105 protein-coding genes, 2 tRNA genes, 4 pseudogenes and 1 other annotated feature are annotated in these 115,343 nt (G+C 54.3%); of the genes and pseudogenes, 40 read left to right on the forward strand and 71 right to left on the reverse strand.

The genetic code is table 11. The features are described 5' to 3' along the window. Positions 1-745: 745 nt before the first annotated feature. On the reverse strand, positions 746-1,129 hold the full coding sequence (locus APU11_RS19960) for a hypothetical protein (protein ID WP_060578706.1): 384 nt from the start codon (positions 1,127-1,129) through the stop codon (positions 746-748). 878 nt (positions 1,130-2,007) lie between these two features. Between APU11_RS19960 and APU11_RS19965 the strand changes: the two genes are divergently transcribed. Continuing rightward, on the forward strand, positions 2,008-2,625 hold the full coding sequence (locus APU11_RS19965) for a tyrosine-type recombinase/integrase (RefSeq protein WP_060578707.1): 618 nt from the start codon (positions 2,008-2,010) through the stop codon (positions 2,623-2,625). Further along, a pseudogene (locus APU11_RS29005) lies at positions 2,622-2,819 on the forward strand (hypothetical protein). The gene APU11_RS19965 and the pseudogene APU11_RS29005 overlap by 4 nt, the downstream one beginning before the upstream one ends. 58 nt (positions 2,820-2,877) lie before the next feature. On the opposite strand, the gene APU11_RS28410 reads toward APU11_RS29005, so the two are convergent. Both APU11_RS28410 and APU11_RS28625 read right to left on the reverse strand, forming a co-directional pair. Further along, positions 2,878-3,336: a hypothetical protein gene (locus APU11_RS28410; RefSeq protein ID WP_127869000.1), complete on the reverse strand. Its 459-nt coding sequence runs from the start codon at positions 3,334-3,336 to the stop codon at positions 2,878-2,880. 265 nt (positions 3,337-3,601) lie between these two features. After that, positions 3,602-3,748 carry a hypothetical protein gene (locus APU11_RS28625; protein ID WP_058679376.1) on the reverse strand — a complete coding sequence of 49 codons (147 nt, stop codon included), beginning with the start codon at positions 3,746-3,748 and terminating at the stop codon, positions 3,602-3,604. A gap of 633 nt (positions 3,749-4,381) precedes the next feature. Between APU11_RS28625 and APU11_RS19980 the strand changes: the two genes are divergently transcribed. Beyond that, positions 4,382-5,530, forward strand: coding sequence for a PAAR domain-containing protein (locus APU11_RS19980; RefSeq protein ID WP_060578708.1), 1,149 nt, complete (start codon positions 4,382-4,384; stop codon positions 5,528-5,530). After that, on the forward strand, positions 5,520-5,783 hold the full coding sequence (locus APU11_RS19985) for a hypothetical protein (RefSeq protein WP_035942059.1): 264 nt from the start codon (positions 5,520-5,522) through the stop codon (positions 5,781-5,783). Before APU11_RS19980 ends, APU11_RS19985 begins: the two co-directional genes overlap by 11 nt. A 319-nt stretch (positions 5,784-6,102) precedes the next feature. Here the strand turns inward: APU11_RS19985 and APU11_RS19990 are convergent, their stop codons facing one another. Together APU11_RS19990 and rnm are read right to left on the reverse strand one after the other, a co-directional pair. Further along, complete coding sequence (locus APU11_RS19990; protein WP_013096362.1) at positions 6,103-6,723, reverse strand: L-threonylcarbamoyladenylate synthase; 621 nt, start codon at positions 6,721-6,723, stop codon at positions 6,103-6,105. Continuing rightward, entirely contained in the window at positions 6,720-7,601 is an 882-nt protein-coding gene (rnm, locus tag APU11_RS19995; protein WP_013096361.1) for an RNase AM, read from the reverse strand. The genes APU11_RS19990 and rnm overlap by 4 nt, the downstream gene beginning before the upstream one ends. A 160-nt stretch (positions 7,602-7,761) precedes the next feature. Further along, positions 7,762-7,855, forward strand: a sequence feature (Trp leader region). A gap of 25 nt (positions 7,856-7,880) precedes the next feature. Here rnm and APU11_RS27775 point away from each other — a divergent pair. The 9 genes from APU11_RS27775 to APU11_RS20040 all read left to right on the forward strand — a co-directional run bounded on the left by APU11_RS27775 (position 7,881) and on the right by APU11_RS20040 (position 17,094). After that, positions 7,881-9,443, forward strand: coding sequence for an anthranilate synthase component 1 (locus APU11_RS27775; protein WP_045903110.1), 1,563 nt, complete (start codon positions 7,881-7,883; stop codon positions 9,441-9,443). Further along, complete coding sequence (gene trpD / locus APU11_RS20005) at positions 9,443-11,038, forward strand: bifunctional anthranilate synthase glutamate amidotransferase component TrpG/anthranilate phosphoribosyltransferase TrpD (protein WP_020690934.1); 1,596 nt, start codon at positions 9,443-9,445, stop codon at positions 11,036-11,038. The genes APU11_RS27775 and trpD overlap by 1 nt, the downstream gene beginning before the upstream one ends. Before the next feature lie 3 nt (positions 11,039-11,041). Next, positions 11,042-12,400 carry a bifunctional indole-3-glycerol-phosphate synthase TrpC/phosphoribosylanthranilate isomerase TrpF gene (gene trpCF, locus APU11_RS20010; protein ID WP_058650759.1) on the forward strand — a complete coding sequence of 453 codons (1,359 nt, stop codon included), beginning with the start codon at positions 11,042-11,044 and terminating at the stop codon, positions 12,398-12,400. Positions 12,401-12,410: 10 nt separating this feature from the next. Further along, entirely contained in the window at positions 12,411-13,604 is a 1,194-nt protein-coding gene (trpB, locus tag APU11_RS20015) for a tryptophan synthase subunit beta (protein WP_013096356.1), read from the forward strand. Further along, positions 13,604-14,413: a tryptophan synthase subunit alpha gene (gene trpA / locus APU11_RS20020; RefSeq protein ID WP_020690931.1), complete on the forward strand. Its 810-nt coding sequence runs from the start codon at positions 13,604-13,606 to the stop codon at positions 14,411-14,413. The genes trpB and trpA overlap by 1 nt, the downstream gene beginning before the upstream one ends. A gap of 182 nt (positions 14,414-14,595) precedes the next feature. Then, positions 14,596-15,807, forward strand: coding sequence for a selenium metabolism membrane protein YedE/FdhT (gene yedE / locus APU11_RS20025; protein WP_029883576.1), 1,212 nt, complete (start codon positions 14,596-14,598; stop codon positions 15,805-15,807). After that, positions 15,804-16,037, forward strand: a complete 234-nt coding sequence (gene yedF, locus APU11_RS20030; RefSeq protein ID WP_013096288.1) for a sulfurtransferase-like selenium metabolism protein YedF — start codon at positions 15,804-15,806, stop codon at positions 16,035-16,037. The genes yedE and yedF overlap by 4 nt, the downstream gene beginning before the upstream one ends. A gap of 131 nt (positions 16,038-16,168) precedes the next feature. Further along, positions 16,169-16,603 (forward strand): universal stress protein UspF, encoded by a 435-nt coding sequence (gene uspF / locus APU11_RS20035; protein WP_013096287.1) that lies wholly within the window; start codon positions 16,169-16,171, stop codon positions 16,601-16,603. 86 nt (positions 16,604-16,689) lie between these two features. After that, positions 16,690-17,094 carry a cell envelope integrity TolA C-terminal domain-containing protein gene (locus APU11_RS20040; protein ID WP_058650760.1) on the forward strand — a complete coding sequence of 135 codons (405 nt, stop codon included), beginning with the start codon at positions 16,690-16,692 and terminating at the stop codon, positions 17,092-17,094. A gap of 53 nt (positions 17,095-17,147) precedes the next feature. Here APU11_RS20040 and ompW read toward each other — a convergent pair whose 3' ends face one another. After that, complete coding sequence (gene ompW, locus APU11_RS20045; protein WP_058650761.1) at positions 17,148-17,780, reverse strand: outer membrane protein OmpW; 633 nt, start codon at positions 17,778-17,780, stop codon at positions 17,148-17,150. A 281-nt stretch (positions 17,781-18,061) separates the two neighbouring features. On the opposite strand from ompW, the gene APU11_RS20050 reads away from it, so the two are divergent. From APU11_RS20050 to yciA, 4 genes are all read left to right on the forward strand, one after another. Beyond that, positions 18,062-18,466 (forward strand): YkgJ family cysteine cluster protein, encoded by a 405-nt coding sequence (locus tag APU11_RS20050; RefSeq protein ID WP_058650762.1) that lies wholly within the window; start codon positions 18,062-18,064, stop codon positions 18,464-18,466. Between the two features lie 25 nt (positions 18,467-18,491). After that, positions 18,492-19,235: a YciC family protein gene (locus APU11_RS20055; RefSeq protein ID WP_013096283.1), complete on the forward strand. Its 744-nt coding sequence runs from the start codon at positions 18,492-18,494 to the stop codon at positions 19,233-19,235. Positions 19,236-19,291: 56 nt separating this feature from the next. Continuing rightward, complete coding sequence (locus tag APU11_RS20060) at positions 19,292-19,831, forward strand: septation protein A (protein WP_013096282.1); 540 nt, start codon at positions 19,292-19,294, stop codon at positions 19,829-19,831. Between the two features lie 105 nt (positions 19,832-19,936). After that, a complete protein-coding gene (yciA, locus tag APU11_RS20065; protein ID WP_013096281.1) occupies positions 19,937-20,332 on the forward strand; it encodes an acyl-CoA thioester hydrolase YciA in 396 nt (131 codons plus the stop codon). Between the two features lie 38 nt (positions 20,333-20,370). Here the strand turns inward: yciA and tonB are convergent, their stop codons facing one another. After that, positions 20,371-21,096, reverse strand: coding sequence for a TonB system transport protein TonB (gene tonB / locus APU11_RS20070; protein WP_013096280.1), 726 nt, complete (start codon positions 21,094-21,096; stop codon positions 20,371-20,373). Between the two features lie 220 nt (positions 21,097-21,316). On the opposite strand from tonB, the gene APU11_RS20075 reads away from it, so the two are divergent. Further along, positions 21,317-21,613: a YciI family protein gene (locus APU11_RS20075; RefSeq protein WP_008502794.1), complete on the forward strand. Its 297-nt coding sequence runs from the start codon at positions 21,317-21,319 to the stop codon at positions 21,611-21,613. Positions 21,614-21,649: 36 nt separating this feature from the next. Here the strand turns inward: APU11_RS20075 and leuE are convergent, their stop codons facing one another. Both leuE and APU11_RS28415 read right to left on the reverse strand, forming a co-directional pair. Then, on the reverse strand, positions 21,650-22,285 hold the full coding sequence (leuE, locus tag APU11_RS20080) for a leucine efflux protein LeuE (protein ID WP_013096278.1): 636 nt from the start codon (positions 22,283-22,285) through the stop codon (positions 21,650-21,652). A gap of 107 nt (positions 22,286-22,392) precedes the next feature. Then, positions 22,393-22,566 carry a YciY family protein gene (locus tag APU11_RS28415; RefSeq protein ID WP_086528096.1) on the reverse strand — a complete coding sequence of 58 codons (174 nt, stop codon included), beginning with the start codon at positions 22,564-22,566 and terminating at the stop codon, positions 22,393-22,395. Between the two features lie 144 nt (positions 22,567-22,710). Here APU11_RS28415 and cls point away from each other — a divergent pair, with 144 nt between their 5' ends. Together cls and APU11_RS20090 are read left to right on the forward strand one after the other, a co-directional pair. Beyond that, the gene (gene cls, locus APU11_RS20085) at positions 22,711-24,171 is read left to right on the forward strand and encodes a cardiolipin synthase (RefSeq protein WP_020690926.1); all 1,461 of its coding nucleotides are present in this window, start codon (positions 22,711-22,713) and stop codon (positions 24,169-24,171) included. A 33-nt stretch (positions 24,172-24,204) separates the two neighbouring features. Continuing rightward, positions 24,205-24,534, forward strand: coding sequence for an HI1450 family dsDNA-mimic protein (locus APU11_RS20090; RefSeq protein WP_013096276.1), 330 nt, complete (start codon positions 24,205-24,207; stop codon positions 24,532-24,534). Positions 24,535-24,561: 27 nt separating this feature from the next. On the opposite strand, the gene APU11_RS20095 is transcribed toward APU11_RS20090, so the two are convergent. The 7 genes from APU11_RS20095 to APU11_RS20125 form a co-directional block, all read right to left on the reverse strand. After that, positions 24,562-25,431, reverse strand: coding sequence for an ion transporter (locus APU11_RS20095; protein ID WP_038985402.1), 870 nt, complete (start codon positions 25,429-25,431; stop codon positions 24,562-24,564). Between the two features lie 14 nt (positions 25,432-25,445). Continuing rightward, positions 25,446-26,450, reverse strand: a complete 1,005-nt coding sequence (gene oppF / locus APU11_RS20100) for a murein tripeptide/oligopeptide ABC transporter ATP-binding protein OppF (RefSeq protein ID WP_020690924.1) — start codon at positions 26,448-26,450, stop codon at positions 25,446-25,448. Continuing rightward, positions 26,447-27,460, reverse strand: a complete 1,014-nt coding sequence (locus tag APU11_RS20105) for an ABC transporter ATP-binding protein (protein ID WP_013096273.1) — start codon at positions 27,458-27,460, stop codon at positions 26,447-26,449. Before APU11_RS20105 ends, oppF begins: the two co-directional genes overlap by 4 nt. An 11-nt stretch (positions 27,461-27,471) precedes the next feature. Beyond that, positions 27,472-28,380 (reverse strand): oligopeptide ABC transporter permease OppC, encoded by a 909-nt coding sequence (oppC, locus tag APU11_RS20110; RefSeq protein WP_013096272.1) that lies wholly within the window; start codon positions 28,378-28,380, stop codon positions 27,472-27,474. Between the two features lie 12 nt (positions 28,381-28,392). Then, positions 28,393-29,313 (reverse strand): oligopeptide ABC transporter permease OppB, encoded by a 921-nt coding sequence (gene oppB / locus APU11_RS20115; protein ID WP_013096271.1) that lies wholly within the window; start codon positions 29,311-29,313, stop codon positions 28,393-28,395. A gap of 83 nt (positions 29,314-29,396) precedes the next feature. Beyond that, positions 29,397-31,028, reverse strand: coding sequence for an oligopeptide ABC transporter substrate-binding protein OppA (gene oppA / locus APU11_RS20120; RefSeq protein WP_020690922.1), 1,632 nt, complete (start codon positions 31,026-31,028; stop codon positions 29,397-29,399). Between the two features lie 769 nt (positions 31,029-31,797). Continuing rightward, complete coding sequence (locus APU11_RS20125) at positions 31,798-32,445, reverse strand: YchE family NAAT transporter (RefSeq protein ID WP_020690921.1); 648 nt, start codon at positions 32,443-32,445, stop codon at positions 31,798-31,800. Here APU11_RS20125 and APU11_RS28630 point away from each other — a divergent pair. Then, positions 32,351-32,626 carry a hypothetical protein gene (locus APU11_RS28630; RefSeq protein WP_162185062.1) on the forward strand — a complete coding sequence of 92 codons (276 nt, stop codon included), beginning with the start codon at positions 32,351-32,353 and terminating at the stop codon, positions 32,624-32,626. The two genes, APU11_RS20125 and APU11_RS28630, sit on opposite strands and share 95 nt — an antisense overlap. A gap of 297 nt (positions 32,627-32,923) precedes the next feature. Then, positions 32,924-35,602 carry a bifunctional acetaldehyde-CoA/alcohol dehydrogenase gene (gene adhE, locus APU11_RS20130; protein WP_013096268.1) on the forward strand — a complete coding sequence of 893 codons (2,679 nt, stop codon included), beginning with the start codon at positions 32,924-32,926 and terminating at the stop codon, positions 35,600-35,602. 74 nt (positions 35,603-35,676) lie between these two features. Here the strand turns inward: adhE and tdk are convergent, their stop codons facing one another. After that, complete coding sequence (tdk, locus tag APU11_RS20135) at positions 35,677-36,291, reverse strand: thymidine kinase (protein WP_013096267.1); 615 nt, start codon at positions 36,289-36,291, stop codon at positions 35,677-35,679. A 549-nt stretch (positions 36,292-36,840) separates the two neighbouring features. Here tdk and hns point away from each other — a divergent pair. Next, on the forward strand, positions 36,841-37,254 hold the full coding sequence (gene hns, locus APU11_RS20140) for a histone-like nucleoid-structuring protein H-NS (RefSeq protein WP_008502781.1): 414 nt from the start codon (positions 36,841-36,843) through the stop codon (positions 37,252-37,254). Positions 37,255-37,453: 199 nt separating this feature from the next. Here hns and galU read toward each other — a convergent pair whose 3' ends face one another. The 3 genes from galU to rssA all read right to left on the reverse strand — a co-directional run bounded on the left by galU (position 37,454) and on the right by rssA (position 40,570). Then, positions 37,454-38,362, reverse strand: coding sequence for a UTP--glucose-1-phosphate uridylyltransferase GalU (galU, locus tag APU11_RS20145; protein ID WP_029883446.1), 909 nt, complete (start codon positions 38,360-38,362; stop codon positions 37,454-37,456). A 200-nt stretch (positions 38,363-38,562) separates the two neighbouring features. Next, a complete protein-coding gene (rssB, locus tag APU11_RS20150) occupies positions 38,563-39,576 on the reverse strand; it encodes a two-component system response regulator RssB (RefSeq protein WP_013096265.1) in 1,014 nt (337 codons plus the stop codon). A gap of 91 nt (positions 39,577-39,667) precedes the next feature. Next, positions 39,668-40,570, reverse strand: a complete 903-nt coding sequence (gene rssA, locus APU11_RS20155) for a patatin-like phospholipase RssA (RefSeq protein WP_047024087.1) — start codon at positions 40,568-40,570, stop codon at positions 39,668-39,670. Between the two features lie 115 nt (positions 40,571-40,685). Between rssA and APU11_RS20160 the strand changes: the two genes are divergently transcribed. From APU11_RS20160 to APU11_RS20175, 4 genes are all read left to right on the forward strand, one after another. After that, positions 40,686-41,144 (forward strand): YchJ family protein, encoded by a 459-nt coding sequence (locus APU11_RS20160; RefSeq protein WP_060578709.1) that lies wholly within the window; start codon positions 40,686-40,688, stop codon positions 41,142-41,144. 48 nt (positions 41,145-41,192) lie between these two features. Continuing rightward, the gene (gene purU / locus APU11_RS20165) at positions 41,193-42,035 is read left to right on the forward strand and encodes a formyltetrahydrofolate deformylase (protein WP_013096262.1); all 843 of its coding nucleotides are present in this window, start codon (positions 41,193-41,195) and stop codon (positions 42,033-42,035) included. A gap of 156 nt (positions 42,036-42,191) precedes the next feature. After that, positions 42,192-42,276, forward strand: a tRNA-Tyr gene (locus tag APU11_RS20170). Positions 42,277-42,311: 35 nt separating this feature from the next. Next, positions 42,312-42,396: transfer RNA gene (locus APU11_RS20175), tRNA-Tyr, on the forward strand. An 84-nt stretch (positions 42,397-42,480) separates the two neighbouring features. Here APU11_RS20175 and APU11_RS20180 read toward each other — a convergent pair. Next, positions 42,481-42,924 carry an Lrp/AsnC family transcriptional regulator gene (locus tag APU11_RS20180; protein ID WP_029740417.1) on the reverse strand — a complete coding sequence of 148 codons (444 nt, stop codon included), beginning with the start codon at positions 42,922-42,924 and terminating at the stop codon, positions 42,481-42,483. Positions 42,925-43,031: 107 nt separating this feature from the next. On the opposite strand from APU11_RS20180, the gene APU11_RS20185 reads away from it, so the two are divergent. Then, the gene (locus tag APU11_RS20185; RefSeq protein WP_060578710.1) at positions 43,032-43,928 is read left to right on the forward strand and encodes a DMT family transporter; all 897 of its coding nucleotides are present in this window, start codon (positions 43,032-43,034) and stop codon (positions 43,926-43,928) included. On the opposite strand, the gene narI is transcribed toward APU11_RS20185, so the two are convergent. From narI to APU11_RS20210, 5 genes are all read right to left on the reverse strand, one after another. Continuing rightward, on the reverse strand, positions 43,925-44,602 hold the full coding sequence (gene narI, locus APU11_RS20190) for a respiratory nitrate reductase subunit gamma (RefSeq protein WP_013096259.1): 678 nt from the start codon (positions 44,600-44,602) through the stop codon (positions 43,925-43,927). The two genes, APU11_RS20185 and narI, sit on opposite strands and share 4 nt — an antisense overlap. Beyond that, positions 44,602-45,312, reverse strand: coding sequence for a nitrate reductase molybdenum cofactor assembly chaperone (narJ, locus tag APU11_RS20195; protein WP_038419837.1), 711 nt, complete (start codon positions 45,310-45,312; stop codon positions 44,602-44,604). The genes narI and narJ overlap by 1 nt, the downstream gene beginning before the upstream one ends. Then, on the reverse strand, positions 45,309-46,844 hold the full coding sequence (gene narH, locus APU11_RS20200) for a nitrate reductase subunit beta (RefSeq protein WP_058650765.1): 1,536 nt from the start codon (positions 46,842-46,844) through the stop codon (positions 45,309-45,311). The genes narJ and narH overlap by 4 nt, the downstream gene beginning before the upstream one ends. After that, entirely contained in the window at positions 46,841-50,584 is a 3,744-nt protein-coding gene (locus tag APU11_RS20205) for a nitrate reductase subunit alpha (protein WP_058650766.1), read from the reverse strand. The genes narH and APU11_RS20205 overlap by 4 nt, the downstream gene beginning before the upstream one ends. Positions 50,585-50,965: 381 nt before the next feature. Next, positions 50,966-52,363: a NarK family nitrate/nitrite MFS transporter gene (locus tag APU11_RS20210; protein ID WP_013096255.1), complete on the reverse strand. Its 1,398-nt coding sequence runs from the start codon at positions 52,361-52,363 to the stop codon at positions 50,966-50,968. 309 nt (positions 52,364-52,672) lie between these two features. Between APU11_RS20210 and narX the strand changes: the two genes are divergently transcribed. Together narX and narL are read left to right on the forward strand one after the other, a co-directional pair. Further along, positions 52,673-54,469, forward strand: coding sequence for a nitrate/nitrite two-component system sensor histidine kinase NarX (gene narX, locus APU11_RS20215; RefSeq protein ID WP_058650767.1), 1,797 nt, complete (start codon positions 52,673-52,675; stop codon positions 54,467-54,469). Next, positions 54,462-55,112, forward strand: a complete 651-nt coding sequence (gene narL, locus APU11_RS20220; RefSeq protein WP_003856701.1) for a two-component system response regulator NarL — start codon at positions 54,462-54,464, stop codon at positions 55,110-55,112. The genes narX and narL overlap by 8 nt, the downstream gene beginning before the upstream one ends. A 3-nt stretch (positions 55,113-55,115) precedes the next feature. Here the strand turns inward: narL and APU11_RS20225 are convergent, their stop codons facing one another. The 7 genes from APU11_RS20225 to nasR all read right to left on the reverse strand — a co-directional run bounded on the left by APU11_RS20225 (position 55,116) and on the right by nasR (position 67,479). Beyond that, positions 55,116-56,522, reverse strand: a complete 1,407-nt coding sequence (locus APU11_RS20225) for a YchO/YchP family invasin (RefSeq protein ID WP_058650768.1) — start codon at positions 56,520-56,522, stop codon at positions 55,116-55,118. 137 nt (positions 56,523-56,659) lie between these two features. Further along, positions 56,660-59,137, reverse strand: coding sequence for a nitrate reductase (locus APU11_RS20230; protein WP_058650769.1), 2,478 nt, complete (start codon positions 59,135-59,137; stop codon positions 56,660-56,662). After that, entirely contained in the window at positions 59,134-63,123 is a 3,990-nt protein-coding gene (gene nirB, locus APU11_RS20235) for a nitrite reductase large subunit NirB (RefSeq protein WP_072200474.1), read from the reverse strand. The genes APU11_RS20230 and nirB overlap by 4 nt, the downstream gene beginning before the upstream one ends. A 13-nt stretch (positions 63,124-63,136) precedes the next feature. Further along, the gene (locus APU11_RS20240; RefSeq protein WP_013096250.1) at positions 63,137-63,925 is read right to left on the reverse strand and encodes an ABC transporter ATP-binding protein; all 789 of its coding nucleotides are present in this window, start codon (positions 63,923-63,925) and stop codon (positions 63,137-63,139) included. A gap of 9 nt (positions 63,926-63,934) precedes the next feature. Further along, positions 63,935-64,816, reverse strand: a complete 882-nt coding sequence (gene ntrB, locus APU11_RS20245; protein WP_045294324.1) for a nitrate ABC transporter permease — start codon at positions 64,814-64,816, stop codon at positions 63,935-63,937. Between the two features lie 2 nt (positions 64,817-64,818). Beyond that, the gene (locus APU11_RS20250; protein ID WP_045294325.1) at positions 64,819-66,066 is read right to left on the reverse strand and encodes a CmpA/NrtA family ABC transporter substrate-binding protein; all 1,248 of its coding nucleotides are present in this window, start codon (positions 66,064-66,066) and stop codon (positions 64,819-64,821) included. Between the two features lie 228 nt (positions 66,067-66,294). Further along, positions 66,295-67,479, reverse strand: coding sequence for a nitrate regulatory protein NasR (gene nasR, locus APU11_RS20255; RefSeq protein ID WP_045294327.1), 1,185 nt, complete (start codon positions 67,477-67,479; stop codon positions 66,295-66,297). Between the two features lie 72 nt (positions 67,480-67,551). Here nasR and APU11_RS20260 point away from each other — a divergent pair, with 72 nt between their 5' ends. From APU11_RS20260 to APU11_RS20270, 3 genes are all read left to right on the forward strand, one after another. Further along, entirely contained in the window at positions 67,552-67,905 is a 354-nt protein-coding gene (locus tag APU11_RS20260) for a DsrE/DsrF/TusD sulfur relay family protein (RefSeq protein WP_013096245.1), read from the forward strand. A gap of 106 nt (positions 67,906-68,011) precedes the next feature. Further along, positions 68,012-69,796: a methyl-accepting chemotaxis protein gene (locus APU11_RS20265; RefSeq protein ID WP_045294329.1), complete on the forward strand. Its 1,785-nt coding sequence runs from the start codon at positions 68,012-68,014 to the stop codon at positions 69,794-69,796. A 212-nt stretch (positions 69,797-70,008) separates the two neighbouring features. Then, entirely contained in the window at positions 70,009-70,248 is a 240-nt protein-coding gene (locus APU11_RS20270; protein ID WP_013096243.1) for a DUF1883 domain-containing protein, read from the forward strand. A 41-nt stretch (positions 70,249-70,289) separates the two neighbouring features. Here APU11_RS20270 and APU11_RS20275 read toward each other — a convergent pair whose 3' ends face one another. Together APU11_RS20275 and chaB are read right to left on the reverse strand one after the other, a co-directional pair. Continuing rightward, on the reverse strand, positions 70,290-70,985 hold the full coding sequence (locus tag APU11_RS20275; protein ID WP_013096242.1) for a gamma-glutamylcyclotransferase: 696 nt from the start codon (positions 70,983-70,985) through the stop codon (positions 70,290-70,292). A gap of 177 nt (positions 70,986-71,162) precedes the next feature. Then, positions 71,163-71,393 carry a putative cation transport regulator ChaB gene (gene chaB / locus APU11_RS20280; RefSeq protein ID WP_013096240.1) on the reverse strand — a complete coding sequence of 77 codons (231 nt, stop codon included), beginning with the start codon at positions 71,391-71,393 and terminating at the stop codon, positions 71,163-71,165. 270 nt (positions 71,394-71,663) lie between these two features. Here chaB and chaA point away from each other — a divergent pair, with 270 nt between their 5' ends. Further along, on the forward strand, positions 71,664-72,764 hold the full coding sequence (chaA, locus tag APU11_RS20285) for a sodium-potassium/proton antiporter ChaA (RefSeq protein ID WP_013096238.1): 1,101 nt from the start codon (positions 71,664-71,666) through the stop codon (positions 72,762-72,764). Between the two features lie 87 nt (positions 72,765-72,851). Here the strand turns inward: chaA and kdsA are convergent, their stop codons facing one another. The 7 genes and pseudogenes from kdsA to hemA form a co-directional block, all read right to left on the reverse strand. Continuing rightward, complete coding sequence (gene kdsA, locus APU11_RS20290; protein WP_013096237.1) at positions 72,852-73,706, reverse strand: 3-deoxy-8-phosphooctulonate synthase; 855 nt, start codon at positions 73,704-73,706, stop codon at positions 72,852-72,854. A 36-nt stretch (positions 73,707-73,742) separates the two neighbouring features. Then, complete coding sequence (gene sirB1 / locus APU11_RS20295) at positions 73,743-74,552, reverse strand: invasion regulator SirB1 (RefSeq protein WP_013096236.1); 810 nt, start codon at positions 74,550-74,552, stop codon at positions 73,743-73,745. 3 nt (positions 74,553-74,555) lie between these two features. Beyond that, positions 74,556-74,699, reverse strand: a pseudogene (locus APU11_RS20300) (siroheme synthase); the annotation flags it as partial. 119 nt (positions 74,700-74,818) lie between these two features. Next, positions 74,819-74,914: pseudogene (locus APU11_RS29010) on the reverse strand (siroheme synthase); the annotation flags it as partial. Then, the gene (gene prmC / locus APU11_RS20305) at positions 74,890-75,726 is read right to left on the reverse strand and encodes a peptide chain release factor N(5)-glutamine methyltransferase (protein ID WP_060578711.1); all 837 of its coding nucleotides are present in this window, start codon (positions 75,724-75,726) and stop codon (positions 74,890-74,892) included. The pseudogene APU11_RS29010 and the gene prmC, both read right to left, overlap by 25 nt. Then, positions 75,726-76,808, reverse strand: coding sequence for a peptide chain release factor 1 (prfA, locus tag APU11_RS20310; RefSeq protein WP_013096233.1), 1,083 nt, complete (start codon positions 76,806-76,808; stop codon positions 75,726-75,728). The genes prmC and prfA overlap by 1 nt, the downstream gene beginning before the upstream one ends. Before the next feature lie 41 nt (positions 76,809-76,849). Further along, complete coding sequence (gene hemA, locus APU11_RS20315; RefSeq protein WP_013096232.1) at positions 76,850-78,106, reverse strand: glutamyl-tRNA reductase; 1,257 nt, start codon at positions 78,104-78,106, stop codon at positions 76,850-76,852. Between the two features lie 201 nt (positions 78,107-78,307). Between hemA and lolB the strand changes: the two genes are divergently transcribed. The 4 genes from lolB to dauA all read left to right on the forward strand — a co-directional run bounded on the left by lolB (position 78,308) and on the right by dauA (position 82,664). Next, positions 78,308-78,919: a lipoprotein insertase outer membrane protein LolB gene (lolB, locus tag APU11_RS20320; protein ID WP_029882734.1), complete on the forward strand. Its 612-nt coding sequence runs from the start codon at positions 78,308-78,310 to the stop codon at positions 78,917-78,919. Then, positions 78,916-79,785, forward strand: a complete 870-nt coding sequence (gene ispE / locus APU11_RS20325) for a 4-(cytidine 5'-diphospho)-2-C-methyl-D-erythritol kinase (RefSeq protein ID WP_013096230.1) — start codon at positions 78,916-78,918, stop codon at positions 79,783-79,785. Before lolB ends, ispE begins: the two co-directional genes overlap by 4 nt. Before the next feature lie 127 nt (positions 79,786-79,912). Beyond that, positions 79,913-80,860, forward strand: coding sequence for a ribose-phosphate diphosphokinase (gene prs, locus APU11_RS20330; RefSeq protein WP_003856663.1), 948 nt, complete (start codon positions 79,913-79,915; stop codon positions 80,858-80,860). A gap of 124 nt (positions 80,861-80,984) precedes the next feature. After that, positions 80,985-82,664 (forward strand): C4-dicarboxylic acid transporter DauA, encoded by a 1,680-nt coding sequence (dauA, locus tag APU11_RS20335; RefSeq protein ID WP_013096229.1) that lies wholly within the window; start codon positions 80,985-80,987, stop codon positions 82,662-82,664. On the opposite strand, the gene APU11_RS20340 is transcribed toward dauA, so the two are convergent. Beyond that, entirely contained in the window at positions 82,650-83,708 is a 1,059-nt protein-coding gene (locus tag APU11_RS20340) for a MerR family transcriptional regulator (protein ID WP_058650771.1), read from the reverse strand. The two genes, dauA and APU11_RS20340, sit on opposite strands and share 15 nt — an antisense overlap. Before the next feature lie 124 nt (positions 83,709-83,832). Next, entirely contained in the window at positions 83,833-84,108 is a 276-nt protein-coding gene (gene ychH / locus APU11_RS20345) for a stress-induced protein YchH (protein WP_013096227.1), read from the reverse strand. Positions 84,109-84,381: 273 nt separating this feature from the next. On the opposite strand from ychH, the gene pth reads away from it, so the two are divergent. Further along, positions 84,382-84,966: an aminoacyl-tRNA hydrolase gene (gene pth / locus APU11_RS20350; RefSeq protein WP_013096226.1), complete on the forward strand. Its 585-nt coding sequence runs from the start codon at positions 84,382-84,384 to the stop codon at positions 84,964-84,966. Between the two features lie 126 nt (positions 84,967-85,092). Beyond that, positions 85,093-86,184 carry a redox-regulated ATPase YchF gene (gene ychF / locus APU11_RS20355; protein ID WP_058650772.1) on the forward strand — a complete coding sequence of 364 codons (1,092 nt, stop codon included), beginning with the start codon at positions 85,093-85,095 and terminating at the stop codon, positions 86,182-86,184. 54 nt (positions 86,185-86,238) lie between these two features. Here the strand turns inward: ychF and APU11_RS20360 are convergent, their stop codons facing one another. From APU11_RS20360 to APU11_RS20490, 27 genes and pseudogenes are all read right to left on the reverse strand, one after another. Beyond that, positions 86,239-86,532 carry a YciI family protein gene (locus APU11_RS20360; RefSeq protein WP_058650773.1) on the reverse strand — a complete coding sequence of 98 codons (294 nt, stop codon included), beginning with the start codon at positions 86,530-86,532 and terminating at the stop codon, positions 86,239-86,241. A 748-nt stretch (positions 86,533-87,280) separates the two neighbouring features. Beyond that, positions 87,281-87,511, reverse strand: coding sequence for a hypothetical protein (locus tag APU11_RS20365; RefSeq protein WP_224085025.1), 231 nt, complete (start codon positions 87,509-87,511; stop codon positions 87,281-87,283). Between the two features lie 503 nt (positions 87,512-88,014). After that, positions 88,015-88,275, reverse strand: coding sequence for a hypothetical protein (locus tag APU11_RS20370; RefSeq protein ID WP_048972362.1), 261 nt, complete (start codon positions 88,273-88,275; stop codon positions 88,015-88,017). After that, positions 88,275-92,651, reverse strand: a complete 4,377-nt coding sequence (locus tag APU11_RS20375; RefSeq protein ID WP_058650774.1) for an RHS repeat-associated core domain-containing protein — start codon at positions 92,649-92,651, stop codon at positions 88,275-88,277. Before APU11_RS20375 ends, APU11_RS20370 begins: the two co-directional genes overlap by 1 nt. Before the next feature lie 3 nt (positions 92,652-92,654). Beyond that, the gene (locus APU11_RS20380; protein WP_045294342.1) at positions 92,655-93,095 is read right to left on the reverse strand and encodes a DcrB-related protein; all 441 of its coding nucleotides are present in this window, start codon (positions 93,093-93,095) and stop codon (positions 92,655-92,657) included. Positions 93,096-93,170: 75 nt separating this feature from the next. Further along, positions 93,171-94,247, reverse strand: coding sequence for a hypothetical protein (locus APU11_RS20385; protein ID WP_045294343.1), 1,077 nt, complete (start codon positions 94,245-94,247; stop codon positions 93,171-93,173). Between the two features lie 3 nt (positions 94,248-94,250). After that, a complete protein-coding gene (locus tag APU11_RS20390; RefSeq protein ID WP_230963077.1) occupies positions 94,251-94,691 on the reverse strand; it encodes a hypothetical protein in 441 nt (146 codons plus the stop codon). A 115-nt stretch (positions 94,692-94,806) separates the two neighbouring features. Then, the gene (locus APU11_RS20395; RefSeq protein ID WP_072200478.1) at positions 94,807-95,289 is read right to left on the reverse strand and encodes a hypothetical protein; all 483 of its coding nucleotides are present in this window, start codon (positions 95,287-95,289) and stop codon (positions 94,807-94,809) included. 10 nt (positions 95,290-95,299) lie between these two features. After that, the gene (gene tssI, locus APU11_RS20400; RefSeq protein ID WP_060578712.1) at positions 95,300-97,222 is read right to left on the reverse strand and encodes a type VI secretion system tip protein TssI/VgrG; all 1,923 of its coding nucleotides are present in this window, start codon (positions 97,220-97,222) and stop codon (positions 95,300-95,302) included. Between the two features lie 96 nt (positions 97,223-97,318). Further along, on the reverse strand, positions 97,319-97,666 hold the full coding sequence (locus APU11_RS20405; RefSeq protein ID WP_058650776.1) for an immunity protein Tsi6 family protein: 348 nt from the start codon (positions 97,664-97,666) through the stop codon (positions 97,319-97,321). A gap of 50 nt (positions 97,667-97,716) precedes the next feature. Next, complete coding sequence (locus tag APU11_RS29015; protein WP_170955148.1) at positions 97,717-97,908, reverse strand: immunity protein Tsi6 family protein; 192 nt, start codon at positions 97,906-97,908, stop codon at positions 97,717-97,719. Between the two features lie 5 nt (positions 97,909-97,913). Next, positions 97,914-98,561, reverse strand: coding sequence for a hypothetical protein (locus tag APU11_RS20415; RefSeq protein ID WP_239691339.1), 648 nt, complete (start codon positions 98,559-98,561; stop codon positions 97,914-97,916). Further along, complete coding sequence (locus tag APU11_RS20420) at positions 98,558-99,331, reverse strand: ankyrin repeat domain-containing protein (RefSeq protein ID WP_060578713.1); 774 nt, start codon at positions 99,329-99,331, stop codon at positions 98,558-98,560. Before APU11_RS20420 ends, APU11_RS20415 begins: the two co-directional genes overlap by 4 nt. Positions 99,332-99,373: 42 nt before the next feature. Continuing rightward, positions 99,374-100,138 carry an ankyrin repeat domain-containing protein gene (locus APU11_RS20425; RefSeq protein WP_048972776.1) on the reverse strand — a complete coding sequence of 255 codons (765 nt, stop codon included), beginning with the start codon at positions 100,136-100,138 and terminating at the stop codon, positions 99,374-99,376. Continuing rightward, the gene (locus tag APU11_RS20430) at positions 100,135-101,601 is read right to left on the reverse strand and encodes a hypothetical protein (RefSeq protein WP_058650777.1); all 1,467 of its coding nucleotides are present in this window, start codon (positions 101,599-101,601) and stop codon (positions 100,135-100,137) included. The genes APU11_RS20425 and APU11_RS20430 overlap by 4 nt, the downstream gene beginning before the upstream one ends. Before the next feature lie 36 nt (positions 101,602-101,637). Next, positions 101,638-103,071 (reverse strand): serine/threonine-protein kinase, encoded by a 1,434-nt coding sequence (locus APU11_RS20435; RefSeq protein ID WP_058650778.1) that lies wholly within the window; start codon positions 103,069-103,071, stop codon positions 101,638-101,640. A 24-nt stretch (positions 103,072-103,095) separates the two neighbouring features. Beyond that, the gene (tssH, locus tag APU11_RS20440; protein ID WP_058650779.1) at positions 103,096-105,711 is read right to left on the reverse strand and encodes a type VI secretion system ATPase TssH; all 2,616 of its coding nucleotides are present in this window, start codon (positions 105,709-105,711) and stop codon (positions 103,096-103,098) included. Positions 105,712-105,749: 38 nt separating this feature from the next. After that, the gene (tssG, locus tag APU11_RS20445) at positions 105,750-106,793 is read right to left on the reverse strand and encodes a type VI secretion system baseplate subunit TssG (protein ID WP_038984710.1); all 1,044 of its coding nucleotides are present in this window, start codon (positions 106,791-106,793) and stop codon (positions 105,750-105,752) included. After that, positions 106,790-108,661: a type VI secretion system baseplate subunit TssF gene (gene tssF / locus APU11_RS20450; protein ID WP_038420938.1), complete on the reverse strand. Its 1,872-nt coding sequence runs from the start codon at positions 108,659-108,661 to the stop codon at positions 106,790-106,792. The genes tssG and tssF overlap by 4 nt, the downstream gene beginning before the upstream one ends. 2 nt (positions 108,662-108,663) lie before the next feature. Further along, positions 108,664-109,227: a type VI secretion system baseplate subunit TssE gene (tssE, locus tag APU11_RS20455; protein WP_013096188.1), complete on the reverse strand. Its 564-nt coding sequence runs from the start codon at positions 109,225-109,227 to the stop codon at positions 108,664-108,666. Further along, the gene (locus tag APU11_RS20460) at positions 109,220-110,032 is read right to left on the reverse strand and encodes a type VI secretion system accessory protein TagJ (protein WP_058650780.1); all 813 of its coding nucleotides are present in this window, start codon (positions 110,030-110,032) and stop codon (positions 109,220-109,222) included. Before APU11_RS20460 ends, tssE begins: the two co-directional genes overlap by 8 nt. A gap of 9 nt (positions 110,033-110,041) precedes the next feature. After that, a complete protein-coding gene (locus APU11_RS20465; RefSeq protein WP_038419867.1) occupies positions 110,042-111,028 on the reverse strand; it encodes a hypothetical protein in 987 nt (328 codons plus the stop codon). 16 nt (positions 111,029-111,044) lie between these two features. Beyond that, complete coding sequence (locus tag APU11_RS20470; RefSeq protein ID WP_013096185.1) at positions 111,045-111,842, reverse strand: protein phosphatase 2C domain-containing protein; 798 nt, start codon at positions 111,840-111,842, stop codon at positions 111,045-111,047. After that, positions 111,839-113,608 (reverse strand): annotated as a pseudogene (gene tagH, locus APU11_RS20475) (type VI secretion system-associated FHA domain protein TagH). The gene APU11_RS20470 and the pseudogene tagH overlap by 4 nt, the downstream one beginning before the upstream one ends. A gap of 87 nt (positions 113,609-113,695) precedes the next feature. Beyond that, positions 113,696-114,049 carry a T6SS amidase immunity protein Tai4 family protein gene (locus tag APU11_RS20480; RefSeq protein WP_013096183.1) on the reverse strand — a complete coding sequence of 118 codons (354 nt, stop codon included), beginning with the start codon at positions 114,047-114,049 and terminating at the stop codon, positions 113,696-113,698. Then, positions 114,046-114,537, reverse strand: coding sequence for a type VI secretion system amidase effector protein Tae4 (locus tag APU11_RS20485; protein ID WP_013096182.1), 492 nt, complete (start codon positions 114,535-114,537; stop codon positions 114,046-114,048). Before APU11_RS20485 ends, APU11_RS20480 begins: the two co-directional genes overlap by 4 nt. 58 nt (positions 114,538-114,595) lie before the next feature. Beyond that, positions 114,596-115,078 (reverse strand): type VI secretion system tube protein Hcp, encoded by a 483-nt coding sequence (locus tag APU11_RS20490; RefSeq protein ID WP_008502640.1) that lies wholly within the window; start codon positions 115,076-115,078, stop codon positions 114,596-114,598. Positions 115,079-115,343 lie beyond the last annotated feature (265 nt).

A 115,343-nucleotide genomic window follows, 5' to 3' on the forward strand; every position in this document is an offset into this window, starting at 1 on the left:
GCTTCGGCTTCGCGGAGAATACTGATGATCTGTTCGTCGGAAAAACGCTTCTTCATGGGGATGTCCTCATGTGGCTTATGAAGACATTACTAACATCGGGGTGTACTAATCAACGGGGAGCAGGTCAATATTGCTCTACCTTCGAGGATTAGCATAACTACAGACGAAAGGATGTAGGAAGGGTAATAGGAGTTAGGTAGAGTTAGCATGTGGTCAATCATCGTCAGATGGTTGGGTACATGGTTACATACCGCGCACAGCGAAAAGGTGATTTACGCCGTGGCGTAATATCGCTTGTGCAACCGTGAAACGGTGGCAAAGGCATTGCACAATACAAGAGGTAACGCTGGCGCTGGTTCCTGAGCGGAACGTGGGTGTCCGGGAAGCCACCAAACGGCGTACCAGGACATTTCCCCTTTAGTGACGGCGAAGAGCCGCCAGCAAATAATCTTTGCGACAAGCGCAAAACATAAAGATCATTTTTATTAGGTTATTATTATTAACTTATTATTATCGGGTATCAGACTTGATAGGGGCAGAGGTATCAAAGTTGATAGGGGTACTCCTGTCAGAGTTGATAGGGGTATCAAGATTAATAGGAGTTCCTGCATTATTTATTGCGAAAGAACGTTTCCAAAGTGTTGCACACATACATCAACCTGCTATCTATCGAAAATAAGAAAACGGTATTTTTAGTTAGAGATGCTTCTTATCCATAGAAAATCATGAACGTTTTAAAGAGATATTACTGGCCTTTAAGGTCAAAACACTGTGCCATTACCCAATCGCCTAACTTTTCGTTATAGTCCTTTAATGCTGAATCCAGAACCCGACTGGCAGTTGGTTTATTGCGCGCGTCAGCGGTTGAGGAGGCAAGTGCGCCAAGTTCCTCGCAAGAAACGGCGACGTTATTATCAAGTATCTGTACGATCTGAGGCATAAGCTCTTTTTTGACTGCATTAACATCCCGATACGATGCTAAAAATGGATCAGGTTTGCCCTTGATAGTTAAGACACGTTCACTACTTTCTCGGAAATGTGCCTCCGCCACTAATAGATCCATACGGGTATCCCCTACTGCTTTTACACTTGTTACAGCTAAAACACTTGCGATGATAATGTTTTTCATTATGATTTCCTTTGAAGTTGGCTATACATCCGCCATATGTGTTATTAACACACTAACTGCCTTATCTACGCCTAACATTTATCCAGAATAGCTAATCTTAATCCCGTAATGTGCATCAACAGCAAGAATAATCGTACAAAAAATGATGGCTAAATCATAGAGTTATTCCTGCGTAAATCACTATATAATAACCATGTTTAGAAGTAACCAAAGTGAATATGTAACTTTCATTGTAAGAATGCTAACTCAGCCAAACCGTTATGTGATGCGGGATACAGCGCTATTTTGTCATGAAAACTACTTTGCACTCGTGCCGGATTCGTTGAACGAGTATTCTCGAAAGATTACTCCGCTGATTTTTCCATGCCAAAACCCGCCAATTAGTTAGCATTCTAATCATTCCGTTATGAAATCAACTCAAATGGTAATCAATCTCATCTGCGGTGCAATATCTCACTCCGATAGGACATTCAGGCTATCTGTCCTATTAATCATGCAATAGAAACAATCACTTATGTTTTAGCTCGATTTATTGGCCTATATTCGGCTATTCCTGGTGCAAAATCAGTTACCAAAAATAAATATCTTGACAAAACAATCATTTCATGAAAATAAAATCCACTTTTATTTTTACATATAAATCAATGCGTTAGATATTTGAAGAATCTGACAGGTGCAAATGGGGCTGGCTCTTCAAGGCCGTTCAGCACCTCTCGCAACCGCGTTCCCCTAAATCGGCTTTAATCGCGTTTAATGTCCCTTAATACCCTTGAAATCCTGCCAATAAGACATTTTTGTTAATATGCAAAATTGATCTTGCTATCTATCTGTTTTTGATCAATATTCACACCATCGAGACAGATTAAGGAGGTAGAGAAATGGCAATCAGTAAGGGTGCAAAACGCACAGACGGACTTGAGAGTGCCGATCAGGTGGCTCTGGTAGTAGAAGAAATCGCGAAGAAGAGCCAGACAGTGGCGGATCTCTTCCTTATCGGAGTAGAGACACAGCTTCGCGGCGTAGATATGCGTTCCTGGCGTTGGGAAGAGCTGGATATTGGCAGCAAGGTGCTACGTATCACCCAGGACAAGACAAAAGAAGCGGTAGAGGTGGAACTCACGGAAACAGCAAGGGAGGTACTCAAGGCTCGTTATAACGAGCGCGGGGATAACGTGTATGTATTCCAGAATGACAGCAACCGGAGCAAGGGTAAGCCGATCAGCCGTTCTAAAATCCATGCGGAGATCCAGTATGCAGTGGAAAAGCTAAAAATGCGGGGCTTGCTTCCACAGGATGCAGTGATCGCCATGCACAGCGCACGCAAGACCGTAGCGGCTATCGCTCACGCACACGGCGAAGATCTGGAGGTGATTAGTAAGATGTTGGGGCATCGCTCTACCGAACACACACGCGCCTATCTGGGCATCACTCAGGCGAAAGTAGACGCACTACGAACGAAGTATTCAACGGGCATTAAGAGAGGGACACGCGCATGAAACACTTGCTCGTGCTGGCGTTGGCATTATTACCAGCCCTGGCGACTGCCGGACAGATAACCCTGATTCTCAGTGATGAATAGGAGACAGGCAACGCGAAGGTTTGCGTTTATTCCAACGCCATCTTTACCGAGACAGTGACGTTCAGGCCGTCGCAGCAATGCCGCTACACAATGACCTTTGAAGAGGAGTAACGATTGAAAGAGGAAGACAAACCAATCACCAGCTTTATCTGGTGTGTTGCATAAGTAATCATCCCTTGTAATCACGTAGGATCATAGACAATATCCACCACCAGCGGCGACGCAGCCAACTAACATCACTGAACAGCTTCCCATCAGATGTAGTCACGTACACCCCTCCGCGATGATGCACCTTATTATGGTGAGCCTTATTGATGAATGGTACTTCTAAGATCATTTCATCACGGGCTTTTAATCGACGTGGCAACATGGGGCTGATCATGTATTCATCGCAATGTTCGTTAGAGCAATCGCTAAGGCGTCCGCTTGGGGTTACTACGCCCGCCGAACTTAACGTCACATCGTGAGCGCTTTTATTGGAAACGTAAATTCTGTCTTCATACTGATCGCAACCTAAGAAAAGGCGTAGAGCTGTTCTGGATTTTAATATCTGGAAAGCGGATAGTACAAAACCCGCCCATGCAGCAAGCATGGTTAGATTATCAACATTAAGCAACCAATCTTTCAAAGTTTCATTCCTTGTGATCAAAGATAATTAGTTGTCTCTTGATGCTGCATGTAAGAGAACGGATAGCATGAAGTGACAAACTTTACTTTCGATGAAGCAACACTTCGAGACGTTGCCTCACACCATAGCCCATCAATACCTTGAGACACACTGCGAGACTCAACTCTACAAACCAACAGATCGGCTACTGATCTTGAACCGACCACGCAAACAGCAATATCGGCAGCACTACGGCTGCTCACTTCACAGATCCACGCCATAGACCCTACTCCTGTTTATTTTTATCCCCGTTATCTTGCCGCATGGATTCTATAAACTCCCGCTGTTCCTGCGTGAATGCAAGCTCATCCAGCAAGCGATCTAACTCTTCTTTGGGTGATTCCTTTTGAATCTGTCTGTTGCCGATCGCCATGCTCACCCTTGATTCATTAGGATTAATCTTAGGTTAACCAGGGTGCATATAATGCGCAACTAACAGATTTTGGAAATGAGAAGTCATAAACCCTCGGTAATGATATCCAGTAAAGACATGTACCAAGGAAGACATTAACAGCAGGGAAAGGTGTACATACATGATGAGTGTCGCGATGTGGCTAATGGCTGTCACACAAGCTGGTAACAACCATTAACCGAAAAATATTAAATCATTGATTATAAATGATTTAATATTTATCTTGTGCGCCTTCACAGGCGTCTGGTGTACTTTATGAAATAATGAGCTAACTTAAAAAGCATCTCATTGTCATGTAAGTACTTATTACATTAAAGGGTGTCTCATTTAGTACACCCGCATAAACGTGACCCGGCATATTACATTAACTTCGAAAGGAATGCTTCTTCACGTTTCATTTGTTTAAGTCTGGCTGCTGATAGTCTGGGCCAGGACTCATTGGTTATGAACCCGGTTTCCCGAAACATCCCTTTTGTCCGAAAAGAGTGAACGAGCCTTTGATACAATTTTACTTTAGTTCGACCATTATTGCCCATGAAGTAATTGTATGTAAAATAGTCACCTCGTTAATTTCCATTAAGAATAGAGGGATTTATGGCAATGGGTTTTTACCTTCGGGTGGGTGACCCGACTACCTGCAGAGGGAAGATACTGACCGGGGATGAAACGCTAAGTTGGTATGGTGTAGCCGGAGCGCGGGAAGGTGACCTGGTTTCATGCGGCAATCATCCGGGGACATATAAAATATTAGGAGGCACATCTGACACGTGGGACGATGGAAGAAGACTGGCGGGAACACTGGACAGCGTCAGTTCCTGTCCGTGTAAGGCCAGGTTCATCCCTACTATTCCTGACTGTTATGAACAAGATACTCTCTCTTCGTTGAAACATTCAGGTATCACAGAAGAGATCCTTACATCAACATTTCTCCCACAGTCAGATCCTGAACAACATGCACAGGCAGCGAAGAAGCAAAATAGCTTTGCTGACACCTGCAAGCCAGAAGATAACCCGCTACTTAACGGCGTTTACCTCTGGACTGAAACAACAAGTGCAGGTCATGCTTTCGTTTCGGTGCATGAGAATAACAGCATTTATCTCTACACCTATGGACGCTATGGGCGTACTGATAAAAGTACCTTCACTGGGGATGGAATTTTAGACTTTTTCCAAGATGAAGATGCGCGTAAGTATTACCGATACGAACTTTATGAAATGGGTGCTCGCGCTTTCCGCATTGATGATGCAGATTCTAAAAGAACCCGTAAATTCTTCGAAAACCTTTGGATTGGCGGTGTAGCACCAATTCAAACGCCAAACATGCAAGACGGTACAAAGCGAAGAGGCCGCACGATTGATAAGTATGATGTGACTGGTAGCAACTGTACCACCCACTCAGTTGAGGGGATCAAGTTTGCTGGCTCAAAGTTATTCGATCACGGTTACACATCCACGACAACACAGCTACCAATCAACATAGAAGAAGATTTTACTATTCCGGTATCACTGCAAAGTTATCTTGAATCAAAGAGTGCAGACTTCTCCTCAATGCTCGTTGTCGAAATGACTAATACATTCAAACAGCAGTACCCTAACACCGAGAAAAATAGCCCTCAACCAATGGGAGGGAGTGCAAAAATTCAACAAGCTGCTGCCGATTCCGCTGCTGTTGCAGGCTCAACATCCCCATACTCAGGCGGTACAGTTGGCGGTTCATTGGGAAGCACTTACGATGATGAATAAGAAGTTCTGGATCAGGTGGATGAGTATCGCGCTGATCTGCGTAGCGTATTACGTTATCGTGCTTTATTTCGATCTTGTCTTCGCTCTTAACTTTTCAGAGACAATGAGCCAAGGCGGAGAATTTACCCCTTCTCAATGCACCTGGTTTGTTAAGGAGCTCTCGCAAAATCACTCTGATTCGGCTTTAGCCTCTATCATTGGTTTCGCTGTATGCGTCCCTCTGATCCTGCTCATCTTCAAAAAAGTGAGATGACCGGCAAAGGCTGGAGATATCCAGCCTTTGCCCCTTTTCCCTGATTTTAGACAATAGAAGCCATAAAGCCCCGTTTGCGATACAGCAACATACGGAGTCGTTAAGCAAAAAACGAAGGAAAAGGTGTAAATTCATGATGGGAATCGAGATGTGACTAATAGCTGTCACACAAGCTGGTAACAACCACTAATCAAAAGAGATTAACTCATTGATTATAAATGATTTAATATTTATCTTGTGCGCCTTCACAGGCGTCGAATCAGGTCAAACCAGGGCTATGCCCTGATTTGACGGCCGCGTAGTATAGCTGCTTACACCTTTACAAGAAAGGCTTAACATCGCCCACGCCTTCGCGAATCACTTCCGGTGCATCTTCCGTTAAGTCGACAACCGTGGTCGGCTGCTGACCGAGGTAACCGCCATGAATAATCAACTCAACTACCTTTTCCAGACGGTCTTTGATCTCTTCCGGATCGGACTCGGTGAATTCACTGCCGGGCAGCATCAGCGAGGTTGAGAGCATCGGCTCACCCAGCGTTTCCAGCAAGGCCTGGGCAATCGGGTTAGACGGCACACGCATCCCGATGGTTTTGCGCTTTTCCTGTAACAGACGGCGCGGAACCTCTTTCGTCCCTTTCAGGATGAAGGTGTAGTTGCCCGGCGTGTTATTTTTAATCAGACGAAATGCCACGTTATCGACATAAGCATAGGTCGATAGCTCAGAGAGATCCCGGCACATCAGGGTAAAGTTGTGACCGTCCGGCAACTGGCGAATACGGCAAATACGCTCCATCGCCGCTTTATCTTCAATCTTACAGCCCAGCGCATAACCCGAATCCGTCGGGTAGACGATAACGCCCCCTTTACGCACGATCTCCACGGCCTGATTGATCAGGCGCGGCTGCGGATTATCCGGATGAATATAGAAAAACTGACTCATACTTCCCTCTCTTCAAGTTGCTGTGGCTGTTCCCAGAGCTGCCAGACAGGCTCAACGCCTGCGGGTAACCAAAGCTTGCGTCCCAGTTCTATCCACGCACAGGGCTGATGAAAATCTGAGCCTTGTGACGCCAGCAAACCAAACTGGCGGGCGTAGGTCGCAAGCTGCGAACGCTCGTTGGGCGCCTGCTGACACTGGGCGACTTCCATCGCCTCGCCACCGCATTCGGCAAAATGCGCCAGCAGTCTTTTCAGCCATTTAGCAGAAAGATTATACCGCCCCGGATGGGCCAGCACGGCCTTACCGCCAGAATGATGAATCACATCAATAGCTTGTTTTATTGTACACCACTGTGGCGGAACGTATCCGGTTTTCCCGCGAGCCAGATAGCGTTTAAAGACATCCGCTATCGTTGTGGCCTTGCCCGCCTCAACCAGAAAACGGGCAAAATGACCGCGCGTTACCGCGCCCCCGTTTGCCAGCCTTTGTGCCCCTTCCAGGGCGCCCGGAATATGCGCCTTTTCCAGACGTTCAGCGATCATTTCTGCGCGCTGGTTGCGGCGCGTTTTTTGTTCTTGCAAAAACGCACACATTACCGGATGGTCTATATCGATGTTCAGGCCAACAATATGGATTTCGTGATTCTCCCAGACGGTCGATATCTCGACGCCAGGAACCAGTTTGAGTGCCAGACCACTGCGGGCAATCTCGGCGCGCGCGGCTGGAATGGCATCGGTTGTATCGTGATCGGTTATGGCCAGCGTGCCAACCCGCATTTCAACGGCACGATGCACCAACGCTTCGGGCGTCAGCAGACCATCGGAGGCCTGGGTATGGCTGTGTAAATCATAAATTACGGCGTAGGTGGTATCGCTCAAAGCACTTCCCGTCACAGGTTAGAGACATCTTAAAAGCCCATGATACCGACTTGCCACGAAATTCTGAAATCAAGGGTTGACAATACGCCATCGAACTAGTTAACTAGTACGCAAGTTCACACGAGAAAGGTATCTGAAAATGACTGCACATTTCACTCTGCACGGTTGGTGGCGCACTTCCTGATTTCCGGGCAGTGTCACACGTCTGCGTACAGCAAACAGATACCCGCCCGCTCATCAGCGGGCTTTTTTTTGAACAGAATAAATGAGAACAACATAATGCAAACAGCCAAACCACACCTCGAATTGCTGACCAGCGAGGCGGCCTATCGCCACAACCCAACCGCGCTGTTTCATCAGGTCTGCGGTGCGCGTCCAGCCACGTTGTTACTGGAATCCGCCGATATTGACAGCAAAGACGATCTCAAGAGCCTGCTGTTGGTGGACAGCGCGCTGCGCATTACGGCGCTAGGTGACACTGTCACTATCAAAGCATTATCGGATAACGGTGCGGCTCTGCTGCCGTTACTGGATGCGAGCCTGCCTGCTGGTATCGAAAATGAAAACCATCCTGAAATGCGCGTTCTGCACTTCCCGCCGGTGAGCCAGCTGCTGGACGAAGACGCACGCCTGTGCTCTCTTTCCGTTTTTGATGCCTTCCGTCTGCTGCAAAATCTGGTCACCGTGCCGGAAGATGAACGCGAAGCAATGTTCTTTGGCGGGCTGTTTGCTTACGACCTGGTGGCCGGGTTCGAAGATTTACCGGACATTGAACAGGGTAACCGCTGCCCCGACTACTGCTTCTACCTGGCCGAAACCTTACTGGTGATCGACCACCAGAAAAAAAACACCCGTATTCAGGCAAGCCTCTTCACGCCATCCGCGACAGAGAAAAAACGCCTTGAGCAGCGTATTGAGCAGTTGCAGCAACAAATGACCGAAGCGCCGCCTGCGCTGCCTGTACATCGTGTCGAGAAAATGACCTGTGAGGTTAATCAGAGCGACGATCAGTACGGTGCCGTGGTTCGCCAGATGCAAAAAGCGATTCGCGCCGGAGAAATTTTCCAGGTTGTTCCTTCCCGTCGTTTCTCTCTGCCCTGCCCGTCGCCGCTCGCGGCCTATGACGTGCTGAAAAAGAGCAACCCAAGCCCGTACATGTTCTTTATGCAGGACAACGATTTCACCCTGTTTGGCGCATCCCCTGAAAGTTCACTGAAATATGACGCCACCAGCCGCCAGATTGAGATCTACCCGATTGCCGGAACCCGTCCACGCGGCCGTCGAGCCGATGGCTCGCTGGATCGCGATCTCGACAGCCGCATTGAGCTGGAAATGCGTACCGACCATAAAGAGCTCTCCGAGCATCTGATGCTGGTTGATCTGGCCCGTAACGACCTGGCGCGCATTTGTACCCCTGGCAGCCGCTACGTGGCGGACTTGACCAAGGTCGACCGCTACTCGTTTGTTATGCATCTGGTATCCCGCGTGGTGGGCGAACTGCGCAGCGACCTCGACGTGCTTCACGCCTACCGCGCCTGTATGAACATGGGCACGCTGAGCGGCGCGCCGAAAGTCCGCGCCATGCAGCTGATCGCGGCGGCTGAAGGGCGCCGTCGCGGCAGTTACGGTGGTGCAGTGGGCTACTTCACCGCCCATGGCGATCTGGATACCTGCATTGTGATCCGCTCCGCCTACGTTGAGGACGGTATCGCTACCGTGCAGGCAGGCGCAGGGATTGTTCTGGATTCTGTTCCGCAGTCTGAAGCTGACGAAACCCGCAGTAAAGCCCGCGCGGTATTGCGCGCCATTGCTACCGCACATCACGCACAGGAGATTTTCTGATGGCTGACATTCTGCTGCTCGATAACATCGACTCTTTTACCTATAACCTGGCAGATCAGCTGCGTGCGAATGGTCACAACGTCGTTATCTATCGTAACCATGTTCCGGCACAGACGCTGATAGACCGTCTGGCAACCATGCAAAACCCGGTGCTGATGCTCTCTCCTGGCCCAGGTGCCCCCAGTGAAGCGGGCTGTATGCCGGAGCTGCTGACCCGTATGCGCGGTAAACTGCCGATTATCGGTATCTGCCTGGGTCACCAGGCGATTGTGGAAGCCTATGGCGGCTACGTGGGTCAGGCAGGTGAGATCCTGCACGGCAAAGCCTCCAGCATTGAACATGACGGCCAGGCGATGTTTGCCGGCCTGCCAAATCCGCTGCCGGTTGCGCGCTATCACTCCCTGGTGGGCAGCAACATCCCGGCCGGGCTGACCATTAACGCGTCGTTTGAAGGGATGGTAATGGCCGTGCGTCACGATGCGGATCGCGTCTGCGGCATGCAGTTCCATCCGGAGTCGATTCTCACGACCCATGGCGCGCGACTGCTGGAGCAGACGCTGGACTGGGCGTTGCAGAAACTGGAGCAGACCAACACGCTGCAACCGATTCTGGAAAAGCTGTATCAGGCGCAGACCCTGAGCCAGCAGGAGAGCCACCAGCTCTTTTCTGCCGTGGTTCGCGGTGAGCTGAAACCTGAACAGCTGGCGGCCGCACTGGTAAGCATGAAAGTGCGCGGCGAAAGCCCGCAAGAAATCGCCGGTGCCGCCACGGCCCTGCTGGAAAATGCCGCCCCCTTCCCGCGCCCGGATTATCAGTTTGCGGATATCGTCGGCACCGGGGGTGATGGCAGCAATAGCATCAATATCTCCACCGCCAGTGCCTTCGTGGCCGCGGCGTGTGGCCTGAAGGTGGCGAAACACGGTAACCGCAGCGTCTCCAGCCGCTCGGGCTCGTCCGATTTGTTGGCTGCCTTCGGCATTAACCTGGATATGAACGCCGAACGCTCCCGTGAAGCGCTGGACGATCTGGGCGTCTGCTTCCTGTTTGCGCCGAAGTATCACACCGGTTTCCGCCATGCGATGCCGGTTCGTCAGCAGCTCAAAACACGCACGCTGTTTAACGTACTGGGGCCGCTGATCAACCCGGCGCACCCGCCGCTGGCGCTAATTGGTGTTTACAGCCCGGAACTGGTTCTGCCAATTGCCGAAACCCTGCGCGTGCTCGGTTATCAGCGCGCGGCAGTAGTTCACAGCGGGGGAATGGATGAAGTGTCCCTTCACGCGCCAACTCTCGTTGCGGAACTGCGCAATGGCGAAATCCTGAGCTACCAGCTTGAAGCCGCCGACTTTGGTTTAACGCCGTATCATCAGGAGGCGCTGGCAGGCGGCACGCCGGAAGAAAACCGTGACATTCTCACGCGCTTATTACAAGGTAAGGGAGAGGTCGCCCATGAGGCAGCCGTGGCAGCCAACGTGGCCATGCTGATGCGATTGCACGGCGAAGAGGATCTCAAAGCCAACGCACAAAAAGTTCTGGACGTACTGCGCTCTGGTGCAGCTTACGATCGCGTTACCGCACTTGCGGCAAGAGGGTAAAGAATGCAGACCGTTTTAGCGAAAATCGTTGCCGATAAGGCCATCTGGGTGGAAGCCCGCAAAGCGCAGCAGCCGCTTGCCAGTTTTCAGAACGACGTCGTCCCAAGCAGCCGTCGTTTCTATGATGCCCTGCAGGGCGCGCGCACCGCATTTATTCTTGAGTGCAAAAAAGCCTCCCCATCGAAAGGCGTTATCCGTGAGGATTTCGATCCGGCGCGTATTGCCGGCATTTATAAGCATCATGCGTCGGCGATCTCCGTGCTGACGGATGAGAAATATTTCCAGGGCAGCTTCGATTTTCTGCCTGTTGTCAGCAGCATCGCGCCGCAACCGATTCTGTGCAAAGACTTTATTATCGACCCGTATCAGATCTGGCTGGCGCGTTTTTACCAGGCTGACGCCTGCCTGCTGATGCTCTCGGTACTCGACGACGAGCAGTATCGCCAGCTGGCTGCGGTGGCGCACAGCCTCAACATGGGCGTGCTGACCGAGGTGAGCAACGAAGAAGAGCTGGAGCGAGCCATTGCACTGCAGGCGAAAGTGGTCGGGATTAACAACCGCGATCTGCGCGATCTGTCAATTGACCTGAATCGTACGCGTCAGCTGGCACCGCGTCTGGGTTCTGGCGTGACCGTTATCAGTGAATCCGGGATCAACAGCTACGCCCAGGTGCGTGAGCTGAGCCACTTTGCCAACGGTTTCCTGATTGGCTCTGCGATGATGGCACATGACGATCTCAATGCCGCAGTGCGTCGGGTGCTGTTGGGTGAAAACAAAGTGTGCGGCTTAACCCGCGAACAGGATGCCCAGGCCGCCTATGAGGCGGGGGCTATTTACGGCGGGTTGATCTTTGTGGACGCCTCACCGCGTGCGGTGAGCGATGAACAGGCACGCAAGGTGATAGCGGCAGCCCCACTCAGCTATGTGGGCGTCTTCCGTAACGCTGATATTGCGGACGTTACGGCAAAAGCCGAGGCGTTATCCCTTAGTGCAGTACAACTGCACGGTGATGAAGATCAGGCATACATCGATGCCCTGCGTGCCGGGCTGGCTCCTCAGGTTCAGATCTGGAAAGCGCAGAGCGTGGGCAGCACCCTGCCAGCACGTAACCTGAATCATGTTGATAAATACGTGCTCGATAACGGCCAGGGCGGTACAGGCCAGCGTTTTGACTGGTCACTGCTGAACGGCGAAGTGCTGGACAATGTCCTGCTGGCGGGTGGACTTAGCCCGGACAACTGTGTGGAAGCAGCCAAAACCGGCTGCGCGGGCCTCGATTTCAATTCAGGCGTAGAGTCGCAACCGGGCATCAAAGATGCCAGTAAGCTGGCCTCGGTATTTAAAACTCTGCGTGCATATTAAGGAAGAAAAAATGACGACATTACTAAACCCGTATTTTGGTGAGTTCGGTGGGATGTACGTTCCGCAGATCCTGATGCCCGCACTGCGCCAGCTGGAAGAAGCGTTTGTGAGCGCACAGAAAGATCCAGCGTTTCAGGCTGAATTTACCGACCTGCTGAAAAACTACGCGGGCCGTCCAACTGCGCTGACCAAATGCCGTAACCTGACTGCCGGCACCAAAACCACGCTGTACCTCAAGCGTGAAGACCTGCTGCACGGCGGCGCGCATAAAACCAACCAGGTGTTAGGACAGGCGCTGCTGGCAAAACGGATGGGCAAAACCGAGATCATCGCCGAAACCGGCGCGGGTCAGCACGGCGTGGCATCAGCACTGGCAAGCGCCCTGCTTGGCCTGAAATGCCGTATCTATATGGGGGCGAAAGACGTTGAGCGTCAGTCTCCGAACGTATTCCGTATGCGTCTGATGGGCGCAGAAGTGATCCCGGTTCACAGTGGTTCAGCCACGCTGAAAGATGCCTGTAACGAAGCGCTGCGCGACTGGTCTGGTAGCTATGAAACCGCGCACTACATGCTCGGCACAGCCGCTGGCCCGCACCCGTTCCCGACTATCGTGCGTGAATTCCAGCGCATGATTGGCGAAGAGACCAAAGCGCAGATCCTTGAAAAAGAAGGCCGTCTGCCGGACGCGGTGATTGCCTGTGTGGGCGGAGGGTCAAACGCCATCGGGATGTTCGCTGATTTTATCGACGAAACCCGTGTTGGCCTGATCGGCGTGGAGCCAGCGGGTCACGGGATTGAAACCGGTGAGCACGGCGCTCCGCTGAAACATGGCCGCGTGGGGATCTACTTCGGCATGAAAGCGCCGATGATGCAGACCGATGAAGGTCAGATTGAAGAGTCGTACTCCATCTCTGCCGGTCTGGATTTCCCGTCCGTCGGGCCACAGCATGCGTTCCTGAACAGCACCGGACGCGCGGACTACGTCTCCATCACCGATGACGAAGCGCTGGAAGCGTTTAAGACGCTGTGCCGCAGCGAAGGGATCATCCCGGCACTGGAGTCCTCGCATGCTCTGGCGCATGCGCTGAAAATGATGAAAGAAAACCCGGAAAAAGAGCAACTGCTGGTCGTTAACCTTTCCGGTCGCGGTGATAAAGATATCTTCACCGTTCACGATATTCTGAAAGCACGAGGGGAAATCTGATGGAACGCTACGATAACGCATTTGCACAACTGAAATCCCGCCAGGAAGGCGCGTTCGTTCCCTTCGTAACCCTGGGCGATCCGGGCCCGGAACAGTCGCTAAAAATTATCGACGCCCTGATTGAAGCCGGTGCCGATGCGCTGGAGCTGGGGATCCCGTTCTCTGACCCTCTGGCGGATGGCCCGACCATTCAGAACGCCACTCTGCGTGCCTTTGCCGCGGGCGTAACCCCAACGCAGTGTTTTGAGATGCTGGCCGCGATCCGTCAGAAGCACCCGACCATTCCGATTGGCCTGCTGATGTATGCCAACCTGGTCTTTAACCGCGGAATCGACGAATTTTATGCCGAGTGCGCGCGGGTCGGCGTTGACTCCGTGCTGGTGGCCGACGTCCCGGTTGAAGAATCTGCACCGTTCCGCCAGGCTGCTATGCGTCATAACGTGGCGCCGATTTTCATCTGCCCGCCAAACGCCGATGACGAACTGCTGCGCCAGATTGCCTCTTACGGCCGTGGTTACACCTACCTGCTCTCCCGCGCGGGCGTGACGGGTGCTGAAAACAAAGCCGCGCTGCCGCTGCATCATCTGGTTGAAAAACTGGCTGAATACCACGCAGCACCTCCGCTGCAGGGATTCGGCATTTCATCCCCGGATCAGGTTACGGCGGCAATTGACGCAAAAGCGGCAGGCGCGATCTCCGGCTCTGCTATCGTCAAAATCATTGAGAAGAACGTGGACAAACCCGAGCAGATGCTGGCTGAACTCAAAGCATTTGTTACGGCGATGAAAGCCGCAACGCGTAAAGCCTGATCCTTCCACCGTCTGGCGACTCAGCCAGACGGTCTTCCTCTTATATTCCCGCTATCACTTAAGCGTTACGCCAAAATTGATCCCATCGATATTTTCGGCGTGAATGGCTTTTCAAACCTTGCCGTAAGCGTATGATTTGGTCTCTTTTCGGCTTTAAACCTTCTGAGTTCAGAGGCTTACTCATGTCATGGCAATACTTCAAACAGACTTACCTGGTTAAGTTCTGGTCACCAGTACCGGCCGTCATCGCGGCGGGGATCCTTTCCACCTACTATTTCGGCATTACCGGCACCTTCTGGGCCGTGACCGGCGAATTCACCCGCTGGGGTGGGCAACTGCTGCAGCTCGCTGGCGTACATACCGAGGAGTGGGGTTACTTTAAGCTTATTCATCTGGACGGCACGCCGCTGACCCGCATCGACGGTATGATGATTATCGGCATGTTCGGGGGCTGTTTTGCCGCCGCGCTGTGGGCTAACAACGTTAAGTTGCGAATGCCTAAAAGCCGGATACGCGTTATGCAGGCGATTGTCGGCGGCATGATTGCCGGATTCGGCGCCCGTCTGGCGATGGGGTGTAACCTGGCCGCTTTCTTTACCGGCATTCCACAGTTTTCGCTGCACGCCTGGTTTTTTGCTGTCGCCACGGCGATTGGCTCTTACTTTGGCGCGAAGTTTACCCTCCTGCCGCTGTTCCGCATTCCGGTCAAAATGGTGAAGGTCAGCGCTGCCTCGCCGCTGACGCAAAAGCCTTCTCAGGCGCGTCGTCGTTTTCGTCTCGGCATGCTGGTCTTTTTCGCCATGGTCGCCTGGGCGCTCTGTACGGCGCTCAACCAGCCTAAGCTGGGCCTGGCCATGCTGTTCGGTGTCGGTTTCGGCCTGCTGATAGAACGTGCGCAGATCTGCTTCACCTCGGCGTTTCGCGATATGTGGATCACCGGCCGTACAATGATGGCCAAAGCGATTATTGCGGGCATGGCGGTAAGCGCCATTGGCATCTTCAGCTATGTGCAGCTGGGTGTTGAGCCGAAAATCATGTGGGCTGGTCCGAACGCGGTGATTGGCGGCCTGCTGTTTGGCTTCGGAATTGTACTGGCTGGCGGGTGTGAAACCGGCTGGATGTACCGCGCGGTTGAAGGTCAGGTGCATTACTGGTGGGTAGGTCTGGGGAACGTCATCGGCTCCACCCTGCTGGCCTGGTACTGGGACGATTTGTCTCCGGTGCTGGCCACGAACTGGGACAAGGTGAATCTGCTCAGCACGTTTGGCCCGCTCGGCGGGCTGCTGGTGACCTACGCCCTGCTGCTGGTCGCTTTTTTACTGGTTGTCGCGCAAGAGAAACGTTTCTTCCGCCGTGCCACGGTTAAACCTGAACCCCAGGAGAATGCAGCATGAAAGAGATTGTGCCTGACTACCGCCTTGATATGGTCGGTGAACCGTGTCCTTACCCGGCTGTCGCCACGCTTGAAGCGCTCCCGCAGCTTCAAAAAGGGGAAATTCTGGAAGTGGTGAGCGACTGCCCGCAGTCCATCAACAACATTCCTCTGGATGCCAAAAACCACGGTTACACCGTACTGGATATTCAGCAGGATGGCCCAACCATTCGCTATCTTATCCAGAAGTAAACCGCCAGGTGACGGGGGGCGTCCCCCCGTCAAAAAAGCTGCCTCACCTCCCATTTTGATGGCGAATACAGCGCCACTGAAAATGGCAGCACTACACTTAAAGTGGATAAAAAACAAACAGGAGGTGAGGTATGTTTAATTCAATTTTAGTCCCTGTCGATATCTCTGAAAGTCGTCTGACCGAACAGGTGATTCCCTATGTTCAGGCAAACGCAGCAATCGGTAACGGTAAAATCCATTTTCTGACGGTAGTGCCTTCTTTCCCTTACTATTCATCGCTTGGGCTGGCGTATTCGGTTGAAATGCCAAAGCTGGCGGAGATTCAGGAGGAAGCCCTTACGAAGCTCAAAGAGATGGTTAAGCAGTTCAATTTACCTGCCGATCGTGTGGAGACACACGCCATTTCAGGTGCGCCTAAAGATCAGATCCTGAAGCTGGCTGACAGTATCAACGCTGACCTCATTATCATTGCGTCCCATCGACCGGATATCACAACCTACCTTTTAGGTTCAAACGCGGCGGTTGTGGTACGCCATGCAAAATGCCCGGTGCTGGTTGTACGCTAGCGAGGCTGGTGAGAAACTTAAGCCCCGGTATACCGGGGCTTATTTAAAACGTTTTACAATAAAATTTTCGATAAACGGACTTAACAATGAAAAAAGTAGTGATGGTGGTATGCCTTGCCACAGCAATAACGGGCTGTGCTCCTCTCGCGCCTGAAGGTTGTCAGAAGAAAACCGCTCTCGACTCGTGCTCCTATAAGCAGTCCGGTAAAGTCTCCGATAAGGATATCTATGGTCAACAGGCTGCCGCGATAAAGAAAGCGCTGGACTCGGCGCTGGCCGATCCACACGCCTGGAATGGTAAGCAATGCAACATGCATCTCGACTTTACCGTCGACGGGCTACTGCAGAACCTGGAGATAAAAGGCGGAGACAAAGCGTATTGCCAGGCTTTAGCCGACGCGGCAACACGGGCCACCTTCCCGCCCTTCACAGACGAGCGTGTATTTCAGGATATGGGTTCTGCCCGCTGGAACATGGAGGGGCAACCGTAGAGGTAAGCCGGTAGAAAGACTGGCCATGTTCTGGCCAGTCCCGGAAAGGAGAATCAGAAACGATAACCCGCAGAGAACATAAATACCCATGGATCCAGACGGGTACTGATGCTCTGTTGCTGTCCGCCTGCCTTGAAGCGGACATCGGTATCGATATCCATATACCAGACCGAGGCGTTAATTAACCAGTCGCGGTTAATGAGATAGTCCATCCCCACCTGTCCTGCCACGCCCCATGAATCTTTCAGGCTGAGATCGGTCAGCCCGGCCTCTTTACCGGTATCGTTGAATTTCTCATCAAAGAAGGTGGTGTAGTTCACGCCTGCGCCAATATAGGGGCGCAGTTTGCTGCTTGAGTCACCAAAGTACCACTGCGCCATCAGCGTTGGCGGCAGATGATGCACCGTGGCGATATCACCGGTTGGGCCTAAACCAACGCGATGACGGAATGGCGTCGCTGCCAGAAGCTCAACGCCAATGTTATCCGTCGCCATATACGTGAATGTTAAACCTAACTGGGTATTGTTGCTGACGTTAAAGCCCCCCATCCCCAGCACGTTATCAGAACCTTCAGTTGGACGTACCGTTGCCGAACCGGCACGAATAAAGAATTCACCTGCTTCATGCGCATACGCGCCGCCAGAGAGACTGCTTAAGATAAGGGCTACCACCGCTAATTTTTTCATATCCGCTCCATCGTTGTGGTTTTAGCTGCGGATGAGAATATACTCACAAATGAGTAATAAGTGATCTGTCACAGATCACATTAAAACCAGTAACTTAACATTCATTGATCTGGGTTAATTTTTGGTGACACACCGTAAGGCCAAAAGTTGTTCTTACGTCAATTTTTGGCATTTCCCGGTTACAAAATTTTCTGTTTCCCCCCTCTTGCTCTTCGAATGGCGGCTGGATAATTTAGCGCTCTCACAATGTGATTTGATGCGTTCTTTTTTGCAGGTGTGCCATGAGTGATATGAACCCGTGCATGACGTGCGGAGCCTGTTGTGCGTATTTTCGAGTCTCTTTCTACTGGGCCGAAGCCAGCGATGGTGGCGGTACCGTTCCGGTTCATCTCACTGAACCGTTATCCCCCTTTTTGCGCTGCATGAGCGGTACGAATCAAAAGCAGGCCCGCTGTGTGGCGTTACAAGGCGAGCCAGGCGTGTCGACCCGCTGCTCCATCTATGAGGATCGCCCCAGCCCGTGTCGGGACTTTGCGATGTCTGGCGAAGAGGGTCAGGTCAACGAAGCCTGTAATCGCGCCCGCGCGCGCTTCGGATTACCGCCGCTTTACAAAGATATGCTTTTCCATACAAGCCTTGATGCTGCCACGACCGCGTTATCCGGTGTACAATTGCCGGCTAATTAACACCTGCAATACTCAAGGAGAGTGCATGTCTATCACGGCGAAGTCTGTCTACCGTGACACGGGAAACTTTTTCCGCAATCAGTTCGTAACCTTTTTACTGATCGCGTTGTTATGCGCCTTTATTACGGTGGTGCTGGGTCACGCGTTCTCTCCGAGTGACGAACAGATCGCCAGCCTGAGCCAGGGCGACCATCTTGCAGGTAGCGTGGGGTTGTTTGAGCTGGTGCAAAACATGACGCCAGAGCAGCAGCAAATCCTGCTGCGGGCCTCTGCGGCATCGACTTTCTCTGGACTGATCGGCAATGCCATTCTCGCGGGCGGTGTTCTGCTGATGATCCAGCTGGTTTCTGCAGGCCACCGCGTCAGCGCCTTACGGGCGATCGGTGCCAGCGCGCCGGTATTGCCTAAGCTGTTTATCCTCATCTTTTTAACCACCCTGCTGGTGCAGATGGGGATCATGCTCGTTGTGGTTCCAGGCGTGCTGCTGGCTATCGTCCTCGCGTTCGCTCCGGTGATGGTGGTGCAGGACAAAATGGGGATCTTTACCGCCATGCGCAGCAGCATCAAACTGGCATGGGCCAATATGCGCCTGGTGGCACCGGCCGTAATTAGCTGGCTGCTGGCCAAAACGCTCCTGCTGCTGTTTGCCCCAAACTTTGCAGTCTTAACGCCGAACGTCGGTGCGGTGGTAGCCAACACGCTGAGTAATCTGATTTCAGCGATACTGCTGGTTTATCTGTTCCGCCTGTATATGTTAATTCGTCAGTAATCCTGTGGCCGGGTGCATCGCAGCACCCGGCCACACACAGAAGATGGAATCACAGAATGAAGCAGTTTCTTGATTTTTTACCGCTGGTCGTGTTTTTCGCGTTTTATAAGCTGTATGACATTTATGCAGCCACGATGGCGCTGATCGTTGCTACCGCTATCGTGCTGATCTACAGCTGGGTTCGCTATCGTAAAGTCGAAAAAATGGCTCTGATTACGTTCGCACTGGTGGCCGTGTTCGGTGGGCTTACGCTGTTCTTTCACAACGATGAATTCATTAAATGGAAAGTCACCGTGATTTACGCGCTGTTTGCCGGTGCATTGCTGATCAGCCAATGGGTAATGAAAAAGCCACTGATCCAGCGCATGCTGGGTAAAGAGCTGACGCTGCCACAGGAAGTATGGTCCCGTCTGAATATCGCCTGGGCGCTGTTCTTTATTCTTTGCGGCCTGGCGAATATCTACATCGCCTTCTGGCTGCCGCAGAATATCTGGGTCAACTTCAAGGTCTTTGGCCTGACGGCGCTGACGCTCATCTTCACTCTGTTAAGCGGTGTCTATATCTACCGGCACATGCCGCAGGATGATAAACACTGATGAATCCCCGACCAGAACGTGCACAACAGGCGTTCTGGTCTATTCTCTCCTGCCAAAAATCATAGTAGCATCCCGCCTGAAGTCTTCAGTTACGAGTTTAAAACAATGACAACAAATGACGCCCCTCAGGGCGAACTGGTTTTACGCACACTGGCAATGCCTGCGGACACGAATGCCAATGGCGATATTTTTGGCGGCTGGCTGATGTCGCAAATGGATATGGGCGGCGCAATTCTGGCAAAAGAGATCGCGCATGGTCGCGTTGTGACCGTCCGGGTGGATGGGATGACCTTCCTGCGCCCGGTCGCGGTGGGTGATGTGGTCTGCTGCTATGCACGCTGCGTCAAGCGCGGTAATACTTCCATTTCCATTAACATTGAAGTCTGGGTGAAGAAGGTCTCATCTGAACCGATTGGACAGCGTTATAAAGCAACAGAAGCGCTGTTTATTTATGTGGCAGTCGATAGCGAGGGCAAACCCCGGCAGTTGCCTCAGGCCTGATCTTCAGGCATAAAAAAGCCTCCTTGCGGAGGCTTTTCTTATTCCATCTGCGCCCCGCCGTTCAGGCGGAAAACAATATTAACGATCAACCCACTGCCTGGTTTGCCTGGCTCATAACGCCATCTGCGCATCGCCGATTTCACTTCACGCTCAAACATATTTGAAGGCTGAGCAGACAAGATTTCCACGTTATCAACACGCCCGTCCGGGGTGACGTCAAATTTGACCCGCACGCGACCTTCAATGCGCAACGCCTGAGCACGAGGAGGATATTGCGGCTGGTTGCGGCTCACGGCGCGCGGGCCAGCGGGCGCGGTTGGCGTCGGTTTTGCGGTCGCGGGCGTGTTATTCATCAACGGACGCGAAGGCGCTGTGTTTTCTACCCTCTGCGTAGCGCGTGGTTCAACCGGACGTTCTTCCCGTTTAGGGCGCTCCTCCACCTTTTTCACCGGTTTTGGTTTCGGCTTAGGCTTCGGTTTGGGTTCTGGCTTATGGATCACCACCGGCGCTTCCTTTGGTGGCTCCGGAACCGGCTCAGGTTCTGGTTCTGGTTCTGGCTCAGCAACCGGCTGCGGCGGTGGTGCAACCTGCGGCGGCTCAAGATCCGCAGGCGAGACCATCGTCACTGAAATGGGCTGCGAAGGCGCTGGCATTTCAATAACCTGATGAACCGAGGTATAGAGCAAACCCGCCACGACAGCACCGTGAATCACGACAGAAAGCAGCGTCGGCCAGGGAAAGCGGCGAGGTAAATCAAGGGTCATCGAAGTCATAATCATCAACGTTAAAAAACCGAATCCTGATTTTAAATGCAAATAGCAATCATATTCAATAAGACACTTTGTTCTGGCGCAATTTAGGCGCGGGAGAGGCCAAAAAAGAGGCATTCAGATCAGGGTATTAACATTGTTTTTATTTTACATTGCAGTCAGTTGTCCTTTCACATAACGTAACTGACACTTTTAATGGTTAAGGAGCTTCACCGTGTTTTACGTGATTTACTCTGAAGATGTCGCTGATTCCCTGGAAAAACGCCAGTCTGTACGCCCTGCTCACCTCGCACGCTTACAGTTGCTACAGGATGAAGGGCGTTTACTGACTGCGGGCCCTATGCCGGCCGTCGACAGCAACGATCCGGGTGCTGCCGGTTTTTCTGGCTCCACGGTGATTGCCGAGTTTGAATCCCAGGAGGCCGCTCAGGCCTGGGCCGATGCCGATCCGTACGTTGCTGCGGGTGTGTATGCGAAAGTGACGGTTCGACCGTACAAAAAAGTGTTTTGATACTAAAAAAGGCTCCCTCAGGAGCCTTTCTTTCAATCAATGCAGCGATGCTAACCGCGCCGCAAACCCGACAAACAACAGTCCTATCAGGCCGTTCCCCAGCTTTGCCAGTTTCTTTTTCGTTTTCAGATAACGTGTGACAAAAGCGCCTGAGAAGATCAGGAAGCTCATATACATAAAGCTTATTAGCTCAAGCGTGGTCGCGAGGATCAGGAAAGAGGTACCGGTATTCTTCGCATTCACATCGATAAACTGAACAAAGAACGAGACGTAGAACAGAATCGCTTTCGGGTTCGTCAGGCTCAATACCAGCGAGCGTTTCATGATCATGCTGGCGGGCTCGGTACCGCTTTCATGTGTATTATTCTGACGGGTAATGACCGACCAGAGCATTTTACCGCCCAGCCACAGCAGATAAAAAGCACCTAAATAACGTACGATATTAAACAGTACCGGTGTGGTCTGAATTAACGCGGCAACGCCCGCCCAGGCCAGGAACATCAGTACGGCATCGCCGATAAACACGCCGGTGGCGGCGAGATATCCTTTTTTAACGCCGTGACCAATCCCGGTTTTCAGCACAAATAAAGTATTCGGCCCTGGCACCAGTACGATAAAAAATGCGCCGACAACGTATGTCCAGAAATTCAGTACGCCAAACTCCGCAAACACTTCTCCCTCCTTTTGCTCAACACAACAGGAATAGCGCTGCAAAGACGCTATTCCCAACAACCAGACGCCATAAAATCATTGGGCACCTTACGGTGCCCTGATGGTTCTCAGAAATCCTGGACTGCGAACAGCAACGCGTTGCGGTGCCGGGTCATTCCACATTTCCTGATGGCGTGTATACGCATATTGCGGCGGGATTGTGCTTCCAGCCAACGAGCCTTACGACGGTTCACCTGTCGCAACATGCGCCAGCGCCCTACTTCAGTTCTACTGCGCTTCATGTCTACAACTCTTTCTTTAAAAGAGAGGCCATTATAAACCCAACCCTGCAGCAAACCAGCGCTTTTACCTGGCGTTTTTATTTGCCAGATGATTCCTGATGCGTACACTCATAACAATACGCTTTCAAAAGGATTTTTTTACCTATGACAACCTTCTACACCGTGGTGAGTTGGCTGGTCATTCTGGGATACTGGCTGTTAATCGCGGGTGTGACATTGCGCATCCTGATGAAGCGCAGAGCCGTACCCTCTGCCATGGCCTGGCTTCTTATAATTTATATCCTGCCGCTGGTAGGAATTATTGCCTATCTCTCTTTCGGTGAACTTCATCTGGGCAAGCGTCGTGCCGAGCGTGCCCGGGCCATGTGGCCTTCCACCGCCAAATGGCTGAGCGATCTTAAAGCCTGTAAACACATCTTCGCAGAGGAAAACAGCAGCGTTGCCTCCTCATTATTTAAACTGTGCGAACTCAGACAAGGTATTGGTGGGGTAAAAGGCAATCAGCTCCAGCTGCTGACCTCTTCTGATGACGTCATGCAGGCCTTGATCCGCGATATTCAACTGGCTCGTCACAATATCGAGATGGTGTTCTATATCTGGCAGCCCGGCGGGATGGCGGACCAGGTGGCGGAATCGCTGATGGCTGCCGCACGTCGTGGCATTCACTGCCGTTTGATGCTCGACTCCGCAGGCAGCGTCGCCTTTTTCCGTAGCCCCTGGGCAGGGATGATGCGTAATGCCGGCATAGAAGTGGTCGAGGCGTTAAAGGTCAATTTACTGCGCGTTTTCCTGCGCCGGATGGATCTTCGCCAGCACCGCAAGATGATCATGATCGACAACTATATTGCCTATACCGGCAGCATGAACATGGTTGACCCCCGCTTCTTCAAGCAGGACTCGGGTGTCGGCCAGTGGATTGACCTGATGGCAAGGATGGAAGGACCGATTGCCACCTCCATGGGGATTGTCTATTCCTGTGACTGGGAGATAGAAACCGGTAAGCGTATTCTCCCGCCGCCACCGGATGGCAATATCATGCCCTTTGAAGAGGCCAGCGGACATACCATCCATACCATTGCCTCCGGGCCGGGTTTCCCGGAGGATTTAATCCATCAGGCGCTACTGACCGCCACTTACGCGGCGCGTGAATATTTGATCATGACCACGCCCTACTTCGTTCCGAGCGATGACCTGCTGCACGCAATCTGCACCGCAGCACAGCGCGGTGTCGATGTCAGCATCATTCTGCCACGCAAAAATGACTCACTTCTGGTGGGCTGGGCCAGCCGCGCGTTCTTTAGCGAACTGCTTGCCGCCGGGGTAAAAATCTACCAGTTTGAAGGCGGGCTCCTGCATACCAAAAGCGTCCTCGTGGACGGTGAGTTAAGTCTGGTGGGCACGGTAAACCTGGATATGCGCAGCCTGTGGTTAAACTTTGAAATCACGCTGGTCATTGATGATGCCGGATTCGGCGGTGACCTGGCGGCGGTACAGGACGATTATATCTCCCGTTCGCGCCTGCTGGATGCCCGGCTGTGGGTAAAACGTCCGCTGTGGCAGAGAATTGCTGAACGACTGTTTTACTTCTTTAGTCCGTTGCTGTAAAACGTGCCCAACGATGTTTAACAGGTAGTCATCATGGAAATGGATCTGAACAATCGCCTGACCGAAGACGAAACGCTCGAGCAGGCCTATGACATTTTTCTCGAACTGGCGGTTGATAACCTCGATCCCGCAGATGTGATCCTCTTTAATCTGCAGTTCGAAGAGCGCGGCGGCGCGGAGTTATTCGACCCTGCAGAAGACTGGGCTGAGCACGTGGATTACGATCTCAATCCTGACTTCTTTGCCGAAGTGGTGATTGGGCTGGCAGATGAAGATGGTGGCGAAATTAATGACATCTTCGCCCGCGTGCTGCTCTGTCGCGAGAAAGACCATAAGCTGTGCCATATCATCTGGCGCGAATAGTAAAAGGCTGCGAATGCAGCCTTTTTTTTAATCCGGTAGCGCACTCCCGCAACGGTTACAGTAGCGGGCGTTAAGCTCATGTTCAGTCCGGTGACAACCCGGACATTTTCGCTGCTGTTTGCGGCTCTGAAATGCGCTGCTCATATGGGTTGTGATAAGACCTGTCGGAATGGCAATCACCGAATACCCAATCAGAATCAGCACCGATGCGACGATACGTCCAAGCGGCGTGTGCGGCGTGATATCCCCGTAGCCAACGGTCGTGACGGTGACAATGGCCCAATACACAGAGGCATTCAGCGTTGTGAAGCCATATTTTGGCCCTTCTATCAGGTACATCAACGCACCGAAAACAATCATGACGATCGCGATGAACGAGTAAAACAGAATGAGCTGATGCCGGGCACTGACTATTGCGCTCCAGAAGACCCGCAGAGACGGCATAAAACGCAGCAATTTCAGAATACGTAATACACGAATAACGCGCATCGCCCGCCATGCAAAGACATAGCTCAGGCTAATCTCCGGCCACAACCACATGACATAGAGCGGCAGGACGGTGGCTAAATCGATAAATCCCCAGAAGCTGAAAACATATCTCGCCGGGTTGGGCCAGCAGACGACCCGCAGCAGATATTCAGCAGTAAAGACCAGGGTAATAATCAGTTCGATCCAGACAAAAATATGCCATTCATCATAGGTCAGGTGATACTGCGTCCCGGCTCCCGATTCAAAGAAAATAACCACCACGCTGATGAGTGCAAACAGTCCGCAGATCCCTTCGAAGCGGCGTCCGGATATCGTTTTAGGATCGAATAAAAAATGATAAAGCCGCCGACGGGCTGAGGTGAATAGACTCGACACGGTAACCTCGCAAAAAATAAGGGCTGACATCATGTCAGCCCTTGCGATTATAACGGGTCTACTTTCAGGCAGGAAACCGCATGTCGGAAACTGCCTTCCAGAACCGGTCGTGTTTTCGCACACTCCGGCCCGGCCAGTGGGCATCGCGTACGGAACACGCAGCCTGATGGCGGATTAATCGGCGACGGCAATTCGCCTTCCAGCAGCTGGATGGTTTTATTTTTTTCCAGATCGGGATCGGGAATTGGCACCGCGGACATCAGCGCTTTGGTGTAGGGGTGCAGTGGATTGTGGTACACCTCATCATAGGTGCCCAGCTCCACGGCATGGCCCAGGTACATAACCAGTACGCGGTCAGAAATGTGCTTCACCACCGCCAGGTCGTGCGCAATGAAGATCAGCGACAGCCCCATCTCACGCTGCAGCTTCTGCAGCAGGTTAACCACCTGCGCCTGAATCGACACGTCCAGCGCGGAGACAGGCTCATCGCAGATGATCAGCTTCGGCTCAAGGATTAACGCGCGGGCAATACCGATACGCTGACACTGGCCGCCGGAGAATTCGTGCGGATAGCGGTTGATGAGGTTTGGCAGCAGCCCCACTTTCATCATCATCGCCTTAACACGATCGCGTACTTCCTGACGTGGCATCTTCGGATGATAGGTCCGCAGCGGCTCGGCAATGATTTCACCAATGGTCATACGCGGGTTTAAGGACGCCAGCGGATCCTGGAATATCATCTGGATATCGCTGCGTACGTCGCGCCACTCTTCGGGCTTCATCCCCAGCAGATCTTTACCCAGCCATGCCACTTTACCACCGGTCGCTTTCACCAGACCGATAATGGCACGCGCAAAGGTCGATTTACCGCAGCCGGACTCACCCACCACGCCCAGCGTTTCCCCTTCATACAGACGAAGCGTTACGCCATCCACAGCTTTCAGGGTCTTGGGCGGCTGCCAGAACCACTGTTTACCGTCTTTGATGTCGAAATGCACTTTAAGATCGGCAATTTCGAGCAGCACATTTCTTTTTTCATCTAATGCGTTCATACCAGCTCCTCCTGCGGCTTAAAGCAGGCGCGCAGACGGCCTGGTGCAAACTCTTCCAGCGGCGGAGCGCTGTTACAAATCTCCATCGCGTGCGGGCAACGCGGCTGGAACGGGCAGCCTTTCGGCAGGCGCAGCAGGTTTGGCGGGTTGCCCGGAATGGTCAACAGGGATTCCCCTTCCGCATCAAGACGTGGCACCGCATTCAACAGGCCGATCGAGTACGGATGCGCAGGCTGATAGAAAACATCGCGCGCTTTGCCATATTCCATCGTACGACCAGCATACATCACCAGCACTTTGTCACAGATACCGGCAACCACGCCCAAATCGTGGGTGATCATGATAATCGCCGTGTTGAACTCACGCTTAAGCTCGTTCAGCAGGGTCATGATTTGCGCCTGGACGGTCACATCCAGCGCGGTGGTCGGTTCATCGGCAATCAGCAGTTTTGGACGACACAGCAGCGCCATGGCAATCATCACACGCTGACGCATACCGCCAGAGAACTCATGCGGGAACATGCGCATGCGCTTACGCGCCTCTGGCATTTTTACCGCATCGAGCATTTTAACGGACTCTTCAAAGGCTTCGGCTTTGCTCAACCCTTTGTGCAGCATCAGGACTTCCATCAGTTGCTCACCGACGCGCATGTACGGGTTCAACGAGGTCATCGGATCCTGGAAAATCATTGAAATCTGCTCAGCACGCAGCTTGTTCAGCTCGTGTTCAGGCAGGTTGAGGATCTCACGTCCGTTGAATTTGGCGGATCCGCCAATTACACCGTTTGCGGCCAGCAGCCCCATCAGCGCGAACGCCGTCTGAGATTTCCCGGAGCCGGATTCGCCCACGATACCCAGCGTTTCACCTGCGCGCAGGTTGAAGTTGAGATCGTTTACGGCGGTGACATCACCGTCCGGCGTCTTAAAGGTGACGCGGAGATCGTTTACATCCAGCAGAAGGTCACTCCGCTGTTGCGCCTGTGGCGCAGTTGCCGTTTCAATAATTGTCATGACGGCGCTCCTTAACGGTCTTTCGGGTCGAGGGCATCACGCAGGCCATCGCCGATAAAGTTGAAACAGAACAGGGTCACGACCAGGAAACCCGCCGGGTATAACAGCAGCCACGGTGAAACTTCCATTGAATTTGCGCCATCGCTCAACAGCGCGCCCCAGCTGCTCAGCGGCTCTTGCGTGCCCAGCCCCAGGAAGCTCAGGAAAGATTCAAACAGGATCATGCTTGGTACCAGCAGTGAGGCATACACCACCACCACGCCCAGCACGTTAGGAACAATGTGGCGGACAACGATATTCCCTGTCGATACCCCCCCCACCTGCGCCGCTTCGATAAACTCTTTGCGTTTAAGGCTCAGCGTCTGGCCACGTACGATACGCGCCATATCCAGCCAGGAGACCATGCCGATGGCCACGAAGATCAACAGGATGTTCTGGCCGAAGAAGGTTACCAGCAGGATCACGAAGAACATGAACGGGAAGGAGTTTAAAATCTCCAGCAGACGCATCATGACCGAGTCCACTTTCCCGCCGAGATAGCCGGAGAGCGAGCCGTAGAGCGTACCGACGATCACGGCAACCAGCGCCGCTGCAATCCCCACCATCAATGAAATACGGCCCCCAATGGCAACGCGGACCAGCAGGTCACGGCCGGACGAGTCCGTACCAAAGTAGTGACCGGACTCCATATCCGGCGCGCTGGACATCATGCCCCAGTCCGTATCGAAATAGGTGAATTGCGACAGCATCGGCGCCAGGGTCACAAACAGCGCGATCAGCACCAGAACAACCAGACTGGCGACCGCTGCGCGGTTATGCATAAAGCGACGGCGGGCGTCCTGCCAGAGGCTACGACCTTCGACTTCCAGTTTTTCACTGAAGTTTTCCAGCGCCTCGCTGTTTTTCTTACTCAACATCATGGCGTGCTCCAGTTAGTAACGGATTTTCGGGTCGATAACGGCATACAGCACATCGACAACAGCGTTAAAGAGAATGGTCAACGCACCCACGAGGATCGTCAGGCTCAGCACCAGAGAATAGTCGCGGTTGAGGGCACCGTTAACAAACAGCTGGCCAATACCCGGCAGACCGTAGATGGTTTCAATAACCATTGAACCGGTAATAATACCGACGAACGCCGGTCCCATGTACGAGAGCACAGGTAAAAGAGCCGGCTTGAGCGCATGGCGGAAGATAATCCGGCGCATCGGCAACCCTTTCGCGCGCGCGGTACGGATGAAGTTTGAATGTAACACTTCAATCATCGAACCACGGGTGATACGCGCGATACTGGCGATGTAAGCCAGAGAAAGCGCCACCATCGGTAAAATCATGAATTTCAGTGCCCCGCCGTTCCAGCCGCCGCCGGGCAGCCATTTCAGCGTGATGGCAAATATCATCACCAGTAACGGCGCGACAACGAAGCTGGGGATAACCACCCCGGTCATTGCGACCCCCATTACCGTATAATCCCATTTGGTATTTTGTTTAAGCGCGGCGATAACGCCTGCGGTGACCCCGAGAACCACGGCCAACAAAAATGCCGCAGCACCCAGTTTTGCCGATACCGGGAAGCTGGACGCCACCAGGTCGTTAACGGAATAGTCTTTATATTTGAATGACGGCCCGAAATCGCCATGCGCCAGTTGCTTCAGATAGTTGAAGTATTGCGTGGAGATAGGATCGTTTAAATGATATTTCGCTTCGATATTCGCCATCACTTCAGGTGGCAGCGTACGTTCACCCGTGAATGGACTTCCCGGCGCGAGACGCATCATAAAGAAGGAAATTGTAATTAGAATAAATAACGTTGGTATCGCTTCTAAACAGCGACGCAGGATAAATTTCAACATTGCCCGTACCTTCTGGCGTGTGCCTGATGAATGTTACAAAGTAGACACAGTGGGGCAAGCCAGGCCCGCCCCACGTATTGCCATTAATGCTTGATAATATAAAGATTCTTAACAGAAATATTATCCAACGGGTCTTTACCGGTATAGCCGCCAACCCATGGTTTCACCAGGCGGGCGTTCACGTAGTAGTAAACCGGTACAATTGCCGAGTCTTTATCGAGCTGTTGTTCTGCTTTGGCGTACAGGTCTGCGCGTTTTGCATCGTCAGTAACCTGCAGCGTTTCAGCGATAAGCTTATCGAATGCCGGGCTCTTATAGTGCGCCGTGTTGTTCGAGCTGTCGCTGAGCATGGTATTCAGGAAAGATGTCGGTTCATTATAGTCCGCACACCAGCCTGCACGGGCCACGTCAAAGGTGCCCTGATGACGGGTATCCAGGAAGGTTTTCCACTCCTGGTTTTCCAGCTTAACGTTCGCGCCCAGGTTTTTCTTCCAGATAGAGGCAACGGCAATCGCCAGTTTTTTATGCAGATCGGACGTGTTGTACAACAGATTAAACGTCAGCGGTTTATCTGCGGTGTATCCTGCTTCGGCCAGCAGTTTTTTCGCTTCTTCGTTACGTTTTTCCTGTGACCACTTGAACCACTCAGGCTCAACCAGTTTCATGCCGTCGGTGTACGGAGGAGTGTAGCTGTAGGCTGGCAGATCGCCCTGGTTTTTCACTTTGTTCACGATGATATCGCGATCCAGTGCCAGCTTCAGCGCCGTACGGACACGTACGTCGGTGAACGGTGCTTTCTGGTTGTTAATTTCGTAGTAATAAGTACACAGGTATGGATCGACATGAACTTCTTTCGGGATCTCTTTCTTCAGTTTCTGGAACAGTTCAATCGGCATGTTGTTATAGGTCATGTCGATTTCACCGCTGCGGTAGCGGTTCACGTCAGTCACTTCAGAAGAGATTGGCAGGTAGGTCACCTGGTTAATCACGGTTTTGGCGTTATCCCAGTATTGCGGGTTACGCTCCAGAACCATACGTTCGTTGACCACCCAGTCTTTCAGTTTATAAGCACCGTTGGTCACAATATTGGCAGGCTGGGTCCATTTTTCACCGAATTTTTCCACTGCGGATTTCGGTACCGGGGAGACAGACGGGTGAACCAGCAGCTTATAGAAGTACGGAACAGGTTCGCTCAACGTCACTTCAAACGTGTTGGCATCAATCGCTTTTACACCCAGATCGGTGACCGGTTTTTTACCGGCGATGATGTCATCGATATTGGCGATATGGCCATATTGCAGATAGCTCGCATACGGAGAGGCGGTGTTTGGATTCGCCAGGCGCTGCCAGCTGTAAACGAAATCTTCGGCGGTAACCGGTGTACCGTCGGACCATTTAGCATCTTTGCGCAGATGGAAGGTCCAGACTTTAAAATCTTTATTTTCCCACTTTTCGGCGACACCCGGCGCCGGGTGGCCTTCTACGTCAGTGACCAGCAGCCCTTCAAACAGGTCGCGGTTGACGTTTGACTCTGGCACGCCCTCAATTTTGTGCGGATCAAGAGACTGAACTTCCGCCCCGTTGTTACGTACCAGCGTCTGCTTCTCAGCCAGCTGTACCCCCGCAGGCACGTCCGCAGCCATTGCAGCGTTGCCCGCGATTAGCGCAGTTAAAATCCCCGCCGCTACCAGATTTTTTTTTGTGATGATGGACATTGTGTTGGTACTCCACTCATTATAATTACTGGCCTTCGCCAGCTGTGTAATCCCCTGTTGGGGCCTGTACAGCGCAGGAGTTTTTTTTTGCTGCTGTCAGGTTCTTTTTACTTCTTGCTATCACCGACTTCTTTATTACTGACCGCTCGTATGGCCGTCTTGCGTCGATTCTTTACACGTCTCCCCTGTCTGAGACATGTGTTGGATATTCGCGAAGATGACTATATGAAAATAATTCTCATCTTCTTGTTTTATGCTGCAAAATATTAGGCCGGAAAGTATCAAAAGGCGTAAACGCACGCCAATACATTTTGCAAATTTGTTAAGCAATTCTCTTTTACGAAGTGTACTAAATCGTTGAGGGCAGCCCTGCCTGACACGAAAGGACAAGAAAAACCTTCTCATTCAAAGCGATAGAAAAATCAATCTCTCTGAGCGCGTCGCTGCGCTACCATCACGTCATTTTGTACAAAAATTTAACAACTGATTATTATTTAGCACATTCCTCTAAGGGAACGTTGAATTTACTAATATCATTTCGGTTATCACTCAGCAAGCCCCAGAGTATCGTGTGAGTAAAATAACAGAATGATCGCAGGTTTTCTGTGCAGGCGGGAAACGGTGGGATTAATAACTTGTTGAAATATAAGAATTGAACATTATTAGTAGAATTTATTATGGCAGGTAAGCATTTCAACTTTATTTATATGATTTGCTGATATTCACGTAAAAAAACGGAGCCGTTGGCTCCGTTCTTTCGTATGAAATGTCAGTGCAATAAGCCAGGGAAAATGCTTTTGATGCCGGTCACAATGAATTCGATGCCCAGGGCCATCAATAGCAACCCCATAATACGGGTAATGACGTTGATGCCTGTCTGCCCAAGCAGACGCACCAGCCAGGGTGCCATGCGGAAAACGCCCCAACAACAAAGCGCAAAAATGGCAATGGCGACAGAAAAGCCAATCAGATGCATCCAGTTGTGGTAGCGCGTACCCCAGACAATCGTCGAGCTAATAGCGCCGGGACCGGCCATCAGCGGTAACGCCAGCGGCACTACACCAATGCTCTCGCGAATGGCGGTTTCTGATTTTTCCTGCTTGTTCTGTTTGTCTTCCCCCAGCTTACCGCTGATCATCGACATAGCGATGGTGACCACCAGGATCCCACCCGCAATACGGAAAGAATCAATCGAGATACCGAACACCTGAAGAATGGCATCCCCAAGGTAAAGGGAGGTCAGGAGAATAATCGCCACTGACAGGTTAGCGGTAAGATTGGTTTTGTTTCTGGCCGCCGCCGTCTGGTAACTGGTCATACTAATGAAGACAGGAATGATCCCCACCGGGTTGACCAATGCAAACAAACCAATAAAAAACTTAAAATATGTTGGAAAATCAAAGAGCGATAAGATCACATTTTGCTCCGCTTATGCGTATGCCCCGGGGCTGACAACTGTCAGTGAAAATCGCGCTGAAGATACGCTTTTTATCAGCATACTTCACCAGAAATCTGTGCCAAAACGTTATCAATTCATGATGTTAAATATTTGTATAAGCAATGATAGCGCCACTTCCAATAGTTACTTAATTATTTAACACTGGAATAATCTCAAAGAAATAACCCTGCTGAAAGGTATCAGCTTGGGGGAAAATTGACGCAGATCATGATTTTCGTACTCAGAAGTGAGTAATCTTGATTACGCCCCCAGGGAGATGACCTGCCAAAAAAGGATGATGCTAAGGTAAGGCTCTTTTAGTAAATTAGTGTGCTGGTGCAGGAAGTAACCCATTGTTTTACTGTGTGTTACGCAAGTCGTATTGGCTCTGTCTATACTGTCTGACGTATCGAGCGCTGGTTTACTAAAAGAGTTTAAACATTATCAGGAGAGCATTATGGCTGTTACTAATATCGCTGAACTGAACGCCCTCGTCGAGCGCGTTAAAAAAGCCCAGCGTGAATATGCCAATTTCACCCAAGAACAGGTTGATAAAATCTTCCGCGCGGCCGCTCTGGCTGCTGCAGATGCTCGAATCCCTCTCGCTAAAATGGCCGTTGCCGAATCCGGCATGGGTATCGTTGAAGATAAAGTGATCAAAAACCACTTCGCTTCAGAGTATATCTACAACGCCTATAAAGATGAGAAAACCTGTGGCGTGCTGTCTGAAGACGACACTTTCGGTACTATCACCATTGCAGAACCTATCGGCATTATTTGCGGTATCGTTCCAACCACCAACCCAACGTCTACCGCTATCTTCAAATCTCTGATCAGCCTGAAGACCCGTAACGCAATCATCTTCTCCCCGCACCCACGTGCAAAAGATGCGACCAACAAAGCCGCTGACATCGTTCTGCAGGCTGCGATTGCTGCCGGTGCACCTAAAGATCTGATCGGCTGGATCGACCAACCGTCCGTTGAGCTTTCTAACGCGCTGATGCACCACCCGGACATTAACCTGATCCTGGCGACCGGTGGTCCTGGCATGGTTAAAGCGGCATACAGTTCCGGTAAACCTGCTATCGGCGTAGGCGCGGGTAATACCCCAGTGGTTATTGATGAAACAGCCGATATCAAACGTGCTGTTGCGTCCGTGTTGATGTCCAAAACCTTCGACAACGGTGTTATCTGTGCTTCTGAACAGTCTGTTGTTGTTGTTGATTCCGTTTATGATGCTGTTCGCGAACGTTTCGCCAGCCACGGCGGCTACCTGCTGCAGGGCAAAGAGCTGAAAGCTGTTCAGGATATCATTCTGAAAAATGGCGCGCTGAACGCGGCTATCGTGGGTCAGCCAGCGTATAAAATCGCTGAACTGGCAGGCTTCACTGTTCCGGCAACCACCAAAATTCTGATTGGTGAAGTTAAAGTTGTCGACGAAAGCGAACCATTCGCTCACGAAAAACTGTCCCCTACTCTGGCGATGTACCGCGCCAAAGATTTCGAAGACGCAGTAGAGAAAGCAGAGAAACTGGTTGCGATGGGTGGTATCGGCCACACCTCTTGCCTGTACACTGACCAGGATAACCAGCCAGAACGTGTTGCTCACTTTGGTCAGATGATGAAAACTGCACGTATCCTGATCAACACCCCGGCTTCTCAGGGTGGTATCGGCGACCTGTACAACTTCAAACTCGCACCTTCCCTGACTCTGGGTTGTGGTTCCTGGGGTGGTAACTCCATCTCTGAAAACGTTGGTCCAAAACACCTGATCAACAAGAAAACCGTTGCTAAGCGAGCTGAAAACATGTTGTGGCACAAACTTCCGAAATCTATCTACTTCCGCCGTGGTTCTCTGCCAATCGCGCTGGATGAAGTGATTACTGATGGCCACAAACGTGCGCTCATCGTGACTGACCGTTTCCTGTTCAACAACGGTTACGCTGACCAGATCACCTCTGTTCTTAAAGCCGCTGGCGTAGAAACTGAAGTGTTCTTTGAAGTTGAAGCTGACCCAACCCTGAGCGTTGTGCGTAAAGGTGCGGAGCTGGCTAACTCCTTCAAACCAGATGTGATTATCGCACTGGGTGGTGGTTCCCCAATGGACGCCGCGAAAATCATGTGGGTAATGTACGAGCATCCAGAAACCCACTTCGAAGAACTGGCGCTGCGCTTTATGGACATCCGTAAACGTATCTACAAGTTCCCGAAAATGGGCGTAAAAGCGAAGATGATCGCCGTTACCACCACTTCCGGTACAGGTTCTGAAGTTACGCCGTTCGCAGTGGTCACTGATGACGCAACGGGTCAGAAATACCCACTGGCTGACTACGCGCTGACCCCAGATATGGCTATCGTTGATGCCAACCTGGTGATGGATATGCCGAAATCACTGTGTGCATTCGGTGGTCTGGACGCTGTGACTCACGCCCTGGAAGCCTATGTTTCCGTACTGGCTTCTGAGTTCTCTGATGGTCAGGCTCTGCAGGCGCTGAAACTGCTGAAAGAAAACCTGCCAGCGTCTTACAACGAAGGGTCTAAAAACCCGGTTGCCCGTGAGCGTGTCCACAGTGCAGCAACCATCGCCGGTATCGCGTTTGCTAACGCCTTCCTCGGGGTTTGCCACTCCATGGCTCACAAACTGGGTTCTCAGTTCCACATTCCTCACGGTCTGGCGAACGCCCTGTTGATCAGCAACGTTATCCGTTATAACGCGAATGACAACCCAACCAAGCAGACTGCTTTCAGCCAGTACGACCGTCCGCAAGCACGTCGTCGTTACGCTGAAATCGCAGACCACCTGGGTCTGAGCGCACCGGGCGACCGTACTGCTGCTAAGATCGAGAAACTGCTGGCATGGCTGGAAAGCCTGAAGGCTGAACTGGGCATTCCTAAATCTATCCGCGAAGCGGGTGTTCAGGAAGCTGACTTCCTGGCACACGTTGATAAGCTGTCTGAAGATGCATTCGATGACCAGTGTACTGGTGCGAACCCGCGCTACCCACTGATCTCCGAGCTGAAACAGATCCTGCTGGATACATTCTACGGACGTGAGTTCAAAGAAGGTGACGTTGCTGCTGTGAAAACAGAAGCACCCGTCATTAAAGCTGACAAAAAAGCGAAGAAAAGCGCTTAATTGACCGCTGTTAAAAAAACCCGCCTCTGGCGGGTTTTTTTATGTCTGAAGATCAGGCTTTGAGTTCTTTGGAACTACTTCCGGTTATCGTGCTGAATCGCCGTCAGGGAGCCCACAGACAACGCCTCTTTATAATGCTTACGACAGACCGACACATAGCGTTCATTGCCCCCTATCACCACCTGCTCACCGTCTGCATAGGGTTTACCAGACTGATCAAGACGAAGCACCATACTGGCTTTACGGCCGCAAAAACAGATGGTTTTCAGTTCGACCAGTTTATCGGACCAGGCAAGCAAATACTGGCTACCGGCAAATAGCTCCCCGCGAAAGTCCGTGCGCAAACCGTAGCAGAGAACGGGAATATCAAGTTCATCTACGACCTCTGAAAGCGCATGCACCTGTTCACGCGTCAGGAACTGGCTTTCATCGACCAGAACGCAATGAATGGGCTGGGAAGTATGCTCGGCACGGATATCCTGCAACAGGTCCGTTTGTGGGTTAAACAGTCTGGCCGGAGACGAGAGACCAATTCTTGAACTCACCTTACCTGCACCGAAGCGATCGTCGATTTCAGCGGTGTAAACAACGGTGCGCATCCCTCGTTCCTGATAATTGTAAGAGGATTGCAGTAACGCCGTGGATTTTCCGGCATTCATTGCCGAATAGTAGAAATAAAGTTGTGCCATTGGCCGTCAAACCCTAATCAATGTGTAATATTCCCAATGATTCATTGTACCATATTTTGTCTGGTCATCAGCGATACACCACACAGAGTATGGGGTTCAAGCCGCAGTTAACCACGAGATGCACAGGAAAATAATGCGATAAAACAGGAGGTAAACGGATTCAGCATGCTCTATATGTCGCGAACCCACTAAACATAACACTTCTTTTTATACTGGAATCCACGTTCATTAAAATTCACTATTTATTAACTATTTTTGCCCTGGCAACGCTGGCAGAAACTAATACAAAAGGCTGATATTTATCCGCCGCAACTATAATTCCTGCGGTAAATGTCACAAAAAAAAGATGCAACCGAACGGGTTAAGCAGGTAAGCGTGATAACAAGCGAGCCTGTGTGGGTATGAAATTTAAGTTAGCGTAATTAATAATAGCGCGCATTATTCCGTATTTTTTGAATTCCTTACATTCCCACCTATTGCACAACTGAATTTATCGCTCTATTATTAGGACAACACCCCCCCCCCCATTATAAGTTTGAGATTACTACAATGAGCGAAGCACTTAAAATTCTGAACAACATCCGTACTCTTCGTGCGCAGGCAAGAGAATGCACCCTGGAAACGCTTGAAGAAATGCTGGAAAAATTAGAAGTTGTAGTTAATGAACGTCGCGAAGAAGAAAGCGCTGCTGCTGCTGAAATCGAAGAGCGTACGCGTAAACTGCAGCAATATCGTGAAATGCTGATTGCTGATGGTATCGATCCAAATGAATTGCTGAACAGCATGGCTGCAGCGAAGACCGGTACTAAAGCAAAACGCGCTGCTCGTCCTGCTAAATATAGCTATGTAGACGAGAACGGCGAAACTAAAACCTGGACTGGCCAGGGTCGTACGCCTGCTGTTATCAAAAAAGCCATGGATGAGCAAGGTAAACAGCTGGACGACTTCCTGATCAAGGATTAATCCTAACGTATTCAGAAAAATCCCGCTTAATGCGGGATTTTTTTTATCCTCAATTCCTGCAAACATTCCCTTACATGCCGTCATATTGGGACATCGTACTATTTAACGTTCCTTACAGACCGGCGTGGTTACCCTGAGTTGTGGGCATAAAAAAACCGGTGGGCATCGCCTCACCGGTCTTGATCATTTGCAGACGGGGTTATTTTTTAATACCCACGCTCTCTTTCAGCCAGGCTTTAAATTCTTCACCCAGTGAATTGTGGCGGATGCCATATTCCACGAATGCCTGCATATAACCGAGTTTATTACCGCAGTCGTGGCTCTTACCTTTCATATGGTAGGCTTCAACGGTCTCTTTCTCGATCAGCATATCGATGGCATCGGTCAGCTGGATCTCATCTCCTGCTCCTGGAGGCGTTTTCGCCAGCAGTGGCCAGATTTCAGCACTCAGGACATAGCGACCTACTACCGCCAGATTAGACGGCGCTACGTCGGCTTTAGGCTTCTCTACGACGCCTACCATTGGCACGCTTTCACCGGGTTCAAGATTAACGCCTTTACAGTCAACAACACCGTAAGCCGTCACGTCTTCAACAGGTTCAACCATAATCTGGCTGCTACCCGTTTCGTCAAAGCGCTTGATCATCTCAGCAAGGTTATCCTGAGAGAGATCGGATTCATATTCGTCCAGAATGACGTCTGGCAGAATGACCGCAACAGGTTCATTACCCACAACAGGATATGCACAAAGTACCGCGTGGCCCAGACCTTTCGCCAGCCCCTGACGCACCTGCATAATGGTAACGTGCGGAGGGCAAATAGACTGAACTTCTTCTAACAGCTGACGCTTAACGCGTTTTTCCAGCATGGCTTCGAGTTCGAAACTGGTATCGAAATGGTTTTCGATAGAGTTTTTAGATGAATGTGTAACCAGCACAATTTCAGTGATGCCGGCCGCGATACATTCGTTTACGACATACTGAATTAATGGCTTATCAACCAGTGGCAACATCTCTTTAGGAATTGCCTTAGTTGCTGGTAACATCCTGGTCCCCAATCCCGCTACCGGGATGACGGCCTTTCTGACTTTCGAATTTAGGGCAGCCATTCAAATTCTCGTGAGCTGTTCAAGTTTTGAACTTTTATGCATTAAATAACGCGTTGAGTATATCAGCCTCATCACACAGTCCGGGTCTGAAAAGAACGCGTTGCCTATCAATTAGGATAAATACGCATGAATCCGGGCAGCGATAGTAGCACTCCCCACAAAACACAGGTAAGGCAATCTTAAAATTAAGATCCAACTGCTTATTCCGTGGACAACATTAACCGCAACCGCCCCCCGGCGCCCCAAATTTGGCACTGCCAGGAAGAACAGCGATGGCTAATTTGATTAAGATAAGCCGTACCCAATGTACCCAGCGGCACACCGTTGCTAACCTGAATATGATGTTCCCCGGTATTCAGAGAGGCGTTCAGACCCGCTGAAACGAGGATAAGATTTTTCAATCCACTATGGTAATAGCCAACCAGCAATGGAAATTGTCCTGGTAAATTGGCCTGGCGAAAAAGCTGGTTAACCTGTTTAAGTAAACTGCCTAACTCCGGAAGCCGTTGCCCCTGATGCGATAACTGTTCCTGCAACAGCCCGTTAAATAGCGCACGAAGTAATAATGCTGCTAATACACCATTATCCCCTGCACGGGTAACATCCAGGGAATAAAACGCAAGATCGGAATCCGATAATGGCGCAATATCCAGCACCAGACCGGGCTGATCCGCGGCCACAAGCTGGCGATAATTTATTCGACAGTGTGAAAAGGTCTGTTGTACCGGCGGCTGAAGTTCCTGCAATAGCTTGGCCGCGGCAGGCGGATTACTGACTAAAGCATCCCAGTCCTGGAAAAGGCGCTCTTCTTCCTCGACGCGGGAATTAAACATATTCGGATAAAGGCAGGCCAATACCGTTTCACGCAAACGGTTCAGATCTTTTACTGGTTTCAGCAGAATATCCTGCACCCCCAGACGCAATGCTTTGGCAATATCCGCCATATTTTCCGTCGCGGAGATCACCAGTATGGGCGTCTGGTTGCCCTCATTACGCAGATGTTCAACCAACTTCAGGCCATTCATCCGTGGCATTGCGATATCACAGATCATCAGATCGGGCGTGATACTGACCATTTTTTCCAGGGCATCAACACCATCTTCAGCCAGGGCAGTGGTTGCCCCCAGCGAGGATAACCACGAATCCAGTAGCGATCGGAAAACGGGCTCGTCTTCAACAATCAAAATGTGTTTTCCGGCCAATGGCTGCGTCATGGTTCCTCCCCTGGCTGACAGTTACTAAATAGTGGCATGCTATCGGCACTATCGCCTGTCAGATTTTGCTGAAGTAGTCAAAAAAAGGTGCTCAACGTGCGGTTCGCACAAATGGCAATAATTCGTCCATTTTCTTTTCGACGGCTAAAGAGCCCGCTGCGATGGCGGCCTCAGCCCGATGGAAATCAAGGGTAGAGATTTGTGGACAATAGGGTTGAATCAGAATATCCGGTGGGTCGCCCGCCATACGGTTACGTTTCAGGCGGTTTTCCAGCACCTGGATTGAGGTGGTCATAATCTCCATTGCCGTGGGTGCAGCGACCGAGCGGCGCGCGGCTATCCGACCAATTCGCCCGCGTAAGCGCTCATGCCAGGCCAGTTTTTCCGCCTCCGCATCTTCGCTTTGCAAATTGACCGGCATGAGGTCTTGCTGCATCAGGTGAGCGTCGTGTTGCAAATCGACCGCGATCACGATGTCAGCCCCCATTGCCCGCGTCAAAGAGATTGGCACGGGGTTAACGACTCCGCCATCAACAAGCCAGTACCCATTATGCGGGACAGGAGCCATAAGGCCCGGCATACTGCAGGAGGCGCGAACGGCAAGGTGGATATCCCCTTCGGTCAGCCACAGCTCACGTCCCGTACTGAGATTCGTTGCCACGGCGCCAAATGGCAGCTGACAATCGCTGAAGTCCTGAAGAGGCATAATCTGACGGAACTGGTTGAAGACGCGTTCACCGCGAAGCAAACCGCCGCGCTGCCACGAAAGGTCCATCAGGCGCAGCACGTCCCAGTAACTGAAGGATCGCACCCACGTTTCAAGTTCGGGCAATTTGCCGCACGCATAGGCGGAACCTACCAGCGATCCAATCGAACATCCTGCAACAATATCGACATCGACGCCCATCTGGTTTAAGGCATTTATCACGCCGATGTGTGACCATCCGCGGGCTGCACCTGAGCCCAGCGCCAGTCCTATTTTAACCTTTCTCATTAGCCCTGTTTTACTTCCCCTGGATTCCCGACATAGCGTCAACGCAACAGCTCAGTTAACATGGTGCTACCCGAAGCGTTTTACGCCCTTAATTTTTTGTTCCAGGAAGAGAATCGTGTCTCAACTCTGCCCCTGTGGTAGCGCTCTGGAGTATAGCCTATGTTGCCAGCGATATCTTTCTGGCGATCAGGTTGCACCAGACCCATCACACCTTATGCGTTCACGGTATACCGCTTTTGTGATCAAAGACGCAGACTACCTGATTAAAACCTGGCACCCCTCATGCCAGGCCGCCAGTTTCAAACAAGAGATCGAAGCCGGTTTCGCCAATACCCAGTGGCTCGGTCTTACCATTTATGAATCCGCACCCGGTAGTCACGAAAATGAAGGTTACGTCAGCTTTGTTGCCCGGTTTACTGAACACAATAAACCGGGTGCCATTATCGAACGTTCCCGGTTCTTAAAGGAAAGCGGGCAATGGTATTATATTGACGGAACGCGCCCGCAGTTTGGTCGTAACGATCCCTGCCCTTGTGGTTCTGGTAAAAAATTTAAAAAGTGTTGCGGGCAGTAACGCCCGACAACCGAGACTTCGCAAATACTCAAACAGGATTTCCCGGCGATGCAATCACTACAACGTAAAGTTCTGCGCACCATCTGTCCCGATCAAAAAGGGCTGATCGCACGAATTACCAACATCTGTTACAAACATGAATTGAATATCGTGCAGAACAACGAATTCGTTGACCACCGTACCGGTCGTTTCTTCATGCGTACCGAACTGGAAGGTATTTTCAACGACACCACTCTGCTTGCCGATCTGGACAGCGCGCTGCCGGAAGGTTCCGTACGCGAGTTGACACCAGCAGGCCGTCGTCGCATCGTAATTCTGGTGACCAAAGAAGCCCACTGCCTGGGCGATCTGCTGATGAAAGCTAACTACGGCGGTCTGGATGTCGAAATCGCCGCCGTTATCGGTAACCACGAGACGCTGCGTACGCTGGTAGAACGTTTTGATATTCCGTTCGAGCTGGTGAGCCATGAAGGCCATACGCGTGAAGAGCACGACAACCTGATGGCAGAGGCTATTGAAGCGCACAACCCGGACTACGTTGTCCTGGCGAAATACATGCGCGTGCTGACGCCCTCCTTCGTGGCGCGTTTCCCGAACAAAATTATTAACATTCACCACTCCTTCCTGCCCGCCTTTATTGGCGCACGCCCCTACCACCAGGCCTATGAACGCGGCGTGAAGATCATCGGCGCAACGGCGCATTACGTGAATGACAATCTGGATGAAGGCCCAATCATCATGCAGGACGTGATTCATGTGGATCACACCTACACGGCGGAAGACATGATGCGTGCCGGACGCGATGTTGAGAAGAACGTTCTGAGCCGCGCACTCTATCAGGTGCTGGCGCAGCGCGTATTCGTTTACGGTAACAGAACGATCATTCTTTAATCGACAGTGAAATGAATTGGTTAGCTTTACAGCTTTGCGGGTAAAAATCAGGCAACCAGTTTATTTTTCTTGTGGTAACGCTTTACAGGGGCGTGTCATTTGATATGATGCGCCCCGCTTCCAGCAGGAAGCAGGCCAGTACAAGCATTACCCCGTGGTGGGGTTCCCGAGCGGCCAAAGGGAGCAGACTGTAAATCTGCCGTCATCGACTTCGAAGGTTCGAATCCTTCCCCCACCACCATCTCTCAGCACGACCTCAAAATTAGAATTACCCCTGGTGGGGTTCCCGAGCGGCCAAAGGGAGCAGACTGTAAATCTGCCGTCATCGACTTCGAAGGTTCGAATCCTTCCCCCACCACCATTAATTCCAAAAATCATAATAAAACCTAACCGAGCAAACTTTCGTAGGCCGGGTAAGGCGTAGCCGCCACCCGGCGACAGACGGCTACATCGGCGGCAAGCGTCGCTTCACCGGTGAGCTCTTCACAATCGACGTATTACACTGGGCATGCTCCGCCAGCCCGTCCAGCAACACATCCAGTTGTTCAATCGACCGCACCACCAGCCGGATGACAAAACAGTCTTCACCGGTCACTTTGTCGCTTTCAATGCACTCCGGCATCGCCTGGATGTATTTATCCACTTTATGTAACAGTCCAGGCAACGGGCGAACCCGCACCAGCGCCTGCAGCGTATAACCTAACGCCGCCAGATTGACCCGGGCACCGTAACCCTGAATCACTCCACGCTCTTCCAGCCTTTTCAGGCGTTCTGCCGTGCTGGGCGAAGTCAGACCGATACGGCCGCTGAGCACCTTCAGCGACATACGCGCATCCTCGACCAGACAAGCCAAAATTTGCCGATCGATATCATCGAGAAGGTATTCCATCGTTTTCACCTAATTTTAAAAAGCCATTCGCGTATTTAACCTTATCTGAACCCTGTAAAACCCGACAGCAATTTTCGACAATAGCGTCATCAACCAGGAGGTGAATGATGCGTGACTTACATAAAGGCGTCTGGCAAATGAGCCTGGCGATGTTAATTTCCGGCTCGATTGGCGCGTTTGTTTTACTCTCCGGACTGCCAGTGTCAGACGTGGTTTTCTGGCGCTGTCTGATCGGCGCAATCGCACTGTTCATTTTCATTCGGATGAGCCAAAAACCCTTTAGTCCCCTCACCCGTACCTCTCTGCTGCTGGCTATTCTCGGCGGGGTAGCATTAGTGGTGAACTGGCTGCTGCTGTTTGCTGCCTATGAACGTATTTCGATTGGCCTTTCCACTGTGGTCTATAACACTCAGCCCTTTATGCTAGTGATGATGGGTATGTTATTAGGCGAACGCGTCAGTCTGGTCAAATGGGGCTGGCTGTTTCTTGCCTTCGGCGGGGTGGTAATTTTGCTCTCAGGCGAACTGTCCGGTTCCCATGGCTCAGCCTGGCTCGCGGGGATCGGTCTGGCACTGGGTGCGGCGTTCTTCTATGCGTTGACGGCGATTATTGCCCGCAAACTGAAATCCATCGCGCCACAGCATATAGCGTTTATTCAGGTGCTGACAGGCGTGGTAATGCTACTGCCGTTTGCCCGTATGCCCGCTTTGTCCGCTGATTTTCCGTGGCCAACTTTACTGACGCTGGGCATTGTCCATACCGGTATCATGTATCAGCTGCTGTATAGCGCCATCCAAAAACTTCCGACGCCCATTACCGGTTCACTGTCCTTTATCTATCCGGTAGTAGCCATCGTTGTCGATAACGTGGTCTTCGGGCATTCGCTGGATATTACCCAACTGGCGGGCGGCGCGCTGATCCTGTTTGCTGCGGCAGGAAATAATCTGGGCTGGGGCGAAAAAAAACCCCGCGAATGCGGGGTTAGTATCAAAACGACAAATTAGCGACGGGCACGCACAATCTGGTATTTGCGCGTCAGGTACTCCACCGGCGCGCTCCAGATGTGCACCAGACGAGAGAACGGGAACAGCACAAACAGGGTCATACCCAACACCAGGTGCAGGCGGAAGATAAACGCCACCCCATCCAGATGTTCAGATGCGCCTCCGTGGAAGGTCACTACGGACTGCGCCCATCCCACCAGCTTCATCATTTCGCTACCGTCCATATGCTGCGCCGAGAATGGAATGGTCAGCAGACCCAGTGCGCACTGAACCATCAGCAGAGAGAGGATCAGGATATCCGCCGTGGTAGTGGTAGCCCGCACGCGCGGACTGAACAGACGGCGTTTCAGCAGCAGCAGACCACCCACCAGGGTCATCACGCCGCAAGCGCCACCGGCGATCATCGCCATCTTCTGCTTCACTTCGATAGGCAGCCACGCTTCATACATCCAGTGTGGCGTCAGCATTCCCAGGAAGTGACCGGCAAAAATCCCCAGAATACCGATGTGGAACAGGTTAGACGCAACGTGCATCCCTTTACGATCCAGCATCTGGCTGGAGGCAGCACGCCAGGTGTACTGGCCATAGTCATAACGCAGCCAGCTTCCCACCAGGAACACGGTGCCCGCGATATACGGGTAAATGTCAAAGAAGAACATATTCAGGAAGTGCATTAGTGCCGTCCTCCGTTAGAGATATTCAAATATTGCGGGGCAACCGCGCCGGCAAAACGACGCTGGTGAGCCGAAATTTCAGATTCGCCGCAGCTCTGGTCAGCAAAGAATTTCACCTGCTCTTCTTCCCAGACTGCATCCAGCGCCTGCGGCGTGTCGTCGCGGGCTTCGTCCGCAATTTTCTCCGCCACTTTTTCACTGTCGACCGAGGCATTCGCCAGCTTCACCAGCACTCCGAACAGCGCCGCATAGCGGCTCTCGCGCTGCTGAAGACGGGCGCTGAGCAACGCCAGAATCGGCGCGATGTCCTGCAGACCACCCAGCGCTTCTTCTTTTGGCAACTGCGCCAGATACTCCAGGTACAGCGGAAGATGATCCGGCAGCTCGCGGCTATCGAGCTGCAGGCCGTGCTGCTCGTACTGGGCCATCAGGTCCACCATCGCCTGCCCCCGATCGCGGGATTCCCCGTGAACGTGTTCAAACAGCAGCAGCGAGGTTGCGCGACCGCGATCAAACAGCTGGCTGTAATCCGCCTGCGCATCGAGAAGATCGCGCGCTAACAGGTCGCGGAGGAAAACGCCCAGTGTCTGGGCATCTTCTTTATCCAGGTTTTCAGAGGACGCGAGCGCATCAAAGAGTTCCTGCTGATGCTGCGCCAGCGCAGCATCCGGGTACTCCAGCAGACGCGAAACAATCACGAGTTCAATCATGGGTGCGGCTCCGTTTTGCTGGTCACATCCATGGCGTCGATGCGGCGGCTGTTGAAAAGGTTGAATTTGCTGTCAGACCCGTGGCAACCGTCGCCAAAGCTAAAGCCACAACCGTTTTTCTCCGGGAAGGCTTCGCGGGCCAGTTCACGGTGGCTGCTTGGTACCACGAAACGATCTTCATAGTTGGCAATGGCCAGGTAGCGGTACATCTCCTGGGCCTGCGCTTCGGTCAGGCCGACCTCTTCCAGCGCACGGGTGTCGGTCACGCCGTCCACGGTTTCCGCACGTTTGAAGTGGCGCATCGCCAGCATACGTTTCAGCGCCAGCAGTACCGGCTGGGTATCGCCTGCGGTCAGCAGGTTTGCCAGGTACTGAACCGGGATACGCAGGCTCTCCACGTCCGGCAGAATGCCGTTGCTGCCCAGCTCGCCTGCATCCGCGGCTGACTGAATCGGCGACAGAGGCGGTACGTACCAGACCATCGGCAGCGTGCGGTATTCTGGGTGCAGCGGCAGGGCCAGCTTCCAGTCCATCGCCATTTTGTATACCGGAGACTGCTGCGCCGCGTCGATTACGCTCTGCGGAATGCCGTCTTTCAGCGCCTGCTCAATCACTTTCGGATCGTTCGGGTCAAGGAACACGTCCAACTGACGCTGGTACAGATCTTTCTCGTTCTCGGTGCTCGCGGCATTTTCAATCGCGTCCGCGTCATACAGCAGCACGCCGAGGTAACGAATACGGCCTACGCAGCTCTCAGAGCAGACGGTCGGCATACCGGCTTCGATACGTGGGTAGCAGAAGATACACTTCTCTGACTTACCGCTCTTCCAGTTGAAGTAGATTTTTTTGTACGGGCAGCCGGTGATGCACATACGCCAGCCGCGGCACTTGTCCTGGTCGATCAGCACGATGCCGTCTTCTTCACGCTTGTAGATGGCGCCGCTCGGGCAGGTCGCCACGCACGCCGGGTTGAGGCAGTGCTCACACAGACGCGGCAGGTACATCATGAAGGTGTTTTCAAACTGGCCGTACATCGCCTTCTGCATGTTCGCGAAGTTCTGGTCTTTGGCGCGCTTTTCGAACTCGCCGCCCAGAATTTCTTCCCAGTTTGGACCGCTGGTAATTTTGTCCATGCGCTGACCGGTGATCAGGGAGCGAGGACGGGCGATCGGCTGGTGCTTACTTTCCGGCGCGTTATGCAGGTTCTGGTAGTCGTAGTCAAACGGTTCGTAATAATCTTCGATACCCGGCAGATGCGGGTTGGCGAAGATTTTACCCAGCAGCATCGCACGGTTACCCATGCGCGGCTGCAGCTTACCGTTGATTTTACGGATCCAGCCGCCCTTCCACTTCTCCTGGTTTTCCCAGTCGGTCGGGAAGCCGGTGCCCGGCTTGCTTTCCACGTTGTTGAACCAGGCGTATTCCATCCCTTCACGGCTGGTCCAGACGTTCTTACAGGTGACTGAGCAGGTATGACAGCCGATGCATTTATCCAGATTCAGCACCATGCCGACTTGTGAACGAATTTTCATTTTACGCTCTCCTGTACCTGGTCATTACCTTCGCCATCTAACCAGTTAATATTTTTCATCTTACGTACCACCACAAACTCATCGCGGTTAGAACCTACCGTACCGTAGTAGTTAAAGCCGTAGGCCAGCTGTGCATAGCCACCGATCATGTGGGTCGGCTTCGGCGTAATACGGGTCACGGAGTTGTGAATACCGCCGCGCTGCTCGGTGATCTCTGAACCCGGCAGGTTCACGATACGTTCCTGCGCGTGGTACATCATGGTCATCCCGGCCGGTACACGCTGGCTCACCACCGCACGCGCCGTCAGGGCGCCGTTGCTGTTGAACACTTCGATCCAGTCGTTATCTTCAATACCCAGATCTTTGGCGTCCGCTTCACTCATCCACACAATCGGACCACCGCGGGACAAGGTCAGCATCAGCAGGTTGTCGCTATAAGTTGAGTGGATCCCCCACTTCTGGTGCGGCGTCAGGAAGTTGAGCGCCTTCTCCGGGTTGCCGTTCGATTTCGCGCCCATCACCGCTTTCACGGAGCGGGTGTCGATTGGTGGACGGTAAACCAGCAGGCTTTCACCGAAGTCACGCATCCACTGGTGATCCTGATACAGCGACTGACGACCGGACAGAGTACGCCATGGGATCAGCTCGTGAACGTTGGTATACCCGGCGTTATAAGAGACATGTTCATCTTCCAGGCCAGACCAGGTCGGGCTGGAGATAATTTTACGCGGCTGCGCCTGAATATCGCGGAAGCGGATTTTTTCGTCTTCTTTGTTGAGCGCCAGATGCGTGTGGTCGCGACCGGTGAATTCACTCAGCGCTTTCCAGGCCTTCACGGCAACCTGGCCGTTGGTTTCCGGTGCCAGGGTCAGGATCATTTCTGCCGCATCAATCGCCGTATTCAGCATTGGCTGGCCTTTGGCCGGGCCGTCCGCTTTGGTGTAATTGAGCTTGCGCAGCAGATCCATTTCGCTCTGGGTGTTCCAGGCAATCCCTTTCCCGCCGTTGCCGATTTTCTCCATCAGCGGGCCGATAGAGGTAAAGCGCTCGTAGGTCGCCGGGTAGTCACGTTCCACCGGAATAATGTGCGGCGCCGTTACGCCCGGGATCAGGTCGCACTCGCCTTTTTTCCAGTCCTTCACGTCCAGCGGCTGCGCCAGTTCTGCGGCGGAGTCGTGCTGGATAGGCAGCGTCACCACGTCGGTCTCTTTGCCCAGGTGCCCTACGCAGACTTCAGAGAATTTCTTCGCGATGTCTTTGTAGATATCCCAGTCGCTTTTTGATTCCCACGCCGGGTCAACGGCCGCAGACAGCGGATGAATAAACGGATGCATATCCGAGGTATTCATGTCGTCTTTTTCGTACCAGGTAGCGGTAGGCAGCACGATATCGGAGTACAGGCAGGTGCTGGAGAGACGGAAGTCGAGAGTCACCACCAGATCCAGCTTGCCGTCGAGACCGTTGTCTTTCCACTCCACCTCTTCCGGCTTCACGCCGCCCTGCTTGCCGAGATCTGTACCCTGGATACCGTTTTCGGTACCGAGCAGGTATTTCAGCATGTACTCGTGGCCTTTACCGGACGAGCCCAGCAGGTTGGAACGCCAGATGAACAGGTTACGCGGATGGTTTTTACCGTTTTCCGGCTGCTCGGCCGCAAAACGAATTGAACCGTCTTTCAGAGACTTAACGGTGTAATCCACCGGCGACATCCCTGCCTGCTTCGCCTCTTCCGCAATACGCAGCGGGTTAGTGCCCAGTTGAGGCGCGGACGGCAACCAGCCCATGCGTTCAGCGCGGACGTTAAAGTCGATCAGATGACCGCTGTAGCGGGATTTATCTGCCATCGGCGACAGCAGTTCCTGCGCGGTAACCGTCTCGTAGCGCCACTGGCTGGAGTGGTTATAGAAGTAGGAAGTGCTGTTCATATGACGCGCCGGACGCTGCCAGTCAAGGGCAAACGCCAGCGGCTGCCAGCCAGTCTGCGGACGCAGTTTTTCCTGGCCCACGTAGTGCGCCCAGCCGCCACCGCTCTGACCGACACAGCCGCAGAAGATCAGCATGTTGATCAGGCCACGGTAGTTCATATCGAGGTGATACCAGTGGTTCAGACCGGCACCGACGATAATCATTGAACGACCGTGGGTTTTGTCAGCGTTTTCTGCGAACTCACGGGCGATACGGGTGATCTGCGCACGCGGTACGCCGGTGATCTGCTCCGCCCAGGCTGGGGTGTACGCCTTCACATCGTCATAGCTGGTCGCGCAGTTTTCATCGTTCAGACCGCGCTCCAGACCGTAGTTGGCCAGCGTCAGGTCATACACGGTGGTCACCAGGGCGCTAGAGCCGTCTGCCAGCTGCAGGCGTTTCACCGGCAGTTTGTGCATCAGGACGTTCTGTAGCTCGACCTTGTTGAAGTGCTCAGAACCTTCGCCGCCAAAGTACGGGAAGCCCACTTCTGCGATCTCATCCTGGCTGCCCAGCATGCTCAGGCGCAGCTCGGTCTCTTCGCCGGTTGTACCGTTACGTTGTTCAAGGTTCCATTTGCCCTTCTCACCCCAGCGGAAGCCGATTGAACCGTTTGGCACCACCAGCTCACCGTTGCTGTTATACGCGACGGTTTTCCACTCAGGGTTGTTTTCCTGGCCCAGCGCGTCCACCAGATCCGCCGCACGCAGCGTACGGCCTGCTGCGTAGTAGCCGTCACGCTCTTCCAGCATCACCAGCATTGGCATGTCGGTATAACGACGCACGTAATCGGTGAAGTACTGGCTTGGTTTATCGAGGTGGAATTCACGCAGCATGACGTGGCCCATCGCCAGCGCCATCGCGGAGTCAGTACCCTGTTTAGGCGCCAGCCACAGGTCACACAGCTTGGCAATTTCGGCGTAGTCCGGGGTCACCGCAACGGTTTTGGTGCCTTTGTAACGCACTTCAGTAAAGAAGTGTGCATCCGGGGTACGGGTCTGCGGTACGTTTGAGCCCCAGGCGATAATGTAGCTTGAGTTATACCAGTCGGCGGACTCCGGCACATCGGTCTGTTCACCCCAGGTCTGTGGAGACGCTGGTGGCAGGTCGCAGTACCAGTCGTAGAAGCTCAGACAGGTTCCCCCAATCAGGGAAAGATAGCGCGCGCCAGAAGCGTAAGAGACCATCGACATCGCCGGGATCGGCGAGAAGCCTGCCACGCGGTCAGGACCGTAAGTTTTGACGGTATAGACGTTAGAGGCGGCAATCAGCTCATTCACCTCTTTCCAGGAGGAGCGAACAAAACCACCGCGGCCACGCGCCTGCTTGAAGCTTTTCGCTTTGTCGGCGTCTTCGATGATGGATGCCCACGCCTCTACCGGATCGCTGTGCTGCACCTTGGCTTCACGCCATATTTTCATCAGGCGCTTGCGCATCAGAGGATATTTAAGACGGTTCGCACTGTAGAGATACCAGGAGTAGCTGGCACCACGCGGGCAGCCACGTGGTTCATGGTTCGGCATATCCGGGCGGGTGCGCGGATAGTCGGTCTGCTGCATTTCCCAGGTCACCAGACCGTTTTTAACGAAAATCTTCCAGCTACACGAGCCCGTGCAGTTTACACCGTGGGTTGAACGGACGACTTTGTCATGCTGCCAGCGCTGGCGGTAACCGTCTTCCCAGTCCCGGTTGGTATCCAGAACCTGGCCGTGCCCATCGGCAAAAGTTTCACCCTTCTGTTTGAAGTAGCGAAACCGGTCCAAAAATTTGCTCATCGGGTATCTCCTGTGTGGAGCCTGTGGCTCTCTAAATCGACATTGCTGATTTGCAGCGAAGGTAACGTCCTGTAAGAGAGGGAGAATTGATAACGATCAAGACGGAGGGGGACTATGAAGTGAGGTGTTATAACGAATACCACCAAAGCGGTAGAATTTTTATTTTTATATCCCAATGATTTTAAAGGGTATTTTTTATTTATCGTACAATAAGCCCGCCTGTTTTTAACATCTCGGGTATTAAGGGGTAGGCTCGGCTGAAAAGCGATGGCGATCACAGAGTTACCTGCGGGAGGGGCTTTAAAAAAGTCATGAGTATGTTGTAACTACTGAGGAAACAAAAAAACGCGACCCAAAGGTCGCGTAAACGGATAATCAAACTTACTTATTTTTCTTGGAATTACGGCCATATACCAGCCACGTGATGGCGACACAGGCGATATAGAAAACAAGGAATACTTTCATTGCTCCTGCCGGGGAGCCGGTCAGGTCCAGAGAGATCCCGAACGCTTTTGGAATAAAGAAGCCACCGATAGCGCCAATCGCGGAGATAAAGCCCAGCGCTGCCGCCGTATCCGTTGCCGCTTCGCGCATGGCCTGCTCTTCGCTACCGCCCTGCGCTTTCACGCGGTCCATGGTCAGCTTACGGAAGATGACGGAGATCATCTGGAAGGTAGAAGCACTTCCCAGCCCGGCCGTCAGGAACAGCACCATAAACACGCCGAAGAAGGCGATGAAGTTACCCCCCTGCCCGTCGGCTGGCAGGGTCAGGAACAGCAGCGCACAGAAGACCGCCATCACAACGAAGTTAATCAGCGTCACGCGGGTCCCGCCCAGACGGTCAGAGACCATGCCGCCCAGCGAACGCGCCAGCGCGCCAATAAACGGTCCAAAGAAGGCGAACTGCAGAATTTGCACCTCCGGGAACTGGGTTTTCGACAGCATGGCAAAGCCCGCAGAGAAACCAATGAACGAGCCGAAGGTCGCCAGATAGAGCAGCGCCATCACCCACAGGTGGCCGCGCTTCAGCACCGGCAACTGCTCGCTCAGGGATGCCTTCGATGCAGACAGGTCATTCATAAAGAACCAGGCCGCAAGGGTAAAGACCACCAGGAACGGTACCCAGATCCAGGCCGCGTTTTGCAGATAGAGGGAAGAGCCATCTGCCTGCGTCACACCACCGCCGCCAAACGCCGCGAAGATAGAGACGGAGATCGCCAGCGGTGCAATCAGCTGCATTACGCTGACGCCCATGTTACCCAGGCCGCCGTTAATCCCCAGCGCACCGCCCTGCTTCGCTTTCGGGAAGAAGAAGCTGATGTTTGCCATGCTGGACGCGAAGTTTGCGCCCGCAAAGCCGCAGAGCAGAGAGATGATCACGAACACGCTAAATGGCGTGGAGGTGTCCTGCACAGCAAAACCGAGCCACACGCAAGGCACGATCATGATACCGGTACTGAACGCCGTCCAGCGACGGCCGCCAAAAACCGGCACCATGAACGCGTAAGGCACGCGCAGCAAGGCTCCCGACAGCGACGGCAGCGCGGTCAGCATAAACAACTGATCGGTGGTAAAGGTAAATCCGACCTTAGGCAGGTTCACCGCTACCGCGCTGAACAACATCCAGACGCAAAACGCTAACAATAAACATGGAACGGAAATCCACAGATTTCGGCTTGCGACACGGTGGCCGCGCTGCTGCCAGAACGCCGGATCTTCCGGACGCCAGTCAGTTATAACGGCACCATTTTCCCTTTCGGGAGCGGATGTGTGACTCATAGACACCTCTGATTCTCGAATGATGCTGCAAACATTAGGGTTTTAGGGCGGCGGTAAGTTGATATAAATCAAAGGAAAAGTGGGAGGATTTGCGGCGAAAAAAAAGCCATCATCCTTAGTGAGTAGAGTAAAACGGTAAAAAAGACGTGGTTTTTCACAGGACTGACGTCTCGCTGTCCATTCCTCCCCCTGAGCCTTACCCCATTGGCAATTTAGAGGTAATCCTTTATTGGTATGGGTATACTCCAGGGTATGCACCAGAATAACGCCATTCCTGCAAGCAGGCCACGTCAGGAGCCCGGCAACTCTATGTTAAAAAGATGTTTATCTCCGCTAACACTCGTCAATCAGGTCGCCCTGATCGTTTTGCTGTCTACCGCCATCGGCGTGACCGGCATGGCGATTTCCGGCTGGCTGGTACAGGGTGTACAGGGTAATGCCCATGCCATCAACGAGGCAGGCTCACTACGCATGCAGAGTTATCGTCTACTGGCATCGGTGCCGTTAACCCAGGACGATCAGAAGCTGCTGGACGATATGGAACATACCGCTTTCAGCACCGAACTGGAAAGTGCCGCGATTCGTGCCGGTCAGGAATCCCAGCTTAAAGCCCTTCAGGGCTACTGGCACACTCAGCTGGAGCCGGGGTTAAAGCAGGCGAAAAATCCTGATACCGTTGCCCGTAATGTCGCCGGGTTCGTTTCCCGCATTGATACCCTGGTCTCCTCTTTCGATCAAACCACCGAATTACGCATCGACCGGGTGGTGATGATCCACCGGGCGATGGCGCTGTTTATGGGGCTGCTGCTGATTTTCACCATTGTCTGGCTGCGCGCCCGGCTGCTGAATCCCTGGAAGCAACTGCTGGCGATGGCCCGCGCGGTGACTGCCCGGGATTTTACCCAGCGCACCCACATCAGCGGACGTAACGAAATGGCGATGCTGGGCCAGGCGCTCAACACCATGTCAGATGAACTCGCCGAGAGTTATGCAGTACTGGAAAAACGCGTACAGGAGAAAACCGCGGGGCTGGAGCAGAAAAACGAGATCCTCTCGTTCCTGTGGCAGGCTAATCGCCGCCTGCATATGCAGGTGCCGCTGTGCGAACGTCTCTCCCCGGTCCTGAATGGCCTGCAGAATCTGACCCTGCTGCACGATCTGGAGCTTCGGGTGTACGACATGGAAGATGAAGAAAATCACCAGGAGTTTACCTGTCAGTCAGACATGACCTGCGATGACAAAGGCTGCCACCTGTGCCCACGCGGCTTACCGCCGCTGACCACCAGCGGCACGACGCTAAAATGGCGGCTGACAGACAGCCACACCCAGTACGGTATTCTGCTGGCGACCCTGCCCGCCGGGCGTCATCTGAGCCACGACCAGCAGCAACTGGTGGATACGCTGGTTGAACAGCTGACGGCCACGCTGGCCCTAGACCGCCATCAGGAGAAGCAGCAGCAGCTGATCGTGATGGAAGAGCGCGCCACCATCGCCCGCGAACTCCACGACTCTATCGCCCAGTCGCTCTCCTGTATGAAAATGCAGGTCAGCTGTCTGCAAATGCAGGCCGCAGAAATGCCGGAAAGCAACAAAGCGCTGCTGAGCCAGATCCGCAACGAGCTGAACACCTCCTGGGTACAGCTTCGCGAACTGCTGACCACCTTCCGCCTGCAGCTCACCGAGCCCGGCCTGCGCCCGGCGCTGGAAGCAAGCTGCCAGGAATTTAGCGCCCGACTGGGGTTCCCGGTGAAGCTCGATTACCAGTTACCGCCTCGTTTTGTGCCTTCGCATCAGGCCATTCATTTACTGCAGATCGCCCGCGAAGCGCTGAGCAACGTGCTAAAACACGCTGACGCGACGGCGGTCACCGTTACCGTTAGCCAGCACGATAATCAGGTGAAGCTCACGGTTCATGACAACGGCCGCGGCGTGCCGGAAAATGCCGAACGGACAAACCATTACGGTTTAATTATCATGCGAGACCGCGCCCAAAGCCTGCGCGGTGATTGTCAGGTTCGTCGGCGAGAAACAGGTGGCACAGAAGTGGTTGTCACCTTTATCCCCGAAAAACCCCTCACAACTATCCAGGGAGAAACCCATGACTAATCAGGAACCGGCATCCATCCTGTTGATTGACGACCATCCGATGCTGCGTACTGGCGTAAAACAGCTGGTCAGCATGGCACCTGATATCACCGTCGTTGGCGAAGCCAGCAACGGTGAACAGGGCATTGAACTTGCCGAATCGCTTGATCCTGATTTGATCCTGCTCGATCTGAACATGCCAGGCATGAACGGTCTGGAGACGCTCGATAAGCTGCGTGAAAAATCGCTGTCGGGACGCGTGGTGGTCTTTAGCGTCTCAAACCATGAAGAAGATGTCGTCACGGCGTTAAAACGCGGTGCAGACGGCTACCTGCTGAAAGACATGGAGCCGGAAGATCTGCTCAAGGCCCTGCAACAGGCTGCGGCAGGCGAAATGGTACTGAGCGAGGCGTTAACCCCGGTGCTGGCCGCCAGCCTGCGGGCAAACCGCGCCACCTCCGACCGCGACGTCAGCCAGTTAACCCCGCGCGAGCGCGATATTCTGAAGCTGATTGCCCAGGGTCTGCCGAACAAAATGATCGCCCGTCGTCTGGATATCACCGAGAGCACGGTCAAGGTGCATGTGAAACATATGCTGAAGAAGATGAAGTTAAAATCCCGCGTTGAAGCCGCCGTGTGGGTGCATCAGGAACGCATTTTCTGAGGATTACTCATCCGGGAGTAACTTCCAGCGCGGGTCGTCGTCAGGTAACGCGACAAGCGGCTGAACCACGGTAAGCGTGATCTCATTGGATGAGACGCGCTGTCCTTTTTCATCTTCAACCACCGCCGACAGGTGCCAGCGGTTCTTCGCCCCGTCACTGTCATCCCAGGCAGGCATAATCACACTCCAGCCATCGCTGCTGTGCGTGTTGGCCGGTGCGGTCAGGCTCAGTGCCTGGGTATCGCCCTGCCAGTGGATCTGCCGAATACCGTGAGTGCTGCGTACCTGAAGCTTGAGCATCACGGTCTCGCCCCCTTTCAGATCCCACGGCGGGGTCGCCAGCCAGACGGAGAGCGTTTTGCGCTGGCGGAACTCCATTACCGGCAGATTATCCCGCTCCGGTGAATCATAGCGACTGCCGCGCAGGGAGCGCGTGGCGGCAACTTCGCTGGCAGAAAGCTGCTTGGCAAGGGGCACGCCGAAGCGGTAGTTGAGCTTAAGCCCGAGGTTGTTCTGACTCGCACCGCTCTCGCCCTGCTTATGCGCCGCCGTCAGGGTGACCAGCGGAACAGGCGTATAGTTAAGCCCCAGGTTGACCGCCACCGGGTTGTGATAGCCGGTTCCACTGTTGAACAGGTCAACGTTGTCACCAAAGTACTGCTCGAAGCTGACGCTGGTGTTGAAATGATGAAACCACGGCAGCCAGGCTTTAGCGGTCACGTCATAGCCACGCGCCATGCGCTGCTCCTGCACGTCCGAACTCTCGCGCCAGCTGGCCAGCGGTTGATAGTAATTGGCAGACAGACGCAGATTCTCGCCCCACGCCTCCGCGCCTAACCCGGCACGCTGCAGGTTTTCATCAAGCAGGTTATCGTAAAAGGTGTTGTAGCCGAGCAGCCATTTTCCGGCAACCCAGCGCTGACCGATGCCGGCATTGCTCACCAGGCCGTCACTCTGCTGCGTCAGCCCCAGCTGGCTCCAGCTCAGGTAACGGTTGTTATCATTCCAGGGGATGAACCAGCTCCCGCTGCTGCCGTTAAAGTTCCCCTCGTCATCCACCAGTAAATTGACGCTGGCGTTGCCCCAGGGCGAGAGCAAGGACTCAATCTGCTGATTCACCTCGCCGCTCACCGCGTCCCGCACCTTACCAAACGCGAACTGACGCGCCTGCTCGCCGGTGGTGAGGCCGTTATCGGTCATACTGGCTTCGCCAAAGGCTTTTGCCATTTCGGCCAGGTGCTTTTCCCCCTCGTCTGTTGGCGTCGCCATGCCGAGATCGGGCAAACTGTCCCCGTTGTTATCAAAGGGGTTTTCTGCCTGATGCATAAAGGAATTCGGGGCACCGTGAACGGCACCCGCCGTAAGAAGTGGGAGTAATAACAGAAAGCGAATGCGGGACGATACAGCCATCAACGTCGTAAATAAGAACCTGTGTTTATGAGGCAACGCTTTTAATGTTAACGCGATAAGCTGTGAAATGCAGTCTTAGCGCAAATTTCAGGAATATCCTGAACATTATTGTCGCCTTACCCGACACTCTTAGACCATTATCCAAACAGCCCTTTCAGCTCCGGCACGCAGGAGCCGCAGTTGGTGCCACACCGTAGTTTCGCCCCCAGCGCTGCAACGGAATCGCACCCGCCGACAATCGCCTCCCGTATCGCATTTTCCCCGACGCAGTAACAGCTACAGATAATGCGTCCCGGATCGACACTCTCCCCCGTGCCCGCGCCGTTCAGGAGCGCATGCCGCTCCGCAAGCGTCTCTGGAGCCCGACGGAAAGCCTCTTCAATAGTCGCATGCGCCAGCGCTGGCAACGTAGTCCCTTCCCAGAATCCGAGCATCAGCTCGCCGTTATGCCATGCCAGTACGCTGCTGCGCGCATCTGTCCGGGCAAGTTGTAGCTGCCAGCCCTGCTGTTCAGCATACTCTTTCACCCACGGCATCAACGGTTCGTCAGCCGCCACCGTCAGGCGTGATGCTTTGCGCCACCAGTGTACCGAAGGCGGCAGTTCCGGCAGCACACGGGCATACAGCTCTCCCTGCCATTCAGGCTGCCATGGCATGATCCTGACGGCGGTCTGTTTACTCTCCGGCTGGCCGGACTGCGGATCGCAGCGCCCCTCCACCAGCGTATTGACCTTTCCCTGACGGGCAAACTGCGCATTCCAGTGCATAGGCGCGAATACTTCACCCTCCCTTTGTCCATCGTTGATACGTACTTTTGCCACCATCACTCCACGCGGAGAGCTGATCCGTGCCAGTTGCCCGTCGCAAAGGGCGAAACGCGCGGCATCTGCAGCGCAGATCTCAACGCAGGGCTCAGAGATATGCTGCATCAGCCCGGGAACATATCCCGTACGGGTCATGGTATGCCATTGATCGCGGATGCGTCCGGTATTCAGCAGCAACGGATATAACGCATCTGACACCGCGCCGTGCGGACGCGGGTCAACGGGCACCACATTCCGGTGGGGAAAATCGCCCGCCGCCCACTGATAAGGCTCAAGCTGATCCCAGTCCTCACGGGTAAGTCCCGCCAGCGCATGCAGATTAAACGCCCGTGCCCCGTCATTCTCAAACGCCGACAGCGCCGCATGTTCACAAAAAATCTCCTGCGGATGTTCCCAGGCAAAGGCCTCACCATAGCCGAGCTGTTTCGCCACCTGGGCAACAATCCACCAGTCCGGTTTTGCCTGGCCCGGGGCAGCCAGAAAGGCGCGCTGGCGCGAAATCCGCCGTTCGGAGTTGGTGACCGTGCCGTTTTTCTCTCCCCAGCCCAGCGCCGGGAAACGAATATGGGCGTAGCGGCTGGTGTCAGTCTCCTGCATCACCTCAGAGACAATGACCAGCGGACAGTTCGCCAGCGCCTGGCATACCGCGTGACTGTCCGGCAGCGAGACGGCCGGATTGGTGCCCATGACCCATACCGCCTTTACCTCACCGCGGGCAATGGCGTCAAACAGCTCAACGGCCATCAGGCCCGGCGTTTGCGCCAGCCGTTCTGTTCCCCAGAAGCGCGCCACCCGCGAGAGATCGTCCGGCTCAAAGCTCATGTGCGCCGCCAGTTGATTCGCGAGGCCACCCACTTCCCGTCCCCCCATCGCGTTTGGCTGGCCGGTCAGCGAAAACGGCCCGCAGCCCTGACGGGCAAATTTCCCGCTCGCAAGATGGACGTTAATGATGGCGTTGCACTTGTCGCTGCCGCTGGAAGACTGGTTGATCCCCATGGTGTAGAGCGTAATGGCACGCGGCGCCGTGAGGAACCAGTCGTAAAACGTGGCAATCTCCTGTGCATCAAGACCACAAAACCCGGCCACGCGGGCAATCGGCCAGTCGTCGGTACCCTGGATCAGATTGAGCAAACCGACAAACAGCCCGGCGTCACTGCCGGGCGCGAGTGCCAGATGCAGGTCGGCGATATCACAGGTGGCGGTTTTACGCGGATCGATCACCACCACTTTCATTTGCGGATTGTTTTGCCGCGCCTGAACCAGCCGCTGATAAAGCACCGGATGCGTCCATGCCGCGTTTGAACCCACCAGCACCACCAGATCGCTGTTCTCCACGTCCTCATAGCTGCACGGCACCACATCTTCGCCAAATGCGCGCTTATAGCCTGCTACCGCCGACGACATGCAGAGCCGCGAGTTGGTATCGATGTTCGCCGCGCCGATAAACCCTTTCATCAGCTTATTGGCAGCGTAGTAATCCTCGGTGAGTAGCTGGCCGGAGGCGTAAAACGCCACCGCCTGCGGCCCCCAGGTGTCGATAATCGCCCGCAGCCGCTCGCCGGCCGCGCTTAACGCCTGCGGCCAGTCCACCTCCAGCCCGTCCACCACCGGGTGCAGCAGCCGCCCCTGCAGGCCCGTGGTTTCACCTAACGCCGCGCCTTTGACGCACAGCCGTCCAAAACTGGCGGGATGGCGTTCATCGCCGCGCACCGTGACCTTGTCGCCCTCAACCCGGGCCACCACGCCGCAACCGACGCCGCAGTACGGGCACGTTGTTCGGGTTCCATTCATGATGCCTCCGCACGCACCAGCAACGCGTCGTTCCCCACCCACACCTTGCCGTTTTCGATTTTCACCGGCCAGGCGCGCACCGCAGGCTCACCGTTATCCACCTGGCAGCCGTCGCGCAGGCGAATACGCTGTTTATAGAGCGGCGAGATGACCACCGGCTCACCCGCCGCATCGCCAAGAATACCGCGTGACAGCACGTTCGCATCGCTGCCTGGCTCCTGATCGTCAAGGGCATAGACCGATTTGCCAAAACGAAACAGCGCGATCGGCTTACGCCCCAGCCGGGCGCCGATCCCCGCCTGCTCCGGGATCTCATCCAGACCGCAAATTTCCTGCCAGCGTTTGTTCTCTTCCGTCGCCGGACCGTTCACCGCCGTGCGGAACAGCGCCAGACGGTTCGGATCGTTAAGCGTGGTCTGCCATTCACACTGATACGTTTCCACCACACGGGCCATCTCCTGCTCCAGCTCCTGCGCAATACCGAGGCTATCGTCGAGGATCACCTCCCGCAGATAGTCGAGACCGCCTTCAAGGTTGTCCATCCAGGTGCTGGTCCGCTGCAGGCGATCCGCCGTGCGAATGTAGAACATCAGAAAACGGTCGACGGTACGGATCAGCGTCTCTTCATCCAGATCGCTGGCGAAGAGATCCGCGTGTCGCGGCTTCATGCCGCCGTTGCCGCACAGATAGAGATTCCAGCCTTTGTCCGTGGCGATCACGCCGACATCTTTGCTTTGCGCCTCGGCACACTCGCGGGTACAGCCGGACACCGCCATTTTGATTTTGTGCGGCGCGCGCAGCCCCTTGTAACGGTGCTCCAGTTTGACCGCAAGGCCGGTGGAGTCCTGCACGCCATAGCGGCACCAGGTTGACCCGACGCAGGATTTCACGGTACGCAGGGATTTACCGTACGCATGCCCGGTTTCAAATCCGGCCTCCACCAGCGCCTGCCAGATCTCCGGCAACTGCTCCAGCGTGGCACCAAACAGGTCAATACGCTGGCCGCCGGTGATCTTGCTGTACAGCCCGTAGCGCTTTGCGATCTGCCCGATAGCAATCAGCCCGTCGGCCGTTACTTCCCCGGCGGGCATGCGCGGCACGATGGAGTACGTTCCGTCCTTCTGAATATTGGCAAAGTAGCGGTCGTTGGTGTCCTGCAGCGGGAGATGCGCCGGTTTCAGCAGGTATTCGTTCCAGCAGGAGGCCAGCACTGACCCCACCAGCGGTTTACAGATCTCACAGCCGTGCCCTTGGCCGTAGCGGCTAATCAGCTGGTCGAAGGTACGAATATGGTTGACGCGCACCAGGTGGTATATCTCCTGACGCGAGTACGGGAAGTGCACACAGATATCTTTTTTCACCTCCACGCCCTGCTCAGCCAGCTGGAACTCCATCACCTGTTTCACCAGCGCGCTGCACCCACCGCAGCCGGTCGCCGCTTTGGTGCACTGCTTGATGGTGCCGATCTCCGTCGCACCGGCGCTTACTGCCTGGCAGATATCGCCTTTGCTGACGTTATGACAGGAGCAGATCTGCGCGCTTTCCGGCAGCGCCGCCACCCCCAGCGCTTTTGGCGCGCTACCGGAGAAGGCTGGCAAGATGAGCGTTTCAGGCTCTTTTGGCAGGCTGATTCCGTTAAGCATCATCTGCACCAGCGTGGCGTATTCGCTGGCATCCCCCACCAGCACGCCGCCGAGCAGGGTTTTGTTGTCATGGCTGACGACAATTTTTTTATAGATTTGCTGCGGGCCGTGGGTCCACTGGTAGCTCAATGCCCCCGGCGTACGGCCATGGGCATCCCCAAACGAGGCCACGTCCACGCCCAGCAGCTTAAGTTTGGTGCTCATATCCGCGCCGGTGAAGGATTTCTCCTCACCCGCCAGCGTGGCCGCCGCCACGCGTGCCATCTGGTAACCCGGCGCCACCAGACCGAAGATTTTACCTTCCCACAGCGCACATTCCCCGATGGCGAAGATGTCCTTATCTGAGGTCTGGCAGGCGGTATCAATGCAGATCCCGCCACGCTCGCCGATCGCCAGGCCGCTGCTGCGCGCCAGCGCATCCTGCGGGCGGATCCCGGCAGAGAAGACCACCATATCGGTGTCCAGCTGTTCACCGTCGGCAAAATGCAGGACCAGTCCGTCGTCGGTGGCCGCAATTTCAGTGGTGGCTTTGCTGGTGTGAACCCCGACGCCGAGCGCTTCAATTTTTTTACGCAGCATCGCCGCGCCGTCGTTGTCGAGCTGTACCGCCATCAGGTTGGGGGCGAATTCCACCACGTGGGTTTCAAGCCCCAGCTGTTTGAGGGCGTTGGCCGCCTCCAGCCCGAGCAGGCCACCGCCAATGACCACGCCGCGTCGGGATCCCTTCGCATGCGCGGCAATGTTATCGAGATCGTCCAGCGTACGGTAGACAAAGCAGCCCGGCAGCGTGTTGCCCGGCACCGGCGGCACAAACGGATACGAGCCGGTCGCCAGCACCAGTTTGTCCCAGTGGGTTTCGTGACCGCTGGCGGTACGCACAACGTGCGCGTCGCGATCGATGGCGACAATTTGCTGCGACAAACGCAACTCTATGCCGTGTCTGGCAAAGAAGTCGCCCTCCACCAGCGAGAGGGACTCCGCGCTGCGGCCGCCAAAATACTCTGAGAGATGTACGCGGTCGTAAGCGGCATAACGCTCTTCGCCAAAGACGACAATCTGGTATTGCTGATGCAGATTGCGGTTTACGCAGTCTTCAAGAAAATGGTGGCCGACCATACCGTGCCCAACCACCACCAGAGTAGGTTTTGTCATAGCGTTCTGTCCTGCAACCTGCGGTTGCGTCGTAGTGAATCGATCGAACAGCCAGTCCACGTGTGCGGGCGCAGCCGTTGCCAGTAAATCGGTAAATGTTGCCGCGCTGCGGCAATCTCCCATCAGCAGTACGCCAGCCAGCGCACCGCGATGAATCAGTAAGCGACGGTAGTGACGGGTCAGCGGATCCCACGCGTCCCAGACCGTATCCTCCGGTTGCGCCGTTACGCGCCCGGCGCTGAAGAGCTCCACACCGGTGACCTTCAGGCGCATCCCGCTGTCGGTATGGGCAAAAGGCACAGGGGCGTCCCCTGCCAGCCGGGCGGCGAGAATGTCCGCCTGCGCCAGGCAGGGGGCAACCAGGCCAAACGTCTGACCGTCGATTTCGCAGCACTCCCCAATGGCGCTAATAGCCGGGACGGAGGTCTGCATCTGCTGGTCGACCACAATGCCACGGGCGCAGTGAATACCGCTGGCGCTTGCCAGGGCGATGTTGGGCAGTACGCCGGTAGCCAGCACCACGCGCGCGGCGCTAACCTGGCGTCCGTTGAGCAGCGTCACTGAATCCGGCGCGATTGCCGCGATCCCTGACGACAGCTCGCAGCGCACGCCGCGCTCCGCCAGCGCAGCCTCCAGCAGCAGCCCCGCCTGCCGATCCAGCTGTTGTTCCATCAACCACGGTCCGCGATGCACCAGCGTGACGTTGTCACAACTTTGTGCCAGCGCCGCTGCCGTCTCAACGCCCAGCACGCCACCGCCCAACACCACCGCTGGCCCCGGGATCTGCGCAATGGCTCGCGTATCCTCAAGGCGGCGGAAGGTAAAGACGTGTGGCGCATCGCCCCCGGGGATCGGCGGCACGAACGGTATCGACCCGGTGGCGAAGACCAGTTCATCCCACCCCAGCGTGGTCTGCGCGGTACGGATTTCCCGTTTCGCCACGTCCACAGCGAGCACCATTTGCCCCCTGAGCACCGTGACGCCGCGCTCGCGGTACCAGTCATCGTCCTGCAGGCGGATCTGTTCCGGACGTTTTTCCCCACCCAACACCGGCGAAAGCTGGATGCGGTTGTACGCATGCTCAGGCTCCTCACCCAACACGGTGATCGCGAAGCGGCCAGGCGCACGCCCGGTCAGCGAGGCAATCAGCCGTGTTGCTGCCATTCCATTGCCGATAATGACCAGTCGCATCGTGGTGCCCCCACTACGCCGCTTTGGGCTGTTTTTCATAGAGGAAATGGAGGATCTGCTGGCGCATGTGGTGGTAGCGGCTGTCGTCCGCCAGCTGCACCCGGTTACGCGGACGCGGCAGGTCAACCTCCAGGATTTCGCCGACGGTTGCCGCCGGGCCGTTGGTCATCATCAGCACGCGGTCAGAGAGCAGCACCGCTTCGTCCACGTCGTGGGTGATGAGCACAATGGTGGTGTTGAGCGCCTGCTGGATTTGCATCACCGAATCCTGCAAATGGGCACGCGTCAGGGCATCCAGCGCGCCAAACGGTTCATCCATCAGCAACACTTTCGGCTTCATCGCCAGCGCACGGGCAATGCCCACGCGCTGCTTCATGCCGCCTGAGATCTCCCCCGGGCGTTTATGCAGGGCGTGCCCCATCTGCACGCGATCGAGGTTGTGTTCAATCCACTCACGACGCTCCGCCTTGCTCATGGTGTGGCGGAACACCTGATCGACCGCCAGCGCAACGTTGTCGAAACAAGTCAGCCACGGCAGCAGGGAGTGGTTCTGAAAGACCACCGCACGCTCCGGTCCCGGACCCGCAATTTCACGGTTGTCGCAAATCAGTCCCCCTTCCGTCGGCAGGGTGATCCCGGCGATCAAGTTCAGCAACGTTGATTTGCCGCAGCCGGAGTGGCCTATCAGGCTCACGGTTTCACCTTCGTGGATATCAAACGAGACGTTCTGCAGCGCCAGAAATTCTCCGCTGGCGGTAGAAAAACGCTGGCTTACGGCCTGGACCTGAATGATTGGTTTCATGTTCGCTCCTTATTTTTCCTGCCAGCTAAAGCGACGGGCGATCAGCATCAGCCCCTGCTCCAGCAGTAACCCGACCACGCCAATGATGACGATGGCGATGAGAATGTTTTCGACGTTGAGGTTGTTCCACTCATTCCAGATCCAGAAACCGATCCCTAAGCCGCCTGTCAGCATTTCGGCGGCGACAATCACCAGCCAGGCGATACCGATGGAAAGACGTACCCCGGTCAACACCGCCGGCAGCACCGCCGGGAAGAGGATCCGACGCAGAATGGTCCACTCAGAAAGCTGCAGCACACGGGCGACATTGAGGTAATCCTGCGGAATACGGCGTACCCCTTCGGCGGTGTTAATCACCATTGGCCAGATCGAACAGATAAAAATGGTCCAGCTGGAAGCCGGCTCTGCTTTCTGGAACAGCAGCAGGCCGATAGGCAGCCAGGCCAATGGGCTGACCGGGCGCAGCAGCGCAATCAGCGGGCTGAACATGCGTGAGAAAAAGGTGAAACGGCCAATCAGAAAACCGAGCGGGATACCGACTAACGCGGCCAGGCCAAAGCCCACCGCCACGCGCTGCAGGGAGGCAAGCACGTTCCAGCCGATCCCCATGTCGTTTGGCCCGTCGCGATAAAACGGATCGGCAAACAGGGTGATGGCAGAATCCAGCGTGCTCAGCGGCGTCGGAAAGCCTTTGCTGTTGATTGCCGCCAGTTGCCAGAGCACCACCAGCAGCCCCAGCCCCAGCAGCGCCGGAACGATACGCTGGAGCAGGTCGTTAATCCGGCGGGCAATCGCCGGAGGACGACGGCGAACCTGAACCGGTGGCAGGGTAATCACCTCGCCACTCACCGGCGTCTCGTGTTTTGCTTTCGTGCTGTGCAGATGCTGCATAATCAGGCCCCTTTACGGTGAATAGCGAAGCGGTTGGCATAGCCTTCAGGATCGGTACCGTTCCAGACGGTGCCGTCCATCAGGGTGCTACTGCGTAGTGGTGAAGTCGGTGTGGTAATGCCCCCCACCGCGGTGGCGGCATCCTGCCAGACCGCCGTCTGGTTGATACGCCGGGCAATGTCGACATAGTCCGGTGCAGATTTCAGCAAGCCCCAGCGGCGGAACTGGGTTAAGAACCACATGCCGTCAGAGAGCCAGGGGTAGCTGACGGCGCCGTCCTTGAAGAAACGAATCGGATGCGCGTCCTGCCAGCGCGTGCCCACCCCGTTGTCGTACTCACCCAGCATCCGTCCGGTGAGGTACTGCTCTTTGGTGTTCAGCCATGCGCGACGCGAGAGGATCTGCGCCGTATCACGTTTGTTTTCCGGTGAAGCGTCGATCCAGCGCGCGGCTTCCAGTACTGCGCTCACCAGCGCCCGTGCGGTGTGCGGATTTTTCTCCACCCAGTCGCGACGGGTACCGAGGATTTTTTCCGGGTGGTCAGCCCAGATAGACTGCGACGTTGCAGCGGTAAAACCGATGCGATCGTTAATGGCCCGGGCATTCCACGGCTCGCCGACGCAAAAGCCGACCATATTGCCAATACGCATGTTCATCACCATCTGCGGCGGCGGTACCACCACGGTGCGAACATCGTCAAACGGGTTAATGCCCGCACTGGCCAGCCAGTAGTAGAGCCACATGGCGTGCGTGCCCGTCGGGAAGGTATGCGCGAAGGTGTACGTGCCCGGTGCCTGCTGACCAATCAGTTTCTTCAGCCCGTCGAGATCGCGAACGCCCTTCTCTGCCAGATCGGCAGAGAGCGTAATCGCCTGGCCGTTCTGGTTGAGGGTCATCAGATTCGCCATCTGCTGTGGCTTACCGGCGATCCCCAGTTCCAGTCCGTACAGCAGACCGTAAAGAATGTGCGCCGCGTCCAGCTCCCCCGCGACTAACTTATCGCGCACGGCCGCCCAGCTCGCCTCTTTGGTGGGCACGATGGTAATGCCATGCTTTTTATCGAACCCTTTCAGCGCCGCGATGACCACCGGAGCGCAGTCGGTCAGCGGGATAAACCCGATGCGCACCGTCTCCTGCTCGGGTTTATCCGAGCCTGCCGCCCACGCGGCCTGCATGACACCCGGTAACAACATTGCACTGCTCGCCAGCACGCTGGCCTGCAAAAACCGCCGTCTCGACAAATCCGCCATGACCACTCCTGAAAAAAAGACAAAAAAAAGCGCCCGACAGTGCCGAAGCACCGCTGGACGCCTTTATCCCGAAGACTGATGCACCGCCGTTGGCGCACCGTCAAAATTGGTTACTGTAATAATGCAAAGCTAATGCCAGGTTTTAATGCCTTGTTTTTGTGGCTTTTGCCCCACTGGCTCTGCAAAAACGCACCTCAATCAGGCACAACGTGCCCACTGATTGTGCAGCTACTCCTTAGGGGTTAGCTGCCACAATCGCTTCACGGTAAGCAGCGCGCGGGCGATATCCACCATGCGCTGATTCTTATCCATCGCCATTTTGCGCAGCGCCGTCCACGCCTGTTCCTCACTCATGTTGTGGTGGGTCATCAGCACGCTTTTGGCTTTATCAATGGTCTTGCGCTCTTCCAGCGTATCGCGCAGCGTCGCGAGCTGGCGGGAAAGCTGTTCTATTTCACGAGCCTGCTGGCGAACCAGCGGCAGCAAAGGTTTATCCGGATAAAGCGCGAGCGGATCGTCATTCTCATCGGCACTTACCGGATGTTGAGGGTCATGATGGATACGCTCATCAACCGCCAGCATCAGGTCGGCGATAACCATCTCCTCCAGGGTGCGCAGGTACTCAAGACGCGACGTTTGCAGGGCGAACCAGTTCAGCGCCGTGTCGCCATTATCCGCAGCAGGCTGGCGGGTACAGGCCACACGCCGAAGTTGCTCCGTTTCGCGGTCGGGCTGGCAGTCCCGGGAAAAGGTGCTCTGCACATCCGCTGGGCTGTGGCTTAAAAAGATCTCAAAACAGGCCTGCTGCCCGTCAATGCGATCCACCAGCCTCTGGCGGGTGACATCATCAAAAAAACCCTGCGTGAAGCCGATAGCCCCCAGCGCCCGCTCTTGTCCCGCCAGCTCTTTGCCCTGCATCAGGCTATACAGGGCAACAAAACGCCCCGCCAGTTGCGGATCGTCAATGCTGTCGTTGAGCTGCGGCACGATACTGAGCAGATGGCGAAGCATGCGACAGTAATGCTCCATCGCCTGCGGAGCGGTAACGGTTTGTTGGTTCACCCCTTCTCGCAGGGCGCGGAGTGATTCAAGGCTCTGCAACGCTGCGGCGATGCGCTCACACACGGCGCTGCCCGGCACTGGGGAGTGTCTATCCAGAATGCCATACAGTATGGTGAGATTTTCATCCACCAGCGCCCGGCTGGCTTTGCATTCGGGGGCATAGAGCTTACCCTGTGAGCAGAGCCAGACGTTTGATGCACCGCGCTCGCACTGTAGCATATGCACCAGTTGGCTAATGCCATTCACCAGTACGCCCAGCTGTGCCAGCTTGCTGAGCTGCTCCTGGCGCAACGCTTTTGCGCGCTGGAGCCATTCGGTTGCACCCGACGAATTGCCAGCCATTAATGTCATGCTTACTCTCCCGGATAACCCTACCTGGGAGAATCAAGCAATATTCGTGCCTTAATATAAACAGGAGTTAACATGCAGAAGATTGTGATCGTCGCCAACGGGGCGGCCTACGGCAGCGAATCCCTTTTTAATAGCCTGCGTCTGGCCATAGCATTGCGCGATAACGCGAGCGAGCTGGAGCTGCGGATCTTTTTGATGTCCGACGCGGTCACCGCTGGCCTGAAAGGCCAAAAACCGGCAGAGGGCTACAACATTCAGCAGATGCTGGAGATCCTGACGGCGCAAAACGTGCCGGTTAAGCTCTGCAAAACCTGTACCGACGGGCGTGGTATCACCGGGCTGCCGCTGATTGACGGCGTGGAAATTGGCACACTTGTCGAGCTGGCCGAGTGGACGTTAGCCGCCGATAAAGTATTAACTTTTTAATAATAAACCCGTAAAAATATTATTTTCTTATGGACGCGGTTTCAGCATCAAGTTTACCTGCGGGGTTGCCGATAGGCATGGAAACAACACAGCAGGTATTTCACTTATGTTCAGATCGATTCGTGCTCGCATCATTGTCGCGACGACAGGCTGCCTGGTCGTCGCCCTTCTTCTCAATACCGTCATTAATTTCCAGGTCACGCGCCAGGATAATCAGCAGTCGCAGCGTGACATTCTGACCAGCACCAGCGCCAGCCATAACATGGCGATTGCCGACTGGGTGAAAAGCAAAATGACGGTCATTGCCTCCGCCCAGAGCGTGGCGCTGAGTGACGACCCGGTACCGGTCTTTAAACAACTCGCCCAGGCGGGAGGCTTCACCAACGTCTATGTGGGCTATGCCACTAAAACGGCGAAATTCTCTGAGCCTGCGGGCGTGCCTGCGGATTATGACCCGACCATTCGCCCCTGGTATCAGCAGGTGGTCAGCCAGGACGGACCGGTGGTGACCGCGCCTTACGTGGACGCCGGAACCGGAAAACTGGTGGTAACTTTTGCGGTACCGGTAAAAGAAAACGGGACCCTGAAAGCGGTGGTGGCGGGCGACGTGGCCATGGATAGCGTGGTCGCTAACGTGCGCGGCATTCACCCGACCCCGGCCAGCAGCGGGTTACTTCTGAACAGTGACGGCAGCGTTATCGCCGCCAACGATCCGGCCCTGACGTTAAAACCGTTTGCAGAAACCATTACCGGCACCGATTTAGTGACCCTGAAAAGCGGTGAACCGGTTGATGGCACATTTGACGGCGGTGATAAAACCCTCGTGGCCACGGCCGTTCCGGGAACAAACTGGATGCTGGTGGTCGCGCTCGACAATAACGACGCCACCTCCGGCATGCGCTCGCTGCTGAAAGCCTCGGCGCTCTCGCTGGTGATCCTCGCCCTGCTGAGCGGCGCGCTTGTCCACATTCTTATTGCCCGCCTGCTCAAGCGGTTGTCCGATATCCGCGACGCGATGCATAACATCGCCAACGGTACCAACGATCTCTCCCAGCGCCTGCCGGAGAGCGGTAACGACGAAGTGGCGCAAATCGCCCAGGCGTTTAACGCCTTTAGCGATAAGCTCTCGGTGGTGATGATCCAACTGCGTGATGCCAGCGCCTCGGTGAAAAATGCCGCCCAGGAGATTGCGGCTGGCAACCAGGATCTCTCCGGGCGCACCGAGCAGGCAGCCTCCAGCCTGCGTGAAACCGCCAGCGCCGTAGAGCAGATCACCGCGTCGGTGACTCAGTCAAATGAGTCCGCGGCAGAAGCGAATGAACAGGCCAGTAAAGCCTCCGCTGCGGCCTCACGCGGCGGTGAGGTCGTCTCTCAGGCCATCAGCACCATGCAATCCATTGAAGTGGCTTCGGCAAAAATTGGCGATATCACCAGCGTGATTGATGGCATCGCCTTCCAGACCAATATCCTGGCGCTGAACGCCTCGGTGGAAGCAGCGCGCGCCGGTGAGCAGGGCCGCGGGTTTGCCGTGGTGGCAGGCGAAGTACGTAACCTGGCGAGCCGCAGCGCCCAGGCGGCGAAGGAGATCAAATCGCTTATCGACTCCACCACCGACAGCGTGGCAACCGGCTCCCGCTATGTACATCTGGCCGGGGAAAGCATGGATGAGATCCGCGCCAGCATCGGCAGTGTCTCGGGTATCATGCGTGAAATTTCCATCGCCACCAGCGAGCAGATGAAAGGCATCCATGAGATCAACCATGCTGTCACGCACCTCGACAGAATGGTGCAGCAGAACGCTGAACTGGTGGTGCAATCCGCCGCAGCCGCCAGCGCCCTGCAGAGCCAGGCGGGCGACCTTGCTGAAACTGCCGGACATTTCCGCATTTAATTTTCTTCTGGCGCGCCTTCACCGTGTAAACGCGCGCCAGCTGAATGCTTTCAGGTATTTTGTCATTTTTGTTTAAACGTTATGCCATTTTTTGATCAAAATCAGCATCCCGACGCTCCCCTTTTGGTGTTATGCCATGAGTGAATTGTGAACAACATCACGCTCGGAAATGGCAGCAGGGAGAGCGTTGTTTAAGACTTCGGGGTAAATAAATGGCACTGGTAAAAACAAGTTTGAAACTGTTTGGCGGGGATACGGTAGTGGTGCGTTGTTCAGAGCGCTGCCGTATTCATTTGATGAGTGCGAAGGCACAAAAACAATCGCAGGCAGATATCCTGACCGTGCAGGATGATAAGGCGTGGCTAACCGTCCCTTATACCGGCACATGGGATGTCCTGATTGACAGCCATAGTCAGTCACTCGAACACTCAGTCAGCTACGTGGCCGCTTAAAAACAGACGCCCGGTCTGCACTCTCGCAGCCGGGCGTATTATCAGGCAAAACCCGGACGCAGCGGGTTATTCAGCGGATTTCCTTCCAGCAGTGCTTTCACCTTCGCTACCAGCTCATTCAGACACTCGTCCTGCATGCCGAGGCGCGTCAGTTCCTGATCGAGTGAAAACAGATACTGTGCGTTTGTGCCGAGCGGTCCACTGGCCGCCGCAATCAACGGCGCGATCACCTGCGTGCGGGTATCCGCTTCATACAGGGGATGGCGCGGATCCATAATAAACACCAGCGCGTTGACGGTGCGTCCGTCATCAAGTTCCAGCTTGCACCAGCTTGGCATATAGCAGCCGGTGATCATCTCGCGCTTCCAGAGCAGCGTCAGCTCCTCTTCGAGGGTGGCATCCGGCAGGCGATACGCCACCCCCGTGGTGCGTCCGCCCTCTTTCAGTGCAAGCATACGTCCCGGCTGACAGGCACTTCCGCGTCCGGCGGTTAATCGCAGACAAAATGCGCGATGCCACCCCGGGAGCGTACCTGTCGCCGATTCGACAAATTCCAGAGCCGGGTTCCACATCAGCGAACCGTAGCCAAAAATCCATACCGGGCCATCATCCGGGCGGCAGGCAAGCGTGGCAGCGAGCGACGCCGCACGTTGTTCAGCTGACCAGAGAAGCGATTCCTCAATAGCACCAAATGCCGTCTTACAATCTGCCTTCATTAAGAAATCACGCGTTAACACTTTACACCTCCGCCACTGCATGCTTCCTTGCGACATCTGTAATTCACCTTCCCGGCATTATCTACTGGTCATTTTGCCAGCAGTTGAATAACGATAAGCAATTCGCGGGCCAGTTGCAATACAACGGCAGTTCAACCGCCTGAAAAGTCAAAATGAAGGCAGCTTATTATTTTACGGCTATTTCTTTTTATGCCATTTATCATCGTCTCCTTTCTCGTAGTCATGTTTTACTGCCGCCCAGGCCACTTTATGCGCCGTCTCTTCCCGGCTGGCATCGTCCCGACGATCGTCTTTATCTTTGTATTGATCCCAGGCGCTGTTAAACGCCTCTTTATAGATATCCTGCGCATGTGCGGGCAGTACGTTTTGCACGTTATCGGGTAAATCGCGTTTCGTTTTATATGGCATCACTAACCTCTCTTTTGCTTAAAAAGATAAGTGTGGACGACGATGCTGCAAGCTGCCAGTCGCGGATAAATTTTGAAGAATTAATTAAGTTAATTACATGTTATTTAATATGTATTAATCAAAAATATGACATTATGGATATCAGGAGACTTAAAACAGGATTAGGGTAAAATTAAGTAAAATATAAAGGGTATTTAACAGAGATCTGTTAATGTAATGACCTCAAAATTCTATCTATAATTACAAGCACCTGCATTGATGGAGAAGCACATGACAGCAGCACACGAGGCGGTAAAAACCCGCCACAAGGAGACGTCGCTCATTTTCCCGGTTCTGGCACTGGCTGTGCTGCTCTTCTGGGGAAGCAGTCAGTCACTGCCAGTGGTGGTTGGTATCAATATTCTTGCGCTGGTAGGGATTTTAACCAGTGCCTTTAGCGTGGTTCGCCATGCCGATGTCCTGGCCCACCGTCTGGGCGAGCCGTATGGATCGTTAATTCTCAGCCTTTCCGTTGTGATTCTTGAGGTCAGCCTCATTTCCGCGCTGATGGCGACCGGCGACGCCGCACCAACCCTGATGCGCGATACGCTCTATTCCATCATTATGATTGTGACCGGTGGTCTGGTGGGCTTTTCACTGTTGCTGGGTGGCCGTAAGTTCGCCACCCAGTATATGAACCTGTTTGGCATTAAACAGTATTTGATCGCCCTGTTCCCGCTGGCGATTATCGTGCTGGTTTTCCCGATGGCGCTGCCGGGAGCAAACTTCTCTACCGGTCAGGCGCTGCTGGTCGCATTGATTTCCGCCGCCATGTATGGCGTGTTCCTGTTGATTCAGACCAAAACGCACCAGAGTCTGTTTGTGTACGAGCATGAAGACGACAGCGACGACGATGACCCGCACCATGGCAAACCATCTGCCCACAGCAGCGCGTGGCACACGGTTTGGCTGATCGTACATCTGATTGCGGTTATCGCCGTCACCAAGATGAACGCCAACCCGCTGGAGACACTGTTAACCGAGATGAATGCCCCGGTGGCGTTTACCGGCTTCCTGGTGGCGCTGCTGATCCTCTCGCCGGAAGGGCTGGGCGCGCTGAAAGCGGTGCTGAACAATCAGGTACAGCGCGCCATGAACCTGTTCTTCGGCTCGGTACTGGCGACCATTTCGCTTACCGTTCCGGTGGTGACGCTGATTGCCTTTATGACCGGTAACGAGCTGCAGTTTGCGCTGGGGGCGCCGGAGATGATTGTGATGGTAGCGTCACTGCTGCTGTGTCAGATTTCGTTCTCAACCGGGCGCACCAATGTACTTAACGGCGCGGCGCATATGGCGCTGTTTGTGGCGTATCTGATGACGATATTTGCGTAGTTTTATCTGGTGCGGGCTGATGCCCTCACCCCAACCCTCTCCCACGGGGAGAGGGAGAAAAAAAACCCGCCGAAGCGGGTTTTTTTATTAATTGCTGGTATCCAGCTCGTCGAAGCTCTTCACCAGATCGTCAATCGCTTTGATCTGTTTCAGGAACGGCTCCAGTTTGTCCAGCGGCAGCGCGGACGGACCGTCGCATTTCGCATTCGCCGGATCCGGGTGCGCTTCAATGAACAGACCCGCCAGGCCGGTCGCCATACCGGCGCGCGCCAGTTCGGTCACCTGCGCACGACGGCCACCAGACGCGGCGCCAAACGGGTCGCGGCACTGCAGAGAGTGGGTCACGTCAAAGATCACCGGAGACTGGTTAGAGACGTTTTTCATCACGGTGAAGCCCAGCATGTCCACAACCAGGTTGTCGTAACCGAAGTTGGAACCACGGTCGCACAGGATCACCTTGTCGTTACCGCCTTCGATAAACTTATCGACGATGTTCCCCATCTGCCCTGGGCTCACGAACTGCGGCTTCTTCACGTTGATGACCGCACCGGTTTTGGCCATCGCTTCCACCAGGTCAGTCTGACGAGCCAGGAACGCTGGCAGCTGAATAACGTCAACCACGTCAGCCACAGGCTGCGCCTGAGACGCCTCGTGAACGTCGGTGATCACTTTCACGCCAAAGGTCTGCTTCAGCTCCTGGAAAATTTTCATCCCCTCTTCCAGGCCCGGGCCACGGTAGGAGTGAATGGAAGAGCGGTTGGCTTTGTCAAAAGAGGCTTTAAACACGTACGGGATGCCCAGCTTCTGGGTCACGGTCACGTAGTGCTCGCAGATACGCATGGCGAGATCGCGGGATTCCAGCACGTTCATACCGCCAAACAGCACGAACGGCAGGTCGTTTGCCACGTTGATATCACCAATGCTAACCACTTTTTGTTTCATAGGATCGCCTTATTCAGGTGTGAATCGGAATTAAGATTAATGCAGTGTAATTTGTTTGTGCGAGATCGCGTTGATCTGCGCGCGAATCATTTCGCTGATCGGGTCTTCCGGGCATTGCTCGACGAAATAGCTTAAATCGTTCAGCGCCACATGCTCGCAGTCGAGCTGGGCATAAATCAGCCCGCGGTCGCGAATTTCGTACGGGTCTTCCGGATTAAATTGCAGCAGCACTTCGCTGGCGCGCAAGGCCAGCTCCATCTGCCGCTCTTCCATCAGTGCAGATTTCAGCGTATCCAGCAGCTTGCGGATCACTTCGGCGTTATCGGCTTCGTCGAGATCTTCGTTAAAGAGCTCGGCCACCGGGCTGATATTACCTTTCAGCCAGACATCCAGCGTATGTTCATCCAGCGTATCGCCGTTAAACGGATTGATTAACCACATCTCCCCGTCCAGCCACTCGGCACGCAGGATCATCTGCGTCGGGAAAATGACCGGCACCAGTGGAATATCCAGACGGTGCGCGATCCACAGCAAAATAGAGCCCAGCGCAACGGCGCTGCCCTGACGATTTTTTAAGACCTGGTCCAGCCATAATGCGTCAGACAGGCGATACACGCCACGCGTGTCGCAGAAACCCCACTCGCCGTAGAAAAGCTCCAGCAGCTTTTCCAGTTGCCAGTCCTGCGGACGCGCCTGATTGATCTCTTCGCGCGCCAGGCTGACCAGACTTTCCAGCTCATCGTAGACATACTGCGACGTAAAATCGTCGCGAATCATCTCCGAAATCAGGATCATGCCATCGCAGAGCGGCACTTTATTAAATTCGAAATCGGCTAAGGACCTCATGACTTACCCCAGTAACGGTATTCTAGTGGTGGCGAGTTTAATGATGATGTACAGCACCACCAGACCCAGCAGAAAGGCGATAAACCCGACCTGCTGGCTGCGCGGACGACGACGTCCAGGCGCGATAAAACCCAAAACGATATATACCCATCATACTTCAAGCTGCATGCGCGTTGGCTGCGCTCGCTCACCTCAGTCACATAGTTAACTATGCTCCTGAGGACTCGCTCTCTTGCCGCCTTCATGCAACTCGAATTATTTTGGGTATAGATGATAACGCCAAACAGCTTTTCAGTCAGCCATGCGCCTTTATCAGTAAATGGCAGATAACCTGTTTTCACTGCCACTGCCACTGCCCCAGCGTCAGACGCTCGTTACCGCCGTAGTCGCGGCAGGTCTCGACAGCAGCATAACCCGTCTGCCTGAAAAGCCCACGCACCGCCTCCCCCTGCGTCCAGCCATGCTCCACCAGCAGCCAGCCGCCGGGCAGGAGATGTTGTCGTGACGTTGTCACAATGTGTTCCAGATCGGCCAGCCCTGCATTACCTGCGACCAGCGCCGTCAGCGGTTCAAAGCGAACATCCCCCTGCGCCAGGTGCGGGTCGTGTTCGTCAATATAGGGCGGATTACTGACAATCATCGCGAACGTCTGCTTCTCCAGCGCACTGAACCAGCTGCTTTGCAGCACGGTCACATTAGTCACGCCCAGTCGCTCAACGTTACGCTGCGCCAGCGCCACCGCGTCGGGCATCACATCAACAGCCGTTACCGCGCAATCGGGCCGCTCGGTGGCGAGCGCCAGCGCGATTGCGCCAGTGCCCGTTCCAAGATCAAGAATGCGGCTGGCCGCTGCGGCTAACCGCGCCAGCGCCTGCTCCACCAGACATTCGGTGTCGGGACGTGGGATCAGCGTCGCCGCTGAGACGAACAAGGGTAACGACCAGAACTCGCGCTCCCCGACCAGATGTGCCACCGGCTCGCCGGTTTTACGGCGGGCAAGCAGCGCGGACAGCTGCGCTTCCTGCTCTACGGTCAGTTCGGTTTCACCGAAGGCCAACAGATACGTGCGGGCTTTTCCCGTCACATATTCCAGCAAAATTTCGGCGTCGCGCTTCGGGCTTTCACTGTCAGAGAGCGCGCCGGTGGCCTGGCGTAACCAGCTCTGAAAATCCATTATTCCTGCTCGGACAATGCCGCCAGCTGGTCGGCCTGGTATTCCTGCACGATAGGCTCAATCAGCATATCGAGCTTGCCTTCCATCACCTCATCCAGACGGTATAACGTCAGGTTGATGCGGTGGTCGGTCACGCGGCCCTGCGGGAAGTTGTAGGTACGGTTACGGTCGCTACGATCGCCGCTGCCCAGCAGGTTACGACGGGTAGAAGCTTCCGCCTGCTGACGTTTTGCCATTTCCGCCGCGTGAATACGCGCACCCAGCACGGACAGCGCTTTGGCTTTGTTTTTGTGCTGAGAGCGTTCGTCCTGACACTCCACCACAATGCCGGTTGGCAGGTGGGTAATACGGATGGCGGAGTCGGTGGTGTTAACGTGCTGACCACCCGCCCCGGAAGAACGGAAGGTATCGATACGCAGATCCGCCGGGTTAATGTCCGGCAGTTCCGCTTCCGGCAGCTCTGGCATCACCGCAACCGTGCAGGCTGAAGTGTGAATACGGCCCTGCGACTCGGTCGCCGGTACACGCTGCACACGATGGCCGCCGGACTCAAACTTGAGACGGCCATACACGCCGTCACCGCTGATTTTGGCGATCACCTCTTTAAAACCGCCGTGCTCGCCTTCGTTGGCGCTCATGATCTCCACGCGCCAGCGACGCGATTCGGCGTAACGGCTGTACATGCGGAACAGGTCTCCGGCGAACAGTGCTGCCTCATCACCGCCCGTTCCGGCGCGGACTTCCACAAACGCATTACGCTCGTCGTCTGGATCTTTCGGCAGCAGAAGCACCTGCAGCTGTTGCTCCATCTCTTCTGAGCGCGCTTTGGCATCCTGCAGCTCTTCCTGCGCCATTTCGCGCATTTCAGGATCGTCGAGCATCATCTGCGCGGTTTCGATATCTTCCTGAACCTGTTGCCAGTCGGTAAAGCATTTTGAAACATCACTTAACTGCGCATATTCACGCGACAGTGCGCGAAAACGTTCCTGGTCCGCAATGGTCCCGGCATCGCCGAGCAGCGCCTGGACTTCTTCATGGCGCTCGTGCAGAGCTTCCAGTTTAGCGACGATAGAAGGCTTCATAGGCGTAAGTGCACCTTGTAATAGAAAATGGGTATAGGGCGCTATTCCAGCCCGAGGCTGTTGCGCAGAATAGTCAGGCGTTCATCGTCCCCGTCACGGGCAGCCTGCTGGAGTGATTTGGTTGGTGCATGGATCAAGCGATTGGTCAGTTTCCAGGCCAGATCCTGCATAATAGCGTGTGCGTCGCCGCCCTGTTCCAGAGCTGCTAACGCTTTGGCAGTCAGGTCATCACGCACCTGCTCCGCCTGACCGCGATATTCGCGGATGGTCTCGCTGACGCTTTGCGCGCGCAGCCAGGCCATAAATTCACTGGCTTCCTGCTCGACAATGGTTTCCGCCTGCACCGCTGCCGCTTTACGCTGGGCAAGGTTGTGCGAAATGATGCTTTGCAGGTCATCCACGCTGTAGAGATAGGCGTTGGCCAGTTTGCCAACCTCCGGTTCGACATCACGCGGAACGGCGATATCCACCAGCAGCATTGGCTGATTACGACGGGATTTCAGCGCGCGCTCTACCATCCCTTTACCGATAATCGGCAGCGGGCTGGCGGTAGAACTGATGATGATATCCGCCTCTTTCAGACGTTCGTCGATCTCGCTCAGCGCAATCACCTCGGCCCCGACTTCGTCTGCCAGCACCTGTGCACGCTCGCGGGTGCGGTTAGCGATAACCATCTTTTTCACTTTATGCTCGCGCAGATGGCGCGCCACAAGCTCAATGGTTTCGCCCGCGCCGACCAGCATCACGGTGACGGTCGACAGGGATTCGAAGATTTGACGTGCAAGGGTACAGGCCGCGAACGCAACAGAAACCGCACTGGCACCAATGTCGGTTTCGGTTCGCACACGCTTCGCCACGGAGAATGACTTCTGGAACATACGCTCCAGCTCGCTGGCTTTCAGATGCCCTTTTTGCGAATCCGCAAACGCTTTTTTTACCTGACCGAGAATTTGCGGCTCGCCCAGTACCAGCGAATCCAGACCGCTCGCGACACGCATAAGATGGCTTACCGCATCGTTATCCTGATGCCAGTACAGGCTCTTACGCAGCTCGTCTTCGTTGAGATTGTGGTAGTCGCATAACCAGCGGATCAGCGCTTCATGCAGGTTATCCTGCTCTTCCACGCTTAAGTAAAGCTCGGTACGGTTGCACGTCGAGAGCACCACCCCGCCCTGCACCATCGGTTGTGCAAGCAGGCTATCCAGCGCCAGGTCAAGCGTATCCGGCGAAAACGTGACGCGTTCTCGCAGCGAAACCGGGGCGGTTTTGTGGTTGATGCCGAGTGCTAATAGGGTCATGTTGAGCGGGAGTAGTACCAGCGTTAATAAGGTTAGCAAGACGCATCATACAGGATGCGCGAGATCAATAAAAGAGACTGCCCCCTTTCGGAGTAATAGGTTACTCAACGCTTTGAGATAATTTGAACGTAGACGGTGACACCCTTCAACGCTAGCATTAACAGTTATAACTGCAACGTATCTCAAGGATTTGTCCTCATTATGACCCGACTGATTCGCCTGCTGCCGCTGGCAGCACTGGTTCTGACCGCATGTTCTGTCACTCAACCAAAAGGCCCGGGCAAAAGCCCTGACTCACCACAGTGGCGTCAGCACCAGCAGGACGTACGTAATTTAAGTCAGTACCAGACCCGCGGCGCGTTTGCTTATCTCTCTGACGAACAAAAGGTTTATGCCCGCTTCTTCTGGCAGCAAACGGGGCAAGATAACTACCGCCTGCTGCTGCTGAACCCGTTGGGCAGTACCGAGCTGGAGCTTAACGCTAAGCCGGGTGAAGCGCAGATCACGGATAACAAAGGCCAGCACTACACCGCCACCGACGCGGAAGAGATGATTGGCAAACTGACCGGAATGCCTATCCCGCTGAACAGCCTGCGCCAGTGGATCCTGGGCCTGCCGGGTGACGCCACCGACTACACCCTGGACGATCAGTACCGTCTGAGCCAGGTGAACTACACGCAGAACGGTAAAACCTGGAAGGTGGTGTACAGCGCCTATGACAGCAACAGTAAACCATCGCTGCCATCGAATATGGAGCTGACGCAGGGTAACCAGCGCATCAAGCTGAAAATGGACAACTGGATCGTTAAATGATGACCCACTGGCCCTCTCCGGCAAAACTTAACCTGTTTTTATATATCACCGGCCAACGTGCTGACGGGTATCACACCCTGCAGACGCTGTTTCAGTTTATCGATTATGGCGACACGCTCTCGATTGAGCTGCGTCAGGACGGGCAGATCTGTCTGCTGACGCCAGTGGAAGGCGTAGCGCATGAGGATAACCTGATCGTGCGCGCCGCGCGTCTGCTGATGAACGCTGCGGCTGATACCGGGCGCTTGCCCGCCGGGAGCGGTGCGGATATTCGCATTGCGAAGCGTCTGCCGATGGGCGGTGGGCTGGGTGGCGGTTCATCCAATGCCGCGACCGTCCTGGTCGCCCTGAATCATCTTTGGGGCTGCGGATTGTCAACGGATGAACTGGCCGCGTTAGGGTTAACGCTGGGGGCGGATGTCCCGGTGTTTGTGCGCGGTCATGCAGCATTTGCTGAAGGGGTGGGTGAAATCCTCTCCCCGGTTGAACCGCCGGAAAAATGGTACCTCGTAGCCCATCCAGGCGTCAGCATTCCGACTCCGGTCATCTTCAAAGATCCTGAGCTGCCACGCAATACCCCGGCGCGGTCAATAGAAACGTTATTAAATTGTGAATTCAGCAACGATTGCGAGGTTATCGCAAGAAAACGTTTTCGCGAGGTTGATGCGGCGCTTTCCTGGCTGTTAGAATACGCGCCGTCGCGCCTGACTGGTACAGGGGCCTGTGTCTTTGCTGAATTTGACACCGAATCCGCCGCTCGTCAGGTGCTTGAGCAAGCGCCGGATTGGCTGCATGGTTTTGTAGCGCGCGGGATGAACACCTCCCCCCTACAGCAGGCCATTCTGGCGCAGACTGAGTTTCGGTGACAACGTCACCCTGTTCCAGACGTTGCATCGCGCTCTTTAATACACCGCCTGGATAGCATTTCGCCTGGCCCCGCACAGTTTGCGGCGAACGCTATCCACCACTGGACGCATGCCTGAGGTTCTTCTCGTGCCTGATATGAAGCTTTTTGCTGGTAACGCCACCCCGGAACTAGCACAACGTATTGCCAACCGCCTGTACACTTCCCTCGGCGACGCCGCTGTAGGTCGCTTTAGCGACGGCGAAGTCAGCGTACAAATTAACGAAAATGTACGCGGTGGTGATATTTTCATCATCCAGTCCACCTGTGCTCCAACGAATGACAACCTGATGGAATTGGTTGTTATGGTCGATGCCCTGCGTCGCGCTTCTGCAGGCCGTATCACTGCTGTAATCCCTTACTTTGGCTATGCCCGCCAGGACCGTCGCGTCCGTTCCGCGCGCGTGCCAATCACCGCTAAAGTTGTCGCGGACTTCCTGTCCAGCGTTGGCGTTGACCGCGTACTGACCGTTGACCTGCACGCAGAGCAGATTCAGGGCTTCTTCGACGTCCCGGTTGATAACGTATTCGGCAGCCCAATCCTGCTGGAAGATATGCTGCAGCTGAATCTGGACAACCCGATTGTGGTTTCTCCGGACATCGGCGGCGTGGTACGTGCCCGTGCTATCGCTAAGCTGCTGAACGATACCGACATGGCAATCATCGACAAACGCCGTCCGCGCGCTAACGTTTCTCAGGTGATGCACATCATCGGTGACGTTGCTGGCCGTGACTGCGTGCTGGTTGACGACATGATCGATACCGGCGGTACGCTGTGTAAAGCCGCTGAAGCGCTGAAAGAGCGTGGTGCCAAGCGCGTGTTCGCGTACGCGACTCACCCGATCTTCTCCGGTAACGCGGTAAACAACCTCCGTAACTCCGTCATTGACGAAGTTGTGGTATGCGATACCATCCCACTGAGTGACGAGATCAAGGCACTGCCAAACGTACGTACCCTGACCCTGTCCGGGATGCTGGCCGAAGCGATTCGTCGTATCAGCAACGAAGAATCCATCTCTGCAATGTTCGAACACTAATCGAACACGGCCGAAAAACCCGCTGCGGCGGGTTTTTTTGTCTCTGGGTTTTATTTGTATGATTAATGCCTCCTTCACCTGCCATTGATATGACAGATGATGCGCATACGGATGATAGATAATTGTGAAAAACATCACTTCCTCACATGTTCTGCCCTTTCGCGCCCTCATCGACGCATGCTGGAAAGAGAAATACACCTCGTCACGCTTTATCCGTGACCTGATTGCCGGGATCACCGTTGGTATTATCGCCATTCCGCTCGCCATGGCGCTGGCGATTGGCAGCGGCGTGGCTCCACAGTATGGCCTGTATACCTCGGCCGTCGCCGGGATCGTGATTGCCCTCACGGGCGGTTCGCGTTTCAGTGTGTCCGGCCCTACCGCTGCTTTTGTGGTGATCCTCTATCCGGTATCACAGCAGTTTGGCCTGGCAGGCCTGCTGGTTGCCACGCTCATGTCTGGCCTCTTTTTGATTCTCTTTGGCCTGGCCCGCTTTGGCCGGCTGATTGAATATATTCCCCTTTCCGTAACGCTGGGATTCACCTCCGGGATCGGCATCACCATCGGAACGATGCAAATTAAAGATTTCCTGGGGCTGCAGATGCCTCACGTTCCTGAGCACTATCTGCAGAAAGTGGGGGCACTGTTTATGGCACTGCCCACGGCCAACCAGGGCGATGCCGCCATCGGGATCGTTACGCTGGGTACGCTCATCGTCTGGCCGCGCTTAGGCATTCGTCTGCCTGGCCACCTGCCCGCGTTGCTGCTGGGCTGCGCGGTGATGGCCATCGTCAACATGTTTGGTGGTCATGTCGCCACCATCGGCTCGCAGTTCCACTATGTTCTGGCGGACGGTTCTCAGGGCAGCGGTATTCCCCAACTGTTACCACAGCTGGTTCTTCCCTGGGACATGCCCGGTTCCAGCTTTACCTTAAGCTGGGATTCGCTGCGCGCACTGCTGCCCGCCGCCTTTTCAATGGCGATGCTGGGGGCGATTGAATCTCTGCTCTGCGCCGTAGTGCTCGATGGCATGACCGGTACCAAGCACAAAGCCAACAGCGAACTGGTTGGTCAGGGCTTAGGTAACCTCATCGCTCCGTTCTTCGGCGGTATTACAGCCACCGCGGCTATCGCCCGTTCTGCGGCCAACGTGCGCGCGGGTGCAACCTCACCGGTTTCGGCGGTTATCCACTCCCTGCTGGTGATCCTCGCGTTGCTGATCCTCGCGCCGCTGCTCTCCTGGCTGCCGCTCTCTGCCATGGCCGCCCTGCTGCTGATGGTGGCCTGGAACATGAGCGAAGCGCATAAGGTGGTGAACCTGCTGCGTCGCGCACCGAAAGACGACATCATCGTCATGCTGATCTGTATGTCGCTGACCGTGCTGTTCGATATGGTGATCGCCATCAGCGTCGGCATCGTGCTGGCTTCCCTGCTGTTTATGCGCCGGATCGCGCAGATGACGCGCCTTTCCCCGGTAAACGTGGAGGTGCCTGATGATGTGCTGGTGCTGCGGGTAATCGGTCCGCTGTTCTTCGCTGCGGCGGAAGGCCTGTTCAGCGATCTGGAATCCCGCATTGCGGGCAAACGGATTGTGGTGCTGAAATGGGATGCCGTACCGGTGCTGGACGCCGGTGGGCTGGACGCCTTCCAGCGCTTTGTAAAACGTCTGCCGGAAGGCTGTGAGCTGCGGGTGAGTAATCTGGAATTTCAGCCGCTGCGCACTATGGCGCGCGCTGGCGTGCAGCCGATCCCTGGCCGCCTTGCCTTCTATCCCAACCGCGATGCCGCGTTAGCGGATCTGTGATTCATCTGATGCGGAGAAACGACTCTGCATCATTATCCCTATCGCCTGCTGGAGCCATTCAAGCACAGCAGGCGTCATCCACGTCCCTTTCATCAGATGCGGCTCCTGCTGCATAGCAGCGCGAAACTTTTGCTGCGTCTCAGGGTTTGTTCCTGCATATGACTGGAACAACGCCAGCCAGGTTTCAGCCAGCTTTTGCGCCTCGTCAGAGGCGGGATCGAGATTTTCCCGCTGCGCCTGGTGCAGCTTCGCCACCAGCGGCGGCCACTCCATCATGCGGTCAAAGTAGTGTTTCCGGGTAAAAGCCATCTCATCGGCAGAGAGATACTTTTCCCAGATGGCCAGCTTCGATTCGGCAAACGCCCGCGTGATGTAGTCGGTCATCTCTGCGGTGATGCCCGTTTGCTCACGCATTTGCGGTTCGACGCTGTGCATCTCGTTCAGCCGGGTGAGAAACTCCGGCTTGCCGGCAGTGTCCTGCTCCAGGCGCTCCATCCAGCGCGTCGCGAGATCCATCGCCCGTGGGTCAGAAACGGGTATGTGCTGTTCCAGCAGCGTGTTGGCCTCGGTAACCAGCCCTGACCAGACAGCCGCCAGCGCATCTTTCTGCACCGCAAACGGCAGTTGCTGTAACTCTTCTTTGCTAAACCAACGATCGTACATATTCATTAACTCCAGAGTCTGTAGCCAGGATTCCAGATCGGGCGTTTCATCGCCGGTAAACCCGGTGCGCAAGTCCACCAGCCTGTCACGCAGCGTGTTAATGCTGCGCAGCTGTTTATCCAGCAAACTGATTTGCGCATCAAGGAGTTCCGTTAACGAAAGCGACTCCTGCTCCAGAAAATCCCTGATTTCAGCAAGCTCCAGCCCCGCTTTTGCCAGTGCCTGAATCATATGCAAGCGCTGTACATCCGCCAGATTATAAAGCCGGTAACCTGCCGCGCTTCTGGCAGAAGGCAGCAATAACCCTGTTTGCTCATAGTGATGCAATGTGCGCACGGTGATCCCAGCGCGTTTTGCCAGTTCACCCACCTGAATCAACATAACTGCTCCTTTTATTTTGCCAGTGACGCCACTCTGGTGCCTTACGTTACGTGAGGGTCAACCCCTCAGGCAAAAAAAAACGACTCCATCTGGAGTCGTTTCAGTGTTCTTTATTCTATGCGCACTAGCTGTGCTTATGCTGGTCGCGGCGGCAGCGTTTGTCGTAATGGCGCACCCACCAGTATTTATCACACACTTCCTCATGACCGCTCACACGCGCCCCGGCGAGCCACAGTACCGCCCCCAGGAAGATGCTCAATACCGCACCATGCGCGAAGTATTGTGGGAGATCAAGCTGCGGCAATTGGTTTAAAATTGAATAACCCACACCGGCTACCATCACGAACAGCCCCAACCCCATCAGCACGTTACCGAGTAACGAAGCGTTTTTGCGTTTCATATGTCACCTCCGGAACTTTGGGTTGTAGGGAATAAGTCCCTATTCCTTGTGTGTAAAGTATAGACAACGCCCCTTTTATGAGTTGCGTCAATGATCACAATTACAGATTACTCCCAAACAAAAATTTACAAATAACGCATTGAACAGCTTGAAATTCTAATTGTTCAAATAAGTAATTATTCGTATTTCGCTGTTAAGGTCACAGAATTTTGTCAAGCGGCGCGCCAGACAGTAAACTACGCGCCAGATCTGGAACCCATTAGGAATTGAATCGTGACGATTAAACTGATTGTCGGCCTCGCCAACCCAGGCGCAGAGTACGCTGCAACCCGCCACAATGCCGGGGCCTGGTACGTTGATCTGCTGGCCGAACGGTTACGTGCTCCCCTGCGTGAAGAACCAAAATTCTACGGGTATACCTCACGTATCAATCTCGCCGGCGCGGATGTGCGCCTGCTGGTGCCTACCACCTTTATGAACCTGAGCGGCAAGGCCGTGGCGGCAATGGCAACGTTTTATCGCATCAATCCGGATGAGATTCTGGTTGCTCACGATGAGCTGGACCTGCCGCCAGGCGTGGCAAAGTTTAAACTGGGCGGCGGCCATGGCGGACACAACGGTCTGAAAGATATCATCAGTAAGCTGGGTAATAACCCGAATTTTCACCGTTTGCGCGTAGGAATCGGCCATCCGGGCGATAAAAACAAAGTTGTTGGTTTTGTGCTGGGTAAGCCCCCGGTTTCTGAGCAGAAACTGATTGACGAGGCGGTAGACGAAGCGGCGCGCTGCACTGAAATCTGGCTCAAAGATGGGTTAACCAAAGCGACAAACCGCTTACATGCTTTCAAAGCGCAATAATCTGCCCGATACGGCATTTTTACCGCGCGGTAGGCGGGTTACGTGTATAATAGGCGTAGTTATTTACTTTTCATCAGTCGGTTATCGTTAACGGATTGATTATCAAGATATTAAGGTGATTTAGAAATGGGATTCAAATGCGGTATCGTCGGTCTGCCAAACGTGGGCAAATCCACCCTGTTTAACGCGCTTACCAAAGCGGGTATCGAAGCGGCGAACTTCCCGTTCTGTACCATCGAGCCTAACACCGGCGTTGTGCCAATGCCCGACCCGCGTCTGGACCAGCTCGCGGAAATCGTGAAGCCGCAGCGCATTCTGCCAACCACCATGGAGTTCGTGGACATCGCGGGCCTGGTGAAAGGTGCATCCAAAGGTGAAGGTCTGGGTAACCAGTTCCTGACCAACATCCGTGAAACCGAAGCGATCGGTCACGTGGTGCGTTGCTTCGAGAACGACAACATTATCCACGTAGCGGGCAAAGTAAACCCGGCGGAAGATATTGATGTAATCAATACCGAGCTGGCGCTGTCGGATCTGGATACCTGCGAACGTGCGATCCACCGTATCTCCAAGAAAGCTAAAGGTGGCGATAAAGACGCCAAAGCCGAATTAGCGGTACTGGAAAAATGTCTGCCACAGCTGGAAAACGCAGGTATGCTGCGCTCTCTTGACCTGAGCAAAGACGAGAAAGAGCTTATCCGCTACCTGAGCTTCCTGACGCTGAAGCCAACCATGTACATTGCCAACGTGAACGAAGACGGTTTTGAAAATAACCCGTACCTCGATCAGGTTCGTGCTATCGCCGAGAACGAAGGTTCTGTCGTCGTTCCGGTTTGTGCCGCTGTAGAAGCCGATATCGCCGAGCTGGATGACGAAGAGCGAGACGAGTTCATGGCTGAGCTGGGTCTGGAAGAGCCAGGTCTGAACCGCGTTATCCGTGCAGGTTATGCCCTGCTCAACCTGCAGACCTACTTCACCGCTGGGGTGAAAGAAGTGCGTGCGTGGACTATCCCTGTTGGCGCAACGGCTCCACAGGCTGCGGGCAAGATCCACACCGATTTCGAGAAAGGCTTCATCCGTGCACAGACTATCGCGTTTGAAGACTTCATCACCTATAAGGGTGAGCAAGGCGCGAAAGAAGCTGGCAAGATGCGTGCTGAAGGGAAAGAGTACATCGTTAAAGATGGCGATGTGATGAACTTCCTGTTTAACGTCTGAGTCGGTATGAATGAAAAAAATCCACGCTTTGGCGTGGATTTTTTTATTGCGCGGTCAAAACACATTGGCTAAGCGTTCTGTTTTCATGCTGGGTTCAAAAGGAATGATGTCAGCCGTCGCAAGCTTTAACCTCTGAAACGGATCTTCGCGTAGTCGCTCTTCAAGTGAGGCAAGACTCTCACTTTTAGCGAGAATGACACCACCGTTTCTCGGGACCCGTCTTCCGGATGCGAGGAAAATACCCTCTGCATACCCCTTTTTCAGCCACTCTATATGTGCTGGTATCGCTGCATCAATCTCTTCGAGTGGTCTGATATAGGTTAAAATGACAATGTAAACCGTGCTCATCCTTTGCCTCTCAGTTGTGTTTTAGCCGCTTGTTGAAATTGCTTATGCAGTCCCTCTTTTGCCACCCGGTTATGGTTATCATTTTGGGCACATTTGATCTTAATATGCAGGGCCTGAGCAAGACAACGCGTTACGCGTCATATCCCAGGAGTAGAACCAATCATGCCAGCCGTTTTTTTTTGTTGGATAGCTACAGACAACGACCACTTCCTTTGACAGGTTGAATGTTAAGTAATAGAAAGTCGCGCCTTCAGGAGGTGCAGACCAAAATAGTTTTTCGCCCTGAGCCTTGAAGATGGTCAAAACGGTTTGTAATGGCTTTGGCTCGCTTAACGCAAAGACTAACTGGCGTGTTGAGTCGACCATTGCGAGGTCTAAGCAAGGTATACTTAAGCGTACGCTTCTTGTGCAGCATATCCACTCGAGCACGTCTTTTTCTTTAAAAAATTGAAATAAGCGATCATCTTCGCTCTTAATAAATATTTTTATTACGTTTATAAGTAAGTTTCAGATCATCTCGATATGTTATAGTTTGAAGCCCGATATATTATATAAAGCATCAACTATCGAATCGTTCTGAAGATTCCAAAGAGGTTTAGTGTGTTTATTTTTGAAAATAACCTCGCAATTTAATTTAGGGCATGAGTGTTTTATCTGAATACTCATGAAAATCATCTTTTTTTCGTCATAGATGATTTCTTTCGGTCTATAAATATATCCTTATAGAAGCATGGCATCATATTTTTAATCACGGGCCATAAAAATGCATCAGTGTGTTAAGATCATCTAAATCTTGTTTGGTTGGTTTATTTTTCTCCATTTTATCATATTCATAAATTATTCCTTTCATAGGAATGCCGGAATCATGATTAATTGCCAGCCCCATTAGTTTATCAATATCAGTCTGATTTTTTAAAGTATTCTTTAAAAATTTATGGAGAAGTTTTTCAGCATCTTTTCTTTCTAAGAAATACATCATGTTTATCCTGTGATATTTCAATAAAGTAAATGATTACGATTACCATCTTCATACACTAGCAAAATGCAGTTTTACAATGCTCTGAATATTTTAAATATTCATATCAAATTAAGGATAGCAAGATGAGTGAGCAGATCAAGTTTTAGAATCAGCTAAAGACCATGCTTGCAGCAATGGCTCTTAGCAGACAGTTTTAGAGCCTAATCGCACTCAAGAAAAATAAGGCTAACAAATCCTCAAAAGAACAGTGTCTATCATCATGGTTTAGTGTACAAAATTGTAACAGACTGGGGCAAGACTGCTTCGACGGCTAATTTCGTCCGCATGTAGATGAATTGAATGACGCTAGCTTTAATTTTAATACATTAAGCCGGTTAATAGTAATTATTTATGCGCTCTTTTATTAAAAATTGTCTGTTTTTGTGGTTGGAGTGAGAATTTCAAAAACAGACAACCACATAATTATAACCTCGCAAAAAATCATTCCTTCCCTTTGCTTAATATCAGGGCATCATTTTTTTAATATCAAGTGCGTAATTAACAACATCATCTAAAAGTTTTTCTTCCCTGAGGGAAAAGTTTGCGTATTGAGCCATAGCTCTGCATGTTGACAGACTTTCAACTATTTCCAATGAAATTTTGTCTCCAAAAATTATTATCTGATCATAACGAGTTTGAAAAAAATTTGCCGATTCATGTTTACCATTGGCATTAAGTTCAAAAATTATTTTTTCAAGTGCATTTTTTAAGTTATTCAAATTCATTACCAGGGAACCCTTAAAGTTTTAACCACCCATGCTCTTGGAAGATTTGACACCACAGCCTGGTATCCCATCCCAGGATATCCTGCCCCTTGAGCTGCAGCAGGACCTTCACTCACCCAAGTTCCCTTAGGAACTCTAAACTCTGATACATTAGTAATATTTACACCCCAATCATGACGAATAGCTAGCTTTTCTCGCAACACCTCCTCAGAATTGTATTTTTCATTTGTCAGCCAAGAGATTTTTCTTCCTGTTCTATTATTTACACCATGATATTTATAAAAAGTCTCGTCTCTTTTTAGCTGCCTGTTTTTATAAATACTTTTATCAAATGTTTCAGCAATTCCTCCAGGAAGTTGCGGCCCTGGTTTTTTCCCTGTATTGCATCTACTCAACCCCCACGGATCCACCCACCCCAACGCATTCGGCGCATACTGGTAAAGATTTATCCCTCCCGCCAGCCCTATCGGGTCCTGCTGCGTAAACCGCCCGCAGTCCGGGTCGTAATACCGGAACAGATTGTAGTGCAGCCCTGTCTCACGGTCCAGGTATTGCCCCTGCATCCGCAGGTTCTGGGAATATCCTGATAGCTGCGTCTCGCTTTCCCGTAGCAGCTTGCCCCAGGCGCTGTTAACGCCTTCCCAGCGCACCTGCCCTTCGATATCCGTCATCCGTTCCGGCGTGCCGCTCGGCTGGCAGTGGAACCAGAAAATCTCCGGAGCATCAACGCCGTCAATACGTGCCAGCGGGTCGTAGCTGTCCTGATCGCTGTAGACATAGGTCAGCGGCACGTCTCCGTGCAGCTCCTGCAGCAGGCGGAACCCTTCCCAGACAAACCGGGTGGTGACGGGCTTACCGGTTGCCTGTCCGCCCAGCATCTGCTGGCGCGTTTTGCTGATGCGGCGCCCAAGCGGATCGTAACGGAAGCTGACCTGCGTCTGCGGCCTGTTGCGATCCCGCGGCTGGCTGATCACTTCCGTCAGGCGGTGTTCACCGTCGTACCGGTAGTGCCAGCGGGTCTGGCCGTTATCCTTCTCCACGGTGCGGCCGTGGATGTCATAACGCCAGCGAATGCCATTCAGCTGCGTCAGGCGGTTGTGCGTAACTTTCTCAGCAGATCCGTCGAGCGGGTTACCGGCCGCATCCCAGCGCCACTGCTCCTGCCCGGGCAGCGTGCCGTCCTGAACCAGCAGGCGCCCGGCGCTGTCGTACTGCCAGCGGTACCAGCTGAACGGGTTATCGTCCCGTTCTTCCCGCACCAGATTATTGCGGTAGTCGTAATCCCAGCGGCGGGTCCAGCGGCGTGGTGACGGGCGCTGTGCGTTGCCGGTGAAGACATCCCGGCGATGCAGGCGGCCGAGACGGTCGTATTCGCTGCGGGTGGTGAGCAGCCCCTGCGTGCGGCTGGTCTCCCGATGGAGTTCGTCGCGGGTAAAGTCGGATACCGACAGCTTATCAAGGGCAATGCTGAGCAGATGCCCGCTGCCGTAGTAGAACTGTTTGAGTTCGCGGCCATCCGGCAGCGTAACGGAGGTGCGGTTGCTAAGGGCATCATACTGCCACGCCAGCTCACCGTGCTCGCCCGCTTCGCGGGTCACGCGACCAAGTGCGTCATACTCAAAGGAAAGCTCCTGCTCAGCCTCGGTACTCCACGCGTCGGCTGAAAGCGCCGGGTGCAGCCCAATCCGGGTCAGCAGCCCTGACGGGGTGTAGTGGTAGCGGGTCTGCCCTTCCGGCGTAGTGCGGGCGACCAATTGCCCGCTCGCGCTCCAGGCAAAGGCGTGTGTGATGGCCTCCGGATGACCGGCAGCAAAGGTACGCGTTATCGTGCGCCCACAAGCGTCGTAGCGATACTGCGAGGCCACACCATCGAGCCCCACCTCCTCCAGCAAGAGCGAGTCAGGCCCCCAGCGGAACTGATACGCTTCGCCGTTTTCATTTTCAAGGGCAATCAGACGCCCTCTGCTGTCCCAGCGGCGGCGGACCTCTTCACCCTGGGTATTACGCGTGACGGTTAAGCGTCCGGCCTCATCATATCTGAACTCGCTTTCTTTCCCGTCGGCGCCAGCATGCTTCACCGGCAGGCCACGTTCGTTCCATTTTAGCGACTCTGTCCAGCCTTCCGGGCGATCGAGCTGTACCGGGCGCCCGGCAGCGTCGTAGCGATAACGCGTCTCTTCGCCGTCGGCGCCCGTCTCGGTCATCAACCAGCCCAGCGGATGATATTGGTAGTGGGTGGTGTGGCCAGAGCAGTCTGTCGCACGCACCACTTGTCCTGCTTCGTTGTACTCATGATGGCGGCTGTTTCCGGCGGCATCCACCTCTTCAACGACCTGACCAAACTCATCCCGGCGCAGCAGCGTGGTCTGCCCCATTGGGTCCACCACGCGGTTCAGGCCGTGATGTTCGTCGTACCAGAACCGGGTAGCGCTGCCGTCGGCTTCAATGATGGCCGTCGGTAGCGCGCGGTGTTCAAGCCAGGTCGTGGTGCGGGCATTGCCGTCAGGGTCGATCTCCTGCACCCGGTTGCCCATCTCGTCGTATACGAAGGTGACGGTGTTCCCGAGCGGATCAATGCGTTGCGTGAGGAGCTCGTTCTCATCCCACGTGTAGCGCCAGTTCTCGCCGCGCTCGTCAACGTAGCGGACGATCAGATTTTGCGCGTTCCAGTAGTGCTGACGTTTCTGACCATCGTAGTGTTCGACGGTGGTCAACCCGGCGTCAAGATCGTAGGTGAAGCGACAGCCATCCCCGGTGCTGGTTCGGTTTTCAACCACGCGCCAGTGGTCAAATTTTTTCCAGCGGTATTCACTTTCCAGCCCGCCCGGCAGACGATGCCAGACCATCAGGCCATGGTCGTTATAGCGGTATTCGCGGGTAACTACACCAGAGGCATCCGTCGCGCTCGCCAGCTGGCCACGCGCATCGTAACCCCATTGCATCAGCGGCCAGCTACGGCTGCCGTCAAAATGGCTGGCAGCGGTTACGCGCTGTGGGAACCGTTCGTCCTCATAGCGCAGGGAGACGTCTATTGTCCGCGGCTCATCGTGCAAACCGACCAGCCTGCCGTGCTCATCCCACTCTGTCAGCAGTGCGTTGCCGTATTCGTCGCTAAGGGAGGCCAGACGCAGAACGGATGGATTCACGCGTGTCGGTTTATACAGGCGCCACACCGCGCCGTCATCGTCGGCTATCGCAACATCACCGCTCTCGTTGCGGCGGATGATGATACCCTCGCTGATGCTGTAGAATGCGCGGTCGACGGGTGGCAGTTCAAAGCTCAGCTCACGCCCGGTTTCGTCGAACCAGGTGGCATTGTTCTCTTCAAGCGTCAGATAACTGTCAAAGGTGGTTGCCCAGCCCAGGCCAAACAACCCTTCGCGGGTGGTCAGGCTGTTATAACTGCGCTGCCAGCGAAGCGGAAAACGCCCGGGCAGCGAGAAATCGAGCTCATCATCGTCATTCAGCACCTTCACGCCGGTGGCGGCATGAACCGGGTGCGAGGAACCAAATACGGCATTGACGGCCATATCGGCCAGCATCCCGCCCCCGGCTGCTGCCAGGGCACAGGGCATGTTTTTTAAAATCTTGCCCGGACGGCCGCGCAGCATGGAGAGCGCAATCATCCCCAGTGCCAGCCCCGGCGTTTTGCCGCTCTTGATATCGCGAACCGTCAGCGTCTCGCCGCCGATGATCACATTCGGGGAAACGTCATCGGAAACGGTGCCTTCGCAGGTGGTGCGATCTTTGGCACGTACTGCCGGTTGTCCATTGATAAAGACGCTTTTAGAGCCTTCCGCCAGATACTGTGGTCCGGAGTGTTTTTCACACGCGACCTTATCCTCTTCCAGCGGCGATGTACCCGCCGCAGCGGAGGCCACGCTCGGCTGCCACATTTCGCTGCCGAACTGTCCGGCAGCAGAGAGCAACATGCCGGCGTAATCGGCAAAACTTCCCGGTGACTGTGGTTCTGGAGGTGGCGTATCTGCGGGCGTCAGCGTTCCGGCCGCGCGTGCAGCGGGAAGGCTGTTGGTGAGCACATTGCTGGAACCGGTGGTGATTTTACCTGCGGGTGACGGCGGGAACAGCGCATCACCCAGCCCCTCCGCGATATTACTGATATCGTCGGTAACACCCGCCAGGTTAGCCAGTACGCCACCGACGATCCCGCTTAACAGGCAGCTGGATCCAATCGCCGCCACGCCCGCAGCGGCGGCCCCGGCCCCCAGCAGTGGTGCGGCGGCAGTTGCTGCCAGCCCTACCGCCGCGCCGATCACCGCGTAGGCGGCACCTTCCGCCACAATGCTGGTGATATCCGCGAAAATGCTGGAGTGAATAATCTCGTCACCCTTGCGGGCCGCGTTGTTATCGCTCATGCCTTACACATTCCGGTTGTCGTTAAGCGTCAAACTTTGCTTAAGCGCGCTCCAGCGCGCCTCGTCTTCTTCATTGAATGCTCTGAGTGCCGAGAGAGTAAAAATCATCAGGACCAGTTTACCCGGGGTCTGCACCGCCAGCTGTTTTTGCCACAGGCGCTGGCCGTTACGGTCAAACGAGGTTTCAACTTCCAGACCGTTGATTTTTCCGTCAGGACCGGCTTTTACGCGCTGAAATTCACTCTGGACGATCTCCCCCATCTGTGGGTGCAGCAGCTCCCACTGGCGGTGGAACTCTTTCTCATGATCGCTGCCATCCGGGATAACCCCACGACTGACAACCACAGACAGCCCGCTTTCGTCATCGCGAATGATGTTCATCGTGTTATCCTGCCAGGCAGCAGGAAAAAGGGAAAACGAACCTTCCTGGAGGGTGTATTTCATAGGTGGACTCGGGATGGTTAATATTGAAAGAAATAAAGTGACCAGTTGAATTTGGCCTTTTGAACGGCTGTTTCGTTATTCAAGCCAGTGGCCCGACTGCTCAACCAAAATATGGCCGCCTTTGCTGACAACCAGTTTCAGTGGTGCATAGGTCACGGTATAGGTAACGTCCCCATTCTTATAGGTTGAGCCGGTTATTTTACCTGTGGGATCCTGAAGCGTTTTCCCCTTTAAGGAGATCGTACTGTTATCACTTTTGCGAACGCCAAGATAATACATCTGGCCACACTCACTCTCGAAACGCCCGCAGTTATTTACCAGAGAAATACTGAACTTATCGGTATCCAGCTTTCTGGTTTCAACGTTATGAACGGGAGCCGCTTTATTTAACGTATAACGCAGCGGAGCATAATAACGACCTTTTTGAGGAGGCGTGACTAAACGCCACGTCATTTTGCTTCCGTTAATTTCCAGAACTGCTCGTCCATCCACACCGCCAAACGAGGAGTCGAACTTAACGTTCGCACGATTGCCCGTGATAGCACCGCTTAGATTGTGTTCATCCTCTGCGGGACAATCGATGCGGTTTCCTCTCTGAGAGATATAGCAATATGACCCGGATATACGGTCGCCTGATTCCGTTAAACGCAGGGTTAGCGTCGAGTCAGTGCCGAACGTGCCTGCCCACACCCCATCAAACGTTAATTTTGCCTGGCTGTTCGTTGCAAAATGCATCGCTTTGAATCTGGCAGCCCATTGCTGAATATCAGCATTCACCACCTGACGATGATCAGATGACTGATAATGAATAACGTCTGACTCAGGAACGACCCAGGCCGTATAGATTTTGCCGTCAGGTTCAACGACCAAAGCTGACGCATTCTCCAGATAAAGATCGTTACGCCAGCCTTCAACAAACAGGCCTCCGCCTGAGGTTGAATGGGGTTCGCCAAAGACATCAAAATTGCTAATAAACGTCTCGTAATCGCTGCCCAGCGTCTTCCTGAGCGTCTCATTCACTTCGCTGTCGTTAACGATGTGGTCTACGGTATCGAGCCTATTGTATTGCGATAGATCAAGCGCGGCTGAGGTTTCAACTGAGCCCAGTAAAAGCGCGGTGAACAATGCGCATGCTAAATTTTTCCTGGCCATAAATTACTCTTGGGCGCCATTATCGTAATTCATTGTTATTGTCACAACCTTGCTGTCTTTAATCCCGAACGAGAGAAGCTTGTTACCCAATTGATAAAAACACCATTGTTCCCCGGCATCATTTTCCATCTGACCCTTGCCATATGCATTACTGAGTTCCCTGGCTGTTGACCCTACATGAATACCGCGCGGTGTTTTGCCCTCCCCGGCGGTAAGGGTAATTTGCGATACGATATAATCGTCAGCATTGCGTTCGACCTTATCCCACCAGAGATTGGAAACATATATGTCAATACCCGCCTTTTGATGCTGGTAGAATTTATAGTGGGTTCCGTCAAAAGGAACCTCACCGACAAAATCACCTTCTATCGGCACCTCAATTTTACGCGCAACGTCATCTGTCCATCTTTCGCCCAATGTGACAGTCTCATCTTCCATCTGCACAGTAAAATCCTGGTTAACTAAAACCGGCGGCATATTATGTGCATACACCCCATAGCAGTTCAGAGCGGAAAATATCGCGGTAAAACGGAGAAATATTAAAATGTAATTTTTCACGTTAATCACTGCCCGCGCTAATGACAACCGAGTCCAGACAATCAGGTTTATTTACGGAGAAACTGAAACTAACCTTTTGTCCATTCATATCTTCTGGCGCGGTATAGCTGGTCACTTCATTCCCGGAGCGGCCCCGGGGGTAATCCGTTAACACTAGCTCCGGATAATGCGTTTTAACGGCAACGAGTGTGATGCACTGACCTGACGGGGAAAAACTCAGTAACGGTGCCATGCCGTCGCGCTCTTTGCTTACCCGTAAATCAATCCCGGTAATGCGCATATCGTCCGCCAGCCTGACATCATCGGCATGATAGAAGTGAATGTATTCATTATCTTTCATCAGCGTAAACTGCAACGGCAGATCATTAACACTGGTGTTGGATAGCGTTCTAAGTGAAGCACTCATCTCTGCAATGAACATCCAGAGATCTTTTTTTGTTGCGTGTCCTTCTGGCATGCCCATCGCTAATAACGCGACAAGCACCGCTCCAGCCTTAATCACCCTTGGCCGTGAATTTCGCCTGAACCGCCGCATCAATATCTCCTTTGTGCCCCGCGCCCGGCGCCGTTGTGCCTGGCTTAGCGCCTGACGTATTGAGATGCAGCTTACCGCCCGTGGTAATATGGCCATCCCCTTCAACGAAGAAGTTAAACTCTTTACCGATCAGGCTAATTTTGCCGTTAGCGTTAAGTTCAATCGCACTTTCACCAGACACCAGCCGCAGTTTGGTGCCGGAGGCAAGGACATACTGCTCCACCGCCGCATCCAGCTTTCCTTTGCCGGTCAGGATCTCGGTTCCGCCTTTTACCGCCTGGATCTGATTCGCTTCCACGCGATGCAGTTCGTTTTTCTTTACGTAATGGCTACGCTCGCCGCCGACGCTGTGCGTTTCGTCATTCTTGATGCTGGTATCCATATTTCGCTCGGCCTGGATCCACACCTGCTCCGCACCCGCCTTGTCCTCAAACCGCAGGGCGTTGGCGTTATCCACGGAACCGTCTTTCGTGCGGCTCATAAAGCCCATCTGCGTCGCCGCTGCCGGCAGCGCCCACGGTGGCATGCTGGCATCGTTGTACACGCGCCCGGTAATAATCGGACGGTCCGGGTCACCGTTGATAAAGTCCACCACCACCTCATCGCCCACGCGCGGGATCTGCACCCCGCCGTAACCCTGGCCTGCCCATGCGCTCGACACACGCACCCAGCAGGAGCTTGTGTCGTCCCCTTTTGCCAGACGGTCCCAGTGGAATTTCACCTTCACGCGGCCATATTTGTCCGTCCAGATGCTCTCCCCCTGCGGCCCGACAACCTTCGCCGTCTGCGGGCCGTAGGTACGCGGCCACGCCGTGGACTGCGCCGGACGGAACGACACCGACGCCGGGATAACCGTGAAATCGATGCGGTGGATGGTCTCCCCTTCGCCGCTCGCGTAGCGGTTCTCTTCCAGATGATACCCGGCCGCCGTCACCAGATAGTCGCCGTTATCGCTGAAGAACGGTGCGTTGGTCAGGGTGAAGGTGTGGCCCGGCGCAATACCCGCTGCCGTGGCCGTAGCCTGAATCTGCTGATGCTCCACCTGCCAGCGCTCCTGACGAATGCGGGCGTAGAACTCCGCATGCCCGGTCTCCACAAAGCGCCCCGGCCAGTCGTACACGTCAATGCTGCCTGGCTTCGGCGAGGCCGGGTTCTGCTGCGCCTGGAACAGCCACGCGTTCGGCTTGCGGAAGTCGTAGTCGTCGAGGCTGTAAATGCCCGGCGTCACGCTGTCCTCCAGCGCCCACTGGCTGATACCCTCTTCGTCCGTGCTGCCGCCGGACGGCGTCTGGTGATAGGGGATGACCTCGTAGCCGCTGAACGGCTGATGCTGCGTGGCGGCATCGGTGAGCACCAGGGTGTGTTTGTCGGCCTCGTGGCTGAAGTAATACGCTATCCCCTCCAGCTCCATCAGGCGGCTGATGAAGTCCAGGCTCGACTCCTGATACTGGACACAGTAGTCCCACACCCGGTAGCTGCCGGTGAGCTTATCTTCCACGTTGACCTGATGCTCGCCCAGCAGGGTTTTCACAATCTGCGGCACCGTCTGCCCCTGGAAGATACGCAGGTTACGGTCGCGCTTCATCGGCCACAGGTCCGGCTCCACCGTCAGCTGATACACCGCATAGCGTGTGCCCGTCAGCTCAACGGCGCTCACCGCCACGCGCGTGACTTTACCGTTGATGTAGCGCGGGGTAAGCAGGTTCTGGGTGGGGATGGTCACCGTGACCGGCTGGCCCAGCAGTTTGCTGCGGTCGATACGCGCATCCGTGCCGAGCAGGGTCAGCGTCAGGGCGAACGACTCAGACATCGCCTCGCGGCCGGAGAGTTTCCAGAAAAGCAGCCCCTCGACGGGGAGCTGGGCGGTAATTCGGTTGAGCATAATCGTTATTCCGTAATGTTTTATGCTAAATAAATGTATCAACAAAGACGAGATTTTTGACAAGACGTTTTGGGATATGCACAAGTCACCGTCTGCTTAATTTCGATACCGCTTTTGCCTTTTTAGATATTCATTATCCTGCTCATGAGGAAGAATAACTTTTAACCCTTGAGCCATCTGCGAAGCGATGTAGTTTATATTTGACAGATGCCGGGCAAGCTCTTCATCGGTAGTTTCAAATTCTTTTGCAGCCATAGCGCCAAGATTTAACGTATGGAGTTTACTTTTATCTTTATTCTTTCCTGTCAGGATATCCCTGACATACGCCACTTGTTTTTCAGCCATGTTATACAAAGAAAAAGAAGGATGAATTGACTTTCGCTCCTGGATAACGCCGAGGGCATTTTCAATATAATCCATCGCTGTATAACTTTGTTTATTCATGCCTATCCTTTAACTTCCGTACCAGATTGACAAAATGACATCCATAACTCTCAAAACTCGTCAGGGTATTTTTCCGCCAGTACGCATTGTTTCTGAACATAGTCAGGATCCACTTCATGCGGTAATTTCACTTTAACGCCACGGAGACGTTGATCTGCGATATACCATGCTTCCGTCAGTCTCTCGAAAAAGAGCTCATCTGAGTTTTCAAATTCTCTGACCGCATAAATGCCAAAAGTCATTCTCTTTAATACGGATTTGTCAGCTTTTTTTTGATCACAATCTTTTTCAGAATGCGTAACTGCTGCACAATCTCATCATACATATGTAAAATTGGCTCCCTGGGGTACTTGCCATTAATTTCCGCATATCTTTTTTGCGCCAGTCTGAGGGCCCTTTCGATATAGTCCCGTTCAGTTGACGGTAAAAATTTGTTTACCCCATCACCCGCATCCCATTTTTTCATTACAAATATGAGCGAGCCAATTTTTACTATTTCCGACAAAATGAACAGCGTGATATTAAGAGATATAACACTCATTCCGAGACCGACAATAATCATCGGGAACAAGGTTACCGAACAACTCAGGGTGAGCAGGCGTAGCACTTCCTGCGCCAGAGCAAACCGGACGGCATATCGGTGAGTTGTGAAAAAAAACCAGGCAGAAAAGAGTAATGAAACCGGCCACAGAAGGTATACGAGGTAAAAAAGACCCGTCAATAAACCGTTTACCCCTCCTGCTATCAGCATGAAGATGATAACACCAAAATTCCCACCGGTAGAATCCCACCATGACTGAAGCAAGTGGTATGGGCCGACAAAATAAAACACAATGCCGATGACATCCATAATGCCCCAGAAATAGAGTATTTTATTTTTTGCGTTTATGTTCACTCAATCCCTCTTTTGACCGGCTCGGGTTGCCACTTACCACCATGTCGGATAAGTGATTCTTTAATAGCGATAAGGTTTTTATACTCGTCACTGTCTTTTTTCGCTCTTTCAAGAAAACGCTGCAACTGATTTCCTAAGGCCCACCCGTTATCAGCACGAATGTCAGGATCAGCCCCACGCTCAAGTAAAAGGAAAACATGATCGTAGGAATGAAAATCGAAAGCATTTATCAGCAGAGTCTCACCCAGGGAATCCGTTATGTCGATATTGCTGCCCCGGTCAAGCATTGCTTTTAGTGTCTCGGTGTTTTTCGCTTCCAGAGTTTGAAAAATAATTGGTTTATTAAAAACGTAATCTTTAGCATTTGGAGATAATCCCCCATCCAGCATCGCCTTTATCCAGTCTCCACTGTCGGCCATAAGTACAAACTCTGCCGGGCTACTTTTTCCATTGGGTCTTGGCTGAAGCGGGTCGGCACCGGCCTTTATCAGTTCGGTCACGATATGTAAGCGCGGTTGCGTTTTCTTATCATAAAGTGTATTCGTCAACGCCCAAAAAAGTAGCGTCATATCATGTTGACCGGGTTTATTGAGATCGGTTTTCGGAAGAAATTTTTTGACTTCATCCATATTGCCGCTTTCAATCGCCCGCGCCAGAATAAGCTGCTGGCCGCTAAAGTAATCTTCGGGATTCAAATCCGAATTTTGTCTACATCCCTGTATCAGAAAAATGAAAACCACTATGAGGCTAGCAATTAACCGTATTTTCACGTCAATTCCATATAATATATTGAACGTATATCCTACTGCTTATCATTGTTTTACTGGCGCAGGTGGCCATTTACCGCCATGTTGAATAAGGAGTTCTTTTATTTCGTTAAGTTTTTTATACTCATCACTACCTTCTTTAGCTCTTTCAAGATAGCGTTGGAGTTGGTTACCCATCGTCCAGCCATTTTTGGCTCTAATTTCTGTATCAGCACCCCGTTTCAGCAGTAGCATTACGTGATCATAAGCATGATAGTTTAAGGCTTCAAACAATAATGTACTGTTTAGTGAATCAGTGATATTAATGTTTGCCCCTCGATCCAGCAGAGCCTCAAGCGTGTCCGTATTTTTTGCTTTGATGGTTTCAAAAATTATAGGCTCATGAAACGTTTTATCTTTAGCGTCAGGCGATAATCCCCCGTCGAGTAAAGCATTGATCCAATCTGCACTGTCCGCATTCAATACAAACTCAGCGGGACTGCTTTTACCCTGCGGCCTCGGTTGCAGGGGATCAGCACCAGATTTAACCAATAAAGTGACGATTTTTAATCGAGAAGGAGTTTTATTGTCATTGATACTGTTACCAAGCGCCCAAAACAGAAGCGTCATGTCTTGCTTACCTGGTTTGTTAAGATCAGTTTGCGGCGCAAGTTTTTCAACACCGTCAATATCGCCACGCTGAATATCTTCAGCCAGAACCAGTTGCTGACCGCTGAAATAATCTTGTGGATTTAGATCCATATCTTGTTTACACCCCTGAATCAGCAATGAAAATAGAATCACGAAAAAGGATACAAAAAGCTTATTCACAAACGACTCCTGATTATCGAAATATCTTCGTCTTTTTGCTGTTCTATACAATTAATGGCTTGTCCAATCCCGTGCCTGTCGAGTGCTCCACCAACCCCACCAGGCAGATCATGAGGAATACCTGCGGCATCAGGTGCCAGTGCTGACAACTCTTCTTTAGCGATTAAGGACGGGACATGTCCTCTCACCATTTTGAAGTCTTCAACAAGATCGACTTCCTGAATTTTAGTCAGCAGCTCTCCTTTGACGCGGTAGGCCTGTATGTTTTCAGCGCTTCCCAACAAACGTCCGCCATATTTTTCTACTGTCCCGCTATTTAACCCTGACGCATTAAATGTCCAGGCCGCTTTTCCACTCGCTATAGACGTTGCCGAGGCCAAGCCGCCCCCTAAAGAATGCCCAGCAATATCAATCGGCTGGGAAGACATTGCTATTTTTTCACCCAGTTGCACTGCACTGCGGTAATAAGGTGCTTCAAACCCTATTCCTTGCTTAAAGTTATTCGCCCAGTCGGCACCATTTTTTATTGAGGCGAATCCATTTTTATTTCGCAGCGAGTCCAGATGCTCTGAAAGCGATGGCAACCCCGGTTCCCTCGATCCTCTAAAAACCAGCGTCGAATTCATGTCTTTACCGAATACACCCGGATCAGGCTGATATACGCGTGACAGAAAATCAGGTGAGTCAGCTCTATCGAAAAGATCTTTGCTTTTAAGGCCAAACTTTTGCAAAGCACCCGCATCATTACTGATATCCTTCCACCCCTCCGGTACTCCCGGCGTGGCCTCAAGCGGATTCACGGTCTTATACACATTCTCTGCCAGCTTCGCTTTCTCAACCGCGATATTATTCGCCGCCAGCCGCTTAGCCGCGATTTGCGCATCCGGATAGAGGCTATTACTCCCCTTCGCAATCAGATCCTTACGCGCCTGCCAGCGTTCAGCTTTGGTCATATTCTCCAGCTGTGCCGCATAGGTTTTACCGTCTTTGCCCGGCGTCGGCTCGTCCGGCATCTGTGCCGCTTTGGATTTGACTACCTGTTTCGGCAGCACCGTTGGCGCAGGGCGGGAGCCATAGGTTCGCACCATGGTTTCGTAGCGGTCGACAATTGTACTCACCGGGTACCAGCCCAGACCGTCCAGCGAGGCAGCCTGCAGACGGCCATCAGCATTGATATAAAATATCTCCGTCACTGACGACCAGTTACGATAGCTCTCGTCGATCGCCACCACTCTGCCCATGTCGAGATCCTGCACAATCAGCTTACGGGTATCGCGCCCGGACTGGTAAGGATTCGCGCCAGTGATGGAGTGCAGCAAGTCGTAACGTGTAAACAGCGAGCGCAGCGAATTGTCGGGCACCGACATAATCCACTGCCCGGCAACGGACGGGCGGATAATTTTCGCAAAAAGCGCGGGCGAGACGTTCTCGCTGAAAAGATAGACAAATTTTATGTTGTACATTCGCTCCGTCCTGTTACCAGTCCCTTTTCGCCTTGTTTACGGATTCACCAGCCATGTGCCAGGCTTCACGATATCCAGCGTCTGGCTACGGGTTCTGCCGTTGCCCTGCAGTTCAATGCTCACCTCACCCGCTGGCAGCTTGAGCGATGCATAGCCGTTGTTCGCCGGACGCAGCGCTTTCGGCTCGCCGTTCACTTTCAACGTCTCGCCGTCAAGAATGCGAATGTAGACCAGAGCAATCGGGCTGGCTTCAACCGGTGGCGGCGTCGGTTGCGCTGTTGCAGGCGTTGCCGCTTGTTCGCTCACCTTCGCGGTCTCCGGTTTGACATCTTGCGCGTTCGATGCGGTTTCCGTCGTGCGGGATGCTTCCGGCGCTTGCGCAGCCTGCTCTGGTGCATCGTGGCCGCCGCTGAACAGCATCGCGCCAGCGACCACCCCGACCAGCACACCCGCGGCAACCATCCCGGGGATCTTGTAACGACGCCAGTCAAACGCCGAAGCAGGTGCCTCTTCTTCCACCGGCACCAGCATGGTGCCCGGTTTTTTAGCAGTCAGCACGTCATCGATACCGGCGACCGGCATCTCGATTAACGCCGCGAACTCATCAATAGACTGCGGACGGTCTTCCATGTGCAACGCCAGGGCACGGTCGATAGCCTGCAACAGCGACAGGGAGTACCCCTGCGGCTGGATTTCCGCCAGCGGTTTGCAGGTATCCTGAATGGAACGCACCACGCTGACCGGTGGCGGTGAGCCCACGATCAGGGTGCGCAGCACCGCGCCGAGCGCGTAGATATCCGTCCACGGTCCCTGCTCGCTTTCGTTGTCGTCGGTGTACTGCTCGATAGGCGCAAAGCCCGGACGCAGCATGGTCTCGGTTTCGTCAGAGAGGTTACCGATGGTGCGACGCGCGGAGCCGAAGTCCAGCAGCACCGGCAGGCCGTTATCCTGGATCTGAATGTTATCCAGCGAAATATCGCGGTGCAGATAGCCCTCGTCATGGATGGTCTTGATTGCGCCAAACAGCATCGGCAGCGTACGACGGATCCATGCCTCGTTAATCAGCTCCGGCTTCTCCTCGCGCAGGCGAGAAAGCGTGGTGCCGCTGTAAAACAGCGTGCCCATGTAAGCCGTATCGTTTTGCACCCAGAAGCGCAACACGTGCAGCAGGTTCGGGTGGTTGAAGCGCGCCAGCAGGCGGGCTTCCTGAATGAAGCTGTTCAGCCCCGCCGAAAACGCTTTGCCAAAGCGTTCGCTGCGCAGTACCAGCGTCATGTCGTCGCCGCGCACGGCGAGCGAGGAAGGCATAAATTCTTTGATAGCGATAGTGCGTTCGAGCTGGTGATCCCAGGCGCGATAGACGATGCCGAATCCGCCGCCGCCAATCACCTCTTTAATTTCAAACTCGTTGAAGCGATACCCGACCGGGAGCGCGTTTGGGACAGTCCGATTGTTATCATTATCCGTCATCTTTTACAGTTCTCTTGATGATTATTACGCGGCAAACTGACAGTGAAACTCGCCCTGCTCGCAGGTGACATGCAGACGTCGGTACTGCTCGTCGCTGCGGCTGGCGGTAAGTAATATCTGACTCATCTGAGGCAGCAAGGTGTTGGTCAGGATCGCATCCACCATACGTCCACCTGATTCCACCTCGGTACAGCGCTGAACAATCTGTTCTACAACGCTGTCATCAAACTCGGAAATAATATTGTGATTCTCTTCCAGCCGACGCTGAATGCGTTTGAGCTGCAGGCGAACAATTTGCCCCAGCATCGCGTCGCTCAGCGGATAGTACGGCACCACCAGCAGACGGCCCAGCAGCGCCGGTGGGAACACCTCCAGCAGCGGCTGGCGCAGCGCCCCGCTTAACGCCTCCGGCTCCGGCATCAGTTCCGGATCGGCACACATGGCGCTGATAAGCTCGGTTCCGACGTTAGACGTCAGAATAATAATCGTATTACGGAAATCAATGTGACGACCTTCGCCATCCTCCATCCAGCCTTTGTCGAAGACCTGGAAGAAGATCTCATGTACGTCCGGGTGCGCTTTTTCGATTTCGTCCAGCAGCACCACGCTGTAAGGACGGCGACGGACGGCCTCGGTTAACACCCCGCCTTCACCATACCCGACGTATCCCGGGGGTGCACCTTTTAAGGTGGAAACGGTGTGCGCTTCCTGGAATTCACTCATGTTGATGGTAATGACGTTCTGCTCACCACCGTACAGCGACTCCGCCAGCGCCAGCGCGGTTTCGGTTTTCCCCACGCCGGACGGGCCACAGAGCATAAACACGCCAACCGGCTTGTTCGGATCGTCGAGTTTTGCCCGGGAGGTTTTCACCCGGCGGGCAATCAGATCCAGACCGTGACGCTGGCCAATCACCCGCTGGTTCAGCGTGTCGGCGAGGTTCAGTACCGCATCAATCTCGTTTTTCACCATCCGGCCCAGCGGGATGCCGGTCCAGTCAGAGACTACGGCCGCCACCACGTTTTCATCCACAGCGGCAAACAGCAGCGGTTCATCACCCTGTAAGGCGTTCAGCGCCTGCTGCTGCTCTGCCAGTTGGCTGCGCAGCTCAGCGGTATCCTCATCGCCCGCCGCAAACAGTGCGGCACGCAGGCGAATGATCTCCTGCACCAGGCTACGCTCGTCTTCCCAGCGCCGGGCCAGGGCCTCACGTTTCGCCTCATACGCGTCACGCTCTGCGGTTAATGCCGTGACGCGCTCAGATTCCCCTGCACCGACGCGCGCTTCGCGCTCCGCTATCTCAATTTCCACGTCCAGCGCCGCAAGATGGCGCAGGCAATCTTCCAGCTGCGCCGGAGGTGCACTCTGGCTCACCGCCACGCGGGCGCAGGCCGTATCCAGCAGCGCAACGGCTTTATCCGGCAGCTGACGGGCTGGAATGTAGCGATGCGAAAGCTTCACGGCTGCGCTAACCGCTTCGTCGAGCAGTAAGACCTGGTGGTGGGTCTCCAGCGGCGACACGGTGCTGCGCAGCATCAGAACCGCTTTGGCCTCATCGGGTTCATGTACCTGCACCGTCTGGAAGCGACGGGTCAGCGCCGGATCTTTCTCGATGTATTTTTTGTATTCCGCCCAGGTAGTGGCGCCAATGGTACGCAGTTGTCCACGCGCCAGCGCTGGCTTCAGCAGGTTGGCGGCGTCACCGGTGCCCTGCTGACCGCCCGCACCGATCAGGGTGTGGATCTCATCGATAAACAGAATGACTGGCGTGGCGCTGGACTGCACTTCATTGATTAATGCCTGCAGACGGGCTTCGAACTCGCCTTTCATCCCGGCACCGGCCTGCAGCATACCGATATCCAGCAGCCACAGCTGAATGTTTTGCAGCGGCTCCGGCACATCGCCGTCGGCGATGCGCAGCGCCAGCCCTTCCACCACCGCCGTTTTTCCGACGCCGGCTTCCCCGGTCAGCAGCGGGTTGTTCTGGCGACGACGCATCAGGATATCGATCATCTGGCGGATCTCTTCATCGCGCCCAACTACCGGGTCAATTTTGCCTTCACGGGCACGGGCGGTCAGGTCCTGACCATACTGGGCCAGCGTTCCCTGGGCAGCAGGCACCGAACCGGCTGGCGCATCCACTGCGGCAGCGGCCTGCTGCGTCTCTTTGCTGTTGGCACAGATAGTATCGAACTGCTCAATCAGCACCTCGACGTTAAGACGGGTAAACTGCGCCGAGATGCTCTTCAGCACGTTCGCCAGATTCCAGGTTTTCAGAATGCCGATCAGCAGATGGCCACCGCGGATACGGCTGACGCCAAACTTCAGCGATCCATAGACCCAGGCGCGCTCGACGGCGCTGTCGATATGTTCGGAGAGATCGGAAACGGAACTGGCTCCGCGCGGCAGGGCATCGAGCGCCGCCACGATATCGTGCGTCAGCTGCTGTTCGTCGAGGGCAAAATGACGGATCACCTGTTGCAGATCGCCATCCTGCTGCTGCATCAACTGATGCAGCCAGTGCACCAGCTCGACGTAGGGGTTGCCGCGCAGCTTGCAGAACGCGGTGGCGCTTTCCAGAGAGGTAAATAACAGCGTATCCAGTTTGCCGAAAAGCACGGCACGGCTAATTTCTGACATGTTAGTTTCCATTAACAATGATTCGGTATACGGAAGGATTACCGCTCTGCGCGATACACCAGATCGCCACGCGGGACAGGCTGCGGCTGAAGGCCCAGCCAGGTGTTGTACCCCAATCGCCCGGTGCTGCCGAGCGTGGCGCCCTGCACGGCGTCAGCGCGCAGGATCACCCGTGTTTCCCATTCAAATTCCACCCCTGCGTACTGGCGTACCCAGTCCCGCAGTTCGGTTACCCATGCTTCACCGGGCAAAAACCGGTTGTACTCTTCCGCGCTGAGTGGGCCAATCTCGATGCGAAATTTATGCTGCACGTCGCGGACCGCCACGCCCAGAAACGCAGATTCGCCCATCCGCGGCACGCGGCGTCCTGCTCCCAGCTGCGCCTGCTCGCGCGGTGAAAGCGGCATCCACTGCGGTACGTTGGCGATCAGTTTGACCGGGGCTTTAAAATAGTTACGCAGGATTTTTTCCAGACCTTCAGGATCCCGTCCGTGGCGGGTCAGGTGTCCGGCGTGGGTAAAGCGGGCATGGGCGCTCAGGCTGCCTTTGTCCATCTGGCCGGGCTGCCCCATACCAATCAACGACGCCAGATATCCCTCAAAACGTTTATTGTCGGCGCGGTCGAGGGAGACGGTAGGCTGCGCATCGGCCCAGGCGCGATAAAACAGCAGCGTCAGACGATGATGAAACAGATCGGCAAACGCGCTCAGGCTGCTGTCCTGATGATGATGGATCCGCTCGCGGGCGTACTCGGTCATGTGAACCGGCAGCGGCCCGTTAGGACCAAACAGGCCGAAGCTCAGAATGGAGACCTCGTGCAGCCCGTTGCCTTCGCGCTGGCGTACCTGCGCCACCGTCGAAGGTGCAAAACTCATCGACGGCTGCTGGCCCAGGCGTAGCGGCTCGAATTTTGGCAGCGGCGCACGCCCCAGCGGGTAGCGCTCCCCGCCCTGAGCATCAATGCGCCTTAACAGCTGGAACAGATCGTAGCGCCATGGCGTCTCGCGAACCCCGCGCCAGAAACTGTCCGGCAGCGGCGTCAGACGATGGACCTTCAGTGGCGCAGTGACAACGTCGCTCATACCAGTGCCCTTTTGCCCATACGCGGCGCCCAGTAGCCGATCTCGCCGCGCTGCTGACTTTTCAGGGTGAATTCCGTGAAGCTGTTGATCGACACCAGACGGGCAAACAGCCGCTCCAGCACGCTACCGAAAAGCCAGGGACTGGCACCGGAAAACGCACGTTCATCCACCGTCAGGGTAATGCCGATGCCACGGGCGAAGACGACCGGTCCCGGCTCGGGCACGCGGCGGTGAACCGGCTCCAGCACGCAGTGACGAACCCCTTCTACCTGACGCGCAACCGGCGTCTCCGCGAGATTGGCGTACAGCCCTAACAGCTGACGCAGCGCGGCGGCGCCCTCTTCGTTTTCACTGTCCATCAGGCTGAGGTAGTTCATCTGTAGCTGGCTGATCAACCGCCAGGTGCTGAACCCTTCTGCCAGCGCCGGACGCGGCGGCGTCGGCCCCTTACGCAAGGTCAGCGACTTCACCGGCATGGAGTCAGCCATAATGAACTGTCCCAGCTCCTGCTGCAGCATCAGCGGCAGATCCCGGCTGGTGCACAGCACCTCGGCGGAGATGTAGCGCAGGTTCTCCTGCCAGGGCGCATGCTGCTCATCCACCAGCGAGACAAAGACCTCCGAGCCAATGTAGCCGGTGCGGGTGCCGTAACGCAGGGCATGCTCAGAGAGCACGCGTTGTTCCCGGCGCAGGGAAAAGTAGGCCCCGTAGTTGCCCGCATCACCGCTCCAGGTGCTCCAGAACGGACGAAACGTCTGGTCGTCGCGTTGACCATCCGCGCTGCCGTATATCTTATTTACCGCGTAAATTTCGTAATCCAGCGGGCGGATGTTATCCACCACCAGATGGTATTCATGCTGGCCTTCGCTCAGCTTCTGACGCGCCGCTACCTTCGGGAACAGGTTGATCACCGGCGTGCAGTGCAGGGCCAGATGGCTGGCATCGACAACGCGCTCCAGCTGTTCATCGGTTTTATCCAGCAGAATGAAGATATCGAAGGCTTTTTCGTTTTCGCAGCGCTGGATCAGTTTGCTCAGCCCGCTCAGGCTGATGAAGCGGAAACGGGCCGGAAAAGCAAAGTACTCCTGCAGCAGACGGTAGCCGTCAAAGTTGCGCAGATCGTCCGGGAGTAGCGACTGATCCGCGTCAAACCCTTCCTGACGCAGGGCATCAGACGCCAGCACATCACGCTGCGGATGTTTGCTGACGGTCTGGCAGACCACCCCGACATGGTGCTCCATTACCAGCTCCAGCAGCTTTAACGCCTCGATATCCGGGCCGCTAAGGAAAAACTCCAGCCGGTCAAAATCAAGGTGGCCGAGGTTTTGCGGACCGTCGCAGGCAATGCGGATCCGTAAGGCGCTGCTGATCCCCTGCTGGCCCAGACCAAGCTGTGTCAGGGGCAGGTCGGCAGGCACACCGCCCAGTTCAACCTTGTCGATTTTCAGCGGCAGCAGGTTCACCTCATGCGCCGTGGTGTAGCTGCAGGTCACGCCGGTTTTCTTCAGCGCCAGGCTGTCCATCATTGTGCCGCGCGGCACGATAAAACCGTTGCTCAAATCGCCACGGCTGCTGTCAGGCTGAATTTCAGCAATCGCCATGGAGGGAGTGGGCGCGAGATAGTTAGGCGCAATCATCTCCAGCAAGCGCTGGGAGAAGCGCGGAAACTCCGCGTCCATTTTCATCTGCACGCGCGAGGTCAGAAAGGCAAAGCCCTCCATCAGTCGTTCGGTGTACGGATCCGCCACTTCGATGCCGCGCATGCCCAGCCGTCCGGCCACTTTGGGATAGCGCTCGGCAAATTCGGCGCCCATCTCACGCAGATAGGCCAGCTCACGGTTGTAATATTCGAGCAGTTTACTTTCCACGATCACCCCGCATCTTTCAGTTCAAAGTGGCCGTTTTCCAGATCGACATCGGTACGAAACAGAAACTCCAGCGGGTACGGCACACACCACAAACGCCCTTTTATCTCGATGGAGAGCACGTTGTGCAGATCCAGCGAGGAGGTGTCCGACACACAGCGGACCTGCAGACCCTGGGGCAAAATGCGGGGTTCAAAGTTAACAATGGCCTCAGTGAGTTTGCGCTGAATGTCGTGCCATTCGATATCCGACATGCGCTTTCCGGCCAGCGGCGCAACGCCAAAATTCACCACCGAACGGCTTACGTGTGGCAGCATGCTCAAATCGCCGGAGGCGTCGTGATTGATGGTATTAAACAGCCACTGCAGATCCCGCAGCACGTTGCGACGCAGCGCGGCATGGGTGATCAGGTTGCTGTTGGCCGACTCGCGCTTTTTCTCCGGGTCGTTATCGGTGAGGCGATCGAGCAGCGAGGGCTGCATTTTATCGCGCGCCCCCACCTTCTCCTGCTTACTGCGGGCTTGCCAGCCGCTGCGCAGCAGATCGCCTTCGCCAGCAGGATTACTCATGGGCTCCATCCGTTGCAAAAGTAACGAGACTCAGCGACAGCAGCGGGCTTTCGCTTTGCTCGCTGAGCCAGGCTTTCTGCCCCAACCCTTCATACAGAGTGCCGTCATCATCAAGCGGCAGCCACTCGGTGGTGCGTGCGAGTTTAACGGCGTCAGAGGCATCGGCGGCAAAAGGATAACGCGCCGGGATCTGACACACCTGCTCCGTCCCATCGGTCAAACGCACCAGCGCATGACGCCAGACCAGATCGGTGACGCTGGCCGGAGCCTGGAAACGGATCTCCGCGATAGCGCTAAACGGCAACCAGAAGTAACGGCCATTAACAAGGGTTTCGCACACCGGCCCCAGACGGGCATCGCCGTCCATCAGCCATTCAAAGATCTGCGTCTCATCATTCTCTAGCGTCCATTGCCCCGCGCTCGCCTGCGCCTGTTCAAGGGCTTCCAGACGCAGCGCGTGAGCGCGTTCATCGCTCTCGCTCAGCGCGGCGGCAAGGGTGGTCAGCCATGGCCACTGGGCTTCCGGCATGGCCGGACGACGTTCTCCCGCCATCACCTGCGCGCGCTGCATTTCTCCCTGAATGCACTGCTCCAGCAGGGTGACGGTGGGTTTCGCCTGCGGCTTAAGCGCCAGCCAGCTTTTCAGCTGGGTCAGCGCGCGCGTCCAGTTACCGCTGAGGGTGAGAAACTGCACGAACGCGGCACGGAGATCGGCATCCGCCGGACGGGCTTTAATCTCGTTTTCAAGACGCACCAGCGCGTCGCTGAGCGACTCACCCGCCAGATGTTGATAGAGCGTATTCATAGCCATTCCTTAGTTTGCCGCGCGCCAGGCGCCCACTGCCGGGTCACGCAGTTGAGGACGCAGGGTATCAATCAGGACAATATTCAGCGTGGTGCCAGGGGTAACCCAGGCGCTCCAGACCTTCTTCACTGCAGCAATACGCGCCTGCAGTTTTGCATCGTCGCTGGCGGTTTCACGGGAGATCTCCACGGCCACCGTGCCGTTGCTTTTCCAGCCGTTCAGGGCGCTGTCGTAAGGCAGGATCATCCAGCTCTGGTCGCTGTTCGGGGTGCTGAAGACCATACGCTCTTTGTTGACGGAGGTGATCAGGGCATGTTCCGGGTCGACGCTTTGATTCAGCCCCATCACCGGGAAGCCGTGAATGTAGGTCACCGCTATCTCTTTTTGACCGCCGCTGCGGGTCTGCGAGATAACCGTGTGGCCGCTCAGCCAGCTGCCGTTGCCGCAGCGGGTCGTGTCGGAATCCGGAATAAACAGCGCCGGCGCGGAAGATCCCCCTTCCCAGAAGGTGCGCAGATGGCAGCCGTCCTGGAGGGTAAACTCCTGCCACGGTGTGCGGTCAGCGGCCACCGTATTGGTTTCAGCGTTCTGGTCAGGTGGCAGTAACGCGCCGCTGGTCTGGGTCGCAGTGGGTGCCGTCTGCTGCTGTTTCACCACCAGCTTCCACTCCTGAGCTTTGTCTGCCGTTCCCTGCGCAAGCGTAGTCCCTGCCGGATCGTTGAGAGCCCAGCTCAGCTTATTCACTTTGCTGCACTGGTGTTCCAGCAGCGAGCCGAGACGTGGAACAAAGTTTTCCAGCACTGAAACGTCTTTATTGCCGTTCGCCACAATGCGCAGCGCAATCTCTGATTTACACCAGCTCTGCGGGGTGTTGTCTTTGATGTTGTCGATCCAGATATCCAGCTTCTGCGCAGGAGACTGCACGATGCGGAAATTTTCAGCCTGGGCGGTGGAGGCCACCGCCAGAAGTGCCAAACCCGATAGCCAAAGTTTCATATCGTTCCTTGTGTGTCTAGTCAGTTCCGCAGGGAAGAAATTGTGCTGCGTCAGAGAGCGTATGCAGCAAAGTGGTGTCCTGAGGGTTGCCCATCCATACCGCCAGCGCCGTATAGTTATCCTGAGCATTCCCCTCCTGTTCAGCATTCTTTTGAATGATTTGGTTCATTAAGGTCAGCCACTCCTGTGGGGTGTTGACCATATGCAGCGACTGTTTCATCTGCTCTTCGCTGACGCCGTGCCAGAAACCGTCGGTGCAGAGTAAAAAGGCATCGCCGTCTTCAACCTGCACCACGTCGCTGTAACTCGCTTCCGGGCCACCGTTTTCAATACCCAGCGCCAGATACAGCAGGTTGCTGTTGAGGTTATCGGTCTGGTGACCGGCATCTTTCATCTGCTGAACCAGGCTGTGGTCGGTGGTGACATGCCACAGCCAGCCGCGACGAAACAGGTACAGACGGCTGTCCCCGGCGTGTGCCCAGTAGGCCAGACGGTAATCCCGGTCGATAAACAGGCTGACCAGCGTGGTGCCCATCCGGCGATAGTCCTGCACCGCCTGCTGTTCGCTGAGAATGGTGCGATTCGCGGTTTGCACATAGTCACGAATATGCTGCGCATTAAGGTGTTTGTCGCCATCAAAACGGGAGATGATGCTGTTGCGGGCCAGTTCAGCGGCCACCTCACCGCCCGGCAGTCCAGCGATGCCGTCACAGACGACAAAGCAGGCTGAACGTTCCCCTATGGTTTCTCCCGTCTGGTCCTGATTGCTGGCGCGCGTTCCCTGGCGGGAGAGAGAAGCCGTTGCGATATTCATTTTTCTTCCGATCCGCTCTGTGAGTCTTTGTACTGATTGACCTCCATGTCATAGGCATGAAGGAACGCTTCGCCAAACAGGGTGTGGAAGTCATCCTCAATCTCACCGGCCGTCTCGCCATAGCTGCGAACAAAGTAGTCCCACAGCGCGGCTTTGCGGCTGCCCGGCAGCGCCAGACGAGAGGTCATGCCGTTCTGCTTCGCCTGCTCTTCCAGCTGCTCCGGATTAAAGGACTGCAGCATTGCGGCGATGATGGCGCGGATACCGGAGATCATCCCCAACTGATGCGCCTGCAGATCGATCAGCGCGTCACGCACTGATTTGGTGGGTGGCATAAAGCCCGGCATCGGCGTACCGAACATCTGAATCAGGACCGTTTTCCCGGTCGGCAGCAGCTTGAACGGGTTGTTGGCATCGTCCAGCACCATGGTCATATCGGCTTTTACGCCGCGCTTGAGGATAGAGCGCGAAGAGAGCAACGCCACGGTGCCCTGCGAGAACATGCCGAGGATCTGTCCCAACTGACGCATATTTTCACGGTCAAACTGCGGCACCGGCTGCATTTCGCTCAGGCCCATCCCTTCCAGCAGCGCCTCCAGCAGCTCGCCCTGCAGCACCTCGCCTTTCTCACCGTTTTGCGCCGTAGCGCTTGGCGCAGCCGCGTTTTTGACCGGGTCGATACGCAGACGTCCCTTCGGCGTCTGTGCGCTGCTGCGTGCGACGGCCTGCGGCGTAGGCATAGTAAAGCCTGCGTAATCGGTACGTACCGGCTCTTCCTCTTCCGCACGCGGTGGGTCCTGTGGCTCAGGAGCAAACAGCGGAGAATCCGCCAGCGGATCGTCCTGCGGTACGGCCTCTGGCTCTGGCGCGGGTGCAGATGGCTCAGGCACGATCTAATCCGGATGGGTTAATGGCGCCCCGCCCATCAGCCCGAGCGGATCATCGTTACGCGCGGCTGGCGCGCTGGCCGAACCACCAAACAGGGCCAGCGGGTCGAGTTCATCCGTCGCCTCTTCTGCAGGCGCAGGTTTGCTCTCTACCGGCGGCACCAGCGTTGAAGGGGTGACATCGTCAAAAATGCTCTCTTTTTTGAACAACGCTTCATCGCTGAACAGCGTGTCGGGATCGACATTCTTACGCTCAAGCTTCGGCTCGCTGTCGTTGAACATTGCCAGCGGATCTTCAGCGTTACGCTCGGGTGCCGCAGGTTGCGAGAAGGGATCGTGAGACGCCGCAGGCTGCGGTTTCGCACGGTTGCTGGAGATGCTGTCAGAGATAGAGAACTCCTGCATCAGGCTATCCCAGATTTCCGACGGCACGGCCGTTGGCTCCGCTTTGCCGCGCGGTGCGGCACTGGCTGGCTTTGGCTGCGGAGCAGGTGTCGGCGCCACTGTCGGGCGAGCCTGCTGCTGCATACTGGCGGCCATGCGGCTCACCGGCTGCGTGTCGTGGATAAGTTCCGTCACTTCGATGCGGTAGTCATCAATACCGAGAATATCCCCGTCCTGCAGCTCTACCTGACGCCCCCGCTCCAGCGGGATGTCGTTCAAAACCACGCGGGTGACGCTGCCACGGTTGGTCACGCGGCATTCGCCCTGGGCGTCAACGTGAACAATAGCCTGCAGGCGCGAGATGGTGCGGTCATTGTCCGGAAGTACCAGATTGTTATCCGTACCGCGCCCAATAGTGCCCCCGGGGGCATAAAAATCACAACTGCTCTGCGGCGGCTGATGACCGGGTTTCGTAGAAATAATCGTGAATCGCATGGCGTATTCCTGCTGGTATGATTAGCGCTCAAACGCTGCCGCTCTCGGGGGTGAGAACGGCGGCGTTTGGGGCCGATTTCATCTTTACTACTTTGAGGATTTGAGTGGTCGAATAGCGTCACTATTAGCGATCAAGGTGCACTTCAATATCTGATAATGACCTGGCTCGGTACCACCTACCTTCTGTTTCAGTAAAGAAACAATCACCTCATCAGCTTTTTCAAAATTTTCAGCAGGCAGATTGCTTGCTTCCAGCCATGCCGCGGCGCTGGCATCAGCATCTTCTTTCAGGCTTTTACTGTCCGCAATCTTACCGATGCATCGATTCTGCACCCAGTTTTCGAAGATTTGTTGTTGAGAAAAAGTACTGATATCAGGCAACGTCTGGGCATTTGCGGCGGAGGCAACGAAGGCTAAGACAAAGAGCAATGGCTTTTTCATTTCAGGCTCCAGAAGGTTGCGTTAGTAGGGATAAATGAACCATTACCCGGTGAGCCAAGGAAATGACAATCATCCGAACAAATATTTCCGTTCCAGAGTGTTACATGCCCGGTTGCATCAAGCCAGCCATGCCCGGTAAAAATAATAATACCTTGCTTGCCCGCAAATTGTGCTGGGGTTGGAGAAGAAACAGATATGTCAGCTTTTCCCAATACCGTGGGTAAAAAAGCAATCATATCTTTAACACGGAACATATATCGCTTCTTGTCGCTCCCGGTCACAGTTGCATATTTACTATTAGAAGGAACTGGAATGCCACAATAATTTAAAACATAGCTCATACGAATGGGGCAGGCATTTTTAAAAATACCAGCATCTATATTATGCTGAACTTTCCCCCCCAATAACTTGCCAACCTGTTCTACGTTGACGTTCACTTCTTTAAATCGGTTCCAGGCGGCACCAAAAGCAGGACGCATATGAGACATCTTGTTTCTCCTTGAAAAGAAGCTCAGGAAAAAGTGGGCCCTTTCGGACCCACTACTATTATGCTTCTTTGTTTTCTTTGATGTTCCAGCCAGCGCTGCTTTCAGCACCTTTACCACCAGAGGTGGTCTGCTCCCAGTACTGCTGTTTCACTTTCGCAGCCTGGAATGCATAGGTCACACCAACGGTATCGCCGTTGTCTGCACCGGTGTACTGAACAGACGTTACCAGAACGTCTTCCAGGGTAATGCGAGAGTATTCCACCTGCTGGCCACCGGCTTTACAGACGGACAGCTCAACTTTGGTCAGGTGTTTACCGCTGGCGCAGTGTTTCAGGATTGCTGTGGTGGATTTGTCGATCAGAGCGTTAACGTGCAGATCGTTAAAGTTAACTTTACCGGCACCGCCGCCACCGCCAACGCTCATATTACCTGGCTGGGAAGCGCCCCAGGAGAAGGAGGTAATATCAGTCCAGCCGGTGTGGTTAGAATCTTTAGATTCGCCCGTAACACCCTCGACCTTCAGAAACATATCAATAGCCATAATATCTACTCTTCGTGGATGAACAATATTGCTTTCGAAAAAGCACTTATATGGCAAACAGGAAAGCATGGGGCTGAATAAAACCGTCCATATTTTACCTCTGCCTCACATCAAATGACCCGTGTCATTTGACAGTCTTACATTCCCTCCCGAATAAAAGGAAAGAATGAGAAGTCTTTTACTACCGAACGTTATTCCGGAACCTCTCAGGACCAGTCTTTCTTGCCGGGTGGCGCTTTGCTTACCCGGCCTACATGGTGCAGCG

The sequence above is a fragment of the Enterobacter sp. 50793107 genome (genome assembly GCF_001463365.1).
Classification (GTDB): Bacteria; Pseudomonadota; Gammaproteobacteria; order Enterobacterales; family Enterobacteriaceae; genus Enterobacter; species Enterobacter cloacae.

What these genes read in the sequence shown, in the direction of transcription:
- oppC (WP_013096272.1), bottom strand. Translation starts at nt 28,380, where the DNA reads ATGATGTTGAGTAAGAAAAACAGCGAGGCGCTGGAAAACTTCAGTGAA.
- APU11_RS20465 (WP_038419867.1), bottom strand. Translation starts at nt 111,028, where the DNA reads ATGAAACTTTGGCTATCGGGTTTGGCACTTCTGGCGGTGGCCTCCACC.
- APU11_RS20260 (WP_013096245.1), top strand. Translation starts at nt 67,552, where the DNA reads ATGCAGAAGATTGTGATCGTCGCCAACGGGGCGGCCTACGGCAGCGAA.
- purU (WP_013096262.1), top strand. Translation starts at nt 41,193, where the DNA reads ATGCAATCACTACAACGTAAAGTTCTGCGCACCATCTGTCCCGATCAA.
- tdk (WP_013096267.1), bottom strand. Translation starts at nt 36,291, where the DNA reads ATGGCACAACTTTATTTCTACTATTCGGCAATGAATGCCGGAAAATCC.
- chaA (WP_013096238.1), top strand. Translation starts at nt 71,664, where the DNA reads ATGACAGCAGCACACGAGGCGGTAAAAACCCGCCACAAGGAGACGTCG.
- rssA (WP_047024087.1), bottom strand. Translation starts at nt 40,570, where the DNA reads ATGAGAAAGGTTAAAATAGGACTGGCGCTGGGCTCAGGTGCAGCCCGC.
- APU11_RS28415 (WP_086528096.1), bottom strand. Translation starts at nt 22,566, where the DNA reads ATGAAGCGCAGTAGAACTGAAGTAGGGCGCTGGCGCATGTTGCGACAG.
- yedE (WP_029883576.1), top strand. Translation starts at nt 14,596, where the DNA reads ATGTCATGGCAATACTTCAAACAGACTTACCTGGTTAAGTTCTGGTCA.
- tssH (WP_058650779.1), bottom strand. Translation starts at nt 105,711, where the DNA reads ATGTCAGAAATTAGCCGTGCCGTGCTTTTCGGCAAACTGGATACGCTG.
- APU11_RS20490 (WP_008502640.1), bottom strand. Translation starts at nt 115,078, where the DNA reads ATGGCTATTGATATGTTTCTGAAGGTCGAGGGTGTTACGGGCGAATCT.
- APU11_RS20485 (WP_013096182.1), bottom strand. Translation starts at nt 114,537, where the DNA reads ATGTCTCATATGCGTCCTGCTTTTGGTGCCGCCTGGAACCGATTTAAA.
- APU11_RS28630 (WP_162185062.1), top strand. Translation starts at nt 32,351, where the DNA reads ATGAAGACAGGAATGATCCCCACCGGGTTGACCAATGCAAACAAACCA.
- ychH (WP_013096227.1), bottom strand. Translation starts at nt 84,108, where the DNA reads ATGAAACGCAAAAACGCTTCGTTACTCGGTAACGTGCTGATGGGGTTG.
- cls (WP_020690926.1), top strand. Translation starts at nt 22,711, where the DNA reads ATGACAACCTTCTACACCGTGGTGAGTTGGCTGGTCATTCTGGGATAC.
- ychF (WP_058650772.1), top strand. Translation starts at nt 85,093, where the DNA reads ATGGGATTCAAATGCGGTATCGTCGGTCTGCCAAACGTGGGCAAATCC.
- tssE (WP_013096188.1), bottom strand. Translation starts at nt 109,227, where the DNA reads ATGAGTAATCCTGCTGGCGAAGGCGATCTGCTGCGCAGCGGCTGGCAA.
- APU11_RS19965 (WP_060578707.1), top strand. Translation starts at nt 2,008, where the DNA reads ATGGCAATCAGTAAGGGTGCAAAACGCACAGACGGACTTGAGAGTGCC.
- APU11_RS20185 (WP_060578710.1), top strand. Translation starts at nt 43,032, where the DNA reads ATGCGTGACTTACATAAAGGCGTCTGGCAAATGAGCCTGGCGATGTTA.
- APU11_RS20385 (WP_045294343.1), bottom strand. Translation starts at nt 94,247, where the DNA reads ATGGCCAGGAAAAATTTAGCATGCGCATTGTTCACCGCGCTTTTACTG.
- hns (WP_008502781.1), top strand. Translation starts at nt 36,841, where the DNA reads ATGAGCGAAGCACTTAAAATTCTGAACAACATCCGTACTCTTCGTGCG.
- APU11_RS20060 (WP_013096282.1), top strand. Translation starts at nt 19,292, where the DNA reads ATGAAGCAGTTTCTTGATTTTTTACCGCTGGTCGTGTTTTTCGCGTTT.
- APU11_RS19990 (WP_013096362.1), bottom strand. Translation starts at nt 6,723, where the DNA reads ATGAGTCAGTTTTTCTATATTCATCCGGATAATCCGCAGCCGCGCCTG.
- galU (WP_029883446.1), bottom strand. Translation starts at nt 38,362, where the DNA reads ATGGCTGCCCTAAATTCGAAAGTCAGAAAGGCCGTCATCCCGGTAGCG.
- APU11_RS20240 (WP_013096250.1), bottom strand. Translation starts at nt 63,925, where the DNA reads ATGAAACCAATCATTCAGGTCCAGGCCGTAAGCCAGCGTTTTTCTACC.
- narJ (WP_038419837.1), bottom strand. Translation starts at nt 45,312, where the DNA reads ATGATTGAACTCGTGATTGTTTCGCGTCTGCTGGAGTACCCGGATGCT.
- APU11_RS20090 (WP_013096276.1), top strand. Translation starts at nt 24,205, where the DNA reads ATGGAAATGGATCTGAACAATCGCCTGACCGAAGACGAAACGCTCGAG.
- oppA (WP_020690922.1), bottom strand. Translation starts at nt 31,028, where the DNA reads ATGTCCATCATCACAAAAAAAAATCTGGTAGCGGCGGGGATTTTAACT.
- APU11_RS20340 (WP_058650771.1), bottom strand. Translation starts at nt 83,708, where the DNA reads ATGTTGATTCAGGTGGGTGAACTGGCAAAACGCGCTGGGATCACCGTG.
- APU11_RS20380 (WP_045294342.1), bottom strand. Translation starts at nt 93,095, where the DNA reads ATGAAATACACCCTCCAGGAAGGTTCGTTTTCCCTTTTTCCTGCTGCC.
- lolB (WP_029882734.1), top strand. Translation starts at nt 78,308, where the DNA reads ATGACCCGACTGATTCGCCTGCTGCCGCTGGCAGCACTGGTTCTGACC.
- APU11_RS20250 (WP_045294325.1), bottom strand. Translation starts at nt 66,066, where the DNA reads ATGGCGGATTTGTCGAGACGGCGGTTTTTGCAGGCCAGCGTGCTGGCG.
- APU11_RS20265 (WP_045294329.1), top strand. Translation starts at nt 68,012, where the DNA reads ATGTTCAGATCGATTCGTGCTCGCATCATTGTCGCGACGACAGGCTGC.
- APU11_RS20470 (WP_013096185.1), bottom strand. Translation starts at nt 111,842, where the DNA reads ATGAATATCGCAACGGCTTCTCTCTCCCGCCAGGGAACGCGCGCCAGC.
- APU11_RS20430 (WP_058650777.1), bottom strand. Translation starts at nt 101,601, where the DNA reads ATGTACAACATAAAATTTGTCTATCTTTTCAGCGAGAACGTCTCGCCC.
- trpD (WP_020690934.1), top strand. Translation starts at nt 9,443, where the DNA reads ATGGCTGACATTCTGCTGCTCGATAACATCGACTCTTTTACCTATAAC.
- trpA (WP_020690931.1), top strand. Translation starts at nt 13,604, where the DNA reads ATGGAACGCTACGATAACGCATTTGCACAACTGAAATCCCGCCAGGAA.
- ispE (WP_013096230.1), top strand. Translation starts at nt 78,916, where the DNA reads ATGATGACCCACTGGCCCTCTCCGGCAAAACTTAACCTGTTTTTATAT.
- APU11_RS20095 (WP_038985402.1), bottom strand. Translation starts at nt 25,431, where the DNA reads ATGATGTCAGCCCTTATTTTTTGCGAGGTTACCGTGTCGAGTCTATTC.
- APU11_RS20050 (WP_058650762.1), top strand. Translation starts at nt 18,062, where the DNA reads ATGAGTGATATGAACCCGTGCATGACGTGCGGAGCCTGTTGTGCGTAT.
- APU11_RS20365 (WP_224085025.1), bottom strand. Translation starts at nt 87,511, where the DNA reads ATGATGTATTTCTTAGAAAGAAAAGATGCTGAAAAACTTCTCCATAAA.
- tssG (WP_038984710.1), bottom strand. Translation starts at nt 106,793, where the DNA reads ATGAGCGACGTTGTCACTGCGCCACTGAAGGTCCATCGTCTGACGCCG.
- oppB (WP_013096271.1), bottom strand. Translation starts at nt 29,313, where the DNA reads ATGTTGAAATTTATCCTGCGTCGCTGTTTAGAAGCGATACCAACGTTA.
- nasR (WP_045294327.1), bottom strand. Translation starts at nt 67,479, where the DNA reads ATGACATTAATGGCTGGCAATTCGTCGGGTGCAACCGAATGGCTCCAG.
- uspF (WP_013096287.1), top strand. Translation starts at nt 16,169, where the DNA reads ATGTTTAATTCAATTTTAGTCCCTGTCGATATCTCTGAAAGTCGTCTG.
- APU11_RS20460 (WP_058650780.1), bottom strand. Translation starts at nt 110,032, where the DNA reads ATGAATACGCTCTATCAACATCTGGCGGGTGAGTCGCTCAGCGACGCG.
- APU11_RS20180 (WP_029740417.1), bottom strand. Translation starts at nt 42,924, where the DNA reads ATGGAATACCTTCTCGATGATATCGATCGGCAAATTTTGGCTTGTCTG.
- APU11_RS20225 (WP_058650768.1), bottom strand. Translation starts at nt 56,522, where the DNA reads ATGGCTGTATCGTCCCGCATTCGCTTTCTGTTATTACTCCCACTTCTT.
- APU11_RS20105 (WP_013096273.1), bottom strand. Translation starts at nt 27,460, where the DNA reads ATGACAATTATTGAAACGGCAACTGCGCCACAGGCGCAACAGCGGAGT.
- APU11_RS20270 (WP_013096243.1), top strand. Translation starts at nt 70,009, where the DNA reads ATGGCACTGGTAAAAACAAGTTTGAAACTGTTTGGCGGGGATACGGTA.
- narH (WP_058650765.1), bottom strand. Translation starts at nt 46,844, where the DNA reads ATGAAAATTCGTTCACAAGTCGGCATGGTGCTGAATCTGGATAAATGC.
- chaB (WP_013096240.1), bottom strand. Translation starts at nt 71,393, where the DNA reads ATGCCATATAAAACGAAACGCGATTTACCCGATAACGTGCAAAACGTA.
- trpB (WP_013096356.1), top strand. Translation starts at nt 12,411, where the DNA reads ATGACGACATTACTAAACCCGTATTTTGGTGAGTTCGGTGGGATGTAC.
- narL (WP_003856701.1), top strand. Translation starts at nt 54,462, where the DNA reads ATGACTAATCAGGAACCGGCATCCATCCTGTTGATTGACGACCATCCG.
- tssI (WP_060578712.1), bottom strand. Translation starts at nt 97,222, where the DNA reads ATGCTCAACCGAATTACCGCCCAGCTCCCCGTCGAGGGGCTGCTTTTC.
- hemA (WP_013096232.1), bottom strand. Translation starts at nt 78,106, where the DNA reads ATGACCCTATTAGCACTCGGCATCAACCACAAAACCGCCCCGGTTTCG.
- kdsA (WP_013096237.1), bottom strand. Translation starts at nt 73,706, where the DNA reads ATGAAACAAAAAGTGGTTAGCATTGGTGATATCAACGTGGCAAACGAC.
- APU11_RS20210 (WP_013096255.1), bottom strand. Translation starts at nt 52,363, where the DNA reads ATGAGTCACACATCCGCTCCCGAAAGGGAAAATGGTGCCGTTATAACT.
- rssB (WP_013096265.1), bottom strand. Translation starts at nt 39,576, where the DNA reads ATGACGCAGCCATTGGCCGGAAAACACATTTTGATTGTTGAAGACGAG.
- APU11_RS20230 (WP_058650769.1), bottom strand. Translation starts at nt 59,137, where the DNA reads ATGAATGGAACCCGAACAACGTGCCCGTACTGCGGCGTCGGTTGCGGC.
- APU11_RS19960 (WP_060578706.1), bottom strand. Translation starts at nt 1,129, where the DNA reads ATGAAAAACATTATCATCGCAAGTGTTTTAGCTGTAACAAGTGTAAAA.
- trpCF (WP_058650759.1), top strand. Translation starts at nt 11,042, where the DNA reads ATGCAGACCGTTTTAGCGAAAATCGTTGCCGATAAGGCCATCTGGGTG.
- APU11_RS20370 (WP_048972362.1), bottom strand. Translation starts at nt 88,275, where the DNA reads ATGAATTTGAATAACTTAAAAAATGCACTTGAAAAAATAATTTTTGAA.
- ntrB (WP_045294324.1), bottom strand. Translation starts at nt 64,816, where the DNA reads ATGCAGCATCTGCACAGCACGAAAGCAAAACACGAGACGCCGGTGAGT.
- ompW (WP_058650761.1), bottom strand. Translation starts at nt 17,780, where the DNA reads ATGAAAAAATTAGCGGTGGTAGCCCTTATCTTAAGCAGTCTCTCTGGC.
- APU11_RS20375 (WP_058650774.1), bottom strand. Translation starts at nt 92,651, where the DNA reads ATGAGCGATAACAACGCGGCCCGCAAGGGTGACGAGATTATTCACTCC.
- adhE (WP_013096268.1), top strand. Translation starts at nt 32,924, where the DNA reads ATGGCTGTTACTAATATCGCTGAACTGAACGCCCTCGTCGAGCGCGTT.
- sirB1 (WP_013096236.1), bottom strand. Translation starts at nt 74,552, where the DNA reads ATGAGGTCCTTAGCCGATTTCGAATTTAATAAAGTGCCGCTCTGCGAT.
- APU11_RS20435 (WP_058650778.1), bottom strand. Translation starts at nt 103,071, where the DNA reads ATGACGGATAATGATAACAATCGGACTGTCCCAAACGCGCTCCCGGTC.
- APU11_RS20040 (WP_058650760.1), top strand. Translation starts at nt 16,690, where the DNA reads ATGAAAAAAGTAGTGATGGTGGTATGCCTTGCCACAGCAATAACGGGC.
- APU11_RS20360 (WP_058650773.1), bottom strand. Translation starts at nt 86,532, where the DNA reads ATGAGCACGGTTTACATTGTCATTTTAACCTATATCAGACCACTCGAA.
- APU11_RS19980 (WP_060578708.1), top strand. Translation starts at nt 4,382, where the DNA reads ATGGCAATGGGTTTTTACCTTCGGGTGGGTGACCCGACTACCTGCAGA.
- APU11_RS27775 (WP_045903110.1), top strand. Translation starts at nt 7,881, where the DNA reads ATGCAAACAGCCAAACCACACCTCGAATTGCTGACCAGCGAGGCGGCC.
- tonB (WP_013096280.1), bottom strand. Translation starts at nt 21,096, where the DNA reads ATGACCCTTGATTTACCTCGCCGCTTTCCCTGGCCGACGCTGCTTTCT.
- nirB (WP_072200474.1), bottom strand. Translation starts at nt 63,123, where the DNA reads ATGCGACTGGTCATTATCGGCAATGGAATGGCAGCAACACGGCTGATT.
- narI (WP_013096259.1), bottom strand. Translation starts at nt 44,602, where the DNA reads ATGCACTTCCTGAATATGTTCTTCTTTGACATTTACCCGTATATCGCG.
- oppF (WP_020690924.1), bottom strand. Translation starts at nt 26,450, where the DNA reads ATGAACGCATTAGATGAAAAAAGAAATGTGCTGCTCGAAATTGCCGAT.
- APU11_RS20480 (WP_013096183.1), bottom strand. Translation starts at nt 114,049, where the DNA reads ATGAAAAAGCCATTGCTCTTTGTCTTAGCCTTCGTTGCCTCCGCCGCA.
- APU11_RS20055 (WP_013096283.1), top strand. Translation starts at nt 18,492, where the DNA reads ATGTCTATCACGGCGAAGTCTGTCTACCGTGACACGGGAAACTTTTTC.
- APU11_RS20405 (WP_058650776.1), bottom strand. Translation starts at nt 97,666, where the DNA reads ATGAATAAACAAAGTTATACAGCGATGGATTATATTGAAAATGCCCTC.
- yciA (WP_013096281.1), top strand. Translation starts at nt 19,937, where the DNA reads ATGACAACAAATGACGCCCCTCAGGGCGAACTGGTTTTACGCACACTG.
- APU11_RS19985 (WP_035942059.1), top strand. Translation starts at nt 5,520, where the DNA reads ATGATGAATAAGAAGTTCTGGATCAGGTGGATGAGTATCGCGCTGATC.
- yedF (WP_013096288.1), top strand. Translation starts at nt 15,804, where the DNA reads ATGAAAGAGATTGTGCCTGACTACCGCCTTGATATGGTCGGTGAACCG.
- APU11_RS28625 (WP_058679376.1), bottom strand. Translation starts at nt 3,748, where the DNA reads ATGGCGATCGGCAACAGACAGATTCAAAAGGAATCACCCAAAGAAGAG.
- APU11_RS20205 (WP_058650766.1), bottom strand. Translation starts at nt 50,584, where the DNA reads ATGAGCAAATTTTTGGACCGGTTTCGCTACTTCAAACAGAAGGGTGAA.
- prfA (WP_013096233.1), bottom strand. Translation starts at nt 76,808, where the DNA reads ATGAAGCCTTCTATCGTCGCTAAACTGGAAGCTCTGCACGAGCGCCAT.
- APU11_RS29015 (WP_170955148.1), bottom strand. Translation starts at nt 97,908, where the DNA reads ATGACTTTTGGCATTTATGCGGTCAGAGAATTTGAAAACTCAGATGAG.
- narX (WP_058650767.1), top strand. Translation starts at nt 52,673, where the DNA reads ATGTTAAAAAGATGTTTATCTCCGCTAACACTCGTCAATCAGGTCGCC.
- prmC (WP_060578711.1), bottom strand. Translation starts at nt 75,726, where the DNA reads ATGGATTTTCAGAGCTGGTTACGCCAGGCCACCGGCGCGCTCTCTGAC.